At 41.6% G+C, this 115,343-nt stretch carries 105 protein-coding genes, 2 rRNA genes and 4 pseudogenes (2 of these 111 running past the window's edge); 69 read left to right on the top strand and 42 right to left on the bottom strand.

Annotated elements, in window-relative coordinates; all coding sequences use genetic code 11:
* Window positions 1-479, top strand: partial view of an RdgB/HAM1 family non-canonical purine NTP pyrophosphatase gene (rdgB, locus tag ACN222_RS25405; protein WP_010999214.1) — the 3' portion only. It extends 112 nt beyond the left edge of the window; 479 of the gene's 591 nt are visible here — the last part of the coding sequence; the start codon falls outside the window, past its left edge; the stop codon is at window positions 477-479.
* Between the two features lie 120 nt (window positions 480-599).
* On the opposite strand, the gene ACN222_RS25400 is transcribed toward rdgB, so the two are convergent.
* Together ACN222_RS25400 and ACN222_RS25395 are read right to left on the bottom strand one after the other, a co-directional pair.
* Window positions 600-974 (bottom strand): DUF4870 domain-containing protein, encoded by a 375-nt coding sequence (locus tag ACN222_RS25400; protein ID WP_010999213.1) that lies wholly within the window; start codon window positions 972-974, stop codon window positions 600-602.
* A 276-nt stretch (window positions 975-1,250) separates the two neighbouring features.
* A complete protein-coding gene (locus ACN222_RS25395; RefSeq protein WP_231865495.1) occupies window positions 1,251-2,096 on the bottom strand; it encodes a PEP-CTERM sorting domain-containing protein in 846 nt (281 codons plus the stop codon).
* Between the two features lie 571 nt (window positions 2,097-2,667).
* On the opposite strand from ACN222_RS25395, the gene ACN222_RS25390 reads away from it, so the two are divergent.
* A complete protein-coding gene (locus ACN222_RS25390) occupies window positions 2,668-2,928 on the top strand; it encodes a hypothetical protein (RefSeq protein WP_010999211.1) in 261 nt (86 codons plus the stop codon).
* 152 nt (window positions 2,929-3,080) lie between these two features.
* On the opposite strand, the gene clpB is transcribed toward ACN222_RS25390, so the two are convergent.
* Complete coding sequence (gene clpB / locus ACN222_RS25385) at window positions 3,081-5,699, bottom strand: ATP-dependent chaperone ClpB (RefSeq protein ID WP_044522472.1); 2,619 nt, start codon at window positions 5,697-5,699, stop codon at window positions 3,081-3,083.
* 366 nt (window positions 5,700-6,065) lie between these two features.
* Here clpB and ACN222_RS25380 point away from each other — a divergent pair, with 366 nt between their 5' ends.
* Window positions 6,066-6,692 carry a Uma2 family endonuclease gene (locus tag ACN222_RS25380; RefSeq protein ID WP_010999208.1) on the top strand — a complete coding sequence of 209 codons (627 nt, stop codon included), beginning with the start codon at window positions 6,066-6,068 and terminating at the stop codon, window positions 6,690-6,692.
* Window positions 6,693-7,245: 553 nt separating this feature from the next.
* Here ACN222_RS25380 and ACN222_RS25375 read toward each other — a convergent pair.
* Window positions 7,246-7,599: a hypothetical protein gene (locus ACN222_RS25375; RefSeq protein WP_010999207.1), complete on the bottom strand. Its 354-nt coding sequence runs from the start codon at window positions 7,597-7,599 to the stop codon at window positions 7,246-7,248.
* A gap of 152 nt (window positions 7,600-7,751) precedes the next feature.
* Between ACN222_RS25375 and ACN222_RS25370 the strand changes: the two genes are divergently transcribed.
* From ACN222_RS25370 to ACN222_RS25350, 5 genes are all read left to right on the top strand, one after another.
* Window positions 7,752-7,895 carry a hypothetical protein gene (locus ACN222_RS25370; RefSeq protein ID WP_158303726.1) on the top strand — a complete coding sequence of 48 codons (144 nt, stop codon included), beginning with the start codon at window positions 7,752-7,754 and terminating at the stop codon, window positions 7,893-7,895.
* Between the two features lie 39 nt (window positions 7,896-7,934).
* On the top strand, window positions 7,935-8,231 hold the full coding sequence (locus ACN222_RS25365; protein WP_010999205.1) for a TIGR02450 family Trp-rich protein: 297 nt from the start codon (window positions 7,935-7,937) through the stop codon (window positions 8,229-8,231).
* A gap of 591 nt (window positions 8,232-8,822) precedes the next feature.
* Complete coding sequence (bchL, locus tag ACN222_RS25360; protein WP_010999204.1) at window positions 8,823-9,689, top strand: ferredoxin:protochlorophyllide reductase (ATP-dependent) iron-sulfur ATP-binding protein; 867 nt, start codon at window positions 8,823-8,825, stop codon at window positions 9,687-9,689.
* 29 nt (window positions 9,690-9,718) lie between these two features.
* Window positions 9,719-10,477 (top strand): DUF5331 domain-containing protein, encoded by a 759-nt coding sequence (locus ACN222_RS25355; RefSeq protein ID WP_010999203.1) that lies wholly within the window; start codon window positions 9,719-9,721, stop codon window positions 10,475-10,477.
* A gap of 149 nt (window positions 10,478-10,626) precedes the next feature.
* The gene (locus tag ACN222_RS25350; RefSeq protein WP_010999202.1) at window positions 10,627-12,030 is read left to right on the top strand and encodes a ferredoxin:protochlorophyllide reductase (ATP-dependent) subunit N; all 1,404 of its coding nucleotides are present in this window, start codon (window positions 10,627-10,629) and stop codon (window positions 12,028-12,030) included.
* 69 nt (window positions 12,031-12,099) lie between these two features.
* Here ACN222_RS25350 and ACN222_RS25345 read toward each other — a convergent pair whose 3' ends face one another.
* Window positions 12,100-13,500: a hypothetical protein gene (locus ACN222_RS25345; protein WP_044522469.1), complete on the bottom strand. Its 1,401-nt coding sequence runs from the start codon at window positions 13,498-13,500 to the stop codon at window positions 12,100-12,102.
* Between the two features lie 799 nt (window positions 13,501-14,299).
* Here ACN222_RS25345 and ACN222_RS25340 point away from each other — a divergent pair.
* On the top strand, window positions 14,300-15,856 hold the full coding sequence (locus ACN222_RS25340; protein ID WP_044522467.1) for a GAF domain-containing sensor histidine kinase: 1,557 nt from the start codon (window positions 14,300-14,302) through the stop codon (window positions 15,854-15,856).
* 167 nt (window positions 15,857-16,023) lie between these two features.
* Window positions 16,024-17,451, top strand: a complete 1,428-nt coding sequence (locus tag ACN222_RS25335) for an IctB family putative bicarbonate transporter (RefSeq protein ID WP_010999199.1) — start codon at window positions 16,024-16,026, stop codon at window positions 17,449-17,451.
* On the opposite strand, the gene ACN222_RS25330 is transcribed toward ACN222_RS25335, so the two are convergent.
* The 3 genes from ACN222_RS25330 to smpB all read right to left on the bottom strand — a co-directional run bounded on the left by ACN222_RS25330 (window position 17,448) and on the right by smpB (window position 18,659).
* Window positions 17,448-17,573, bottom strand: a complete 126-nt coding sequence (locus ACN222_RS25330; RefSeq protein WP_269083585.1) for a hypothetical protein — start codon at window positions 17,571-17,573, stop codon at window positions 17,448-17,450. The two genes, ACN222_RS25335 and ACN222_RS25330, sit on opposite strands and share 4 nt — an antisense overlap.
* Window positions 17,574-17,715: 142 nt before the next feature.
* Window positions 17,716-18,003, bottom strand: a complete 288-nt coding sequence (locus tag ACN222_RS25325) for a WGxxGxxG family protein (RefSeq protein WP_010999197.1) — start codon at window positions 18,001-18,003, stop codon at window positions 17,716-17,718.
* A gap of 188 nt (window positions 18,004-18,191) precedes the next feature.
* On the bottom strand, window positions 18,192-18,659 hold the full coding sequence (gene smpB / locus ACN222_RS25320) for an SsrA-binding protein SmpB (RefSeq protein ID WP_010999196.1): 468 nt from the start codon (window positions 18,657-18,659) through the stop codon (window positions 18,192-18,194).
* A 571-nt stretch (window positions 18,660-19,230) separates the two neighbouring features.
* Between smpB and ACN222_RS25315 the strand changes: the two genes are divergently transcribed.
* Complete coding sequence (locus ACN222_RS25315; protein ID WP_044523356.1) at window positions 19,231-19,914, top strand: response regulator transcription factor; 684 nt, start codon at window positions 19,231-19,233, stop codon at window positions 19,912-19,914.
* Window positions 19,915-19,940: 26 nt separating this feature from the next.
* Here ACN222_RS25315 and ACN222_RS25310 read toward each other — a convergent pair whose 3' ends face one another.
* From ACN222_RS25310 to murC, 4 genes are all read right to left on the bottom strand, one after another.
* Entirely contained in the window at window positions 19,941-20,426 is a 486-nt protein-coding gene (locus ACN222_RS25310; RefSeq protein ID WP_010999194.1) for a low molecular weight protein-tyrosine-phosphatase, read from the bottom strand.
* A gap of 211 nt (window positions 20,427-20,637) precedes the next feature.
* Entirely contained in the window at window positions 20,638-20,985 is a 348-nt protein-coding gene (locus tag ACN222_RS25305) for a YbaB/EbfC family nucleoid-associated protein (RefSeq protein WP_010999193.1), read from the bottom strand.
* Between the two features lie 197 nt (window positions 20,986-21,182).
* On the bottom strand, window positions 21,183-22,178 hold the full coding sequence (gene murB, locus ACN222_RS25300; RefSeq protein WP_010999192.1) for a UDP-N-acetylmuramate dehydrogenase: 996 nt from the start codon (window positions 22,176-22,178) through the stop codon (window positions 21,183-21,185).
* A 120-nt stretch (window positions 22,179-22,298) separates the two neighbouring features.
* Window positions 22,299-23,783, bottom strand: coding sequence for a UDP-N-acetylmuramate--L-alanine ligase (gene murC / locus ACN222_RS25295; protein ID WP_010999191.1), 1,485 nt, complete (start codon window positions 23,781-23,783; stop codon window positions 22,299-22,301).
* A gap of 242 nt (window positions 23,784-24,025) precedes the next feature.
* Here murC and ACN222_RS25290 point away from each other — a divergent pair, with 242 nt between their 5' ends.
* The 3 genes from ACN222_RS25290 to ACN222_RS25280 all read left to right on the top strand — a co-directional run bounded on the left by ACN222_RS25290 (window position 24,026) and on the right by ACN222_RS25280 (window position 25,946).
* The gene (locus tag ACN222_RS25290) at window positions 24,026-24,187 is read left to right on the top strand and encodes a hypothetical protein (protein ID WP_010999190.1); all 162 of its coding nucleotides are present in this window, start codon (window positions 24,026-24,028) and stop codon (window positions 24,185-24,187) included.
* A 2-nt stretch (window positions 24,188-24,189) separates the two neighbouring features.
* A complete protein-coding gene (gene nadD / locus ACN222_RS25285) occupies window positions 24,190-24,816 on the top strand; it encodes a nicotinate (nicotinamide) nucleotide adenylyltransferase (protein WP_010999189.1) in 627 nt (208 codons plus the stop codon).
* A 116-nt stretch (window positions 24,817-24,932) separates the two neighbouring features.
* Window positions 24,933-25,946: a type I glyceraldehyde-3-phosphate dehydrogenase gene (locus ACN222_RS25280; RefSeq protein WP_010999188.1), complete on the top strand. Its 1,014-nt coding sequence runs from the start codon at window positions 24,933-24,935 to the stop codon at window positions 25,944-25,946.
* A 70-nt stretch (window positions 25,947-26,016) separates the two neighbouring features.
* Here ACN222_RS25280 and thiL read toward each other — a convergent pair whose 3' ends face one another.
* Window positions 26,017-27,015 (bottom strand): thiamine-phosphate kinase, encoded by a 999-nt coding sequence (gene thiL, locus ACN222_RS25275; RefSeq protein WP_010999187.1) that lies wholly within the window; start codon window positions 27,013-27,015, stop codon window positions 26,017-26,019.
* A 67-nt stretch (window positions 27,016-27,082) separates the two neighbouring features.
* On the opposite strand from thiL, the gene ACN222_RS25270 reads away from it, so the two are divergent.
* On the top strand, window positions 27,083-27,655 hold the full coding sequence (locus tag ACN222_RS25270; RefSeq protein WP_010999186.1) for a Uma2 family endonuclease: 573 nt from the start codon (window positions 27,083-27,085) through the stop codon (window positions 27,653-27,655).
* A gap of 92 nt (window positions 27,656-27,747) precedes the next feature.
* On the opposite strand, the gene ACN222_RS25265 is transcribed toward ACN222_RS25270, so the two are convergent.
* A complete protein-coding gene (locus ACN222_RS25265; protein WP_010999185.1) occupies window positions 27,748-28,854 on the bottom strand; it encodes a peptidylprolyl isomerase in 1,107 nt (368 codons plus the stop codon).
* A gap of 194 nt (window positions 28,855-29,048) precedes the next feature.
* On the opposite strand from ACN222_RS25265, the gene efp reads away from it, so the two are divergent.
* The 3 genes from efp to ACN222_RS25250 all read left to right on the top strand — a co-directional run bounded on the left by efp (window position 29,049) and on the right by ACN222_RS25250 (window position 30,903).
* A complete protein-coding gene (gene efp / locus ACN222_RS25260) occupies window positions 29,049-29,606 on the top strand; it encodes an elongation factor P (protein ID WP_010999184.1) in 558 nt (185 codons plus the stop codon).
* Between the two features lie 199 nt (window positions 29,607-29,805).
* Complete coding sequence (gene accB / locus ACN222_RS25255) at window positions 29,806-30,354, top strand: acetyl-CoA carboxylase biotin carboxyl carrier protein (protein WP_010999183.1); 549 nt, start codon at window positions 29,806-29,808, stop codon at window positions 30,352-30,354.
* Window positions 30,355-30,558: 204 nt separating this feature from the next.
* Window positions 30,559-30,903: an ArsR/SmtB family transcription factor gene (locus ACN222_RS25250; protein WP_010999182.1), complete on the top strand. Its 345-nt coding sequence runs from the start codon at window positions 30,559-30,561 to the stop codon at window positions 30,901-30,903.
* Between the two features lie 56 nt (window positions 30,904-30,959).
* Here the strand turns inward: ACN222_RS25250 and ACN222_RS25245 are convergent, their stop codons facing one another.
* A complete protein-coding gene (locus ACN222_RS25245) occupies window positions 30,960-31,574 on the bottom strand; it encodes a GerMN domain-containing protein (RefSeq protein WP_010999181.1) in 615 nt (204 codons plus the stop codon).
* A gap of 743 nt (window positions 31,575-32,317) precedes the next feature.
* Window positions 32,318-34,132, bottom strand: a complete 1,815-nt coding sequence (locus ACN222_RS25240) for a proline--tRNA ligase (protein ID WP_010999179.1) — start codon at window positions 34,130-34,132, stop codon at window positions 32,318-32,320.
* A gap of 214 nt (window positions 34,133-34,346) precedes the next feature.
* Here ACN222_RS25240 and ACN222_RS25235 point away from each other — a divergent pair, with 214 nt between their 5' ends.
* Window positions 34,347-35,723, top strand: a complete 1,377-nt coding sequence (locus ACN222_RS25235) for a glycerol acyltransferase (protein ID WP_010999178.1) — start codon at window positions 34,347-34,349, stop codon at window positions 35,721-35,723.
* A gap of 31 nt (window positions 35,724-35,754) precedes the next feature.
* Here the strand turns inward: ACN222_RS25235 and ACN222_RS25230 are convergent, their stop codons facing one another.
* From ACN222_RS25230 to ACN222_RS25220, 3 genes are all read right to left on the bottom strand, one after another.
* On the bottom strand, window positions 35,755-36,330 hold the full coding sequence (locus ACN222_RS25230; RefSeq protein WP_010999177.1) for a Uma2 family endonuclease: 576 nt from the start codon (window positions 36,328-36,330) through the stop codon (window positions 35,755-35,757).
* 119 nt (window positions 36,331-36,449) lie between these two features.
* Window positions 36,450-38,135: an NAD(P)H-quinone oxidoreductase subunit 4 gene (locus tag ACN222_RS25225; RefSeq protein WP_044522459.1), complete on the bottom strand. Its 1,686-nt coding sequence runs from the start codon at window positions 38,133-38,135 to the stop codon at window positions 36,450-36,452.
* A 299-nt stretch (window positions 38,136-38,434) separates the two neighbouring features.
* Entirely contained in the window at window positions 38,435-38,929 is a 495-nt protein-coding gene (locus ACN222_RS25220; protein WP_044522458.1) for a hypothetical protein, read from the bottom strand.
* 513 nt (window positions 38,930-39,442) lie between these two features.
* Here ACN222_RS25220 and ACN222_RS25215 point away from each other — a divergent pair.
* On the top strand, window positions 39,443-40,096 hold the full coding sequence (locus tag ACN222_RS25215; protein WP_010999173.1) for a MotA/TolQ/ExbB proton channel family protein: 654 nt from the start codon (window positions 39,443-39,445) through the stop codon (window positions 40,094-40,096).
* Window positions 40,080-40,484: an ExbD/TolR family protein gene (locus ACN222_RS25210; RefSeq protein ID WP_010999172.1), complete on the top strand. Its 405-nt coding sequence runs from the start codon at window positions 40,080-40,082 to the stop codon at window positions 40,482-40,484. Before ACN222_RS25215 ends, ACN222_RS25210 begins: the two co-directional genes overlap by 17 nt.
* A 91-nt stretch (window positions 40,485-40,575) precedes the next feature.
* On the opposite strand, the gene mrdA is transcribed toward ACN222_RS25210, so the two are convergent.
* Entirely contained in the window at window positions 40,576-42,408 is a 1,833-nt protein-coding gene (mrdA, locus tag ACN222_RS25205; protein ID WP_010999171.1) for a penicillin-binding protein 2, read from the bottom strand.
* A 604-nt stretch (window positions 42,409-43,012) separates the two neighbouring features.
* On the opposite strand from mrdA, the gene ACN222_RS25200 reads away from it, so the two are divergent.
* From ACN222_RS25200 to ACN222_RS25155, 10 genes and pseudogenes are all read left to right on the top strand, one after another.
* A complete protein-coding gene (locus ACN222_RS25200; protein WP_010999170.1) occupies window positions 43,013-44,158 on the top strand; it encodes an ABC transporter ATP-binding protein in 1,146 nt (381 codons plus the stop codon).
* Window positions 44,158-45,240 (top strand): polyamine ABC transporter substrate-binding protein, encoded by a 1,083-nt coding sequence (locus ACN222_RS25195; RefSeq protein WP_010999169.1) that lies wholly within the window; start codon window positions 44,158-44,160, stop codon window positions 45,238-45,240. The genes ACN222_RS25200 and ACN222_RS25195 overlap by 1 nt, the downstream gene beginning before the upstream one ends.
* A gap of 53 nt (window positions 45,241-45,293) precedes the next feature.
* Window positions 45,294-46,187 (top strand): ABC transporter permease, encoded by an 894-nt coding sequence (locus ACN222_RS25190; RefSeq protein ID WP_010999168.1) that lies wholly within the window; start codon window positions 45,294-45,296, stop codon window positions 46,185-46,187.
* A 596-nt stretch (window positions 46,188-46,783) separates the two neighbouring features.
* Window positions 46,784-47,017, top strand: a complete 234-nt coding sequence (locus ACN222_RS25185; protein ID WP_010999167.1) for a Nif11-like leader peptide family natural product precursor — start codon at window positions 46,784-46,786, stop codon at window positions 47,015-47,017.
* 21 nt (window positions 47,018-47,038) lie between these two features.
* Window positions 47,039-47,140 (top strand): annotated as a pseudogene (locus ACN222_RS25180) (pentapeptide repeat-containing protein); the annotation flags it as partial.
* Window positions 47,141-47,759: 619 nt separating this feature from the next.
* The gene (locus ACN222_RS25175; protein WP_010999166.1) at window positions 47,760-48,572 is read left to right on the top strand and encodes a DUF1194 domain-containing protein; all 813 of its coding nucleotides are present in this window, start codon (window positions 47,760-47,762) and stop codon (window positions 48,570-48,572) included.
* A gap of 379 nt (window positions 48,573-48,951) precedes the next feature.
* Window positions 48,952-50,400, top strand: a complete 1,449-nt coding sequence (atpD, locus tag ACN222_RS25170; protein ID WP_010999165.1) for a F0F1 ATP synthase subunit beta — start codon at window positions 48,952-48,954, stop codon at window positions 50,398-50,400.
* A 93-nt stretch (window positions 50,401-50,493) separates the two neighbouring features.
* Complete coding sequence (atpC, locus tag ACN222_RS25165) at window positions 50,494-50,907, top strand: ATP synthase F1 subunit epsilon (RefSeq protein ID WP_010999164.1); 414 nt, start codon at window positions 50,494-50,496, stop codon at window positions 50,905-50,907.
* A gap of 317 nt (window positions 50,908-51,224) precedes the next feature.
* Window positions 51,225-52,004: an MBL fold metallo-hydrolase gene (locus tag ACN222_RS25160; RefSeq protein WP_010999163.1), complete on the top strand. Its 780-nt coding sequence runs from the start codon at window positions 51,225-51,227 to the stop codon at window positions 52,002-52,004.
* A gap of 152 nt (window positions 52,005-52,156) precedes the next feature.
* A complete protein-coding gene (locus tag ACN222_RS25155; RefSeq protein WP_010999162.1) occupies window positions 52,157-53,569 on the top strand; it encodes an energy transducer TonB in 1,413 nt (470 codons plus the stop codon).
* A gap of 81 nt (window positions 53,570-53,650) precedes the next feature.
* Here the strand turns inward: ACN222_RS25155 and ACN222_RS25150 are convergent, their stop codons facing one another.
* From ACN222_RS25150 to ACN222_RS25130, 5 genes are all read right to left on the bottom strand, one after another.
* Window positions 53,651-54,961, bottom strand: a complete 1,311-nt coding sequence (locus ACN222_RS25150; protein WP_010999161.1) for a DUF58 domain-containing protein — start codon at window positions 54,959-54,961, stop codon at window positions 53,651-53,653.
* Between the two features lie 114 nt (window positions 54,962-55,075).
* Complete coding sequence (locus ACN222_RS25145; protein WP_044522451.1) at window positions 55,076-56,026, bottom strand: AAA family ATPase; 951 nt, start codon at window positions 56,024-56,026, stop codon at window positions 55,076-55,078.
* A 396-nt stretch (window positions 56,027-56,422) separates the two neighbouring features.
* The gene (locus tag ACN222_RS25140; RefSeq protein WP_010999158.1) at window positions 56,423-57,508 is read right to left on the bottom strand and encodes a DUF4350 domain-containing protein; all 1,086 of its coding nucleotides are present in this window, start codon (window positions 57,506-57,508) and stop codon (window positions 56,423-56,425) included.
* Window positions 57,505-58,110: a DUF4129 domain-containing protein gene (locus tag ACN222_RS25135; protein ID WP_010999157.1), complete on the bottom strand. Its 606-nt coding sequence runs from the start codon at window positions 58,108-58,110 to the stop codon at window positions 57,505-57,507. Before ACN222_RS25135 ends, ACN222_RS25140 begins: the two co-directional genes overlap by 4 nt.
* Window positions 58,111-58,148: 38 nt before the next feature.
* Window positions 58,149-58,637 (bottom strand): DUF2243 domain-containing protein, encoded by a 489-nt coding sequence (locus tag ACN222_RS25130; protein ID WP_044522448.1) that lies wholly within the window; start codon window positions 58,635-58,637, stop codon window positions 58,149-58,151.
* 169 nt (window positions 58,638-58,806) lie between these two features.
* On the opposite strand from ACN222_RS25130, the gene ACN222_RS25125 reads away from it, so the two are divergent.
* Window positions 58,807-59,280: an NADAR family protein gene (locus tag ACN222_RS25125; RefSeq protein ID WP_010999155.1), complete on the top strand. Its 474-nt coding sequence runs from the start codon at window positions 58,807-58,809 to the stop codon at window positions 59,278-59,280.
* A gap of 89 nt (window positions 59,281-59,369) precedes the next feature.
* On the opposite strand, the gene ACN222_RS25120 is transcribed toward ACN222_RS25125, so the two are convergent.
* Together ACN222_RS25120 and ACN222_RS25115 are read right to left on the bottom strand one after the other, a co-directional pair.
* Window positions 59,370-60,260, bottom strand: coding sequence for an alpha/beta fold hydrolase (locus ACN222_RS25120; RefSeq protein WP_010999154.1), 891 nt, complete (start codon window positions 60,258-60,260; stop codon window positions 59,370-59,372).
* Window positions 60,261-60,274: 14 nt separating this feature from the next.
* Window positions 60,275-60,772 (bottom strand): HugZ family protein, encoded by a 498-nt coding sequence (locus tag ACN222_RS25115; protein ID WP_010999153.1) that lies wholly within the window; start codon window positions 60,770-60,772, stop codon window positions 60,275-60,277.
* Between the two features lie 156 nt (window positions 60,773-60,928).
* Between ACN222_RS25115 and ACN222_RS25110 the strand changes: the two genes are divergently transcribed.
* From ACN222_RS25110 to ACN222_RS25090, 5 genes are all read left to right on the top strand, one after another.
* Window positions 60,929-62,410, top strand: a complete 1,482-nt coding sequence (locus ACN222_RS25110) for a CIA30 family protein (RefSeq protein WP_010999152.1) — start codon at window positions 60,929-60,931, stop codon at window positions 62,408-62,410.
* A gap of 72 nt (window positions 62,411-62,482) precedes the next feature.
* Window positions 62,483-62,827, top strand: coding sequence for a hypothetical protein (locus ACN222_RS25105; RefSeq protein WP_010999151.1), 345 nt, complete (start codon window positions 62,483-62,485; stop codon window positions 62,825-62,827).
* Between the two features lie 231 nt (window positions 62,828-63,058).
* Window positions 63,059-63,817, top strand: a complete 759-nt coding sequence (locus ACN222_RS25100) for a hypothetical protein (protein ID WP_010999150.1) — start codon at window positions 63,059-63,061, stop codon at window positions 63,815-63,817.
* Between the two features lie 79 nt (window positions 63,818-63,896).
* A complete protein-coding gene (locus ACN222_RS25095; RefSeq protein ID WP_010999149.1) occupies window positions 63,897-64,940 on the top strand; it encodes a nitrilase-related carbon-nitrogen hydrolase in 1,044 nt (347 codons plus the stop codon).
* A gap of 174 nt (window positions 64,941-65,114) precedes the next feature.
* Window positions 65,115-66,536 carry an aldehyde dehydrogenase family protein gene (locus tag ACN222_RS25090; RefSeq protein WP_010999148.1) on the top strand — a complete coding sequence of 474 codons (1,422 nt, stop codon included), beginning with the start codon at window positions 65,115-65,117 and terminating at the stop codon, window positions 66,534-66,536.
* Between the two features lie 246 nt (window positions 66,537-66,782).
* Here the strand turns inward: ACN222_RS25090 and ACN222_RS25085 are convergent, their stop codons facing one another.
* Window positions 66,783-67,478, bottom strand: a complete 696-nt coding sequence (locus ACN222_RS25085) for a Uma2 family endonuclease (RefSeq protein WP_010999147.1) — start codon at window positions 67,476-67,478, stop codon at window positions 66,783-66,785.
* A 231-nt stretch (window positions 67,479-67,709) separates the two neighbouring features.
* Here ACN222_RS25085 and ACN222_RS25080 point away from each other — a divergent pair, with 231 nt between their 5' ends.
* The 11 genes and pseudogenes from ACN222_RS25080 to ACN222_RS25030 all read left to right on the top strand — a co-directional run bounded on the left by ACN222_RS25080 (window position 67,710) and on the right by ACN222_RS25030 (window position 77,248).
* Entirely contained in the window at window positions 67,710-68,261 is a 552-nt protein-coding gene (locus ACN222_RS25080) for a Uma2 family endonuclease (protein ID WP_010999146.1), read from the top strand.
* Window positions 68,262-68,352: 91 nt separating this feature from the next.
* Window positions 68,353-69,630, top strand: coding sequence for a 3-phosphoshikimate 1-carboxyvinyltransferase (gene aroA / locus ACN222_RS25075; RefSeq protein WP_010999145.1), 1,278 nt, complete (start codon window positions 68,353-68,355; stop codon window positions 69,628-69,630).
* Window positions 69,631-69,905: 275 nt separating this feature from the next.
* Entirely contained in the window at window positions 69,906-70,316 is a 411-nt protein-coding gene (locus tag ACN222_RS25070) for a hypothetical protein (RefSeq protein ID WP_010999144.1), read from the top strand.
* Complete coding sequence (locus tag ACN222_RS25065) at window positions 70,309-72,261, top strand: caspase, EACC1-associated type (protein WP_096637213.1); 1,953 nt, start codon at window positions 70,309-70,311, stop codon at window positions 72,259-72,261. Before ACN222_RS25070 ends, ACN222_RS25065 begins: the two co-directional genes overlap by 8 nt.
* Window positions 72,262-72,396: 135 nt before the next feature.
* Window positions 72,397-72,702: a diversity-generating retroelement protein Avd gene (gene avd, locus ACN222_RS25060; protein ID WP_231865578.1), complete on the top strand. Its 306-nt coding sequence runs from the start codon at window positions 72,397-72,399 to the stop codon at window positions 72,700-72,702.
* 51 nt (window positions 72,703-72,753) lie between these two features.
* Complete coding sequence (locus ACN222_RS25055) at window positions 72,754-72,942, top strand: hypothetical protein (RefSeq protein ID WP_010999141.1); 189 nt, start codon at window positions 72,754-72,756, stop codon at window positions 72,940-72,942.
* 60 nt (window positions 72,943-73,002) lie between these two features.
* Window positions 73,003-73,974 (top strand): annotated as a pseudogene (locus ACN222_RS25050) (RNA-directed DNA polymerase); the annotation flags it as partial.
* Between the two features lie 19 nt (window positions 73,975-73,993).
* Window positions 73,994-74,170: pseudogene (locus ACN222_RS25045) on the top strand (SUMF1/EgtB/PvdO family nonheme iron enzyme); the annotation flags it as partial.
* Between the two features lie 138 nt (window positions 74,171-74,308).
* On the top strand, window positions 74,309-74,752 hold the full coding sequence (locus ACN222_RS25040) for a DUF3598 family protein (protein WP_010999139.1): 444 nt from the start codon (window positions 74,309-74,311) through the stop codon (window positions 74,750-74,752).
* Window positions 74,753-74,876: 124 nt separating this feature from the next.
* On the top strand, window positions 74,877-76,265 hold the full coding sequence (gene hisS, locus ACN222_RS25035) for a histidine--tRNA ligase (protein ID WP_010999138.1): 1,389 nt from the start codon (window positions 74,877-74,879) through the stop codon (window positions 76,263-76,265).
* 95 nt (window positions 76,266-76,360) lie between these two features.
* Window positions 76,361-77,248, top strand: coding sequence for a DUF4437 domain-containing protein (locus ACN222_RS25030; RefSeq protein ID WP_044522443.1), 888 nt, complete (start codon window positions 76,361-76,363; stop codon window positions 77,246-77,248).
* Between the two features lie 78 nt (window positions 77,249-77,326).
* Here the strand turns inward: ACN222_RS25030 and ACN222_RS25025 are convergent, their stop codons facing one another.
* Entirely contained in the window at window positions 77,327-78,805 is a 1,479-nt protein-coding gene (locus tag ACN222_RS25025; protein ID WP_044522441.1) for an amidohydrolase family protein, read from the bottom strand.
* A gap of 124 nt (window positions 78,806-78,929) precedes the next feature.
* On the opposite strand from ACN222_RS25025, the gene ACN222_RS25020 reads away from it, so the two are divergent.
* Both ACN222_RS25020 and ACN222_RS25015 read left to right on the top strand, forming a co-directional pair.
* The gene (locus ACN222_RS25020) at window positions 78,930-79,730 is read left to right on the top strand and encodes an aspartyl/asparaginyl beta-hydroxylase domain-containing protein (protein ID WP_010999135.1); all 801 of its coding nucleotides are present in this window, start codon (window positions 78,930-78,932) and stop codon (window positions 79,728-79,730) included.
* A gap of 142 nt (window positions 79,731-79,872) precedes the next feature.
* On the top strand, window positions 79,873-80,880 hold the full coding sequence (locus tag ACN222_RS25015; RefSeq protein WP_044523351.1) for a quinone oxidoreductase family protein: 1,008 nt from the start codon (window positions 79,873-79,875) through the stop codon (window positions 80,878-80,880).
* Between the two features lie 3 nt (window positions 80,881-80,883).
* Here ACN222_RS25015 and ACN222_RS25010 read toward each other — a convergent pair whose 3' ends face one another.
* Window positions 80,884-82,236 carry a Rieske 2Fe-2S domain-containing protein gene (locus tag ACN222_RS25010; protein WP_010999133.1) on the bottom strand — a complete coding sequence of 451 codons (1,353 nt, stop codon included), beginning with the start codon at window positions 82,234-82,236 and terminating at the stop codon, window positions 80,884-80,886.
* Between the two features lie 201 nt (window positions 82,237-82,437).
* Between ACN222_RS25010 and ACN222_RS25005 the strand changes: the two genes are divergently transcribed.
* A complete protein-coding gene (locus ACN222_RS25005) occupies window positions 82,438-82,836 on the top strand; it encodes a nuclear transport factor 2 family protein (protein WP_044523348.1) in 399 nt (132 codons plus the stop codon).
* A 54-nt stretch (window positions 82,837-82,890) separates the two neighbouring features.
* On the opposite strand, the gene ACN222_RS25000 is transcribed toward ACN222_RS25005, so the two are convergent.
* Window positions 82,891-83,352: a hypothetical protein gene (locus ACN222_RS25000; RefSeq protein ID WP_010999131.1), complete on the bottom strand. Its 462-nt coding sequence runs from the start codon at window positions 83,350-83,352 to the stop codon at window positions 82,891-82,893.
* 110 nt (window positions 83,353-83,462) lie between these two features.
* Between ACN222_RS25000 and ACN222_RS24995 the strand changes: the two genes are divergently transcribed.
* The 3 genes from ACN222_RS24995 (at window position 83,463) to ACN222_RS24985 (ending at window position 85,640) form a co-directional block, all read left to right on the top strand.
* Window positions 83,463-84,353 carry an ABC transporter permease gene (locus tag ACN222_RS24995; RefSeq protein WP_044522439.1) on the top strand — a complete coding sequence of 297 codons (891 nt, stop codon included), beginning with the start codon at window positions 83,463-83,465 and terminating at the stop codon, window positions 84,351-84,353.
* Between the two features lie 92 nt (window positions 84,354-84,445).
* Entirely contained in the window at window positions 84,446-84,649 is a 204-nt protein-coding gene (locus ACN222_RS24990; RefSeq protein ID WP_011319049.1) for a hypothetical protein, read from the top strand.
* Between the two features lie 55 nt (window positions 84,650-84,704).
* Entirely contained in the window at window positions 84,705-85,640 is a 936-nt protein-coding gene (locus ACN222_RS24985) for an ROK family protein (RefSeq protein WP_010999128.1), read from the top strand.
* A 28-nt stretch (window positions 85,641-85,668) separates the two neighbouring features.
* Here the strand turns inward: ACN222_RS24985 and ACN222_RS24980 are convergent, their stop codons facing one another.
* Window positions 85,669-86,091, bottom strand: coding sequence for a hypothetical protein (locus ACN222_RS24980; RefSeq protein WP_010999127.1), 423 nt, complete (start codon window positions 86,089-86,091; stop codon window positions 85,669-85,671).
* A gap of 375 nt (window positions 86,092-86,466) precedes the next feature.
* Window positions 86,467-88,104, bottom strand: a complete 1,638-nt coding sequence (locus tag ACN222_RS24975; RefSeq protein WP_010999126.1) for a CTP synthase — start codon at window positions 88,102-88,104, stop codon at window positions 86,467-86,469.
* A 96-nt stretch (window positions 88,105-88,200) separates the two neighbouring features.
* Here ACN222_RS24975 and ACN222_RS24970 point away from each other — a divergent pair, with 96 nt between their 5' ends.
* Together ACN222_RS24970 and ACN222_RS24965 are read left to right on the top strand one after the other, a co-directional pair.
* A complete protein-coding gene (locus tag ACN222_RS24970; RefSeq protein ID WP_044523344.1) occupies window positions 88,201-89,955 on the top strand; it encodes an N-acetylmuramoyl-L-alanine amidase in 1,755 nt (584 codons plus the stop codon).
* A 120-nt stretch (window positions 89,956-90,075) separates the two neighbouring features.
* Window positions 90,076-90,651 (top strand): annotated as a pseudogene (locus ACN222_RS24965) (N-acetylmuramoyl-L-alanine amidase family protein); the annotation flags it as partial.
* A 45-nt stretch (window positions 90,652-90,696) separates the two neighbouring features.
* Here ACN222_RS24965 and ACN222_RS24960 read toward each other — a convergent pair.
* Genes ACN222_RS24960 through ACN222_RS24950 form a run of 3 tightly spaced genes read right to left on the bottom strand, consistent with a single transcriptional unit; the run spans window position 90,697 to window position 93,640 of the window.
* Window positions 90,697-90,975, bottom strand: coding sequence for a DUF2887 domain-containing protein (locus tag ACN222_RS24960; RefSeq protein WP_010999123.1), 279 nt, complete (start codon window positions 90,973-90,975; stop codon window positions 90,697-90,699).
* 17 nt (window positions 90,976-90,992) lie between these two features.
* Window positions 90,993-91,496, bottom strand: a complete 504-nt coding sequence (locus ACN222_RS24955; protein WP_010999122.1) for a DUF2085 domain-containing protein — start codon at window positions 91,494-91,496, stop codon at window positions 90,993-90,995.
* A 32-nt stretch (window positions 91,497-91,528) separates the two neighbouring features.
* Window positions 91,529-93,640 carry a TIGR00300 family protein gene (locus tag ACN222_RS24950; protein WP_010999121.1) on the bottom strand — a complete coding sequence of 704 codons (2,112 nt, stop codon included), beginning with the start codon at window positions 93,638-93,640 and terminating at the stop codon, window positions 91,529-91,531.
* A gap of 259 nt (window positions 93,641-93,899) precedes the next feature.
* On the opposite strand from ACN222_RS24950, the gene ACN222_RS24945 reads away from it, so the two are divergent.
* A complete protein-coding gene (locus tag ACN222_RS24945) occupies window positions 93,900-94,172 on the top strand; it encodes a hypothetical protein (RefSeq protein WP_010999120.1) in 273 nt (90 codons plus the stop codon).
* Between the two features lie 94 nt (window positions 94,173-94,266).
* Here the strand turns inward: ACN222_RS24945 and ACN222_RS24940 are convergent, their stop codons facing one another.
* On the bottom strand, window positions 94,267-94,725 hold the full coding sequence (locus ACN222_RS24940) for an NUDIX hydrolase (protein WP_010999119.1): 459 nt from the start codon (window positions 94,723-94,725) through the stop codon (window positions 94,267-94,269).
* A 331-nt stretch (window positions 94,726-95,056) separates the two neighbouring features.
* The gene (locus ACN222_RS24935; RefSeq protein ID WP_044522434.1) at window positions 95,057-96,271 is read right to left on the bottom strand and encodes a TetR/AcrR family transcriptional regulator; all 1,215 of its coding nucleotides are present in this window, start codon (window positions 96,269-96,271) and stop codon (window positions 95,057-95,059) included.
* Between the two features lie 271 nt (window positions 96,272-96,542).
* Between ACN222_RS24935 and ACN222_RS24930 the strand changes: the two genes are divergently transcribed.
* Window positions 96,543-97,400, top strand: a complete 858-nt coding sequence (locus ACN222_RS24930; RefSeq protein ID WP_010999117.1) for an acyl-CoA desaturase — start codon at window positions 96,543-96,545, stop codon at window positions 97,398-97,400.
* Between the two features lie 77 nt (window positions 97,401-97,477).
* On the opposite strand, the gene ACN222_RS24925 is transcribed toward ACN222_RS24930, so the two are convergent.
* Window positions 97,478-98,014 carry a methylated-DNA--[protein]-cysteine S-methyltransferase gene (locus ACN222_RS24925; RefSeq protein WP_010999116.1) on the bottom strand — a complete coding sequence of 179 codons (537 nt, stop codon included), beginning with the start codon at window positions 98,012-98,014 and terminating at the stop codon, window positions 97,478-97,480.
* A 317-nt stretch (window positions 98,015-98,331) separates the two neighbouring features.
* Here ACN222_RS24925 and ACN222_RS24920 point away from each other — a divergent pair, with 317 nt between their 5' ends.
* Window positions 98,332-100,611, top strand: a complete 2,280-nt coding sequence (locus ACN222_RS24920) for a glycoside hydrolase family 65 protein (protein WP_010999115.1) — start codon at window positions 98,332-98,334, stop codon at window positions 100,609-100,611.
* A 125-nt stretch (window positions 100,612-100,736) separates the two neighbouring features.
* Complete coding sequence (locus ACN222_RS24915) at window positions 100,737-101,414, top strand: DUF305 domain-containing protein (protein WP_010999114.1); 678 nt, start codon at window positions 100,737-100,739, stop codon at window positions 101,412-101,414.
* A gap of 96 nt (window positions 101,415-101,510) precedes the next feature.
* Here the strand turns inward: ACN222_RS24915 and ACN222_RS24910 are convergent, their stop codons facing one another.
* Window positions 101,511-101,735 carry a hypothetical protein gene (locus tag ACN222_RS24910; RefSeq protein WP_010999113.1) on the bottom strand — a complete coding sequence of 75 codons (225 nt, stop codon included), beginning with the start codon at window positions 101,733-101,735 and terminating at the stop codon, window positions 101,511-101,513.
* Between the two features lie 282 nt (window positions 101,736-102,017).
* On the opposite strand from ACN222_RS24910, the gene ACN222_RS24905 reads away from it, so the two are divergent.
* Together ACN222_RS24905 and ACN222_RS24900 are read left to right on the top strand one after the other, a co-directional pair.
* Entirely contained in the window at window positions 102,018-102,959 is a 942-nt protein-coding gene (locus ACN222_RS24905; protein WP_010999112.1) for a LysR family transcriptional regulator, read from the top strand.
* Window positions 102,960-103,261: 302 nt separating this feature from the next.
* Window positions 103,262-105,682, top strand: a complete 2,421-nt coding sequence (locus tag ACN222_RS24900) for a sucrose synthase (protein ID WP_010999111.1) — start codon at window positions 103,262-103,264, stop codon at window positions 105,680-105,682.
* Window positions 105,683-105,727: 45 nt separating this feature from the next.
* Here the strand turns inward: ACN222_RS24900 and ACN222_RS24895 are convergent, their stop codons facing one another.
* Complete coding sequence (locus tag ACN222_RS24895; protein WP_044522432.1) at window positions 105,728-106,324, bottom strand: peptidoglycan-binding domain-containing protein; 597 nt, start codon at window positions 106,322-106,324, stop codon at window positions 105,728-105,730.
* Window positions 106,325-107,090: 766 nt separating this feature from the next.
* Here ACN222_RS24895 and ACN222_RS24890 point away from each other — a divergent pair.
* From ACN222_RS24890 to ACN222_RS24875, 4 genes are all read left to right on the top strand, one after another.
* A complete protein-coding gene (locus ACN222_RS24890) occupies window positions 107,091-107,588 on the top strand; it encodes a hypothetical protein (protein WP_010999109.1) in 498 nt (165 codons plus the stop codon).
* Window positions 107,585-108,346, top strand: a complete 762-nt coding sequence (locus ACN222_RS24885) for an ATP-binding protein (RefSeq protein ID WP_010999108.1) — start codon at window positions 107,585-107,587, stop codon at window positions 108,344-108,346. The genes ACN222_RS24890 and ACN222_RS24885 overlap by 4 nt, the downstream gene beginning before the upstream one ends.
* Window positions 108,343-110,283 (top strand): tetratricopeptide repeat protein, encoded by a 1,941-nt coding sequence (locus ACN222_RS24880; protein ID WP_419756878.1) that lies wholly within the window; start codon window positions 108,343-108,345, stop codon window positions 110,281-110,283. The genes ACN222_RS24885 and ACN222_RS24880 overlap by 4 nt, the downstream gene beginning before the upstream one ends.
* Before the next feature lie 769 nt (window positions 110,284-111,052).
* Window positions 111,053-111,448 carry a hypothetical protein gene (locus ACN222_RS24875; protein ID WP_010999106.1) on the top strand — a complete coding sequence of 132 codons (396 nt, stop codon included), beginning with the start codon at window positions 111,053-111,055 and terminating at the stop codon, window positions 111,446-111,448.
* 91 nt (window positions 111,449-111,539) lie between these two features.
* Here the strand turns inward: ACN222_RS24875 and ACN222_RS24870 are convergent, their stop codons facing one another.
* A complete protein-coding gene (locus ACN222_RS24870; protein ID WP_010999105.1) occupies window positions 111,540-112,193 on the bottom strand; it encodes a DUF3386 domain-containing protein in 654 nt (217 codons plus the stop codon).
* Window positions 112,194-112,295: 102 nt separating this feature from the next.
* Between ACN222_RS24870 and ACN222_RS24865 the strand changes: the two genes are divergently transcribed.
* From ACN222_RS24865 to ACN222_RS24855, 3 genes are all read left to right on the top strand, one after another.
* On the top strand, window positions 112,296-112,970 hold the full coding sequence (locus ACN222_RS24865) for a LuxR C-terminal-related transcriptional regulator (protein WP_010999104.1): 675 nt from the start codon (window positions 112,296-112,298) through the stop codon (window positions 112,968-112,970).
* A gap of 321 nt (window positions 112,971-113,291) precedes the next feature.
* Window positions 113,292-114,780, top strand: a 16S ribosomal RNA gene (locus ACN222_RS24860).
* A gap of 286 nt (window positions 114,781-115,066) precedes the next feature.
* A 23S ribosomal RNA gene (locus ACN222_RS24855) occupies window positions 115,067-115,343 on the top strand; it runs 2,551 nt beyond the window's last position.
* Together the 16S and 23S rRNA genes form the textbook arrangement of a ribosomal RNA operon.

Here is a 115,343-nt window from a genome sequence, read left to right as displayed (position 1 = left end):
TGGAAGAGACAGGTGATACCTTTGCTTCTAATGCTTGTCTCAAAGCCTCAGAGGTTGCTAAAGCTACAGGGAACTGGGCGATCGCTGATGACTCTGGTTTACAAGTGGATGCCCTCAATGGTCTTCCGGGGGTGTATTCTGCTCGTTATGGTAAAACTGATGGGGAAAGAATTTCTCGGTTACTGAAGGAATTAGGTAGTGAAGTTAACCGACAAGCACAATTTGTCTGTGTAGTAGCGATCGCCTCTCCTGATGGAGCGATCGCCCTGCAAGCAGAAGGTATTTGTCGTGGCGAAATTCTCCATGCACCCCTTGGTAGCGGTGGTTTCGGATATGACCCAATTTTTTACGTTCCCGAAAAGCAATTAACCTTTGCGGAGATGACACCAGAACTGAAAAAATCTGTCAGTCATCGCGGTAAAGCTTTTGCGGCTTTACTTCCTAAAATGGCAGCTATGCTGAGTTCAAGTGCTGAATAAAAATAGACTTACCATAGTGGGGTGGTAAGTCTAAAATCATCGAATAGGAAATGTTTGTGATTACTTTTTAGCAATGAATAGACTATCAATCTAACGCCCAAATGTGGCTTTGCTGCTCCATTAAAACACTCTAAAAATAAATGGATAGCGGAACGCTGTATCAGGTTGACTTAGACAGTGTATGATTGCCCAAATTGTCAATCCCCAATGAATGGCAAAACCTAAAGCTATTATAGGAAAGAATAAAATCCCGCCAATACCAAAGGTAAGCCAAGATAAAACTCCTAATGGGACTCCAATGACAGTAGCCCAGAACCAAACATTGAAGTGAAAATTCATCGATTCCTTGGCGTTGCTTTTAACTACTGGATCGTCAGATATTAAGTTAATAACAATTGGCACGCCAATTGAAAAGATTGCTGTACTAAAGAAAATCGCCCCATGACACAGAGATGATAGCAATTTGCGTTTATCAGAATCGTATGTTGCTTGCATCCTGGTGGCTCCTTAATAACTTCTATAGCTTTAATTTTAACTGTTACTTTACAGGTTACATATTAGAGCTTACCGTAACTAGCAATTATGGCAAATTCGCCTTGAGATAGATTGAATGCGGCTACTAATCACCAAATTTAGACTATGAGGTTTACCGAACTTCTATAAGGGCAAGGGAAATGAGCGTAGCGATATTTCCGCAGCAGTGGGAGTGTCAGGTCTTATTGGTGAAAAATCAAGGGCAGGAATTGTCCTACCCTATAAATAAATTAATAATTAACAGTTGTCTTGTTTACGCTTGACAACAGAACTTAAACCAAATGTACCAAATACCAAAAGACCTAATATCGAAGCAGGTTCGGGAACGCTTTGAGTCACACCAATAGTATATGTAATATCACCAATACCAATACCGTGAGCCTGGGGATTACTAATGCTTATATCATCACCATCTGTAAAGACTAACTCGAAGCGGTCGATCGCGCTAGCAAACTTCACCAGCACATTACCGTTATTTCCGTTATTCGCATTAGAATCAAATCTAATACCATCAATAGTGTAAGCATCAACTATTTGAATGGTATTGTTTTGAGCTAATTGTGGGGTAAAAATAGGGTTAACTACCTGATTACCTGAAAAACCTTTCAAAATTATTCTGTCTTGCCAGGTATTATTGGTACTAATGTCAACGTCATATAGCGTGAAGGAAACATCGTTCAAGGGACTGCTAAAACCTCGGAAACTAGTGTTCATCGTTACCGAGTTCGCTCCTTGACCTAAACCGATTGCTTGTGCATCCATTTGTATATGCAAACTTTTATTGTCTGCTCCTTCGCTACCATTAAGAGTACTACTAATGGCAGGAGTGGCTCCAGAACCGCCAAAACTAGCAAAGCTCGTTTTATTACCCAGAACAAAACTTAGGTCAACGCTACCTTGACCTGCGCTATAGGTGCGAACTTGACCTGATGTTGGTGCAGTCCATCCTGTTGCTAACTGATCCCAATCTATTAAGGTCTGTGTGTTCCCAGTAACATTTGCCTTGGCTGTTGTAGGTATTAAAACTGCTCCGGCTATAGCTAGAACAAACCCGAATTTAGATAGAAAAGACTTGTACATCATGATATTTGTTGATGGTTATCTCAGTTTGTTTTAAGTTATGGGTGCATCACAAAACAGTCATCAGCAATCGCTCAGACTGAGGAATAGATCAAAACTGGAGTTAGACAAAATTTTTGACAGCTATAAATATCTCACTACCTAACCTTTTTAGATTTATTGGTTAGTTGCGAGTGGTTTCATCATGTCATAGTCGATAACTAAATGACCAGTACTTTTTTGTATCTTATTATTCTATTCATTCAATAAGTGATAGTACTGAGAAAAATCTAGATATCGTTTCTTCAAAAGAATCTATCTCATTAAACTCTTGTAGTGATTTTATTTAGCCTTAGACAATGTTGACTAGAGTTTTTACGGATAAAAATTATAAAATCGTGATAAAAACAACAGTATGTCTTCCCCTGACTCTTGCAATCATGTTGATTGACTATTATTTATAAATTACAGCTTAAAACTGTTATTGCCATTTTGATGGATTAATAGTCAGTATACTGATATCACCATTAACATCAGAGTATGTTAAGCAGGTGATTATCCTGCATAGGAAACTTTGGAAAAAAGGTACTAAATTATGGGTCGGATAAATCCTTATACGCTGCAAATGCAGATTACTCGGATGTTTGAGCAAGGTCAATCGTTCTTTGCTACCACGAAAGTACATGAATGGTTGAAAGAAAGAAATCATAATCCCTTAGACTATGACATTATTTTTCATCAAAAACCTGCTCCTCCTGGTTCCAAAGAGGTAATAGCTGTAGAAATTGAATTGCGTCGTAAAGATGGGCAACCTGTAGATCCTTGGTTACAAGAACAAGCCAATCTTCATGCTTGAGATGATGAGAAAGGCGATCGCATCAGTTAGGTGATCGCCTTCTCACCAGTAACTAGTAAAAACTAGTTTTAACGAAGCTCAAAATTGATGATAAATTACAAAAAAAGCAAAGGCGCACCTTTAAGCCTTTGCTTGATCTAATCTTTATTCAACTAACTACTAAACACCTCAACAGGTAAGCGGCTGAAAGACAACCTTTCATTCTGCACATCGACAAAAATCGTGTCTCCATCGTTAAATTCGCCGCGCAAAATCGCCTTAGCAATTTGCGTTTCTAACTCGCGCTGAATCGCTCGCTTCAGTGGACGCGCCCCGAATACTGGGTCGTATCCAACTTCTGCCAAAAAGTCTAGTGCAACATCGGAGAGCCTGAGGGATATTTTGCGATCGTCTAATCTGGCCTTTAACCTTTCCACTTGCAACTGGACAATTTGTCGTAATTCTTTCTTATCTAAACTGTGGAAGATAATTACTTCATCAATCCGGTTGAGGAACTCAGGACGGAAGCTATTTCGCATCGCCTCCATCACCCGATGGCGCATTTCATCATAGCGTGAGTTATCCCCCGCTATATCGAGAATGTACTGCGAACCGATGTTACTGGTCATGATAATAATCGTGTTCTTGAAGTCCACTGTATGACCTTGGGCATCGGTGACGCGACCATCATCGAGGATTTGCAAGAAAATATTAAATACATCGGGGTGGGCTTTCTCGATTTCGTCGAAGAGAATTACGGCGTAAGGACGGCGACGAATTGTTTCTGTGAGTTGTCCGCCTTCTTCATAACCTACATAACCAGGAGGCGCACCAATTAAGCGAGATACGGCGTGTTTCTCCATGTATTCCGACATATCAATCCGGACTAGTGCGTCTTCGGTGTCGAACATATATGACGCTAACGCCTTCGCCAGTTCAGTTTTACCTACACCAGTGGGGCCTAAGAAAACAAAACTAGCTGTGGGCCGATTAGGATCGGCCAACCCAGCACGCGATCGCTGAATGGCATCGGCGACAGCTGTGACGGCTTCATCTTGTCCAATTACCCGGTGATGGAGTTCATCTTCTAAGTGCAGTAGTTTTTCTTTTTCCGATTCCACCAATTTACTGATGGGGATTCCTGTCCACTTAGAAATGATTTCCGCAATGTCGGCTTCGGTTACTTCCTCTCGCAACAGGGATTTACCCGTACCTTGGGTTTGGGACAATTCCCGTTCTGTCGCTTCCAGTCTCCGGTGCAAGTCTGTTAAGTTGCCATATTTTAATTCTGCGGCGCGGTTGAGGTCGTAATTTCTTTCTGCTTGCTGAATTTCTAAATTAACTTTGTCAATCTCTTCCTTAACGGACTGAAGTTTATTAATGACATCCTTTTCCGATTGCCATTGGGTATTGAGGGTTCTTTGCTCTTCCTTGAGATCCGCCAGTTCTTTTTCTAATCTTTCCAGGCGTTCGCGGGAGGCTGCATCACTTTCTTTTTGCAGAGATAGCTTTTCCATCTCCAATTGCAGAATCTTCCGGTCTATTTCATCGAGTTCTTCTGGCTTAGAAGTAATCTCCATTTTCAGTCTAGCGGCAGCTTCGTCTACCAAATCAATGGCTTTATCTGGGAGGAAGCGATCGCTAATATAACGACTGGACAATGTAGCAGCAGCAACTAAGGAACTATCAGAAATTTTTACCCCGTGGTGGACTTCATACCGTTCCTTCAAGCCACGTAAAATAGAAATAGTATCTTCAACACTAGGCTGGTCTACGTAAACTTGTTGGAAGCGTCTTTCTAGTGCCGCATCTTTTTCAATGTATTTCCGGTACTCATCTAAAGTTGTCGCCCCAATACAGCGCAGTTCACCCCGCGCCAGCATGGGTTTTAACAAATTACCGGCATCCATTGCCCCTTGAGTTGCACCCGCACCGACAACGGTATGTATTTCATCAATAAATAAAACTATATTGCCGCCAGATTCGGTGACTTCCTTTAATACTGCTTTCAGACGTTCTTCAAATTCTCCTCGGAATTTTGCCCCAGCAATCATCGCCCCCATATCTAAGGAGATTAGTTTGCGGTCTTTGAGGGACTGGGGTACATCGCCAGCCACAATACGCTGTGCTAGACCTTCAGCGATCGCCGTTTTACCCACACCCGGTTCACCAATGAGTACGGGGTTATTTTTGGTGCGGCGAGAAAGAATTTGGATGGTACGCCGAATTTCATCATCCCGCCCAATGACTGGATCAAGTTGACCTTTCCGGGCAGCTTCTGTGAGGTCACGCCCGTATTTTTCCAGTGATTGGTATTTGCCTTCTGGATTTTGGTCAGTCACTGTTTGGCTCCCACGAACTTGTTTAATGATATTTTTGAGCTTGCTTTCGTCTAAAGCGAATTCTTGGAATAAACCTTTGCCGAAGCGATCGTCTTTAGGATAAGCCAGTAATAAATGTTCAATAGAAATATATTCGTCTTGAAAATCTTTTCGATGTGCTTCTGCCCGGTCTAACAGCGTATCCAGACTCCGCCCCAGGTATACTGAAGTGCTGTTACCTGAGACTTTAGGTTGGCGTTGGATGTATTGTTCAGTGCGATCGCTAATCTTTTGTAAGTTCACACCTGCTTTGGTCAAAATCCCACTGGCCAAACCATCTTGTTCCAGTAGCGCCTTCATCAGGTGTTCGCTTTCTATCTGCTGCTGTTGATGCTGTTTAGCAATCTCAGGAGTGTGGGCGATCGCTTCCCAGGCTTTTTCTGTAAATTGGTTGGGATTAGTTGGTTGCATAGGCTGATTGAGGGACGACCAAATTTAAATGCTCAAATGCAGATAGAACAATTTGTTCTCATATCGTCATTTTACGGAGAGTTGCACCATCACCGGGATCGGTCTTCACGTCTTACTAGAGTAGTATTACTTCCCTATTTACTCATCCCTCTTGCAGCAGTAAGCAACTAAATGGAGTTAATTGACTAAAAATTCCTCTAAATAAGTAGATAGGCGCATAACACGAAAAACATCTCTGGCGTAACTTCTAGACAGTCTGATAAATCAATATTCTCATCTTGATCAAGTCGTTGCTCATCAGTAGAGTTGCTCGAAGTAGATCTAGATTAGAGATAATATTTCCAAAGCAGTAACTCTTTATCAGCTATGACTCAAGCCATACCCAAGCTAGTAACTTTTGAGGAATTTGTCGATCGCCTACCTGAAAACTCCGGGATACGTTACGAACTACATAATGGAAGTATTGTTGAAATGGCACGACCTGTAGGAGACCATGAAGAAGTAAAGGGTTTTATAGCAAAAAAAATAACAGTGGAGTTTGCTCGATTAGACCTTCCTTTTATTATCCCCAACCAAGTTATAGTTAGACCTCTGGAAAAAGATTCTGGCTATTTTCCCGATGTGTTGGTGCTAAATCAGACAAATCTAATAAATGAACCATTATGGAAAAAAGCATCTACCATTAGTTTGGGCGTATCAATCCCCTTGGTAATTGAGGTTGTATCAACCAACTGGCGGGACGATTACTATTTGAAATATGCTGACTATGAAGAGATGGGTATCCCCGAATATTGGATTGTCGATTATGGGGCGTTGGGTGGACGTAATTTGATCGGTAATCCTAAACAACCAACAATCTCAGTCTGTAATTTAGTTGACGGGGAATATCAAATCAGTAAGTTTCGAGATAATGATGTTATTATCTCCCAAACTTTTCCTGAATTAAATCTCACCCCCAACCAAATTTTTCAAGCTGGTTTGGTTAATTCGTAGTTCGTCTCCTTAAAATGTAAATATCTCTGACAAGCTTCTCAAGATAGGATTGCAGCTTCCAAATGGATCACAATATCCTCTTTTCTGACACCTCTAGCGATAAGTAACTGGGTTAATAGACTCCACAAGCAGTAATCACTTTTCCCGTTAAAGTTTTTAATCCCACCCTGGTTTCATGCTGACATAGATAAACAATACACTTTAGAGGTGCTAGATGTTTTTCTAGGATATTGAGGATAACACCGAGTTTTTTTTAAACTCAAATACTTGGTATGAGATCAATATCATTGTTTGTGGTGCGTCCAGGTACGTCTGTATCTGTTAGTAGGCGGCTGTTTTCGCCGTAGGTAGGGTATGTAATATTACCAATGGGGTCGTTTTTTGTGCATGTGTTGCCAAATCAAACCGGATCGTAAGGATAGCTATGATTTTCTACAAAATACTCAAATGATAATTCTTGGATTTCATATCTACTCCAATCTTCAAAACTCAAAGCTATTTGGCAAAGTCTAGCCAAAACTAACCATATTTTGCCAGGACCAGTAATTGCTTCTTATCTTTCAAAGATAAAATCATTCTCATAATCATATGCTTTTCTATAAAAATAGTCTCCAATAAACCAGTAATTAACAAGTGGATATATTTCATTCTCTAAAATATTGACTGTAGTCTGATTGAAACCATAATTTTTAAGAAACGTTTCCTCTAAACTTCTTAATAGCATACAAATTAAAAATAAAATTGGATTGTGAATATTACATTGAATAGAATAAGTTTCAACCCAAACAGGAATGAAATTATTGGGTACAACATCCCATTGTTCTAATGAAGTTTTTGAAAAAACATTGAGTAAATAGAATATCTCAGATATATTTTTTACATCTTTGTGAGAGTAGTTTAACTTCATACTGAATTGATTTAATTATGCTTTATTTCTATATGGGTTTCAATACTTCTGAAGTATCTTTCGCCAAGCGTTTTCCAATTTCTTGCTGCTCCTGAAGCTGACCACTTTTTATCCACGACAGCATCTGTAATTTTTCTTTCTGGTTTCCTAAAATGCTTAATATATATTTCTTGATTCCTAGCATAATCGAAATAAAAGTTAATACTCAAGGTAAAACTGTAACTACTAAGTATGTGGCTAGGCGATCGCCATCACAGCATAAATTTAGCTGCAACTGTGATTTAGTAACATCTTAAAAGTGGCCCCATATCAAAAAAAATTTTCATTTTTGACCAATGATTAAAAAACAAAAATTTCCCTATCTAGTTGGTTCCAAGTGGACAGCAACGAAAAAAGTAGATGGTTGGCGACACTTTCAAGTGGTTAACCGCAAAAATCAAGGTAAATGGGTTTATGCCGAGATGGTTGCAGCTTGTGACCCTAATGTCCGCTTTTGGCTCAATGCCAAACTATTACAAGATGGGTTCCAGTGGCAAGCAGGTTGGCAATCCTTACAGGAAATTGAGGCTGTGGAGTCTAAGTTATTCCCCACCCTGGAATCGGAAACGCCCTCGAATGCCAGCCAAGCATAGATTTATTTGTAAAATTAATATTTTTTTACAAAATCATTTTGTTTAGCTAATATCCTCTAAATGATTGTGGTTCAGCCACAACCATCGGGTGAATAATTTGGCATTGATCCCTGCCTGTGTTAACCAACTTAGCGCCAGATTGAGCTATTCTGACTCATCCACAGTTAAACCCCCTGAAATAACGGCATCAGGGGCTATTAGCTACGCTAGGTGGTATGGGATCGCCTCTAGATAGCTCAAATCCAGCTTCCAATAGCTCTCATATTCGCCAAAATATACAAAAACTATTGAATCAAAACAAATCCAGTATTTTTGTCTATTGTTACTATTTTTACTTTTTTAGTTTAAAAAACCTTATTTTTTAGGATATAAAAACAAAATATCGGTTTTTAATAGCTTTTGAAGATAAAAAAGCATTATTTAGTTTTTTAGAATCTAATTGCTCTATTTTAAATATTTACCACCCCTTTCTTTTCTCTGTAGTTTCGTCAATAATCAAAATCACATACCTCACACATCGCCAACTGAGGCTAGGTGAAGGACAATGTTTTAGCCACAAGTTTGATAAAAAACGATAAGAGGCAAACTACAGTGAAACTAGCAGTCTACGGAAAAGGTGGGATAGGCAAATCCACAACTAGCTGTAATATATCCGTCGCCCTAGCCAAACGCGGCAAGAAAGTTCTGCAAATCGGATGCGACCCTAAACATGACAGCACCTTCACCCTGACTGGTTTTTTGATTCCGACTATTATTGATACACTTCAAGAAAAAGACTATCACTACGAAGATGTTTGGCCAGAAGACGTAATCTACAAAGGCTATGGTGGTGTAGACTGTGTTGAAGCAGGTGGGCCACCTGCTGGCGCAGGATGTGGTGGATATGTCGTAGGTGAAACTGTAAAACTACTCAAAGAACTCAACGCCTTTGATGAATACGATGTCATCTTGTTTGATGTGTTGGGTGACGTTGTTTGTGGTGGTTTTGCAGCACCACTCAACTATGCTGATTACTGCATGATTGTTACCGATAATGGTTTCGATGCTTTATTCGCAGCTAATCGGATTGCGGCTTCAGTCAGAGAGAAAGCCAGGACTCACCCACTGCGTCTAGCTGGACTGATTGGCAACCGTACTTCCAAACGTGACTTGATTGAAAAGTATGTTGAAGCAGTGCCAATGCCAGTTTTAGAAGTACTACCATTAATTGAAGATATTCGGGTTTCCCGCGTTAAGGGTAAGACTTTATTTGAAATGGCAGAGTCAGACCCTTCTCTCAACTACGTTTGCGACTACTATCTCAGCATCGCCGATCAGATTTTGGCACGTCCTGAAGGTGTCGTACCCAATGATGCTCCTGACCGGGAATTATTTTCTTTATTATCAGATTTTTATTTAAATCCGGGTAAACCACAGGTTCCTAATCCTGAAGAGGAACTAGACTTGATGATTGTATAAATCATCTGAATTTTCAGGATGGGGTCAATATGGCATTCTTTAATAGCTTTACGGATTCAATTAAACAAAAGTGGTTGCAATTTTTTCAAGCCAATCGTGACTGGATTAAACTCCACATGGAAGTGGATTCAGTCTATACACCAGATGGTGGGAAGCGACCACCTTCTTACCTCATTCTGGGAGTGGTGAACGCGCTGGAGCCAAAACTAGCCCAGTTAATGTTTCCCTTTTCCAAATTGAATCCTGATGCCGATACCTTAATTGAGGTGCTGGAGTTGAATTTTGACCCAGACATTGTTCTTGGTAACTATTCAAGTTCCGAAACTGACGCAGAAAAACATCAGTATGAGCCAACGGCTGAAATCGAAGACCAGGCAGAAACGGATTCCTTTACAACCACTGAAACAAATGGCTTCAGCTTAGATTCTGACAATCAAACTTTGATTATTGATGGTTCGATCTCAAGCCTCAACAACCTGGATGATATTTCTGTGACTAATGGAACTCAATTAAAAGACGAGTTCCGGCACACAACCACTCAGGAAATAGAAGATTTTGGTGACGTTAACTTCGATATCGCTACCGCATCAGCAGAAAAACTGGAAGAGCAAATTCTCAATGAGTTAAACACACCAGACGAGAATGCCTTCAGTGATGTGTTGTCCGATGTTTGGGGTGATGAGACATCTCTACACAAGACTGAAGATAATAACGATTTTTTGGGTGAAGAATTACCGGCTGGCGTTTTCGATGAATCGGAGATTGCCCGCCTCTTCCCCAACACATAATTACTAGGAATTGGTAGTTGGTGCTATGTGCCAAAGAGAGGGAATAGGGAATAGGGAATAGAAAATGGGTAAATAATTACCATTTTCTATTCCCCAATCACCACTCCCCCCAATACCTGCCGTTAAATAACAAAGGGGAGAAAAGCAAAATGACCATCGCTCAAGAACCAACAGCTTTAAACTTTGAGTGTGAAACTGGCAATTACCACACCTTCTGTCCCATCAGCTGTGTGGCATGGTTATATCAAAAAATTGAAGATAGCTTCTTTTTGGTGATTGGAACCAAGACTTGCGGGTATTTCCTGCAAAATGCGATGGGGGTGATGATTTTCGCAGAACCCCGCTATGCAATGGCAGAGTTGGAAGAAGGGGATATTTCAGCACAATTAAATGATTATGCGGAATTGAAAAGATTGTGTGAACAAATTAAGCGCGATCGCAACCCCAGCGTCATTGTGTGGATTGGCACTTGCACCACCGAAATCATCAAAATGGACTTGGAAGGATTAGCACCAAAGCTAGAAGGCGAAATCGGCATTCCCATTGTCGTTGCTCGTGCTAATGGTCTAGATTACGCCTTCACCCAAGGAGAAGACACCGTTCTGGCTGCAATGGCTCACCGTTGCCCAGACAAGGCTCCTGTAGCAGAAGCAGAAAAAAATGAACGTAATGCGGTTCAAAAACTGCTGAATTTTGGTAAGAAAAAAGAATTAGTAGCCCAAGAAGAATCGGAATATGTAGATCATCCGCCCTTGGTTCTCTTCGGTTCCCTTCCTGATCCCGTCGTCACTCAGTTAACTTTAGAATTAAAAAAACAAGGTATTAAAGTTTCTGGCTGGCTACCCGCCAAACGCTTTACAGAACTACCAGTGCTGGAAGAAGGGTATTATGTTGCTGGTGTCAACCCCTTTCTCAGCCGCACAGCTACAACCTTAATGCGTCGTCGCAAGTGCAAACTCATCGGCGCACCCTTCCCCATCGGCCCTGATGGAACTCGCGCTTGGATTGAGAAAATTTGCTCTGTGTTTGGTATTACACCAAAAGGTTTAGATGAGCGCGAAGCCCAAATTTGGGCTGGCTTGGAAGATTATGTCAAGCTAATTCGCGGTAAGTCTGTATTCTTCATGGGTGACAACTTACTAGAAGTATCCTTAGCACGATTCTTAGTACGCTGTGGGATGACTGTTCAGGAAGTTGGGATTCCATACATGGATAAACGCTATCAAGCTGCTGAATTGGCAATGTTAGAGAAAGCTTGTCAAGAAATGGGCGTACCATCACCAAAAATGGTAGAAAAGCCAGATAACTATAACCAAGTACAACGAATTTATGATTTGAAGCCAGATTTAGTCATTACTGGTATGGCTCATGCTAACCCACTGGAAGCAAGAGGTATTAATACTAAGTGGTCTGTAGAGTTCACCTTTGCTCAAATTCACGGCTTTACCAATGCGCGGGATATTTTAGAATTGGTAACTCGTCCCCTACGTCGTAATAATAATTTGAAAGATTTAGGTTGGGATAAGTTGGTGAGGGAAGAAGCAAAGATTTAAGTTTGGATTAAAAACAACCAAGAGAATGATTGAAGGCGAACCCGAAAGTTCGCTTTTTTTATTGGTATGTCAATCGAACATTTGCAAATCTAAAGGCTGAGATGGAATGATATACATCAATTCTGCACCTTCCGGTTTAATTTCTGTAGATGGGGATAATTTTAGCCATTCATGAAAGCTAATACCGAGTTGAGATATTGCTTGTATTTCTGTTTGATAAGATTCAAAACGTCGATTAGTCTCAATCATAGATTCCATTATTTCTAATACTTGAGGAAGACGTTTATCAGCTTCTTTCTTTAAATCTTCATCGCTTGGACCAAACCATCCTCCTTGAACCTCATCACGCATTAAAATTGCCTCTGGCAATAGTTTTACCCATTCGTAAGGACATATTGCTAATTTATATAAATTTTCCCGTTCAATATCAAATACATCGTTCTCATCTAAATCTGGATTAAACCACTGATAAATTCGCGTCATCCTTCGTAAATCAATTTCATTTTTGAATTGAGGTTGTAAATATACTGCGGGGTTAGAAGTCATCAAAATTTCAACATAATTTTGAATACGAGAACGTATAACTCTTGTACCTTCTTGGAAGCGCCGCAATGCTGTTTCATGTTCTTCTAATTCCAAATAACAACGTATTTCAGCTAGATATGCTAAAGATAGAGTAAGAATATACTCATCAGCAATGGGGCTTTGTTGCTGAATTTCAATGTCGGTAAATTCCGTATAAATATGTTCTGCTTCTAAAAATCTATTAATCGCTTGTAAGGCACTGCTTCTGCGATTTTCAGATTTTGTCATTGTGAAAGCATTAATTGCTAATTCAATGGCAGCACGAAAATTAGCATAAAAACTCAGATCAATTTTGCGATTAATTTTGCTTAATAACTCTTGTGCCTCTTGTAAGCTTTTTTCTAGTTCCTTCAAACGTTTGGCTATTGCAGCAAAGCCCATGACTGACACACCAAGATTAAGTATGCTAGCGGCTGTAGTTACTTGTAAAATCCCTTGAGTAAACTGTAAATTTTGTCCTAGTTCTTCTAACTGATTATCAATACCACTTAAACGTCTGTTAGCATCAGCTAATCTTTTTCCTGTTACAGCAGCGTTAGCAACAGTTGCAACCAAATTTCCTCCTGAAACCCCAAGGTTGCCTAAATTTATTTGTTCTACTCCGCCTAAACGCTGGTTAACATCAGCTAATCCTTTTTGCGTTACAGCAGTATTAACACCTGAAGTAACTAGATTTGCTCCGGAGAACATAAGATTGAGAAGATTGTTAGATGACTTAGTTGGTGTTGGTAATGGTGAATTATCAGTTATGCCTCGTAACCAAGTCACAACTTGTTTACTACCTACTTCCCGAATTACCCCTCCAACCCGCTCCAATGTTCCATTTGCTAATCCTTTAACAATCCAATCAGCAAGCATAAAGGTTACTGTTATTGGTAAACTCATAATATTTTCCTCATTGCTAAACTTCAGGTGATTATTAGCCACCTTACTTACATGGGACAGGTAGCTGTGCTTTAGCTAGTATTCCCAAATTGGGTTTGTATTTATCTAAATGAATTAGTGAGAGGGAAAATACATATGATAAATATAGCGATCGCCTTCTCTAACTTCAATCAAATCTATTTTTTAAAACCCTAGAAAACAAAAAGCAAAAAAGAGCGATCGCAAAATAAAACTCTCGAACACTTTTGAGAAGTTTGAGATTTTTACGTTATATATAAAGAATTATAAATAAATGTAACTTTGCGGTAATTTTATGTGAACAATAAACAATAAAATTAGTTAATTAGCTAATTAATGATGTTCAATATAGACGGATAATGTAGACCATTTTGTTAAGAATATTGCCCGCCATGAAATCTACATAGAGGATCAATGTAGAAACTAGTAGGCTTTTCTTTCAATAGATATTTTTTGGTAAGAGTATATATAAATAGTCAAATTAATATATTTTTAATTATAAATTCTTAAGCTCTTATAATACCCATTTTGAATTATAAACTAACGCTAACTCAGATTCAAAACACCAAAAATATTTAGGGTATTCTACTGTCGCGTAATATTTACTAATAGGACATAATACACAACCATTGACATGATTTTCATCAGGGGAAGAAAAATTTTATTCCCAACTTGTTTATCAGCAGTCAAATTGGGGAATGCTTAAGGATAGGAAATCATAACCCAGCTTAAGTGGTTATATAAATTACATTATCGAAAATTTATTAAGGTAGTGGTGGCAATGGTAGAGCCGGAAAACAAATTATTTGCCCTCAAGGACGGTTGGGTTTCTCAGGACACAAGAGAACAACAACGCCTCAAAGCATTGTCAGAATTAGGTTTGCGACAACCAGAAACAATACCGGTTTTTGAGGAAGCAACTCAAACTGCGGCTCATTTTTTGGAAGCACCAATTTCTATTTTGGGTTTTATAGATCAAGAGCGTCATTGGTTCAAATCGGCGGTAGGCTTATCTAGGCTGGGACTAATGAATCATTTGGCTCAAAGCCGTCAGTTGTTACGCCAGGAGTCGTTCTGCACACAAGTAGTAGATAGTCACCAAATACTTGTTATTAATGATACATTACGAGTAACAGATCCGGCGCTGGCAACTGGTAAGTTGATCCAAGATTATGGTATTCGTGCTTATCTGGGCGCTCCCTTAATTGATGCTGCGGGAAATTGCCTTGGTGCATTAGCCGTGATGGATTTAGTCCCGCGCAATTTTACAACCAGGGATGTCGAATTTCTACAAATTATTGCCCGTTGGAGCATGAGCGAATTCGAGCGCAATCGCCTACTGATGCAGGTAAAATCAGATCAGAGTAGCTTCAAGAGTTCGCCCACATTCATACCTCATGACGAGCCTAATGAGCCTAAGCTGACTCTGCCTCATGTAGAAGTAGAAAAAGACTCACATTCAACCAAGCAAGTCAAAATAGAACTCTTGGCACAACTTACCCAAGAATTACGTACACCCTTGACATCCGTATTAGGGATGGCAAGTGTGTTGGGACGTGAGATTTATGGGCCTCTGACAACAAAGCAACGTGAATATCTGGATATAATCCAACACAGTGGTCGGTATTTACTCTCTTTAGTGAATGAAATTACCGAGCTAGGAGCAATAGATGAAAAGGCAAGTGTATTGAATCTAGCTCCTGTAGATATTGAAATGCTGTGTCAACAAGCTATTAATACTTTAGAGGAAGCAGCTAATCGTCGTGAACAAGACATTCGATTGTCCATAGAACCGGGACGTAGCCGTATTTGGCCGTTAGATAAAGACAAAGTTCGGCAAATGCTGTATCACCTAATTTTCAGTGTAATTCAATTTTCTGCTACTGGTAGTATTGTGCGTATTCATGTCTCATATAAAGAAAATGCGCTGAACATTACTGTTTGGGTTTCTCACCCTTGGCTAGGCGATGGGATTACTGATGTTGACCCATATTTCCGCCTGAATTCATTGTCTGTTATGGATTTGGCTGGTGATGCTGCTATGTACAGTGTACCTCCTGAACCTAAGGAAGAAATAAAAAGTTTACCTGTGACACTGGAAAAGTTACGATCCTTAGCTGATTCTTATTCTGATCTTTTGGCTGTAAATCCTGATGGCGATTCCAGCAAAAGTAAAGGTAATTTGTCCCGTGAAAGCTTAGGTTTATTGTTGAGTTGTCAGTTAGCTGAATTACACGGTGGTCAAATTTCTATTCAAGGTTCACGGGAATCAGGACATCGTTATTTAGTGAACTTACCATTACAATTGGCAAAAAATCCGGAAGTTAGCGATATTTGATGAAAATTTCTATTTCCTACTGCATTTTGATGACCGAATGCTTAACGTCAATCAGCATGGATAGGAATTAATAATTTGCAATTTGAGTTATTACCTTTTTATAATGAGCCGCATTATGATTAAGTCCAAGTTCACTGGGGGCTTGGTAATCAAGCGCAGCTTATTTTATGAATTTAGTCTGGCAACGATTTACTTTATCTTCTTTACCTCTAAAACAGTTTCTAGCTACAAGTTACTTACATCGGTTCCTAGTGGGACTGTTATCTTCTTGGCGGCAAACTAGTTTCTTACTTCAGTGGGGAGACATGATTGCAGCTGCGTTACTCAGCTTGATATATGTTTTGGCTCCCTTTGTCTCTAGTACTCTCGTTGGTGTGCTGCTGATAGCTTGTGTAGGTTTTTGGTTATTGTTGACTTTATCTGATGAACCTTCATCAAACAATAACTCCCTTGTTACTCCCATACACCTGTTGGTGTTGCTCTATTGGGGAATTGCTGCTGTAGCAACGGCATTATCACCAGTCAAGAAGGCAGCATTAACTGATTTGTTAACCTTGACTTTGTATTTGCTACTATTTGCTCTTTGTGCCAGGGTGCTGAGATCGCCGCGTCTGAGGTCTTGGATCATTACCCTCTACCTATCTGCATCACTGGTTGTCAGTATATATGGAATGCGACAATGGCGTTTTGGTGCGCCCCCACTGGCGACTTGGGTTGATCCAGAGTCCACCTTGTCTAAAACCACAAGGGTTTACAGTTATTTAGGCAATCCCAATTTGTTGGCTGGTTATTTAGTACCGGCGGTGATTTTTAGCCTCATGGCAGTTTTTGTCTGGCAGGGCTGGGCAAGAAAATCTTTAGCTGTAACAATGCTGTTTGTAAACACTGCTTGCCTAATTTTTACTTATAGTCGTGGCGGCTGGATTGGTCTTGTGGTAGCAGTCTTAGGGGCGACGGCATTGCTAGTTGATTGGTGGAGTGTGCAAATGCCGCCTTTTTGGCGAACCTGGTCATTACCCATACTTTTGGGCGGTTTGATCGGGGTATTGTTGATTGCGGTGTTATTTGTCGAGCCAGTCCGGTTTCGAGTTCTCAGTATTTTTGCCGATCGCCAAGATAGCAGCAATAATTTTCGCCGCAACGTGTGGGATGCTGTTTTTGAGATGATCCGCGATCGCCCAATTATTGGTATTGGCCCTGGTCATAATTCTTTTAATAAAGTCTACCCTCTTTACCAAAGACCTCGTTATAGTGCTTTAAGTGCCTATTCCATCTTCCTAGAGGTGGCTGTAGAAATGGGTTTTGTTGGACTAGCTTGCTTTCTCTGGTTAATTATCGTCACTATTAATACAGCATTCGTTCAGCTACGCCAACTGCGCCAATCTGCCAATGTGCAAGGATTTTGGTTGGTGGGTGCCTTAGCCACATTGCTGGGAATGCTGGCTCACGGTACGGTAGACACTATATGGTTTCGTCCGGAAGTTAATACTCTTTGGTGGTTAATGGTTGCTCTCATTGCTAGCTATTGGACACCTTTATCCGCAAACCAATGTCAAGAACTCAATTTATTTAAGGAAGAACCCACAAGCAACTAGATATTGATGAGAGAATGAGGCACGGTGCGATTGAGGTACGCCCTGGCTTGGGCTATCGCTGATGTGAGAAAGAAAATTTCTGACTCAGCAATCAATGGAGCCGCACCCAGAAATTTTTTCAAGCAAGCTATATTCCGCCGTGCCTATATGTATAAAAGTCACCAGATAGATTCAAACACAAGTTAGCCCTAAAATTAATGATTACAAGGGACTTCTCAGCCTGTATCATTTCCCCTGTTTTCTATCTGGTTATTTTTTGAGTATCTATTCCCGATAGCTGCTAGCACCGGGTGCGCTAGGATCACGATAGCGGGTTGGCTCATCGTCACGTTTTTTACCAGCTAACCCAGCTAAACCTAATAAACCGATTAAGCCTAGCCAACCCCAGTCAAAATCGTTACGATCTGCGGTGCGATCGTAAGTTCTAATTGTAGTGCCATCGGTTCCAGGGGCAGTCTGTACCTGAGCGTTTGCTGGTAAGCTCAAAGGCAAGGTTGCCATACTTAAACTGAGAACAGCAGCGCCAACAGTTTTAGAGAAATCACGTTTCATGGTGAGAGTTCCTTGTTGCTTCCAAAGTTACTCACCACTTTATCTAGTCTTGAACTTAGCAGAATCAATCTGCGGCTATAAACTCTGTATTTGCCTAACTCACCTGAGGATATACAACAACTCTATTAGTGGTGATGATATTCCGCCCACTGTCCAACTTCGGTGTATTAATAGAGGAACAATGACAACTAATAATTTTTCATTGCTCGTTGCATATCACGCTGGTCTTGGCGACGTTTCAGACTTTCTCGCTTATCGTGGAGCTTTTTACCCTTACCAAGGGCGATACTGACTTTGACCCAGCCACGTTTGAGGTACATTTTCAAGGGAACTAATGTTAAACCTTGCTGCTCTACCTTGCCAATCAGTTTCCGAATTTCTTGACGATGTAATAACAGCTTGCGCGTCCGCCGTGGTTCGTGATTAAAATACTGCCCACTAGCGTTATAGGGGGAGATATGGGCGTTAATTAGCCATATTTCACCATCTCGAAGCAAAGCATAACCATCTTGAAGATTTACTTTCCCTGCACGTATTGACTTAACCTCTGTTCCCGTCAATTGAATGCCGGCTTCAAAAGTTTCCAGAATTTCGTACAAGTAACGGGCTTGTCGATTATCAGTAATTACTTTGTAACTTTCGCTCTTATCGCTCATTGAGAATTAGGTTGCTTTTAGACTTACTGCAAAAATAGTTTGGATGGGTGCTGTGACAGCCCTAAACGAGTTGTAAATATTGGCTTTTAGCCTTGACTGTCCAAGGTTAGCAGTTAATAGCCTTGATGAGGCTATTCAAAAATCAATTAGGAGTCCTACGGTTAATTCAGCAGTGTATATTAACCCACTATAATAAATGTTGAACTAACTCTTGCTCATATCTATATAATTTAGCGTTTCTCCCTTTGAATGGAAAAATTTCCCCTAAATATAGATGTTAGAAAAGTTAGTGTTCATGTATACTTTGTTTAAGAATAGCTATCTATACCTTAGTTGTTTGTGAAGAATTACAAAATTCACTGTGCTTTTCTTTAAATAGAGCTTAAAGCAACATTGAAGTTAGTTAGCCAAATAAATAATTTAAGATTTTCTTTATAAATTACTTTTAGACCCGTCATTAGCTGCTAATCCTGTCATAGTATGAAACATGAGAACACTATTTCATGGGTGTTCATAGATGGAGCTTGTAGAAATAATCTCAGTAAAAAATAATGCTAGGGGTGTATTGTCCATGCCCTTGACGATCCTTGTAGTGGATGACGATCTGGGCACTCGTCTGTCTATTAGTGATTACCTAGAACTGTCTGGCTATTCAGTAATTACGGCTAATGATGGTCAAGAAGCTTTGACTATGGTGGAAGCATACCATCCTGATTTAATCGTGACTGATATTGTTATGCCAAGAATGAACGGTTATGAGTTGGTGCGTCGAGTTCGTCAGCAACCTCCATTCCGTTTATTACCTGTAATTTTATTAACAGCGCGTACGAGAACCCAGGAAAGAATTCTTGGTTATCAATCAGGATGTGATTTATATTTGCCTAAACCTTTTGAACTAGAAGAGTTAGCAGCAGCGATTCGTAATTTGCTGGAGCGATCGCAAATCATTCAATCTGAATACCGATTTTCTCAAAAAGACAATTTAGGCAGTCCTCTCCCTAGCAAAATTGTAGAGAGTCATCACTCCGTATTTACTCATGTGGAAAAATCGCACCTACTCTCATCTTTAACGCCTAGAGAGCAAGAAGTCTTAGAAATGTTGACTCATGGTTTGTCTAATATCGAAATAGGGCATCAATTACACTTGAGTCCCAGAACTGTGGAAAAATACGTTAGTAGTCTACTGAGAAAAACTACCACCAGCAATCGGGCCGAACTGGTGCGTTTTGCCATTACACATGGTTTAGTAGAGTAACATCTGTATCTAATTCGAGTTGCTAGTTATGCTTCTAGTTGCTGGCTAGTAATATGTTGCAGTAAACCCTCACAGGCATCAACCAGCAAATCAATGACCTGATTAAACCCTTCTGTTCCGCCATAGTAAGGATCTGGAACTTCCTTTAGGTTATGGCGCGAGCAGAACTCACACATTAAAGTTACTTTGTTGTGATACTTTCCAGTGGGGTCAAGTGAAATAATGTTGTCATAGTTGTCTCGATCCATAGCTAGGATCAGATCAAATTCTTGAAAATCAGATTTTACAAATTGTCTGGCCTGTCCGCGCAGTTTAATTCCTAACTTTGTAACAGCAGCAGCACTCATCCGTCGGTCAGGTGAACTACCAATGTGATAGCTAGAAGTACCAGCCGAGTCACAAATGATACGCTCACTTAAACCTGCCTGCTCAATCAGATGGTTCATAATATTTTCTGCCGATGGTGAGCGACAGATATTCCCCAAGCAGACAAACAGCAGTTTGTAAGGCATAAGTAATAATTCTTAATTCTTAGTAATCTTCGAGTTGGCGAGCATTCGCGGAGCATTTTGCAGGGAAGAGTAACGCCAACGGACTCATGATTATAACAGTTTATAAAAGTAGAAAAATTACCTCAGACAAAGTCAAAAGTCAGTAGTCCAAAGTCTATAGTCTCCAAATTTGTTGACTATTGACCATCGACTAATGACTAATGACTAATGGCTAAAATCCAGGTAGTTCCAACCCACTGGTTAAGTCTTCCATGCGTTCTCGCATTGTAGCTGTAGACTTGATATAAGCATCTTTCATTGCAGCTGTTACCAAGTCGGAAAGTAAATCTGCCCCCTGTGCTAAAGCATCTGGGGAAATTTCTACTCGCTTTGGTTCTTGGTTGCCACTGACAATCACCTTCACTAGGCCGCCGCCAGCTTCTCCCTGAATTTCCATTTGCTCCAATTCTTCTTGGAGTCGTTTTGCACCTTCTTGAACTTGCTGTGCTTTTTTGAAAGCTTCGGCCAGTTCTTTCATTTTTCCCAAGCCGAAGCCAAATCCTTGTCCTTTTCCTGTCATAATTGATAGTCCGCGTGTGCGTTGAATAACAAATCAAATTCAATTATAGATGTGGTGGGCAGTTTGCCTCTTTTTTTACCAAAACTTTAGGGACTGGGTATTGGAGATTAGCTTTTAGGGACTGGATACAGTTGAGAGAAAGATTCAGAACAAGAACTATTTTCTTTTTTCTGTATCAGTCCCCAATCCCAAATCCCTCACGCCGCCTGAAATTCACCCAGCATTTTGACTTCTGGCTCTAACAAGATTGACCAGCGTTCTTGGACTTCCTGCTGGATATGGCGGATGAGGCAGAAGATATCGTTGGCTTTGGCTCCTCCACGATTAACTATAAAATTGGCGTGGAGATGCGCCACTTGTGCGCCACCTATTTGATAGCCTTTTAATCCTGATTGTTCGATTAACCAGCCCGCCGAATAAGGTTTGGGGTTACGGAACACACTACCACAACTGGGGAAGTTGTAAGGTTGAGTGGTTAACCGCATCTGTTTGTGTTGTTTGGTTGTGGCCGTGACGTATGCAGGATCAAAGCCTGGTTGCAATTGGAAGGTGGCTTGGGTGACTACGCGATTGCTACCTTGTAGTAATGAAGTACGATAGGCATAACCCAACTCTTCAGGAGTGAGTGTTTCTACTGTGCCATCAGGAGAAAGTACTTGAGCGCTAACTAATATATCTGCAATACAACTATTATGCGCTCCGGCATTCATCACCACCGCACCGCCAACGGTTCCGGGGATACCTACGGCCCACTCAAACCCTTGCCATCCCAGTTTTGCTATTTCCCATGCCAAGCTAGGAATTGATTCTCCAGCAGCTATAGTTACTTGACCAGTTTGGTGGTCGAAATGAGTGTAACGTAGATGACGAGTAGCAATAACCAAGCCTGAGATGCCGCGATCGCTCACTAACAAGTTAGAACCCGCGCCGAGAGTTGTTACTCTTAAATTATGCTCTTGTGCATATCTGAGGCTGGCTTGCAATGCTTCTATATTGCGAGGGGCAACATACAATTCAGCTGCTCCCCCGACTCTATAAGAAGTAAATGCGGATAACAAAGCCTGAGATTTAATCTCGCAATTAGTACCGGGTAAGTAAATAATTTTACTTTCTTTTGAAGGATTGTTATTGTGTGTCTCTACACTGGAAGCAGGAACTGTACAGGCGTTTCCAACTGCCTGGGAAATTTTCATCTTTACATCAATTAATTGTGAAATTTTTACATTTATCTGCCGTAAAACTACAGCAATTTCGATAAAACTGTTGCTAAGTAAACACTTGGCTTAGATAGCAGCCTTCATTCGTGAGTATCCTCACAATGTGGCTGTTGCAGGTGCGCACAGTGTGGTAATAATTTCTGGAATTGCCTGATTTAAATTTCCTGCACCCAGGAATAAAGCCAAGTCACCAGGGCGGAGATTTTTTAATAAATACTCACACACTGTAGATAAAGTTGGTTGATAAACTACCTGTGGGTGTTCTTGAGCAATTTTTTCTGCCAAGTTTTCACCACTAATTAGTCCTAAATTGGGTTCGCCTGCACTATAAATATCGGTCAGTACAACCAAATCGGCATGGCTGAAAGACTCAGAGAATTCTTCTAAAAAGGTCAGGGTGCGACTATAACGGTGGGGTTGAAAAATAGCTACTACTCTTTGTCCGGGTCTGGCTTGAAGGCGTGCAGCAGCCAGCGTAGCCCGAATTTCGCTGGGGTGATGAGCATAATCATCAATGAAAGTAATACCATCAACTTCGCCACGGAATTCAAAGCGTCGTCTTGCACCTTCAAAGCCAGCGATACCCTTGGCAATTTCTCCAAATTCTAGACCCACTAGACGACCGACAGCTACTGCGGCTAGAGCATTACTCAGGTTATGGCGACTTAGTAACTTTAATTTCAGTACACCTAAAGCTTTGCCTTTTTCCCAGACTAAAGCAGTGGTACCGTCAGCACGGTAGTCAATATTAGTAACAGTGTAGTCAGCTTCAGTATCTTGATGAAGACTATAAGTAATAGTTGGTTGTTGGCGATCGCCAGAAGCATTGCGTAGCAACTCACGCACTGTTTCACAGTCAACACTGCCAATTAGAGTTTTACAACCCTTGGCAAATGTTTGAAAGATATCAACGACTTCTTCTAAGGTGTCGTAATGGTCAGGATGATCTAATTCAATATTAGTGATAATACCAATTTCTGGAGCGTGCTTGACTAGGGAGCCATCTGATTCGTCTGCCTCAGCCACTAAATAGGAGCTTTGCCCTAATCTGGCATTGCCTTCCCAAGCATTTACTTCTCCACCGACAATGATTGTTGGATCTAAACCTGCTTCTAGTAACATATAACCAATCATGCTACTAGTTGTAGTTTTGCCATGAGTTCCTGCTACGGCAACACTATGATAATCGTTAATTAAAGCTGCTAGTACATCTGAACGATGTAAAATCGGGCATCCTAATTCTATTGCTGCTTGGTATTCTAAATTATTCGAGTTAATTGCTGTTGAACAAACTACTTGAGGCAAGGTTGACTTGCCGACCGGAAACATTTCTTGGGTATTTAATTCTATTTCAGTAGAGCTAACTTTAGAGCCAAAGAATTCAAGATTACTTGCTTCTTGTCTACTAAAAATATGCGTACCGATAGATTCCAACTTGCGCGTAATATGATTAGGACGAAGGTCAGAACCTGACACTGGCAACTGGCGTTTTGCAAGAACGTATGCCAGAGCAGACATCCCTATACCGCCGATTCCGATAAAATGAAATGGTCTACCGCCAAAATCTACACTATTATTCATTGATTACTCCTCTTATCACCACACCACACCATCAATCACAAATAACACGCGTATCATAACAGGATTTGGATTTTTACTGTAACTACTCCTATATCTTTTTTAGGGATTAATTTCTAAGTAATTTCTACTGAGATTTAGATTATTGAGAATGATTTTACCTTGGTTAGAGGTTTTTGCTATTTCTATACTGTTTTTATGATTATTCAGTAAATTTTCGTCATATCGGGAAAGAAATTCTTGTAATGTCAAATACATATTTTCCGATTCCTTACTGGTGTTGGTTACATGATGACTACATTGGTAGCGAAATCTGTTCTAATATTTCATCAAGCCAAGGCATGAATTTATTAAAATCTCCTGTTGGCTATGAAAATCATTTTCAATTGCACATAGCCAAGGTATAACCATGCAGCACCTGGCAGTTTTTGGTGGCACATTTGATCCGATTCATTGGGGACACTTGCTCATAGCTGAGGCAGCTTTGCAGCAAATACCAATAGAAAAAGTAATTTGGGTGCCATCACTAAATCCTCCTCATAAAAAAGCATCTGCTTTTAGACATCGCCTAGCAATGCTGCAATTAGCTACACAAGATAACCCAGCGTTTACTGTCTCCTCAGTGGAAAAAAATCGCTCAGGAGTTTCTTACGCTATTAACACCTTGACCGACTTATCTGTTTGTTTCCCAAATACTCACTGGTACTGGATAGTAGGCTTGGATACTTTCCAAACTTTACCTCGTTGGTACCGTGGACAGGAACTAGCACCAATGTGTGATTGGTTAATCGCACCCCGATTGGTAGGTGGTGAGAATATAGCTCAAAGTGAGTTAATCTGCAAGCAAGTGAAGCAGCAATTGAGAAAACAGTCAGATACTATTCACTGGCACTTATTGCATATACCCTTAGTAGGAGTTTCGTCAAGTTTAATTCGTAAACTTTATCGAATAGGGAAGTCCATTCGTTATCTTGTTCCCGAAGATGTGAGATCCTACATCGCTGCTCACAAGCTTTACTCAGAAGATTCTGAATAAAATATGTGTTTTTTTTTGGATCTGACACTTTATGGTTATAAATACCCTCCCCCTTTGCGATATGATTGGGGTCAAAGATATCAACTTATAGGCATATATACAGAGGGCAAGATACTGTGATTAGAGTCGCAATCAACGGTTTCGGTCGTATTGGGCGTAACTTTGCACGCTGCTGGCTGGGACGAGAAAATACTAATATTGAGCTTGTAGCTGTTAACGACACATCAGATCCGAGGACTAATGCTCACCTCCTGAAGTATGACTCAATGCTTGGGAAGTTAAAGAATGTTGACATTACGGCTGATGATAACTCTATCACCGTTAACGGTAAGACCATTAAATGCGTATCTGATCGCAATCCAGAAAACTTGCCCTGGAAGGAATGGGAGATTGACTTAATTATCGAAGCAACGGGCGTATTTGTAAGCAAAGAAGGTGCGACAAAGCACATTAATGCTGGAGCGAAGAAGGTTCTGATCACTGCCCCCGGTAAAAACGAGGATGGTACCTTCGTAATGGGTGTAAATCATCACGACTACGATCACAACCTACACAACATTATCAGTAATGCCAGCTGTACAACTAACTGTCTAGCTCCCATCGCCAAGGTACTGAACGACAAATTCGGGATCATCAAAGGCAGCATGACAACCACCCACAGCTACACAGGTGATCAGCGCTTATTAGATGCTTCTCACCGTGATTTACGCAGGGCAAGGGCCGCCGCTATCAATATCGTCCCTACCTCCACCGGTGCGGCGAAAGCAGTGGCTCTAGTGATCCCAGAACTAAAAGGCAAGCTTAATGGCGTTGCCTTGCGCGTACCTACCCCGAACGTCTCAATGGTAGATTTCGTAGTTCAGGTTGAGAAGCGTACTATTACTGAAGAAGTCAACCAAGCCCTCAAAGATGCGTCTGAAGGCCCACTGAAAGGAATTTTGGACTACAGCGAACTGCAATTGGTATCGTCCGATTATCAAGGAACTGATGCTTCCTCTATCGTTGATGCTAACTTGACCCTAGTTATGGGTAATGATCTTGTGAAAGTTATGGCTTGGTATGACAACGAATGGGGTTACAGCCAACGCGTTCTCGACTTGGCAGAATTAGTAGCCGAAAAATGGGTTTAAGTTAGCTTTGTAAATTGTTAGTTGTCAGTAGTGTTTAGCATTATTAACCAGTGACAACTAGCAATTGATCCTAGTGACCAAAATGTTGAAATCCCTGACTGAGAGTGAGTACTTGGTCAGGGATTTTTGTGTTGCGATGGTGCAGTATTACGTTGGTATCTGATGTAATGGTGCCGATAATGGCTGCACTTTGACCCAAATGTTGTACTAAGGTTGTTGCTAGGTCTGGTGGTAAACACAACACTAGTTCAAAATCTTCACCACCGTATAAAGCATAATTCAAAGCTTGTTCTGGTGTTAACCAGTGGTCAAAGGCTGCTGGTAGGGGTATTTGGTCGCTTTCTATAACAGCACCAACACCACTGGTTCGGCAGATTTGTAGTACAGCATCTGCTAAACCATCACTGCTATCCATACCGGCGATAGGAAGTGGAGAGTGGGAGATTTGCCAGAGATAGGGAAGAACATCTAAACGTGGCTGGGGACGCTGGTGAGATTTAATTAAAGCTACCTTTTCTTCGGGGGTAAGGTCTTTTCCTATTTTGGGGTCTAGGAGCAATTCTAAACCCGCGTGGGAGGCTCCGTGAACACCTGTGATTGCGATCGCATCCCCAACTTGAGCAGTAGAACGACGGATAATCCTATTGGGGTGGACTTGACCAAAGGCGGTGATGGATAGAGTAGTGATAGGTGATCGCACCACATCTCCGCCTACAATCGGAGTATGGTATTTTTGTAGGCATTCTGTTATCCCCTGGTATAAGCGTTCTACCCAACTCACGCTCAAATCCCCAGGAAGAGCCAACGCAATAGTAATACCCAAAGGCGTGGCACCCATCGCTGCCAAATCTGACAAATTCGCCGCTGCCGCACGCCAACCTGCATCTTCTGGGGAGGTTGTGACATCGCTAAAATGCACCCCATCGACAAGTATATCCGTAGTTACAACCAAAGATTGCTTTGGCTCTGTCACCAGTACGGCCGCATCATCGCCAATAATTTCTGGTGGACAGAAGCGCTGTAATATTTTCAATAGTCCTTGTTCGCCAATATCTTTGACTTTGGTCATGGGTCAGTTGTCATGAGTCAATACTCCCCCAAGTTAAGATAATTGTATCGTCTAGGGGTCTGTTGGGATGGTAGCTACACCAGTCACAAATCTTAGTTTTGAAGAGTACTTAACTTATGATGATGGCAGTGGTTTTCACTATGAACTGGTGGATGGCAGGCTGGAATTAATGAACCCCCCAACGATTGAACATTTCTTGATTGTTGATTTTTTAGATACTGCATTCAAAGCAGAAATTAATAGGTTGAGTTTACCTTGGTTATGTTTTCGGGAAACTGGGGTGAGAACGGGGCGGAATAAATCTAGGTTAACTGATTTGTCTGTGGTGACGCAGGCACAAGCCAGAGAATTACTCAATCTGTCAGCCGTATTTGAGTCACCACCGTTACTGATTGTAGAGGTAGTCAGTCCAGATTCGGTAAAACGAGACTATCGCTATACGCGGTCTGAATATGCGGCGGCTGAAGTGTTGGAATATTGGATTGTAGACCCGTTAGAGAAAAAAATTTCTGTACTGTTGCTGGAAGAAGGGCTTTACGAAGAGACAGTATTTACAGCCAACGAGAAAATTGTATCGCGGACTTTTGAGGAAATAGAGATTTCTGTTGAGCAGGTATTGGCTGCGGGAAATCTTGGTTAGCAAGAAGGAAGGGAGATGAGGGAGAAAGACAAATAACAACTGAGTATTGTTTATTGCTTTCTCACTCTAGAACTTAGAACTCAGAAATATACTTAGGCTGATTGGGGTTGTACTAAATTGTCTAGTCCCTGAACAACGGTAGCTGATTCGATTTTGTCACCGGCTTTTAGTGTATCTAAAATGTCTCTGCCTTCAATGAGATAGCCAAAAACTGAGTAACGACCATCTAAGAGGTTACGTCCGGCTGGGGTGAGTTCTGGTTCAAATAAGAAAAAGAAGACTTGAGAAGAAGCGCCATCGACTTCGGTTTCAGGACGAGCCATTGCTAACGCACCAAAGGACGAGAAGGGTAATACTGGCATATCTAGATAGCGTCCAGCATCTTCTAAGGTGATTCCGTAGGTTGGTTTTTTATCACCTTCTGCAAGAATTTCTAAAGGGATAGCCCGATATTTACCTGTTTTGGGATCAATAAAACCCTGTTCTTTACCTGGTGGATCTCCGGTTTGTAGAACGTAAGATTCTTCAGAACGGGTAAATTCTAACCCATTATAGAAACCCCGTTTTACTAAATCTACAAAATTGCCCGCCGTTACAGGGGCGCTGTAACCATCCACCACAACAGTTAAATCACCTTTGTTGGTTTTAATTGCTATGGTGGCGCGTCCTTTAAGTTGAGGTAGGTTATTATACTCTTCGGGAACTTCAAAAGGAAATTCCTTCACCATTGACTCTTCTATAAGCGAGACCAAATTGAGTAATTTAGCTCTTTCTAGTAGAACTTGTTCTTTATCTTTGGATTGTGCAAGTTCTTGAACTTTCACTACACCAGTTTTTAATTCATTAATCCAAGTTTCAGCTTGAGTTTGGCGTTCTTCCGGAACGCTTGTTAGGATTTGTGAAGGTTTATCAAGAATGCGGGATGCTTTACTCAGGTCTTTGGAGACAGCGCCCCATCGGCGATTTGCACGCAGTTGGGCAGAAATATCTTCCAAACTGGCTTGCAGTTCGCGTACTGGCTTATTATTTATTGGGAGTGCATACCGCAATAAAGCTCTACCGTCAGTAATCGCATTTCCAGATGGCAAGGCGGCGTTACTGGAAGGAGTCCAGCCAGCTGTATTTATGCCTAAAAATATTGTTACTAACAGTATTGCCATGAGGCTGTTTTTCAGCCAGGATTTTAATAAATTCAACATGGAATAGCTCAATGCAGCATCAAATTGTTGACTAGGCGTAACCCATCAATCATCTTCCCACAGTACGAGTCATGAGTAGTATTTCGGGATTGGGGACTAATGACAACTAATCAACTGACGACTGACTAATTACCTAATTAAGACCCTTGAAGGGTACAATAAATGCCGATTGTCTTCCAACACTTGAAAGCTTCATGATTTCTAGTAACGATTTTCGACCTGGTGTATCCATTGTCTTAGATGGGTCTGTATGGCGAGTGATAGATTTCCTTCACGTTAAGCCAGGTAAGGGTTCTGCCTTTGTACGGACAACTCTGAAGAACGTCCAAAGCGGCAAAGTTTTAGAAAAAACCTTCCGGGCTGGGGAAACTGTTCCACAAGCTACTTTAGAAAAAATTACAATGCAGCATACCTATAAAGAGGGCGATGAGTTCGTCTTTATGGATATGGAAAGCTATGAAGAAGGACGACTCAGCGCCGCACAAATTGGCGATCGCGTCAAATACCTCAAGGAAGGTATGGAAGTGAACGTCATTCGTTGGGGTGAGCAAGTGCTAGAGGTGGAACTGGCTAATTCTGTAGTCTTGGAAGTTATACAAACTGATCCAGGTGTCAAGGGTGACACGGCTACAGGTGGCACGAAACCAGCAATTGTCGAAACTGGTGCAACTGTGATGGTTCCTTTGTTTATTTCTCAAGGAGAGCGAATTAAAATTGATACCCGTGATGATAAATACTTAGGCAGGGAATAGGTTTTATCTCATCCGAGAACAAATCCCGATTTCAATCCCTATTTCAGGGATTAAATCCCTGCCACACTTAGGCCAATTCAAAATTCAAAATTCAAAAAACTGGATTCCCTTAAGGTTTCTGAGTCTCAATGGTAGATGGATTTTGGAGAGTTGGTATGAAAAATTCTTTATTTACGGACTGGTCGAGGTAATAAAAACTGTGCCATTGGACTTTAATGAAATCCGTCAACTGCTGACAACTATTGCACAAACAGATATCGCGGAAGTAACGCTCAAAAGTGATGATTTTGAACTAACGGTGCGTAAAGCTGTTGGTGTGAATAATAGTGTTGTGCCGGTTGTGACAGCACCCTTGAGTGGTGTGGTAGGTTCGGGATTGCCATCGGCTATACCGATTGTAGCCCATGCTGCCCCATCTCCATCTCCAGAGCCGGGAACAAGCCGTGCTGCTGATCATGCTGTCACGAGTTCTGGCTCACAGCCAGGAGCAAAAATCATTGACCAAAAATTAGCAGAAGTGGCTTCCCCAATGGTGGGAACATTTTACCGCGCTCCTGCACCAGGTGAAGCGGTATTTGTGGAAGTCGGCGATCGCATCCGTCAAGGTCAAACCGTCTGCATCATCGAAGCAATGAAGCTGATGAATGAAATTGAGGCTGATGTTTCTGGGCAAGTGATCGAAATTCTCGTCCAAAACGGCGAACCTGTAGAATATAATCAACCTTTGATGAGAATTAAACCAGATTAAGTATTAATGTATATAGGTGAGTCATTACTAACTCAAGTTGCTAGTTATGTTTGGTAATTGGTAACTGGTGATTGCTAATTGGTAATTGAGAAAAATTTTACTCATTACCCATCACCCATTACCAGTTCTTAAATTGATAGCTAGCAACTTAAATTACTAGCAGTGAGTCATTGGTAAAGTTGTCAGTCCTGCGGATCAACCCTGATGAAACAAGCGTTGCCTGTATCTCAAGAAGTGGTGCAACAAGTAGCCGAATACTTCAGCCTGTTAAGTGAGCCGATGCGTCTGCGGCTGTTGCATTTACTACGGGATGAAGAAAAGTGTGTACAGGAATTGGTAGACGCAACCCAGACTTCGCAGGCCAATGTGTCTAAACACCTAAAAGTAATGTGGCAAGCCGGAATCCTGAGCCGTCGTAGTGAAGGAACTAGTGCTTACTACCGGGTAGAAGACGAAATGATTTTTGAGTTATGTAATCGGGTTTGCGATCGCCTTGCTACAAGGTTAGAACAGCAAGCCCGCAGTTTTAGGGTGCTAAATAAAAATTAGTCATTAGTCATTAGTCATTAGTCCGAAACTGTTGACTATTGACTGTCGACCTTTGCCTAAAGTGGATAATCTTTCTTAAAGCTGTCACGGGTTAGGGGCTGATCTAAGACTACGCCTTCACCGCCTAAAACTTCCAATGGTTTACCATTTACCTCAATGTACACTTTGGCATTGGGGTTTAAACTTGTGGCAGTATAGACTACTTGACCAACGCGACCCATCATTGAGGTACTACCGCCGCCACTGGTGAAATCTTCAGATAAATTAACGTGTACCTCATCGTTATTTTCTACCTTTAGCCCTAATAATTTAGTTCCTTTGGGGATAGTGGTGGAATCTGTTCCTTCTGTCGGCCCTGCTAATAAATTTTGGAAAGCTTTTTCTAAAACTTGATTTGGCTGTGCAGCAGCTACTCTCACCCTTTGGGGAACTAAATCTACGCTATCGCCTTTTGGTTTGAGCCAATAGACGCTAGGAGTTTGCTCATTACCTGGCTGTCTGGTCGTAGGCTGTCCTGGTTCCTGGACACGTTGAGAAGGGTTTGATGGCGTGGGATTATTATTGGAGTTGGCAGTTATCCAAGCTACACCGCCAGCGACCGTTACAACTGCTGCTGAGACTGCTGCAATAACACCTGAAGATATACGGTTAGATCCTTGTTGGTTATTCATATTTAAAACCTTCCTGACTGGGGGCTGAAACAGGACTTACACAGAGATGATTTTTTGGAGTTGGGGGTGTAAGAGTGTGAGGGGGTGAGGGTGTAAGGGTTTTGAAACCTATAGCCCTATATCCCTAAATTTCTATACCCTTTGCCCAAACCATAGGTTTTGCTTCTCATGGGTAATTCCTAAAGATAGTCTTGTTGTGAAGAGCAGCCTGGTTAAGGACGATACTGACAAATGTAGAGTTTCCAAAAACCTGAAAGATAACTCTGTAGATTCAAGTGCTGCACTTTCTCAGTTGGGACTTCAAAAGTCATTCTGAAATATGACTTCTGTAATAATTGATGGATAAAAACTCCACCTACAAGGGGATAGAGTTTTGTCAGTGGTGAGTGGTCAGTAGTGAGTGGCAAAGATATGTAAAACCACTCCACTTGCGGGTTGGGGTATGAGACCAGATCCTTTCAACAACTGACAACTGACACGCGAAGCGCAATAAATATTATGTGGTTTCACACCTTTACTAAATTATATATTTATTGTCTAGAATCAGGTGATACGAATCAACCTGTTTTTTGAATTCTGGATTCTAAATTCTTATTTATTATTCATTTTAGAATTGGTGCTTGGAATTCGTCACCTATCAAATTATGTAAATCTGTAAATGTTATGATTTCTTTAACTTCTTAGCAATTAAATGAGAAATACAGAGGAAATGAGAGGATTTATTACTCTGCATTCCTCGTAATTTAATTTTTCTGCTCTATTGCGGCTCTAATCCATTGCTGGAGTGTGGTAATAACTTCATCAATGGGGATTTCTTGAGATTGACGAGTTGCTCTTTCTACAATTTCAACTTTACCGTTAGTAATTGCTCGTCCGGTAACAATTCTGTAAGGAATACCGATTAGATCAGCATCTTTGAATTTGACTCCGGCTCTTTCATTACGGTCATCTAATAAAGTTTCTACCCCTGATTGATTCAGTTCAGTGTAAAGCTTTTCCGCAATTTCTACCTGTTGAGCATCGTTAATGTTAGGAATTGTCACAATTGCATGATAAGGAGCGATCGCCACTGGCCAGATAATGCCATCTTTATCATAAGATTGTTCTACGGCTGATTGGGCTAACCGCGATACACCCACACCGTAACAACCCATAACTAGAGGTTTTTCTTCACCCTGCTCATTGGTGTAGGTTGCACCTAAAGCTTGAGAATATTTAGTACCTAGTTGGAAGATGTGACCGACTTCTATTCCTCTGGCACTTTTTAAAAGTTGTGTTGAATCGTGAACAGCGCGATCGCCTGGTCTGGCTTTTCGCACATCTACAACAATTTCTGGGAGAGGAAATTGTTCGCCCCAATTCGCACCCACAACGTGACAGCCAGCTTCATTTGCACCAGTGATGAAGTTTTTTAAATCAACGACTGTTTTATCAACAAACCGGACAAATTTGGGATGAATTTGTTTGTTAGCAGCAATATACTCATCAGCAATATTCGGTGCAATATAGCCCAAAGGTAAAGGTTTTGCTGTCCATGTTTGTTGGTTTTCTGCACTGGGAACGGTTAAAGAAATAATTGCCTTTGCACCATAATTAGCAGCTAATTTTGTCAATTCGTTCTGTAACTTAACTTCGTTAACTTCTTGATCACCACGAATAATTACCAGTACCAAAACTGTTACACCATTGTCATAAGCGGTTTGGTAGAGAACATTTTTCACTATCTGGGTGGGAGAAGCTTTGAGAAATTGAGTAACTTTTTCAATAGTTTCTGTTCCTGGTGTTTCCCGCTTTTCAAAAGTTGTAAATTGTGATGGTTCTGCATCCGCAGGTAGAGAAACAGCCTTTTCTACGTTAGCCGCGTATTTCCCGTCATCGGTGTAGAGAACTTCGTCTTCCCCAGCTTCCGCCAACACCATAAATTCTGTAGAACCAGAGCCACCAATTGCACCGGAATCAGCTTCTACAGGACGAAACGCTAAACCAGCGCGCCGTAGCATATTGCTGTAGGCTTGGTACATATCTTGGTAGGTTTTTTTCAGGCTGTCTTCATCGACGTGGAAAGAATAGCCGTCCTTCATGATAAATTCTCGTCCGCGCATCAACCCAAACCGGGGACGAATTTCATCGCGGAACTTGGTTTGCAATTGATATAGATGTAGGGGTAACTGACGGTAAGAGCGAATCATATCACGAGCGATCGCTGTAATTACTTCCTCATGAGTCGGCCCTAACCCTAATTGTTGCTCCCGGCGGTCAATTAGGGAAAACATAATTCCCTCGGCTTTAGTGTAAGTATCCCAGCGTCCCGACTCCTTCCACAACTCCGAAGGTTGTAACTGAGGTAACAAACATTCTTGTGCGCCTGTAGCGTTCATTTCTTCTCGCACAATTTGAGAAACCTTTTGCAGCACCCGCCACATCAGGGGGAGATAAGCATAAATACCGCTACCGATGCGACGAATATACCCTGCACGTAGTAACAACTTATGGCTAGGAATCTCCGCATCAGACGGATCATCCCGCAGTGTAACGAATAACATTTGTGACAGTCGCATCGTTTATTCCTTGACTCCTAATTGCAAAATCACTAACTTCTGTATCAACTCAATTACGAAATATCGAACATGAACTATGAATTACAAAATATAGGTTATTCCTAATAAGGGTGTAGGGGTATGGGGGTGTAGGGGTGTAAGGGTAAGAATTTTAGATTCAATCCCAATCCCCAATCCCCAATCCCCAGTCTCCAGTCCCCAATCCCCAATCCCCATGATTTACCAAGCACAACCACCTCTAGAATTTATCCCCCCAGCCTTTAACCCCTTACTTCTGCGATTTGTTCACCTGTTCCTACCAACTTGGATTCGCTCTCAAACAGCCATTAACCAAATTGAAGCAGACAATGCTGAGGTTTTAGCAAATCTCTACCGCGAGTTTCAAGGGGGGAGAATTCGCTTTTTATTGGCGTTTCGCCATCCACAAACGGAAGATCCATTTTCTTTGGTTTATTTGCTTTCAAAGCTCGTGCCAAGGGTAGCACGAGAGCAGGGTATAGCACTACAGTCTCCCATTCATGCTCATTTTATCTACGATCGCGGCATTCCTCTCTGGGCTGGGGACTATGTTGGTTGGCTTGCTTCTCAATTGGGTGGGACTCCCATACAAAGAGGTAAGGCTGACTGGACAGGGTTACGTTCGGCGCGGGATTTGTTCGCCAATGGCAAATTTCCGATGGCTGCTGCTCCAGAAGGTGCTACTAATGGTTTATCGGAGATGATCAGCCCATTAGAACCAGGTATTGCCCAAATGGGTTTTTGGTGTGCTGAAGATTTGCACAAAGCCGGACGTACAGAGCAGGTTTTAATTTTACCAGTTGGGATTAAATATAGTTACGTTGATGCACCTTGGCAAGCGATCGCCCAGCTTTTGGATGAGTTGGCTGTGGCTAGTGGTTTACCTGTAGATACAAGCACTAAAACCCAAGTTCCTGATTTAGAGTTTCTTTACCCGCGTCTGTTGACTTTGGCGGAACATCTGCTGTCTTTAATGGAACAGTTTTACACGCGGTTTTATCATCTCAAGTTGTCTCCAGTAACGGAAGGGTTGAGCGATAATCGTAATGAAGCCTTGAAATTACGCTTACAAGCCTTGTTAAATGCTTCACTAGAAATAGCCGAGCAGTATTTTAATTTACAACCAAAGGGACAATTAAGCGATCGTTGTCGTCGGGTAGAACAAGCGGGATGGAATTATATATTTAGGGAAGATTACAAAGATATTAAAGGATTATCTGCCGTTGAACGGGCATTAGGCGATAGAGTTGCAGAAGAAGCCAATGCTAGAATGTGGCACATGAGATTAGTTGAAAGTTTTGTAGCTGTTTCGGGTAATTATATCCGGGAAAAACCAACAGTAGAAAGGTTCGCTGAGACACTGTTAATTGTTTGGCAGATGTTAGCAAAAATCCAAGGTACAAAATCTTTTAATCGTCCCAAATTAGGCAAGCAAAAAGTCAAGATTACTATTGGTGAACCGCTATCTGTATCGGAATTGTATCCTAAGTATAAAGAGAGTCGTTTAGGTGCAAGACAAGCTGTTGCTGATTTGACAAATAATCTACAACAAGCTATGGAAGGATTGATTTAAATTTCATAGCAATGGCTTTATTCGAGATAACCTAACGAGGAAACACCTTAGATAAATTCAGAACTAAATCAGAAAAAATTGGTAGATTAACTGACTCATCTGGCAGATAAACTAACTTACTTCGATAACCAAACCTACCTTGCAAATCCTGATAAGGTTCGCTGTAACACTCAAGATAGTTATCTACTAAATTAAATATCCAATAATCGACAATACCTGCTTCAGCATAAACAGGTAATTTAATTTCTTGGTCATATTTCAAAGATGAATCTGCAATTTCAATTAACAGTAATATATCAACAGCATTAGGGTGAGAAGTAAGATAATCATCATCTCGATTTTTAACAATTACTCTATCTGGTTCCGGCTCACTATAATTTGATAATGTAATTGGTTGTTGTCCTCGTAGAGTTGCCATCTCTCCTACCAACTTGTATAGTTCCCTCTCTAAACGAGTTTCGCAAACTGCATGAGGTTTACCCTTAGATGTCATCTGGAATATTTCTCCTGTAATTAGCTCAAATCGTTCATTTTCAGCAAAAAAGCCGAGTTCAATGAGGCGATGATATTCAGCTACGGTGAAGCGTTTAGTAGTAGCGATGCTCATAATACTTATGGAAAGGTAAGTTTATCTTTATTTTAAGAGCCGAATTATCAATAAAAGCAAAGAAAAAGCGATCGCCCCACAAAGAAGCGATCGCCTATTTTATTATCTAAATGATGGGATTATTTGATTACTCCCGAAACCGCCATGACTTCAGGCTCTACAATTTGGGGAGTAAAGAAACCCTTAGCATATATCTGAGGATTGCTTTGGGCAATTTGGGTATAGGATTGGCGAACCTGAGTATTAACCGCCACAGTTTTCACATCGTAAAGTTGCGTAGCGATTTTGGGGTAGACACCAACACCAATAATCAACACCAAGAAGGAAACAGCAATAAACACTTCACGGACACTAGCATCTCTATATACAGCTTCCCCTGGTAAGAGACAGTCTGTGCCAAAACAAGCTGTTCCTTCATCTTCTTGGTTCTGGTAAGCACCATTATTAATATTGCAACTGAGTTCTGCACCAGTACCGTAAAATACTTGTCTCAACATAGACAGTAGATAAATCGGGGTTAAGATAACTCCTACTGCGGCGAGGAATACCATCACCGTGCAGAATGTCGGACTGTAAATGTCGCTGGTGGTAACACCAATAAATACCTTAAGTTCGCTGACAAAGCCACTCATTCCCGGAAGTGCCAAAGATGCCATTGTGCCGGCGGTAAACAAAGCGAACACTTTGGGCATAGCTTGACCGATACCACCCAAATTATCCATCGCCATTGTATGGGTGCGATCGTATGTCACACCAGCCAAGAAGAATAACACCGCCGCAATCAAACCGTGGGAAAGCATTTGCAGCATAGCACCACTCACACCTACATCGGTGAAAGAGGCGATACCCAGCAGCACAAACCCCATGTGGGAAACGGACGAATAAGCAAGGCGGCGCTTCATGTGAGTCTGAGCAAAGGAGTTCAAACCGCCATAGATAATATTGATCACACCTAGAGTTGCTAACACTGGTGCAAAATAAATATGAGCATCAGGCAATAGTTCTAAATTGAGGCGAATCAACCCGTAACCGCCCATTTTTAGAAGTACGCCAGCCAAAATCATCGATACAGGTGCTGAAGCTTCACCGTGGGCATCAGGCAACCAGGTGTGTAAGGGGAAAATTGCCAGCTTTACACCAAAAGCAATTAGTAATCCAGCATAAAGTAACAACTCTAAAGCCAGAGGATAGTTTTTCGCACCGAGTTCGACGATATCAAAAGTAGTATTATCGCCATAGAGAGCCATTGCAAGCCCAGCTATTAAGATGAAAATCGAAGCGGCTGCTGTATAAAGCAAGAATTTTGTCGCAGCATAGCGGCGTTTCTGACCACCCCAAATCGAGACAAGCAAGTAAACAGGAACCAATTCTAGTTCCCACATAATGAAGAACAACAGCAAGTCTTGGGCGACAAACACCCCGATTTGGGCAGAATACAAGACCAACATTAAGAAATAAAACAGGCGAGGCTTGAGATTAACTTGCCATGCAGCCAACATGGAAAGCGTCGTCACAAATCCTGCCAGCAACACTAGTGGCATAGATATTCCATCGACTGAGACCGCCCAGCTAAAACCTATCTGAGGCAGCCAATCATATTTCTCCACTAGTTGAAAAGTCGCACTGCTTGTGTCGTAATGGTGCCAAAAGGTGTAGCACATCAAAACAAAATCCGCGATTCCTACACCCAGGGCATACCATCGCACGAGCTTGCCTTCTTTATCAGGCAGCAGGGGAATAAATGCAGAAGCAACGAGTGGTAGTAATATAATCGCGGTCAGCCAAGGAAATCCATCCGCCATCATGTTATTAAGCAAAAATACTTATTGGTGAATGGATCTATTCTATTAAACTTTGTAAACTTTTTCTTATAAATATTTACCGCAGTTTTCTATTGATAGAAGTTATTCGATAGTAAAAAATTGATGTGTGTCATAAACAGTGAAATCTCCCCTGGCAAAATCATTCGATATTTATGCTGCAAGGCCATGATAATTGGATGCAAGGACATAAGAGTACCAAGTTTTTGAATACTTATACTCTTATGCCTCTGCGCCCAGAGCAAAACCCAGGTTTTTTGTTTTCATGCTTCGTTGCTACGTATCTAAAACCGTAAACCTACACCACCTTGAACAGAGACAGCTGCACCGCCACCGTTACGATAGGCATCAAAGGCAATGATTGCATTACCAAACAGCACAGTATTACTGTTAGGAACGACATAATCAATACCCGGTTGTAGGGCAAAACTAATTTTGTCACCTACAGGAGAAGCACTATTACCGCCTGTTAAAACTAATCCCGCGCCTAAGTAAGCATCTGTTTGCCAATTTAAGGGGAGGTCATAGGACACTGTAGGTACGACTGCGGTGTTTTGTCCTACTAAAGCTTGAGCGCGGAAAGAAATTGGTGATTCTAGCAGTTTGTAGCGGAAAGCTAGCACCCCACCAACTTGGATACTATCAGTTAAACCAATAGTTGGCCCAACACCTACATAGCTACCGTATGCAACTTGCGCTTGTGCTGGTTGAGTATTAATCACGAGACCTAAAGCAGAACTAGTTCCCAGAATTGCCACTAAATAAGGTAAATATTTCATCGCCGGACTCCTCACACCATATTAGATTTGCAAAGTTCCTTTAAATACCTATGTTATCGCTGATGTTGACCATAGGTCATGAGTAATATACCAGGGAGTAGGGAAAAGATGACATTTGACGAGCATAGAAATTACGCAGTTAATGGGAAACTCAACAATTACCATCCGCGAATTTCTCATTACTCTCCATCAAGTAAATTGCTTGCTAGTTATTTTCAACAGTTAGGACATTGCTATTGGCAATAGAAAATTATATTCTGAAGCGATGTATAAAAGCTTGAACGAGTTTACGGCGTATCCAATCTAGTAATTAGATTTTTGAGTATTCTGACATAGCATAAAAAGCCTTGGAAGTAACGTTACAGTTACTCATATTTATGATGCAATTGATGCTAACGACAATCCCAGTAATTTGATAATAATTTGCATCATATTTGAGCTACTCTTGACAAAGAGTATCAATTTACTAGAGGATTCTGCTAATCTGGTTTTTGATTGATAATGAGGCAGTAAATGGGAATCCAAAATCTTTTTGCAGCAGGCGGCGTGGTCATGTGGCCGCTATTAGGTTTTTCTGTGTTGGGAGTAGCACTGATTGTTGAGCGTACTAGGTTTTGGCTGAAAATCAACAATCGTCAACAGCGCGTAGTTAGAGATGTGTTAAACCTCTATCGGCTAGATAATGTAGTTGGCGCAATAGACAAGCTCAGAAAAAATGTAGATTTGCCATTGGCGCGTGTGTTTTTATCGGCTTTGGAATTAGAAGAACCAACACCAGAGGAATTTCGCTTGGCGCTAGAAAGCGAAGCTCAAGCCGAAATACCATTACTCAAACGATTTCAAAATATTTTTGACACAATTATTGGTCTAGCACCCCTTTTAGGCTTGCTGGGTACAGTGTTAGGTTTGATTACTTCCTTCGCTTCTTTAGATATTGGCGATGTGGGAGGTACAAAAACCGCAGGTGTGACGGCGGGGATCAGCGAAGCTCTAGTATCTACAGCAGCAGGATTGGTCGTGGCAATATTCACACTGTTTTTTGCCAACTCCTTTCGGGGACTTTACACCAGACAGATGGCACTATTTCAAGAGTATGGCGGTCAATTAGAATTACTTTATCGCCGCCGCTATGAACGAGGAGAGAGAACCTATGCGTCTACAAGATGAGCCAGATATTCCAGCACAGATCAACATCGTACCGATGATTGATGTGATTTTTGCGATTTTGACATTTTTTATCATGTCTACGCTGTTTTTAACTCGTTCAGAAGGTTTGCCAGTTAATTTACCAAAAGCGGCAACGGCAAAACAACAGCAAGTACCTGCAAAGATTACGATCACGGTAGACGAACAAGGCGTGGTCAGCTTGAATCGTCAACCGATTCTAGTTGATGCTGTGGCTGGACAGTTGCGTAACCTAGTTGGTACTAACCAGGAAGCCCTAGTAGTTATTAATGCTGATGAAAAAGTAGGACACGGTAAGGTAGTGGCAATCATGGATCAAGTACGTCAGGTACAAGGAGCAAAATTAGCGATCGCCACTCAAAAACGTTAAGGCTAATTAATAATTCGTAATTCGTAATTAAAAGTAAGTAAGGGGTAAGCTAAACAGCTTTACCCTTCAACTTCTCTATTTAAAATTGATATTATCTGCTTTTTGCTGATTCTGTAGTTACTGGCTTTTGATATTTGCCAGGATACTTGCGTTGGAAATATTCTTCCATCACCTTCAGTATCATCGGTGCAGCAACGCTACCACCACCGCCGCCAGAGTGTTCTGCAAAGGCGACAATCAAAATTTCTGGCTTATCAGCAGGAGCATAAGCCCCAAACCAAGCATGATTTTGTTTAGCTCTTCCCTTCCAAGCTTCAGCAGTCCCGCTTTTACCGGCGACTGGGGGAATTGTTGGCTGATATAAAACTTTCCCTGTACCCTCAGAAATCACCTTACGTAAACCTTCACGCAAAAGTTTCAAAGTGGTGGGCTTCATTTTTACAAGTTCTCGCCAGCTTTTGGCTTCTTCATTATCTTTGAGCAAATGTGGTTGGACACGGTAGCCACCATTTGCTGGTACAGCAAACATCACAGCAACTTGTAAAGGTGTGCTTAATAAAGCACCTTGACCAATGGACATATTAATTGTGTCGCCCACAGTCCAAGGCATTTTCCGGGCTTTCTGCTTCCATTTATCATCTGGTACTAGACCTCTTGCTTCCTCCGAAACAAATTCAAAGCCTGTTCTTTGTCCAAATCCATATTTGCGCGTCCATTCAATCAAGGTGGGTCCACCGATTCCCCTACCGATTTGATAGAAGAAAGTGTCACTACTCCACTGCATAGCTCCGACAAAACCCAATGGCCCAAACCCTACATGATTCCACTCACCAAATCTAGTTCCACCGATAGTTAAAGAACCGTAGGTTTGCAAGATTGTGTTGGGAGCGAATTTACCTGATTCTAAAGCAGCCGTTTTGGTGACAATTTTGAAGGTACTAGCTGGAGGAAACGCACTCAAAGCACGATTGACCAGAGGATGATCTTCACCTTGGACAGATTCCCAGTCTTTTTGCGTCAGCCGTTGCTTGGAGAAAATGTTGGGGTCAAAAGTGGGGTGAGATACCATTGCTAAGACAGCACCGTTTTTTGGGTCTAGGGCAATAATTGTCCCGTTGCGATCGCCTAACGCTTTTTCTGCTGCTTTCTGCACATCTAAATCTATGGTCAAACGTATATCATTACCAGCTTTAGCTTGTTTCTCGCCTAAAACCCGCAATGGTCTACCAGCCCCATCAACTTCTACTTGTTGACCACCCCATTCACCCCGCAATGATTTCTCATAGGCTTTTTCTATGCCCATTTGACCAATCACATCACCAAGGCGATAGCCGTCTTGCTTCCTAGCTTCTAACTGTTCAGCTGTCAACTCTCGCGTATAACCGAGAACGTGAGCCAATTCTCTCCCGTGGGGATAATAGCGCACAGCTTCCGTATGTATTTCTACATCTTTAAGTTCACTTTCATATTCCTTGATGGCTGTGATTTGGGCTTCATCCAAATTACGAGCAATGCGAATGAGTGAAGAAGAGTTAGCACCAGCCTCTTGTAATTTCTTAGCAATTTCCTCTTGGGGAATCTCCAAAATTTTTGCCAGACGCGGCCCGACAACCGACCAAGAGGCCTTAGTATGTGCCATCGGCCAAAGATAAATAGAACGAGGATAGCGTGTACTGGCTAAAAGTTTGCCATTACGGTCAAAAATATTACCCCTTTCTGGTTGTTTAGGAATGACCCGAACCCGGTTTAACTCGGCCTTCCGCTTAAATTGGGAGCCTTCAATAATTTGTAAGTAGACTAACCGCGCACTAATTCCCGCCGTCATTAGCAGGGTAAATATAATTAAAAACGTAGACTGAAAACCCTTGCCAACGGTTCGTTTATCTTTTTTGCCCAGTAGGGGAGATGGTTGCAGTAAAGCCATAATACTTAAAGAATTGCTCAGATAATAATATTTGTATGCAGTTAATTGTCCTATATTGATATCACCCTATTCAGGGTAATAGCACTTAATAAACCTAGCTATGGCAAGTTATTTTAAATCAGTTCTGTACATCTTGAACTAGTCCTTCACTCCGTTTTTTGAATGGTTCGTGTTGATTGGTAATGGGTAATTGGTCTATTACTGTATTCTCCACATCCCCATCTACTAGGAGTAGCAACAGAAAACCAAGCGTGGTGAGGATGAATGACAACGCTGTGGTCTGATTCCATAGTTGAACCTGGGAAGATTCTACTTATCATAGGTCACTCCAGCAATGGTAAAAGAAGCAGGTACAACAAGATGAGTACCTTGTATTTACGTATACATAACAGCGTAGAACCATAGGACAGGTAAAAATCCTCAAAATGCCGATAACTTGTATATGATTCCCAAAATGACTATAGCTATTCAACTCCTAACAATCTAGTCAGTGTATTTATAAACAAATCTTTTTAGCAGACTACAATAAACCAAAGGCTATGAAGAGTTTGCTTAATCGACTACATTAATACAGAAAATCTCGTAAGATCACGGCATTCTACTGATGAATATGGCTCAAACTGTAACGCAGAATCCCAGGGGCGTAAAAACACTCCTCCCCCTTGATGTTGAACTACGTAACGTGTTCAAGTTTTTCAACCAAGAACCGGCGGTACATGGAGTGGACTTAGATGTAAGACAAGGGGAGTTCTTTAGTATTCTTGGCCCTTCTGGCTGTGGTAAGACAACGACACTACGTTTAATAGCCGGATTTGAACAAGTTGATGCTGGTAAATTATTGATTCAGGGTCAGCCGATGACCAATATTCCCCCTTACCGCCGACCAGTTAATACAGTATTTCAAAGTTACGCTCTATTTAATCACCTTAACGTCTGGGATAATGTTGCTTTCGGGTTGCGGCTAAAGAAATCCCGGAAATCAGAAGTAGAAAGCAGAGTTAAAGAGGCTTTAAAGCTGGTAAAAATGGAAAGTTTGCGATCGCGCTTTCCTAGCCAACTCTCCGGTGGTCAACAGCAGCGCGTTGCTTTGGCTAGGGCTTTGGTGAATCGTCCGGCTGTGGTGTTGCTGGATGAACCTTTGGGGGCGTTGGATTTAAAGTTACGTAAGGAAATGCAGGTTGAGTTATCAAATTTACATAAAAACCTGGGTTTAACCTTCGTTATGGTAACTCATGACCAAGAAGAGGCGTTATCTTTAAGCGATCGCATTGCGGTGATGAATCAGGGGAAAATTGAACAAATTGGTACTCCCCAAGAGATTTACGAACGTCCTAAAACCTCCTTTGTCGCCGATTTCATCGGTGATACTAATTTGTTTAGTGGTGAAATCACCGTATTAGAAGCTGAATATATTCAAATTGTTACCAAAACTGGACTCACAATTGTAGTCGCCCGAAATGAAGATACACCCGCAGAATTATTAAAACCTGTAGTTGTGAGTGTGCGACCAGAAAAAATTCAACTTTCCCTTTATCCGCCTAGTTCCCTCAATAACTGTTTTGAAGGAAGGCTGATAAATGTTATGTATTTAGGAACTCACGTTAATTATGTTGTCCAATTAATTAACGGTATGAATATTAATGTTTTACAACCTAATACTTTTGGCAATTTACCAGACCGTGAAACACCTATTTATGCTTGGTGGGCGGAAAGTGATTGTTTGGCTATTAATCAAATGACTAATGACTAATGACTAATAGAAGAAATTTTCTACAAGGAATTACAGCCCTTTCCAGTTTATCCTTAGCAAGTTGTGGTTGGAAATTAGCTGATGTGCGAGCTTCTAGTTCTTCTGGTCGCAGTGACCAATTGTATCTTTATACTTGGACACAGTATTCTGATCAGAAACTATTACAGACTTTTAGCGCCCAAACTGGGATGAAGGCGCTGGTCGATGTCTATGATTCCAACGAAGTAATGCTAGCTAAACTCTTAGCTGGAAGTGGTGGTACTTATAGCCTCATTTACCCATCTGACTATATGGTACAGAAGATGGTAGAAAGGGGTTTGTTAAGTGAATTAAAACACGATCGCCTAGTTGGGTTAGATAATTTATTTCCTCAATTCCAAAATCCTAGTTATGACCCTAAAAACCGCTATAGCATTCCTTTTAATTGGGGAACAACGGGTTTAATATATAATTCGGAAATTCTCAAAGAAGCACCAGAAGACTGGGAATATCTATGGCGAAATCAAAAGCTCCTCAGTAAACGTATGACTTTACTCAATGATGTGCGTGAGGTTATAGGTGCGGTTTTGCGGATGTTGGGTTATTCTTATAACTCGCAAAATGAAGCCCAAATTAAACAAGCTTATGAAAAGTTAAGTACACTCAAACCAGCGATCGCAGCTTTTGATACTGATGCTTGGCGCAATCAAATCTTAGCAGGTGATTTGGCATTAGCAATGTGTTACTCAGCTGATGCTACCAAAGTCATTAAAGAAAATCCTAAATTAAAGTATGTTATTCCCCGTAGTGGTTCTTCACTATGGACTGATACAATTGTTATTCCCAAATCAGCGCCCAATTTAGATGGAGCTTATGCCTGGATTAATTTTATTTTACAACCAGAAGTAGCAGCTACCACAAGCGAGCGACTGAAGATTTCTACTCCTAATAATGCTGCATTTGAACAATTACCAAAACAAATAAAAACTAATGAAAATCTATATCCTCCATCTTCAATTCTAGACAAATGTGAACGCATTAGCCCAGTGGGGCCATTTGAAGAAGTTTATGAGCGCTACTGGACGCAATTAACTAGTAGTTAGTTATTGGTAATTGGTAATTGGTCAACAGTCAACAGTTAATTACTTTTACAATTGTGAATACAGAAATTCGTGATACTCCAGAGGATCTTGCCAAGATTCAGAAGTTAAACCGCCCAAAGTTAAACTTTATCCAACCTTTGGTATTGCTAGCACCGTCTGGTATTTGGTTATTACTATTATTAGTACTACCAACACTGATAATTTTCCAGTTGAGTCTAGTTCCAAACATTAGACCAGGAGATATAGTCAACCCCAGTGGATTGGATAACTATGTCCGCATACTTGATCCTTTATATTTGCAAGTAATCCTACGATCGCTCTGGTTGGCGTTAGGTACAATGGCGATCTGTCTAATTTTGGGTTTTCCGGTAGCGTATTGGATTGCACAAATTGCACCGAAACGCTGGCGCAATCTCTTGGTACTAGGCTTTGTCTTACCTTTGTGGACTTCTTCTCTACTCCGTTCTTACGCTTGGATAACGATTCTCCGTCCTACTGGTCTTTTGAACAGTCTATTGAGTAGTGTCGGTTTACCCACCTTAGAACTACTTAACCGTACACCAGCTGTTTTAATTGGCATGAGTTACAGCTTACTCCCCTACATGGTGTTGATTTTATACGCTTCATTAGAAAAGTTAGATCAACGCTTACTAGAAGCAGCAGCAGATTTAGGCGCAAGTCCCATCAAGGCTTTTTGGAAAGTCACGGTTCCGCAAATTTACCCAGGAATCACTGCTGGCTCTCTCCTTGTGCTGATCACAGCCTTGGGGGATTTTATTGACCCAGAATTACTTGGTGGTGCTTCTAGTATGACGGCAGCCAGGCTAGTTTATAACCAATTTCTCGGAGTTACCCAGAATTGGGGGTTTGGTTCGGCGTTGAGTATGACCTTAATTTTTGCCGTGAGTGTAGCGATCGCTCTGCTGATTAAATTTGGCGATCGCTAGTTTCCATGCTCAGTAGAGGTTGCCAATTACTGGGTTGTTACGTATTTTTACTTTAACTTTATATGAAATTTATATAAATAAATTTATTTTTTCAGTAAAAACCCTATACATATACTTGGTTATCCGCACCTCTGGGTTTAAGATAAAAGTATTATCGTGTGTTTCCCCATAGAAGCGATCGCCGTGGCGTTGAAATAGTCACTAGACAGATGGTATTAAGTTCTTCAAATTTATCTTTCTGAAGATAACTAACTGTATAGTAAATTTTTCAACTACTCGTCTGCTGGGGCTATTTTTGCATGAAAATTTAGCCGTTGAAAAATAACTGAAATTTTTCGGCGAATGTTTAATCATAAGCAGTTTATATGGCATCTTACACCATGTTAAATCCATATATTTATTGCTCATAAAAAATTTACTAAGTTGTAAGTCTTTTGAACTTAAAAGCTCTATTTTAAGGATAATTTCTTGCAAATTTTATATTTTCAAAGAATGAGTGAAATTTTAACAATTTTTATCTCTAAAAACCGGAATCACCTAAAAATTCCCAGTAGTTCCTATTAACCGTAAAAATAAATTTTTAATGGAGAAGGATAATGTCTTTACAACAAGCGAATGCTTTTTATGAAGCTTTGATGGCGGATGAAATTATTTATGAAAAATACTTTAATAAATGCTGTAGTCGCAGTTTACTAGGTAGTTACCATTGGGATAAAACGAAAATAGTCAATTTCGCAGCCACCCTTGGTTATCGATTTACCGAGACTGAATTAGCTCAATTATGGTTTGATAGCGAACCCAGCAATCATGAACAGTTATCATTAGCTTGACTTTGAATACTATTCAGGACTAAAAATTTACCTGGTGGAAATCTTAGTTATGCTGACTTAATCGGGGCTAACTTGAGTGATAGTTTCATGCACAAAGTGATTCTCAGATATGCAGATTTGTCATAATTTATGAGAGCGATCGCCGAAACTAACACTCAGCCCATAACCGAATTTGTTAGATAATTTCTCAAAAAATAACCCTATCAAGTACTCTTTAGCACAAATAAATAACCGCTTGATATTGCAAGTTTTTGACTGGTTAATTGAAGGTTCTTAACTATACCATTGAGCTTTAGGCACAACAACTCCAATGGTTTGTTAAAAAATAGTAGAATTACACAGAAAATTTATATTTACCCAAACTAAATACTGAGATAAAAATCATCACAATCCAGATAAAAGCTAGGTTTCGATTAATAAACTAGCAGGCTCAACAATATGTTTTTTGTGTGAAGGTATCGAACTGCTACTGGTACGCTAAGTAACTTTACCCTAATATATTGAGTGTCCGAGTGAGGAAAACACGGAGTAAAGTTTTGCTCATAAGTCAAATAGAAGTTTAGAGAACTCTATCCTTAGTGTTTTTCAGGATTGATATTGTGTGCGCGCAACAAAGTACCTGATCAAACTATCCTACAAAGATTTACTGATGAGCGATCGCATCCAAAATCTTCATTTGGACTATTTACTCCAATAGAGTAAGTAATTTCACAGTTGGAACCTACATTTTTGATTTAGCGGGATGAATCTCATGAAGACTTCATTATTTTTCCGAGCAACCCTCACAACAGTAGCTGGTACTTTGTCAGCTCTGGCTATGTCCACAAGCGCCTATGCTGCTACCTTTGTTGATACGGAGTTGTCTTTACTTGTTGACGTATCTAGTAGTATCAGTACTAGTGAATTCAACTTGCAAAAACAAGGCTATGTAGATGCTTTTAATAATGCTGATCTTTTCAACAACTTTATCTCAAAGGGAAATATCGGCAAGATTGCTGTTAACTTAATCTATTGGTCTAGTGCTACTCAGCAGCAACAGTCTGTAGGTTGGACACTGATTGATAGTGTGGAAGCGTCCCAAAACTTTGCGAATGCAATTAATGCCACAACTCGCCCTTTCGGTGGAGGTACTGTTATCGGATCGGCAATTGATTTTGCTACCCCTCTAATCTTTAATAATGAATTTGAAAGCAACCGTCAAGTGATTGACGTATCTGGTGACGGTAGAAGCAACGCAGTTACTACAGCAGCGGCCCGCGATGCTGCTTTAGCTGCTGGTGTTGATGCGATCAATGGTTTAGTCATTGGTAACAGTACATCTCTATTCAACTTCTATAACAATAACGTCAAGGGCGGTGCTGGTTCTTTTGTTTTACAGGCCAATACTTTCCAAGATTTCGCTGACACAGTTGAACTGAAACTCAGAAGAGAAATTATTTCAGAGCCTCCTACAACAACTCCCGAACCAGCTACGCTGATTGGTTTATTCGGTCTGGGTGCGTTTGGTATCACCTCAAGTCTCAAGCGTAATCAGAAGCAGTCAGCTAAGTGCTAATATCCCAGCAAATTAGCCAAAGCCCAAGTAACGAAACGCTTTTTCTGACCAATGCGTAAGTCTGAATGAGAAATCATCATCATTTATTTTCCTAAGGGAAGTGACTCTGTAGATAGTCGCTTCTTTTTTGTTTTTCTTTCGAGGCTACAAACACCATACTTAAGCGCAGTTCTCTGATGTTGTAAGTCTTAAGAATCAATTTATGATATAAAGTTGGGTCACTCAGTCAAGCTGGTGGGAATAAAGTCGCCGAACTACTTTTTAAGGAATTACTAACGGAACTCTGTCCCCCTCCGGTGTTAGAGTGAAAGATGACATTGCATAATCTTATGTCTTCTAAGACCCATTCTGAAATATAGCTTCAACCATTAGGCGCAGCATGGTCACCACCGCAGAAAAAACAAACATCGGTTACATTACCCAAATCATTGGTCCGGTTGTAGACGTTAAATTCCCTAACGGAAAATTACCGCAAATCTACAACGCTCTGACCATCAAAGGCACTAACGAAGCTGGACAGCAACTCAACCTCACCGTAGAAGTACAGCAACTTTTGGGCGACAACCAAATACGCGCCGTTGCTATGAGTTCCACGGATGGTTTAGTCCGTGGTCTGGAAGTCGTCGATACAGGCGCTCCCATCAGCGTACCCGTTGGTAAAGCAACTCTCGGACGGATTTTCAACGTTCTTGGCGAACCTGTAGACAACAGAGGCCCAGTCAACAACCAAGAAACCCTACCCATCCACCGTCCGGCTCCCAAATTAACCGAACTGGAAACTAAACCTTCCGTTTTCGAGACCGGGATTAAAGTTGTTGACCTCCTCACACCCTATCGACGCGGCGGTAAAATTGGTCTGTTCGGCGGTGCGGGTGTCGGCAAAACCGTAATCATGATGGAGTTGATTAACAACATTGCAACCCAGCATGGTGGCGTGTCTGTGTTCGCTGGCGTGGGAGAGCGTACCCGTGAAGGGAATGACCTCTACAACGAAATGATTGAATCTGGGGTAATCAACAACGAAAACCTCAACGAATCGAAGATTGCGTTGGTGTACGGTCAGATGAACGAACCACCCGGAGCAAGAATGCGGGTTGGTTTGTCTGGTTTGACAATGGCTGAATACTTCCGTGATGTCAACAAGCAAGACGTATTGTTGTTTATTGACAACATTTTCCGGTTCGTACAAGCAGGTTCTGAAGTATCAGCGTTGTTGGGTCGGATGCCTTCTGCTGTGGGATATCAGCCAACTTTGGGTACTGATGTAGGTCAATTGCAAGAACGGATTACATCTACTACCGAAGGTTCTATTACCTCAATTCAAGCTGTATATGTACCTGCGGATGACTTGACAGACCCCGCACCTGCAACCACCTTTGCTCACTTAGATGGTACAACTGTACTATCTCGTGGCTTGGCATCTAAAGGTATTTATCCTGCGGTAGATCCGCTAGGTTCCACCTCTACCATGTTGCAACCCAACATTGTTGGTGACGAACACTACAATACTGCTCGTGCTGTCCAATCGACCCTGCAACGCTACAAAGAATTGCAAGACATCATCGCTATTCTGGGTCTAGATGAACTGTCTGAAGAAGACAGACTCATCGTAGCACGGGCCCGGAAAGTTGAGCGTTTCTTGTCTCAACCCTTCTTTGTCGCTGAAGTATTCACAGGTTCTCCTGGTAAGTACGTGAAGTTAGAAGACACCATCAAAGGGTTCCAGAAGATTCTATCTGGTGAGTTGGATGATCTGCCAGAGCAAGCCTTCTACTTGGTAGGCGACATCAACGAAGCGATCGCCAAAGCCGAAAAAATCAAAGGCTAATTTGTTAGTAGTCAGTAGTCAGTAGTCAGTAGATTTGAAGGCTGACGACTGACGACTGACAACTGACAACTGACAATTCACAATGGAAGACTTATGACCCTAACTGTCCGTGTAATTTCCCCAGATAAAACAGTGTGGGATGCGGAAGCTGATGAAGTGATTTTACCCAGCACTACCGGTCAGCTAGGTATCCTGAGTGGACACGCACCACTTTTAACCGCACTAGATACAGGCGTACTACGAGTACGCACCAGCAAGAGTCAAAATTGGCAAGCGATCGCCCTATTGGGTGGCTTTGCCGAAGTTGAAGAAGATGAAGTCACCATTCTTGTCAATGGTGGTGAACGCGGCGACACGATTAACCTAGAAGAAGCACGTACTGCTTACAGCCAAGCGCAAACAAAGCTGAATCAAGTACCCGCAGGCGATCGTCAAGCCCAAATCCAAGCTAATCAAGCCTTTAAACGCGCCCGCGCTCGTTTTCAAGCGGCTGGCGGTTTGGCATAAAAAAATACAAGCAGAATTTTTTAGGGTGGGCAATTTGCTCATCCTTCTTTGTTTTAAGGATATGGGGTTTTGGGACAATACGGTTCAGTTAAGTCTAAAATCTGGGGTTTGTGAAGTAAGGAAGAGTTCCCAGTAAGGACTGAAGTCCTCACTACAAAATATTTCTTAACTAAACTGTATTGGGTTTTCGGATAGTTATTATGGCTGCGTCCCTTTTGTGTAATTTATCACACAGTCACTGGAAGTAATGGTATTCCGCCCAGCCTGACTGATCGCCGTGGTGTCACAATGATATTAGGCGTTATCTTCCTTTGGCTATGTATTTAACTTGGTTAGACAGCAATAGTTGGTTGCTCGAACTCAGCAATCAGCGAATACTTATAGACCCGTGGTTGGTTGATGCGTTAACTTTTGGGAATTTAGATTGGCTGTTCAAAGGATATCGTCCTCAAGAGCGCGCCATACCAGAAAATATTGATCTAATTCTCCTATCCCAAGGTTTAGAAGACCATGCACATCCACAAACACTGAAGCAACTGAACCCCAATATTCCAGTGGTGGCTTCTCCTAATGCTGCAAAAGTGGTGCAAGCCTTGGGTTATACTTCTGTGACCACCTTGGTTCATGGTGAAAGTTTTACTTTCAATAATCAAATCGAAATTAGAGCTTTTCCTGGTTCACCAATCGGCCCGACTGTGGTTGAAAATAGTTATTTGGTGAAAGAATTAGTCACTAGTTTAACGCTTTACTACGAACCTCACGGCTATCATTCTCCACTGTTGAAACAGTTTGCACCGGTGGATGTAGTAATTACGCCGACAGTTGACTTAGCTTTACCCTTGCTGGGGCCAATTATTAAAGGATATAAAAGTGCATTGGAAGTAGCACAATGGCTAGAACCACAAGTTATGCTTCCTACCGCCGCCGGAGGAGATGTCATATTTGAGGGATTACTGACAAAAGTCCTCAAAACGGAGGGAAGTATTGCAGACTTGCGTTTGCTATTCCAAAAAAATAATTTACTTACACAACTGCTGGAACCAAATCCAGGCGATCGCTTAGAATTACAACTAGCAAAACGCGCTTTAACAAATTAAATCAATTACAAGGAATATGGGAGATTGGCAAAAATAACCAATCTCCAGTGCCTAAACTCCATAATTCTCTGGAAAAAATAATTGTTTGACTTGATATTTATCAAGGCTCATCTTAATATGACTAAGTTGGTGAGAATAGGTAGCAATAAGCTATGACATTTTCTGGTTATAATGTCGAGCAACGTTCCAAGGAAGTTAAGGCTCTCCAGTCTTTTTTAACTTACAGTTTCATTGGATCAATGGCTCTACACATCGCTTTGCTGGCTTCAGGCTTGGGTAACTTTCTGACACGAGTTCCTCAAGTTGAAGAAGAACCGATAGAAATAGCGATCGTTGATCCTGTAACAGAAGAAAAGGAGAAACCGCCTGAAGAAACTCCAGAAGTAAAAAAACCGGAACCATTACCAGTTACCCGTAGTGAACCGCAAAGAAGTGTTGCTAGTAGTGAAGTCGCTATTGCTCCCAAACCACAAACAACAGTTATTACCCCCGTTCGCTCCCAGCCTACAGTTGTACAAAAACCGATAGAGAAAACTGTAGCCACCGAGAAGCCACAACCCGTTGCTCAACCACGGGTAATTACTGCTAACTCAAATAGTCCTGCAACCTCTACAGTTGTGACACCATCACAACCGACGGGAGAAAATAATAGTCGTCTCCGAGAAATTTTAGGCGGAATTAGAGATTCTAGAGGAACTCAAGCAAATACTGGCGAAACTACAGGTTCCACATCTGGGCAAGTAGGTTCTCCAGCAAGTAATAGTACACCCGCAGTAACTACTCCAGCGATCGCCACAGCACCAACACCACCAAAAATCCGTACTGAACCGAGTGAAGGCAGCAGATCAGGAAATGGTCGTGCAGCTTGCCGCGAGTGTAATGCCAGATATCCAGAAGCTGCTAGACGGCGGGGAATAGAAGGTAAAGTAGAAGTAGCTGTTGATACGGATGCTCAAGGTAATGTTACTAATGTTAGAGTTGCTCGTTCTAGCGGTAATCGAGAACTAGACGAAGAAACCTTAAGACAAGCACGTAATTGGAAATTAAAACCTGCTGAGGGTGGTAGACAGGGAGTAGCGATCGCCACTGAATTTGCCCTACAAGGGTCACGACGACACCGCCAACTCCAAGAACAAAAAAAACGTAGAGAAGCCGAAGCCAGACAGCGACAAACAACAGCAGCCAATACCGATTCTACAGAAGGAACTCGCAGACGCAGACGTTTGGTGACTTCCACTGAGGCTAATATTCCTGCTCAAACCTCCAGGGAAACTAGAGTCAGATCCACACGAGAATCTACGCCAGAACGCTCTAACACACCTGCTTCAGCAACAAGAACAGGCACAGCTAGAGAGAGTTTGCGCCGTCTCCGCCGGGAGCGTACAACTAATAATTCTGCACAAACTGCACCACAAAACACTACTCCTACTAGACGGCGGCGCAGAGAGAATGCTCCATCTGCTAGTCAAAGCAAGTTAAGAGCGACTTTGCGGAATTTACGTCAATCCACTCAGTCAAAACCCGCAGCACCACCAGCGCCAACTACACCTGCAAATCAGGAATAGAATTCTTATCTCTTGGGGAGAGGGATTTTGGTAATGGGTAATGGGGATATTACAAAAGTTTCATCTCTGAATTTTTGAATATTAAAGTTGATTACGGGCTTTGAGTTGCAAATATCGATCAACTAACTGATCGGTAATTTGATTGGCTGGCGCATCAAGTACTAAAACACCTTTTTGTTTTAATTGAGCAAAAGCAACCTGTCTTTGCGCCAGTAAATCTAAAGCAACTGCACGGTTGTAAGTTTGGGTGACATCTTCAGTAAAAGTATGTGCTAAATTGTCTACTTGTGGATCTCGCAAGGTGACGCAAAAGGGTAAATAGCGTGGTGTCAGTCGAGTAAGTGCGGCGAGGAGTTCAGTAGAAGCGGTGACATCAACTAAATCAGTAATTACTACTACAAGTGCGCGACGAGTTTGTTGTTTGACAACATTTGTCACTGCGCCCAAATAATCTGACTCTAATAATACTGGTTGAATTGGGGTCAGATGGTCAATTAACTTACTTAAATGATGTTGACCCCTTTCTGGTGGTAGCCATGTGTGCATGAGACGGTCAAATACACCCACACCGACACGATCGCCACGATGCAATCCGGCTAAAGCTAATGATAAAGTTGCATTTAGTCCCCAATCAAATCGTTGTAATCCTTTGACTCTGGCAGTCATCAACCGACCGCGATCCAATAATATGATTAAGGTTTGCTCCTGTTCTGGTTCCAGCACCCGCACTAATGGAACTCCCACACGACGAGCAGTCGCTTTCCAATCAATCAAGCGTAAATCGTCGCCAGTGCGATAGTTCCGCAATTCAGCAAAATCTGTCCCAATCCCTAACTGTCGTGATTGGCGCATTGAACCAGATGATTGTAGTGTTAAGCGAATGGAGAGCGATCGCAAACCGATCAAATCCGGGTAAACTTTCACCTGTACACTTTGGGGAATTTGCCAATCATCCCAAGCTAAACCCCAAGGCGCTAACTGTCGTACCTGAATATTCCCCCAAGAAAATTCCCCGCGCTGTGTTGGGTTGACAGTATATTTGATCTCTTCCTTCCCTTGTGAGGGAATTATGGCATTTAGTGTCAGTGTAGACACACCAAATCCAGTTGGGTAAAAATCGCGGATTTGAATTACAGCCTCAGTCTTTGCTGATGTGATTGACAATATTACGGGATTATCACGCCCGATAGATAAACGTGCTGGTAATTGACGCTGAACTTCTACCCGCAGAGAACGTACCCGCCGACTATCGACAATCATCAATCCTAATACGGTGATATCGAATAATAGAGCGATCGCTATACTGGCAGGAATACCAATGAACAATGATAAAATTGGTGCGATCGTCAGTCCCAAAATTAGCAGTAGATAAACCCGTTTAGCTGGAACCATACCCAGAATCCATATTCCTAATTTTGAATTTCGTACTCCTGCGGAAAACCCAAAGCGTATTTTGAATTTTGAATTTTGTAGCTTTAGCTTCCCGTAGGGTATTTTGAATTGGTATTACCTTGGGACAGCGACTTGATTAACTACCGCCGCAATTACCGCATCCATTTGTAAACCATCTAGCATTGCTTCTGGCTTAAGAATCAGGCGATGACGTAATAAAGGTGATGCAACTGCTTTGATATCATCTGGAGTGACAAAATCTCGTCCCTCTAACCACGCTACTGCTTGAGAAGTTTGCAACCAAGCACCAGCCGCACGCGGTGACGCACCCAAAGCCAAATCAGGATATTGACGTGATGTCCTCACCAGCGCCAATAAATAATCAATGATGGATTCCGATACCTTAACTGCTTTGACGGCCTGCCGTGCCTCTAAAATATCAGTTACCGTTGCTATTGGTTGCAGACTGTTAATATCTGAACGTCGTGCAGCAAAACCCGCTTGACGATTGAGTAGCATTTGCTTTTCTGCCGTTTGGTCGGGGTAATCTACTACTAACTTGAATAAAAATCGATCTAATTGGGCTTCTGGTAAAGGATAAGTACCCTCAAATTCCAAAGGGTTTTGAGTAGCAATTACCCAAAACAAATCCGGCAAAGGTAAGCTTTCACCATCGAGAGTAACCTGCATCTCTTCCATCGCTTCCAGTAACGCTGCTTGCGTCTTTGGTGGAGTGCGGTTAATTTCGTCTGCAAGCAAAACTTCTGTAAAAACAGGGCCTTTTTTCAGGGTGAAATTACGATTATTTAAGTCAAAAATATTTGTGCCTGTAATGTCTGATGGTAAAACATCCGGCGTGAGTTGCACCCGATGAAAATCCGCTTGAATCAACTGTGCTAAAACTTTCACCAACAGCGTTTTACCTGTTCCTGGCACTCCTTCCAAAATAATATGTCCACCCGATAATAGCCCTACCAGTAGCTGTTGTATTAGCTGAGATTGTCCGACAATAACGTGGTTCAGTTTTTCACCCAGGTGAATGAGGATAGGATAGGTTTCACTCATAAGTTTCCTTGTGGCAGAATGCAGGGGGCGGGGGAAGATGAATCAATTCAAAATACCCTACGGGAAGCTAAAGCTACAGAATTAAAGAGTAGGGAGAGAACAAAAATTAAGTTTTTTAATTAGTACTTACTACTCTTTAATGAATATGTTGTGGTTAATTTACCTCATCAAACTCAGAATGGCTACATTATTTGTTTCCGCCAAGCATAAAGAAGTATTGCATATTTCAACTTAAAGTGAGTTCGACGGAACCTAACCCCAAATTCTTGCTTACATTCGCGTAGCCATATCAGTAAGGTGGGTCAGTGCGATAGAAACTAACTATACTCAGACATTATTCATACTGACGTAAGCTACCAAAACATCAGTTTGGGATAATTTATTTTTTGAGGTTTCCTAACTCCCAACCCTCAAGCTACGCCATTTTGCCAACCAGTTTAATAGTTCTCTTTCACTCAAACGGCGTTTTCTTTGCTGTGCTTTTAATACTGTATCTATTTCTGTGGCAGATTTACCCGTTTTTTCTGCCCAAATATTCACCAGAGTTTGAGGTTCTAGTAACACAGTGCCTAATCCCAGAGCTTTTTGGAGTTGTAGTTGTTCTTCTTTACCCACCATTTCCACAACAAATTCGCTAGATTCGGCTTTTTGTAGCACTCCCGCCAAAGCTTGAATATAGGCTTGGCTATTATCGATAACTGGTGTTGTCAAAGCTATAGACTTACCAAAACGGCGATTTTGTCCCCAAATCAGCACTAATAATAAAACACCTGCTTGCACCAGTATCACTATCATTGGGGTTTGAGCAAAATAGCTGATTAAATCACCTTGTCCTTCACTTTCCTTAACATCAGCATCTTTATAGCCGTGAATGTATTCATCTACAAATAACGTGTTGTTTTTCTGGTTGACTAAACTAGCTAAGTATTGAAAATTACTTAAATTATCTTGGTAGGCGTTGGCAGCTAAGTAGGGTGTAGTGGCGAAAATGACTTTGCCTTTTTCTCGCTTCTCGTCCCAGACTACAGCACCGAAGCGATCGCCTAATAAAATTTCTGATTGTTGAGCTTTTTGGAAACGTCTTCTAGTATCAATCTTAACCTCACCTACAGGTGACACCTGCATAGTCTGAAAGTTGGCTGCACTTACCCGTGTATTTACACCCAAAATTACCAAATTATTCCCTTTCTCCAGCCATTTTTCTTCATCCCGATCTAATTGTGGCTGTCTTAGGTAACCATATACTTGTAAGACTGTAACGGGTTTTTTCTCATTGTTGAGTTTAGTTAAAGGTTTTTGCCAGCGTTGGATAGTAATTCCTTGCTCCTGCATAAAAGCATACCAAGCACCATAACCATCGGCGGCGCGATTATAAGTAGAGCCACTATCAATTTGTGTATTAGGCGCAGCTATAACAGTCAGTATAATCATTACACATAAAGCGATCGCACCCAGCCAAGCAACTCGATTTGAGCGTTTCATTCCTGGACAATCTCCCCGTAGGCTTGCCGACACTGTTCATAATTTTCTGGCAAAATCTCTGCATTGCCAAAACATAATTGCTCGTGAGTAGTAATCACAGTTTCATAAGGTTGGATGGGAGTTGTAGACAAACGTAGCAATTGCAGATATTCGCTATTGGTACGACTAGGTTTGTGCAGAATGATTTTGCTGTCATGCAAATGCTGCAAGATAGCTAAATAAAGACAACGACAAGCCTCACGATAATTACCTTGACGATAAAGTACTTGCGATCGCTCTAACAAGTTTGCCACAGATAAATCTGGAGCCGGTCTTTTCGCCTCGTTTCGAGCATAACCACTGTTATTTAGCCACGAAAATACATAAGGGCTGAATGCTACCCATAAACGCCAAATTACTACAGTTAAAAATAAAACCAGTAACGACCAAGATAAAACACTCAAAAGATTAATCACCCACGGAGCAAGTTTCCAGCCAGAACCCCAATTCGGTAATGCTTGCTCAAAGCGGTATGACTGGTATTCTAGCCATTCTCCTACTTGTTGTTGGAACTGAGAGATCTGCCAATTCAAGCTGCTTTTTTCAAAGGTATCTATGGACATAAGTCGCTGGACAAAAAGTTAAGGAATGTAACTACTGACTACTCACCAATTTCAGTGTTGCCCCTTTGTAGCATCATCCCACCTACCAAGACAAGCAAGGCTCCCAAAACCAAGAATCCTAAATCCCAAGCTAACTGATGTACCCCTGGTTTTACGTGATGAATACCGAGAATTTGGTGATTAATTATTCCTTCTACTACATTGAATAACCCCGCACCCACAAGCAAAGAACCGCCAAAGGTGTGTGATGACCACACCACATCATCACGTCCTCCAGCCCTCCATAATAATGCCACCCCAATTACAGTCAAAACCCAATCCAAAGCATGAAACAACCCGTCCCAGACCATGTTTAAATCTAAATTAGAGTTGGTGGTCAAGGGTCGAATACTGCTCAACATATGATGCCACTGGAGAATTTGATGCAGGAGAATACCATCTACAAAGCCTCCTAATCCCAAACCTAAAAAAATTCCCGCAGAAATTAGTGGTAAATGCTTACCCAAGAAACCACTATTTGCTTCCATTGTCAACCTCTCAAACTGGGTTTTCACCAAATTATGATTTTTGTCCGAAAATATCCTCTATCTTCAGACAAATAATAGCTTTCAATCCCAAGCCGCTCACTTCTTGCCAGCATCTACAGGCATTATAGAAATAGAGATTTATATATCTATAAAAAAGAGCAATTTTTCAATGACTATTTACTTTTATAAGGTTTGGCAGCCTTATGGCTGTTTTTCTAACTTTTCCCCCCATAGCATTGAAATTCAGGGGACTTACTGGTTAACAGTGGAACATTATTATCAAGCGCAAAAGTTTGTTGGTAGTGTAGATGCGGCGATTATACCCGCTATCCGTGCGAGCAAAACGCCAGAAGAAGCTGCTGCTTTAGGACGATGTACCAGTCGTCAACTTCGCCAAGATTGGGATTTAGTCAAAACTATAGTTATGCGAGAAGCTGTACTGAAAAAATTTCTGACTCATACTGATATTAGAGAAATTCTCTTAAGTACAGGTAATGAGATTTTAGTAGAAGATTCCTCTTGTGACTATTTTTGGGGCTGTGGAGCAGATAAAACTGGACAAAATCATCTCGGAAAAATTCTCATGAGTGTGCGTGAAGAAATACGTAAGCTACAAATACTTTCTGTAGTTTATCAGGAATAGAAATGAGGCACTATAGCGTTTCCTCATCAGTCATAGATACCAGACTGTTTAAAAAGTCTGGTATCTGAACACCAGAAGCCTTTCAAACCTCATACTTTTATATATGGTTGCAGTAAGCCGATAATTATTTCCGGCTGTTCTAAATGGGGTAATATTCCTGTATCAGCGATCGCATAAAATTTTCTAATTACATGAGGATTTAAATTAGCCAAGCGTTGCCCTAACTCAATCCTGGTAAATTGTGCCTTTTCTCCCCAAAAGATAACTGTGGGCGTTATCAATTGTTGAATGTATAAACTCAGGTCAAAGTAAAGGTCGCCTTTTAAAAAAGATAATGCAGCAAACTTGGCGTTGGGTTGTTGTGCAGAATATAAATAAGCGTCTACCATTTCCTGGGAAACCCGTTGTGGTTGAGCGAATAAAAAACTTTGCAGAAAATTCCTCACAGCAATTTCGTTCTCTGCGCCCAAGGCGTAAATAAGATTATCTAATAAAGGTGTATTAATCATCGGTAGTGGTAATCTGCGACCAGCACCTTGACCAAAATCATCAAATCCAGAAGGACAGACCAAGTAGAGTGAATCAAACAGGTTTGGCTGAGTAATTGCTAAACGGATAGTGAAAGCAGCCGTTAAGGAAGAAGCGACTACCTTGACTGGTTGCTGACAAGTTTGGCTGATAAATTCTGCGATCGCTGTAAGATAGTCTCTAATCTCATAATCCCTGACTGGATGTGCAGACTCTCCCCAGCCAATCAAATCAGGCGCAAGAATGCGGTGTGTAGATGCAAAAGCCGGATAAACTTTAGACCATTCATAAGCAGACGCTCCCCCACCAAAATTATGGAGAAACAATAGCGGTGGTAAATCTTCAGAGTCATCATCCCACCAAGGTGCAGCAGTTTGGGTATAGTAAACCATTGCGCCCAAAGATGTGTGTACGACTTTATGACCAAAGCCAGGCGGTTGAAACTGAAGCATAATGTTGAATTTCCCTATCCTTTATCGCCTGTAATGGGGACGAGTGTATCTAAGCGATCGCCACTAATGTGATAAGCTGCACCAAAGCCAATGACAAAACGCCCTTCTTTGGGGGTTAGTTGAAAAATCCGGAAGTCAGCCAAACCACGTAACACTTCAATAATTTGACCAAAACGCTCTTGAAATTGATCAACTACTTGATTCCATTTCTGGGATTCACGTTCGATGAGTGTGGCTGTACAATCAAAACTCAAGCGACGACGAGCAAATATTTGATTAGTCTTTGCCTCATCATCAACAAATAAAACATTTACGAGAGGATTCGCTTCAATATTTTTGGTGTGTACTGCAAGACCACTAACATAAATATAGATATTTTTAGCATCATCTATCACAAAAGGGGCATAACTACCATTGGGAATCCCTTGTTCGCTGATAGTACTAATGATGGCACTTTGAAACTCTTGAATAAAACCTGCATACTCAGCTTGAGCTTTTTCCAGTTGGCTCATAAGTCAATTTTTATTGGATTAATCATAACTACTTAAGTATCCTAACCTGCCTCAGCAAGACACAACTCCTATTTGATTTTGTACTCCCCATTCCTCTCTCTCCACTCCCCACCTATCGTTATGATGTAGCAAGACGCTAATTATGAGGACGCAATTGTGGCTGATAAAAATCGTTCTCAATGGAACTTATGTAGGTTTATTGAAACGCTGACTTACTTCGAGGTGATTCCTTTTTTGAATTGGGTGCAGCAATTAATCCAAGGTCGTCCCCAGGATTATCAACCTCGAACTGATGGAGAAAACAACATGGGTGTAATTCTAGTAGCAGGTGCAACTGGTGGTGTTGGTAAACGAGTAGTACAGAAACTGAGAGAACGCGGTGAAAAAGTCCGCGCCCTCGTACGAGACATTGATAAAGCACGGTCAATTCTCGGTGATGATGTTGATTTAGTAGTGGCGGACATTACTAAACCAGAAACATTAACTCCTATTGTGATGGCTAATATCCAAGCTGTAATTTGTTGTACCGCAGTACGCGTCCAACCAGTGGAGGGAGACACCGCAGATAGAGCTAAATATTATCAAGGTGTGAAATTTTATCAACCAGAAATTGTTGGTGATACCCCGGAAAATGTCGAATATCAAGGAGTTAAAAATTTAGTCACAGCAGCCGCAAATTATTTGCCTGCAACTAATGAAAAACTCATATTTGATTTTACCCATCCCTCAACAGAGTTAAAAAATATCTGGGGTGCGCTGGATGATGTTGTCATGGGAGGGGTAAGTGCCAGTAATATTCAATTAGTAGAAAATACTGCTTTATTTGCTGGTAATGTCTCTACCGCAAATTCTGGAGGGTTTGCATCGGTCAGGACAAGAAACTTTGAACCACCATTCAATTTATCTGGTTACGAAGGTGTAGAGTTGCGAGTGAAAGGTGACGGTCAACGTTACAAAATATTCCTACGAACGGAGACTAAATGGGACGGTCTAGGGTATAGCTATTCTTTTGATACTGTAGAGAATACGTGGATTAATATCCGGATTCCCTTTGCAGAATTAGTTCCGGTGTTTCGGGCAAAAACTGTCCAGGATGCGCCACCTATTGACAGCAGCAGAGTTAGTTCCTTCCAACTAATGTTAAGTAAATTTGAATATGATGGTGCTTTAAATCCTAAATTCTCAGCAGGTGTTTTTGCTCTACAGATGGAATTTATCAAAGCTTATGGTGGAGCAAATACACCAAAATTCGTGCTTGTAAGTTCCGCAGGTGTAACCCGTCCTGGTAGGCCAGGAATTAATTTAGATGAAGAACCTCCAGCCGTTAGATTAAATGAACAATTAGGAGGAATTTTGACATGGAAGTTAAAAGGAGAAGATAGTTTAAGAGCAAGTGGCATTCCTTACACTATTATCAGACCTTGTGCCTTAACTGAAGAAGCAGGAGGCAAGGCATTAATTTTCGAGCAAGGTGATAACATTCGCGGCAAAATCAGCCGAGAGGATGTAGCAGAATTGTGTATACAAGCGCTACAACAAAAGAGATGTAATGTAACGTTTGAGGTCAAGGAAGGGACGAATGTTGCTGAGGCTGTTGATTGGCAACAGTTATTTGTCAATTTAGAACCTGACCGATAAAGAATACCAATGAAATAGGGAAGTTGAGGAAATAATTATTTTATAAATCTACTTCCCAAAGGAGTAGAAGAAATGTTTCGTCGATGGTTGTTTGCTGGGGCTTTAGTTATGGTGATTTGGCTTGGGTTGTTATCAAGTCCAGCATCATCACAACAAATTGAATCTCGCCTGAACAATTTGCAAGCTGATTTTAGTCGGGTCTTATCAAGATTAAACCAAATAGAATCACGACTTAACCAAAACCGCCAGTCAGCATCTTCTCCCAGAACAACAATTACAGTCCCATCTGGTTCCCGAAGAAATATCTCTTTGCAGGAACAGGAGAAAATGTTTGATAGATTAGCAACTTTGGTGGTGGAATTGAAACAGCAAGTTAATAAATTAGAGGCGCGAGTGACTAAATTAGAATCACCTTAATTTAAGTAGCATTGAAGATAATGAGCTTACTTACAGGAATCCGATTTGGTTATTGTTGGCGTAGCCTGCACTTGTCCATAAATACCTAAGTATCTTCAGGGCTGGAAAACATTATTCTTACTAACGGTATAAAGGATGAGAGGGGAACTCAAACACAAGTAAGATGTAGAGGTTTTACCTCTCGATTAAGTTTGTTTGCATACATCCTTATCAAAAGGAACATTGCAAACAATGCTTGAACAACAACTTTCTATAGATAGTACAGCTAGATTTGAGCAATTATGGAGTATTACCAAAGAACTCCGCCAGAAACTAGACGCACGTTTTGAGTTACAACCAAACGAGTCTACCAAGGATTTACAAAATTATTCTGCTCAAGTAGGAGCCGCACACGGTTCGCTGAATACTTTTTCTGGTGCAGAAATTGATTGGTTGGTGCATTCCTGGTTGCGGGAACCAATTTCAGGTTTTTGCAATATGCACTTAACAGTTTGGTTAGGTTCACAGATTCGCGTTCCCCATCTGGCTTTTGCTTTTGCGACTGTGCCAAACTTATTCTTTTACATGGATTACATCAGTCGCAGTGATTTGTTGACTGATTTAGATTATTTAGACCGTTATTATGAACCTGCAAACGAGAGATATTTAACATTTCTCAAAGATGACCGCTTTCAGCAATATCACAGCAAAACTCTCTATATTCGTCAGGTACAATCACATACAAGCCTTTGTTACACTAGTCAAATTACAGATGAAACAATCGCTACCCTGCGTTCAACAGCTCATGAGATGATGGATCGTTGGTTGGGTTGGGTAGATGAAGCGGAACCTGTACCAGAATCAGAACGTGCGGCATTGGCGCAACGTGATTTAATTGTCCGCCGAGCGATCGCTGAACGTGACCCAGATAATAAAATTGCAGTGCAGCTATTCGGTCAATACATGACAGATCAATTAGTGCGATCGCTTTGGGGAGACAATAAAATTTAGTCAGAGACGCGATTAATCGCGTCTGTACAATTGTCGGTTGTCATCTTTTTTACTCCCCCTGCTCCCCCTGCTCTTCTTTATGGTAGATAATCCTGGGAATCTCAACTCATTTCGGGCTTTGGCGCTGCAAGTTACTTGTCATGCAGTGAATCAAGCAAGCGATCGCCAAGAAGCTGGGTTAATGATGCACAATACAATTAACCGCTTGGCACAACAAATTGCTGCCAGTATTGCTTTTATTGGGTTTGACTGTCGCTTAATTGTGTTACCAGAATATTTTCTCACAGGCTTTCCGATGGGAGAACCTTTGCAAGTATGGGCAGATAAAGCCTGTTTGGAAATTAACGGTGCAGAATATGAAGCACTGGGAATGATTGCTCAAAAACAGCAAATATTTCTTGCAGGTAACGCTTACGAACTTGACCCCAATTTCCCCGGATTATACTTCCAAACTTGTTTTGTCATTGACCCTTCTGGTTCAGTTGTTTTACGGTATCGGCGGTTAAATTCTTTATTTGCTCCCACACCTCATGATGTTTGGGATAAATACCTTGACTGTTATGGCTTAGAAGGTGTGTTTCCTGTGGCTAAAACTGCCATTGGTAATTTAGCAGCTTTGGCATCAGAGGAAATTTTATACCCGGAAGTAGCTAGATGTTTGGCAATGCGGGGGGCAGAAATTTTTCTCCATTCCACATCTGAGGTGTATAGCAAGAACCTCACTCCCAAAGATGCAGCAAAAATTACTCGTGCTGTTGAGAATATGGCTTATGTAGTTTCAGCCAATAGCGCAGGTTTAGCGAATAGTGCGATTCCCATTGGTTCCGTTGATGGCGGCTCCAAAATCATTGACCATCGTGGGATAATCTTAGCGGAAACAGGCCCAGGTGAAAGTATGGCTGCTTTTGCAGAAATAGACTTAGCTGCATTAAGACGCGATCGCACCAGACCAGGTTTAAATAATTTATTATCGCGCCAAAGGTTTGAAATGTATGCTCAAAGCTACAGTCAAGCTAAATTTTACCCAGCAAACACTATGCTGAATAAAGAAATAGAGCGCAAACATTTTATACAAACACAGCAGGAAACTATTGAACGTTTAACTCGGTTGGGGATTATTTGATGGGGATTGGGGATTGGGGACTGGGGATTGGGGACTGGGGATTGGGGATTAGGGACTGGGGAAAACTAAGTACAAACGTTGCATACAACGTTTTTTCTATTAACCAATGACTATTGATTATTGACAACTGTACAGACTCGATTAATCGCGTCTCTGACAACTGACAACTAACAAATGACCAAAACAATCGAAGTTCGTAATCCACGTACGGGAAAATTTGATTATGTGATTATACCGCCGCCGCCGAGGTTGCTAGCACAGCAATGTAATCGGGCGAGACGGGCGCAATCTCGTTGGCAAGAATTGGGTGTGGAAGGAAGAATCACAGCTTTACAGCAATGGAAGCAAGCTATACTTTCCCGACGTGAACAACTAACAGAAGCTTTGGTAAATGATACGGGTAGATTATCTATAACTGTATTAGAAATCGATTCTTTTATCGCTAGTATCGATCGCTGGTGTGGTTTAGCGCCAGAATTACTACAAGAGTCTGCCAAAAATACCAGCATTCCCTTTATCGCTTTACAACAATCATTAGTTCCTTACCCCCTCGTCGGCGTAATTAGTCCGTGGAATTTTCCTTTGTTGCTGTCGATGATTGATACCATTCCGGCGTTGCTGGCGGGTTGTGCGGTGGTTGTCAAACCCAGTGAAATAGCTCCTCGATTTGTTGCGCCTCTGTTGATGGCCTTAAATACAGTTCCTGAGTTGCGCGATATCTTAACTTTTGTGGAGGGAGGCGGAGAAACTGGGGCAAATTTAATTAATTATGTCGATTTGGTATGTTTTACGGGTAGTGTAGCTACAGGAAGAGAAGTCGCAGAAACCGCAGCTAGACGCTTTATTCCAGCTTACTTGGAATTGGGAGGCAAAGATCCGGCGATCGTTTTAGAGTCAGCCAATTTAGATTTAGCTACCTCAGCTATTTTGTGGGGTGCGGTTGTGAATACAGGACAATCTTGTTTATCTATTGAAAGAATTTACGTAGCTGAATCTAGATTTGAAGAGTTTTATCATCAATTAATAGCTAAAGCCCATCGTCTACAACTAGCTTACCCTTTAGTAGAAGATGGAGCGATCGGCCCCATCATTGCTGAAAGACAAGCCGGAATTGTTAACGATCATATTTTAGATGCAGTTGAGAAAGGGGCTGTCATTCACTGCGGCGGTAAAGTCGAAGAATTAGGTGGCGGTTGGTGGTGTCGTCCTACAGTCATGACAAATGTTAATCACTCCATGAAGGTGATGACTGAAGAAACTTTTGGCCCAATTATGCCGGTTATGCCTTTTCCCGACGTGGAAGAAGCCGTATATTTAGCCAACGACACAATTTATGGATTAAGTGCGGCGGTGTTTGCAGGTTCAGAAGATGAAGCTTTAAAAGTTGCTCGACAATTAAATGCAGGTGCTATCAGTATTAATGATGCCGCTCTTACTGCTGTGATGCACGAAGGAGAAAAAAACGCCTTTAACTTTTCTGGTCTTGGTGGTTCGCGTATGGGTGCATCAGGGTTGAAGCGGTTTTTGAGAAAACAAGCATTTTTGATTAAAACCAACTCTGCTAGTGACCCTTGGTGGTTTGATAAGGGGGAATGACAATTTACTGAATAAATATGGTATGGGGAATAGAGGTAAAGCTTTGGTTGGTTTTATAGCTGTTGACGGTTGACTGTTGACGGTTGACTGTTGACGGTTGACTGTTGACGGTTGTGAGGGTTTTATCTTGGCTTGATGTCGTAATTTATCTGGCTACGGCTATGCTTCCCAAATTAATGTTCTGTTTCCAATACAGAACTAATGTTTTTAAACGCAGTGAAAAGTTCTGTTCGCGTAGCGTCTCTGTTAAGAGAAAGAAAGTTTCCCTTGAGACTTTTTGAAGTCTTGATGTTCTGGTGTAGATAATCCCTGCTGCAAAACAGCTAATACTGTAGCTAAGTCGCCTGATAATAAAGCAGACTTCGCTAACCACAACCCCGGAAATGTTTGTGAACGCAATATATTATCTGTATTTACTTCAAGCTGTATATACTCACCTGCTTGTAACTTAAACCAATCAAATTGATTATCATAAACTCGCCAAACTAAATACTCTTGGACTTGATTACGCCGATACACTTTTAATTTTTCATGTAAATCATAGGAAGCAGTAGAAGCAGCGATTTCTACAATTAATTCTGGCGCACCTTCTAAATAATCATCTTGATTAATGCGCGATCGCCCTCCTTGTTCTATTCTGAGTAAAGCATCTGGTTGGGGTTCATTATCGGCATCAATGATGACTGTAGTATTGTCGGCTAAACCTACGCCCGGTGTTGCTGCTTTGTAAACACCCAACCAAGTCATAATATAAGCATGGGGTTCGCCATGACTTTTGATTCTTAACGGTGATGCCACGTAAACAATTCCTTCAATCAATTCTGCTTTTTTCAAATTAGGCATAGCATAATATCTGCGCTCAAATTCATAACGGGTGAGCCTATCGCCATTTTCTAATGGGGGAATTACCAAAAGTTGAGAGGTTTTCTCAGCAGATATCATAACTTTTCAGGGTGAAATGTCTAGTAGCACGACACATCTCAATTATTGCAAAAAATATTGTTGCCTGAGGACGTAAACAAATTTACCTAAAACATCTGATGAGCAATGGCGTTCCAACGACTGTAGGTCATCGCCTGCCTCAGAATTATGATTATCGTACACTTGCCCCAAAGGTTAAAATCAAACTAAACTTCTTGTGTTTACGGTACAACCAAAGCTAAATCAAGTGTTATGACCGTAACTACCTATAAATGGACAATAGAACGCTATCACCGAGCAATAGAAGCAGGCATTTTTGACGACCAGCCTCTGGAATTATTGCGCGGCGACCTGATTGTTATGCCTCCAGAACGAGAACCTCACGCCTACTACAACACAGAAGCCGCAGATTATCTCCGCACATTACTTGGTGAGCGAGTAAAAATCCGTGATGCTAAACCAATTACCTTACCTAACGATTCTGAACCTGCACCCGATGTTGCTATTGTCAAACCTTTAGGTGAGACTTACTTAAAACATCACCCTTACCCAGAAGATATTTTTTGGGTAATTGAATTTGCTAATGCCACCTTAACTAAAGACTTGGGTGATAAAAAAGAAATCTATGCTGAGGCTGGTATTACTGAATATTGGGTTGTTAACTTAAAAAGTCCCCAGTTAAAAGTCTTTCGTGACCTCAACAATCAGCAATATACGACCGAACTAACCCTCACAACAGGAACTGTTTCACCCTTAGCCTTTCCTGATGTATCAATACGAGTTGAACGCCTTATAGGTGTATGAAAAAAACACCAAAAAATATGACTGTTCCAGCAACCTTCATGATATGGGAACATATATAAGTTGTAGCTGACCACCCAGATAGAGGTTGAAAGTGGATACCATCGCCATCCCTGCTCTGAATCGTCCTGTGGATGCCACAGTAGAGATTCCGGGTTCTAAAAGTATCACTAATCGGGCATTGCTTGTTGCGGCTTTAGCGCAAGGCGACTCTACTTTAGAAAATGCCTTATTTAGTGAAGACAGTGAATATTTTGCTAAATGTGTAGAGCAGTTGGGTATTCCCATCACACTACATCCTCATCTGGCGCAAATCCAAGTTTCAGGTAAGGGCGGCGACATCCCGGCAAAACAAGCAGATTTGTTTGTGGGTTTAGCGGGTACAGCAGCAAGATTTATCACGGCGTTGGTAGCACTTGGTAATGGGGAATATCGCTTAGATGGAGTTCCTCGGATGCGGGAACGTCCAATGGGTGACTTGGTAACGGTGCTACAAAACAGTGGCATAACAATTAACTTTGAGGGCAACTCTGGTTTTATGCCCTACACTATTTATGGTCAGCAATTTGCAGGTGGACATTTTCGCCTCAAAGCCAACCAAACCAGTCAGCAACTTTCCGCCTTGCTGATGATTGCGCCCTACGCCCAACAGGATACAACCATTGAGGTTGAGGGTACATTGGTTTCCCAATCTTATGTAAAAATGACTTGTCGCCTGATGGCTGATTTTGGTGTGGATGTCACCCAAACTGACGACAACCAATTTCATATCAAAGCAGGTCAACGTTACCAAGCTCGACACTATACTATAGAACCCGATGCGTCGAATGCTTCTTACTTTTTCGCCGCCGCCGCCGTCACTGGTGGACGAGTGCGGGTGAACCATTTAACTAAACAATCTTGCCAAGGTGATATTTTGTGGCTGAATGTTTTAGAACAGATGGGTTGTCAGGTAATTGAGGGTGCAGATTACACCGAAGTTATTGGGCCAGAACAATTACAAGGTATCGACATTGATATGAATGATATGTCGGATTTGGTGCAAACATTGGGAGCGATCGCCCCTTATGCTAGTTCACCTGTTATCATCCGTAATGTAGAACATATCCGCTATAAAGAAACCGAACGCATCCGCGCCGTCGTCACCGAATTACGTCGTTTAGGTGTGAAAGTTGAAGAATTTGCCGACGGGATGAAAATTGAACCAACCCCCATCACCCCAGCCGCTATCGAAACCTACCACGACCATAGAATGGCAATGGCTTTTGCCGTTACAGGCTTAAAAACCCCAGGTATTGTGATTCAAGACCCAGGTTGTACAGCCAAGACATTCCCCGACTACTTTACCCGCTTCTTTAAAATGATTGATTAATATGATCGTTCGCAGTTGAGTTTAATACAGACCTAACCCCCAACCCCTTCCCTACAAGGGAAGGGGAGTAAGACTCAAAACCATACTACACATAAGCGAAAATCCCTATAATCACTAGTCTTAAATGTACTTATATATTTAGTAAGAGCGATCGCCCTCGTAGTTATACTATACAGTGACTCATTATTTCCCCAAAACCTTCGGATATTAACTAAATTCCCTCAATAACCGATACAATCGTTTAAAGATATTCTGGTTATATTTAAGCGATTTATATGGAAACAACATCTCAGGTTCAGATAACTATTTCCTTGAATGAACCAGGCTTAGATGATGCTGAATTGCAAGAAAAAGTACAAAATTTGCTACCCCAGTTAAGAGAAGTGGACGGGGTAGAAGATGCAGCTTTAGTTCCCATTACAGAAGTACCAACAGGTTCCAAGGCTTTAGGTGGTTTTTCGCCGGGAAAATTCACAGCCCTAGTCAGTCCTGCTTTAATCAAGCCTTTATTTGACTTTTTAGGTCGTGGTATTGGTAGGAATTTGGAACTAGACATAGAAATCACCAAGGAAGGAGCAAAATTTAGGGGGAAAGCGAATAGCAAAGAAGATATTGAATACATCAAACAAAAAACCGAGGAACTCATTAATCAGGCCAGAAACAACCAAGACAGCAACAATGGCTAAGGTAGCACTGTTAATTGGGATTAGTGAATATGATGAGCCGACATTAGCACCATTACCAAAAGCTGTGAAGGATGTTGAGGCGATGCAGCGCGTTTTGCTAGACCCTGAAATGGGTGGTTTTGATGCGGTCAAAGTCCTAGAAAATCCCTCACGGCAAGAAATGGCCGAGGCTATCGAGGATTTTTACTTCAAGTGTGAGAAAGATGACCTGGGGCTTTTGTATTTTTCTGGTCATGGTGTCACCGTAGAAGACGGTCATTTTTACTTTTCCACTCGTAACACTCGCAAAGATCAGGGAAAATTAAGGACAGCTTCAGCTATAGCTGCTAGAGATGTACAAGGCTGGATGAGCCTCAAGACATTTAAGCGACAGGTAGTAATTTTAGATTGTTGTTTTAGTGGTGCATTTGCCAAAGGTTTTACAGCCAGGGATAGTGGTGAGATTAACCTGCAACAGTATTTAGGCGGTGAGGGAAGGGCGATTCTCACGGCTTCTACTTCTACACAATATGCCTTTGAGTCTGATGATTTTGGCTTAGGGATTTACACCAATTATTTAGTAGAAGGCATTGAAAAAGGTGCAGCCGATAAAAATGGCGATGGTTGGATTGCGGTAGATGAGTTGCATGAATATGCGAAAAGCAAAGTGCAGGAAGAATCTCCCAACATGACACCAGAATTATATTACCTAAAAAAAGGTGAGCCAATTCTTCTTGCAAAATCACCGAAGGATGACCCCAAACTGAAGTATCGCAAGGAATTTGAGACAATTGTTTTTGGTGATGAAGGAGAAATTGAAGAAATTATTGAAGCTAACCGCCCTTATCTATTTGAATTTAGGCGTATATTGAATTTATCTATTGATGATACTAATTTAATTGAATTTGAAGTTCTCGAACCTCATAGAAAACGCCAAGAAAAACTGCAACTTTATGAGCAAGAGTTGTCTAAGATAAAACAATATCCTCTTTCCCAAGCAAGGCGCAAGGCTCTCAAACGCTTGCAAAATATCTTAAGTCTGCGAGATGAAGATGTTGCACCTATAGAAGAACGGATTCTTGGTAAACAGAAACCGCCTGTATCTGAAGAACCCCTTAAAGCCAAGAAATTTGAGTTTGAAACTGTGAATGTGGACGCTCAAGGAAAAATTATTGAGCGCAGTCAGGGAAGTGCAGAATTTTTTGCAGAAGACTTGGGTAATGGTGTAACGCTAGAGATGGTGTCCATTCCCGGCGGTAAATTCCTCATGGGTTCGCCAGACAATGAAGAAGGACGAGATGATTCTGAAAGTCCACAGCACAACGTCACCATTCAACCCTTTTTCATGGGGAAATTTCCCGTAACCCAAGCTCAATGGGCAGCCGTTGCCGCTTTTGATAAAGTAAATATTGATTTAAAATCTGACCCATCTCGCTTTAAAGGTGCTAATCGTCCCGTTGAGCGTATTTCCTGGGATGATGCGGTTGAATTTTGCACCAGACTATCTAAAAAGACTGGTCAGATATATCGCTTACCCAGTGAAGCCGAATGGGAATATGCTTGTCGCGGGGGAACGACTACACCGTTTTATTGTGGCGCAACGATTACAACTGAGTTGGCGAATTATGACGGAAATCACACCTATGGTTCTTCTCCCAGGGGTGAATATCGAGGACAAACAACCAATGTGGGAGAATTTCCTGCTAACCCCTTTGGTTTATTTGATATGTGTGGTAATATATGGGAATGGTGTCAGGATGAGTGGCAGGAAAATTATAATAATGCACCAACTGATGGTAGTGCATGGCTAATTAATAATGATAATCAGCGACGTCTGCTGCGTGGTGGTTCGTGGAACTACTATCCCAGGGGTTGCCGTTCGTTGAGTCGCCTCAGTAACACGCGCGACGACAGGAACGAGCGCGTGGGTTGTCGGGTTGTGGTTGTGCGGGGCAGGCTTTCTTAGCACTTTACTCTCTTGCCCTTTAGCACTCTGCACTTTTTTCTTTACCATTCTTAAGGTTTCGCGCTCTGCGCGCTCAAATTTTTTGAGATTTCTTGGATGAGTGATTTACTTATAATACAAAAAACATAGGATTTAATCAAGTGGTACGTACCAATTTTAAATCGCCTCCCCAGAGATCATAAGTTATTACTAGGCGATCGGATTATTACAGAATTATACAATTTACTAGATGCTATAATCCTAGCACGGTACGCTAAACAGAAATTAATTTATTTAGAGTCCTTAAATAGTAAGTTAGATATCTTACGTTATCAAACTCGCCTACTCCTAGATTTTAACTTAATCAAAACAGAACGTTATGAGTATGCCCAAAAGCTGTTAAATGAGATTGGCATGGATTTAGGTGGCTGGATAAAACAACAAAAAAATAGAGATGTATAAGAATGACACGCCACTACGTATCTGTTCAAAAATCAAATATGAGTCCTATAGATGAAAAGACACGGCAATCTTTGGAGTGAAATTATAACATTTGATAACTTATTATTAGCAGCAAAGAAAGCACAGCGAGGTAAACGCTTTCGAGAAAATATTTGGCTCTTGCGTTGGTTTTATGGTGGAGCATTAAAATCACAGTTTTATAGAAAGGCTCAAAAACTTAAAACCCAGTCACAGCAATGAATACAGGCTATCTTTGGGTTTTATTTATTATTCTGTTCCATAAAATGAACTGAAGAGCCAAATATTTTAGAGTTTAATTACAATTTAGAGTCAGAATTATTTCAACTACAAGAAGAATTACAAAGCAAAACATACTTGCCAGGAATATATAAAACATTTCAAATTTATGAACCCAAGCCGCGTATGATTTCGGCTGCTCCCTATCGTGATAGAGTTGTGCATCATGCCCTCTATAACATAATTGTTCCCATATTTGAACGCACATTTATTAGTGACTCCTACGCCAATCGGGTGGGTTTTGGTTCTCATCGTGCTTTGCGTCGCTTTACACAATTTTCTCGTTCTAGCCATTATGTCTTCCAAGCTGATATTCGTAAATATTTCCCCAGTATTGACCATAAAATTTTAAAACACCTTATATATCGTAAAATAAAATGCCCTGATACACTCTGGCTAATTAACACAATTATTGATAACAGTAATTTCCAAGAACCAGTTATTAACTACTTTCCGGGTGATAATCTGTTAGCACCTTTAGAAAGAAGATGTGGTTTACCAATTGGCAATCTGACGAGTCAGTTTTTTGCTAATGTCTACCTAAATAATTTTGACCATTTTGTCAAAGAACAACTTCAAGCATTTAAATATATTCGCTATGTTGATGATTTTGCTTTATTTTCAGATGACAAAGCATTTTTAGAAACTGCTAGAGTCATAATAGAAGAATATCTTACGAGTTTAAGACTAAAAATCCATCCAATAAAAAGCCAATTATTTGAAACGAAACATGGAGCGAATTTTGTTGGGTTTCGCATTTTACCAAACCAGATTCGTGTACGCAGTGATAATCTGCGTTTAGGAAGAAAAAGATTACGACAAATGCTTCGAGACTATGATGAAGGTAAAATTGATGCTCAACATTTAACCCAATCAACACAAAGTTGGGTTGCCCACTTAAAGCACGGCGACACATGGCAATTGCGCCAGAGAATATTTAGTAGTTCAATTTTTGACTTAGCCATGTTAATTTAAAAAGTGGGTTAGGCGACACCGACTGCTGCGCGGTGGTTCGTGGAACAACAATCCCAGGAATTGCCGTTCGGCGAATCGCAACAGGAACGCGCGTGACAACAGGAACAACAACGTAGGTTTTCGGGTTGTGGTTGTGCGGGGCAGTACTCTTTGTGTCAGAACTGGTAAATGGGAATTTATCGGGAGTACCAAATAAGAGTCCAGGTTTAATCCAGTGAGGTTGATGACAATCTCCGAATATCAAACCGAGTCGGATAGCTTGGTAGGCTGCAAAGTCGAACAGTTATCCGATTCATGTAAAAGTTAAACAACCATACCCCCCTACTCCCAAACCATGTCCATCCGCGAAGAAATGCCCGTACTTGCCCGCCATGCAGGTGAATGGACGGGTACATATACATTAATTGATACTTCAGGGAAAATCCTCGACCACCATCAATCGCACTTAAGTTGCCAACTTCCCGAAGATGGCCCCTATCCCTACTACCAAGTGAATCGCTATACTTGGGCTGATGGAAAAGAAGAAGTGCATAATTTTCCAGGGACATATCAAGATAAGATACTGTGGTTTGATAGCGATCGCATTCAAGGTAAAGCTTGGGAAATAGATGACTCTACGGTTATCCTGTGGTTTTCCTATAAGACAGCCCCAGGAATGTATTTGTATGAAATGATTCAAATCAGCCCTGATAATAACCATCGTGCTAGAACTTGGCACTGGTTTAAAAATGATCAAATATATCAACGTACTCTGATTCAAGAAGAACGGCTAAAATAATAATTCCCCATATTTCAGAAAGTTATGCTTTTATCTATTGGAATACAACTTTCTGAAAAAATAAAATGGTAGGGGTGCAAACTTTTGCGCCCCTATCAAGTTTAAATTTCACAAAAATAGACGCATGGCAAAAAACGACAAAATTAACTTCTCAACTCCTAGCGGCTTTCCCGAATTTCTGCCCAGCGAAAAGCGCTTAGAATTATATTTACTAGATACCATCCGTAGAGTTTATGAAAGCTATGGATTTACACCTATTGAAACTCCCGCAGTTGAACGCTTGGAAGTACTACAAGCCAAAGGTAATCAAGGGGACAATATTATTTATGGTCTTGAGCCAATTCTCCCACCAAATCGCCAAGCAGAAAAAGATAAATCAGGAGACACGGGTTCAGAAGCCAGAGCTTTAAAATTTGACCAAACTGTGCCTTTAGCCGCTTATATTGCTCGTCATTTAAATGATTTAACTTTCCCTTTTGCTCGTTATCAAATGGACGTGGTTTTTCGCGGGGAACGGGCTAAGGATGGGAGATTTCGTCAATTTCGCCAGTGTGATATCGATGTAGTTGGACGAGAAAAACTCAGTTTGCTTTATGATGCTCAAATGCCAGCAATTATCACCGAAATATTTGAGGCAGTTAATATTGGTGATTTTGTAATTCGTATCAATAATCGGAAAGTTTTAACAGGATTTTTCCAATCTTTAAATATATCAGAAACTCAAATTAAATCTTGTATTAGCATTATCGATAATCTCGAAAAAATCGGTGAAGCTAAAGTTAAATTAGAGTTAGAGAAAGAAGGTATTAACCCAGAGCAAACACAAAAAATTATAGATTTTGTTAAAATTGATGGTAGCGTTGACGATGTATTAGATAAACTCAAACATCTTTCACAAACACTGCCAGAATCAGAGCAATTTAATTTAGGTGTCAGCGAATTAGAAACAGTAATTACAGGGGTGCGTAACCTGGGAGTGCCTGACAAACGCTTTTGTATTGATTTGGCGATCGCTCGTGGCCTAAACTACTATACAGGCACAGTTTATGAAACCACTCTCATCGGCCATGAAGCTTTAGGTAGTATCTGTTCAGGTGGCAGATACGAAGAATTAGTTGGTACATTTATCGGTGAAAAAATGCCCGGTGTGGGTATTTCTATCGGCTTAACTCGCTTAATTAGTCGCTTACTGAAAGCAGGGATTCTTAACACTTTACCACCAACACCAGCCCAGGTAGTGGTAGTAAATATGCAGGATGAACTAATGCCAACTTATCTAAAAGTATCGCAACAGTTACGGCAAGCAGGGCTGAATGTAATTACAAACTTTGAAAAACGCCAGTTAGGTAAACAATTTCAAGCAGCCGATAAACAAGGTATTAGATTTTGTGTCATCATCGGTGCTGATGAAGCCGCAGCACAAAAATCATCCCTCAAAGATTTACAATCAGGCGAACAGGTAGAAGTCGCCTTAGCAGATTTAGCTGAAGAAATTAAACGTAGGTTGACCTAATTAAAAATCTTCTCTTTTCTGTGCCTCTGTTATGGAATAATCTATTTCTCAACATGAAGCACAGACAAAAACTTAGTTCTACACTATCAAAATATATGGAAAATCAATCTAAGTCGGCTAGTGAAGACCTTTTAAATATACCTTGTGTTAAAGAAGATTGGGGTGGAGATGGTAGAGGACGCATGAATTTATCAGGAAGACGTACCGCCATTTCTCCAGAATATTTACCTCGTCAATACCAATTCTTTGACACAAATAAAGTCCCAGAAGAACAGAATTGGCAAATACCTGGAATGCCAAATAATGTAGTAGCTGGAAGTCGTAGACTATTAACTTGGCACGATTGCGGTGCTTCCACATCAAAAGTTATTTTACCAACACAATTTCAAGCCCCATCAGGCATATTTACAGCAGATTTAGAGCTTTTTGTCCTCAAAGGTAAAATTAAAATCGGTGAATGGCAACTTACTAAACATTGCTATTCTTTTATTCCCGCCGGAGTCAAATTAGGTGAATGGCAAGTTTTAGGCGATGAAGAAGTAGAAATTCTCTGGATGGAAGACGGCGCAGCTAATTATAGAAATCTACAAGATAATCATCCAGAAGCAAAATTAAACGAATTTATCCCAGTATTAGATAGTAAATTGCTGCCCTGGGGGAAAACAGATACAGTGCAATTTGAAGTAGCAAAAAAGAAGTATTTAAGAAAAGATGCTAACGGCGGTGGAGTATGGTTACTTGCCATCTTACCTCATTATGATGGTCAGCAGCAAATGATTCAAGCATACAATGAGGAAGGTTATTGTCTAGCTGGGTATTGTGATGTAGGAAAATACCGCTTCTTAAAAAATCATTGTTGGTATTGTCCCAGTTTTAGTACTCTTCCCCGACACATATCAGATGATGGCGGTTTATTTTTTGTCAGAGTTGACAGAGACTTATCAAAATTAAGTACAGTTTTATCTTACGCAAATGGAAATTAATCTCAACCCAACTCCCCTTAAAACTCTCTGCGCCACCCTGCGGAAACGCTAAGAGCGAACTGTGCCTCTGCATGAAACTTATCCCCCCAAACTCCTCCGCACATAACGCCCATTCGGCGAACCTAAAACTTGTCCATTGTGATAAATCAAACTTCCCCGCAAAAACGTACTCTTTACCCGTCCCGTTAACTCCATCCCCTCAAAAGGCGTGTAACCCTGTTGTGACTCCGACTCAGCCGCACGTACAACAAAGCTTTCATTTGGGTCTACTAACACCAAATCAGCATCGTAACCAATAGCAATATCCCCCTTTGTTAACAATCCAAAACGCCGCGATGGGTTCCAAGACAGCAACTTAGCCATGTGATTATAAGACATTCCCCGTTTGCTACCTTCACTCACCACACCCGAAAGCAAATATTCCGTCCCACCAAAACCAGACTTAGCTAACCAAATATTATTCGGGTCTTTCGCACTGCGTTTTTGTTCCGCAGAACAGCAAGCATGGTCACTCACTATCCAATCTACTTGATGATTAAGTACAGCTTGCCATAGATATTCCACATCGGCGCGGGGACGAATAGGCGGGTTGACCTTTGCCCAAGTACCATTGGGTGTATCAACATCTAATAATAAATGCCCAACCGTAACTTCTCGCCGAAAGTTGATATGAGGGAAAGCAGTTTGCATAATCAAAGCTGCTTCCATTGCTTTACGTGAACTCAAATGTAATAAATTGATGTTTGCACAGTTAGTTTCGTGTGCCAAATAAGCAGCGATGGAAATTGCTAACCCTTCGGAATGGGGAGGACGTGCTGCACTATAGGCGTGCAGTCCACTTAGGCTAGAATCATTTTCTACTATTTTGGTATAAGCATTGAGAATTTCTGCAACTTCGCAATGCAAACTCAAGCTGATATAATCTCGCGCTTCTGGATATTCTGCCATCAAGCGAGTTACACCACGCATGATAAATTCAAAATGAGCAAAGTCGTAGCGTTCCTCTTTATTTATCATCAAAAATAGGTTTTGCTGGTCTGATAAACCATGCAAACCATAACCACCATAAAACATGAATATTTTAAAGGAAGTTACCCCATGTTCCTCGAAAAGTAAGGGTATTTCGTCGATATGCTGACTAGCGATAGGTGCAACGTGATAGCTATAATCTACAAAAAAATTACCTGCTGATAATGCCAAAACTTCGGGAAAAAAATCTCGGTAGGAACCACCTTTATTTAGATAATACTGTCCTGTACGAATATAGTTGAGACTGGTTGTTACTCCTCCCATTGCGGCTGCTTTGCTTTCTGTTACCGCATCTTTATCGAGGGGTTGATAGATACCGATGTGCATATGGGCATCTACAACCCCAGGAAAGCCTAACAAGTTTTTGGCATCAAAAATTTCTTGACCTGTGTCTGGAGTAATATTAGGAGCAATCTGAGCAAATTTCCCATCCTTAATGCCTATGTCAAGTAGTTCAACAGCATCATTATGGGGACGAACTACCCGCACATTTTTGATAATTTTATCTAATACTGGAGGTTCAGCCACGGTAGACCTCACACTAAAATAAGTACAGCAGCCAGTTTAGTCAGGAATTTCCACATCGTACCGGAACACTAACCAAATCCCATAACTATGTAACAGTTTTTGATTATTTTTAGGAGAAAAAGCAATGACAAGTTTTAATGAATATCATCTAAATCCCCAAGAATTCTCTTTTCTTAAACCTTTTCAAGATAATTGGCAAGTGATTAGAGATGAGTTTACCACTTTCATGAAACAGGCATCTCCTGAGGAGTTGCAATTCACTTATGATGTTTTAGGGCCTAAAAGTAAAACGATAAAAACTAAAGGTAGTTCAAAATATAGTGCTTTTGGAATTTTATTCCAAGGTTTATTTATTGAAGAATATATACAGTTGCATCAAATAGAATATCCAGATTATGGGACAGAATTAGCTTCAGAAACATCATTGAAATTAAGAAATAAATATTTTCCTAATTTGGCTAAGGTAATAGAAAATGCGAATCTTCTTGAGGATAATATTATCAGAAACGCGTATTTTGGTACATTTCACCCAGGATTAGATATTAAGCTTCATGTTAACTATAACCCTCACATGAATCGTGGTTATTTAGGGTTAATTGTCCCAGAGGGTGATGTGGCGATGAAGATATGCTATGAACAGCTTTATTGGCATGAAGGGGAATTTCTGGTTTTAGATCACAGTTATCCTCATTGTCCGCATAATTACACTAATTATGATAGGACTGTTTTGGTTGTGGACTTTTTTAAACCAGATAAGTCTAGGGAGGAAGTGATTGCATTTGAACAGGAACAAGTTGCTGAACGGATGCGGGATAATCCTTATAGTTTGGGTGTTTTTGGGAAGAGTGATAAGGCGAAGGAAGAGGATTTTATTAAGTATGGTTTAGCTCATCAGTTGGAGTGGGATAAGGCTTTATTGAGTTGATATGGGAAGTTTTTAAACGCGGAGTGTCGCTATAGACGCTTCGGCTACTCTACGAGAACGCTAAGAGCGAACCCGCAGGGTGGTTGGCGCAGAAGTACGCCGAGGATTTGTCATTGTTTGTGTATTTGGGCATTTTTTGGGGATGAAAAGAGAAAGTTACAGGAAGTTAATCGCTAAGGGGCTTAGTCAAGATTTTAAATCTGCTGCGGAAATTGTGGAAGTTCCTATTCCGCAAGTTGGTATTGGTCAGCTTTTAATTGAAAATAAATTTGCGGGGATTAATGGTGGTTTTGATACTTTAGTTTGTCGTGGTGATATTCCCTATTTTGAGATAATTCCTCCTTTTGATTTGGGGGTGGAGGCGGTGGGAAAGGTTGTGGCTGTGGGTGAAAATGTTACAGGTTTTCAGATAGGTGATGCGGTTGTCACTACAGTCCGTGGTAGCGGTTATCGAGAATATCAGGTGATTGATGCAAACTTAGCGGTGAAGGTGCGGGAAGCTACGCCAGAAGTTTTAACTTTGATGCCTACTGGTGTATCAGCTTTGGTGGCGTTGGAACAAGTGGGGGAGATGACAAGTAATGAAGTGGTTTTGGTGACTGCTGCGGCTGGGGGGACTGGTCATATTGCGGTGCAGTTGGCTAAGTTAGCCGGGAATCATGTGATTGGTACTTGTAGTTCTGAGGCGAAGTCTAAGTTACTCAAAGCATTAGGATGCGATCGCATCATTAACTATCGCACAGAAAACCTGGATCAAGTCCTTAAACAAGAATACCCCAAAGGAATTAACTTAATTTTTGAGTGTGTAGGTAAAGATGTTTTTGATACCTGCGTTGATAACTTAGCCATTCGCGGACGTTTAGTCAGCATTGGTCACATTTCCGAATACGGGAAAAATGTAGAACCAGTGACTCAAGCGCGCATTTATCATCAACTGATGTGGAAAGCAGCTTCAGTCAGGGGTTTTCTCACACCGTACTATCAAGAATATATCCCGGAAGCAGGCGATCGCCTGTTAAATCTTTTTTACAATGGCAAACTCCAAGTTAGTGTTGACCCTACGCAGTTCAACGGCTTAGAATCCATTCCTACAGCAGTGGAATACCTGTTAAGTGGTCACAATTGTGGCAAAGTAGTTGTGAAGTTTTAAAAACTAATGACGGGTATCAGAACGCTCAAACTTAGTTTTTACTTTTTGAGCTATGAACACCAGTATTACTGCTAATAAGGAAGTTACCACAGCCACAGATGAAATCCACGAGTCATCTGTGAGGATAGCGAAAGCTGCGAGAGTGATCGCTACACTGACCAAAATATGTTTTACTAGTTTTGTGACTCGATAAGCGCGATCACAAGAACTACAAATTTGAGTATGGCTCTCGAAGCGATCGTTGGTGGATAGTGAAACAATCTTCTGCTCATAATTAGTCTTACACGTAGTATACCCTTGGTAAAATGGTAATGAAGAGCCGTATTTATCTAGCCACTTCCGGTATTCCACAGGAAATAAATCTGATGTTTTAAGTGGTAAGTATAGTTCTCTGGGACTTTTTATTAATCGTTCAATATGTTTTTGTTGTCCTGCTGCTTGCTGCATATCTTGCTGTAAAACTTTTTGCCGATACCAATGTTCTAACCAGCGAGGAGTTAATTTAAGTCGCCATTGAGAAAAATTTTGGAACGCTCTAAATAAAACGCGACATTGATTTTTTCCCAAGGGTATAGAATAAGCAGCTGCTCCACGATACCATCCGCGCTCTTCATTAATTGGTATGTAAAGCATTACCAGATTAGGTGCGACAAAATTAATATTTATCCAAGGTGAAAGAGATGAGCTGACATTGCGATATCTTCCACAAATTCCCTGGACAGATTTAGCTATTATTTCCATTTCTAAAGGTAAAGCCTCTGCACGATTACCTAGCGTACCATTATGACTAATAGGAACATGAGCCGGATCAATTGCGTTTTCAATCAAAGTATTTTGGTCATAAGGGATATTGCACATAAAATCTGTGGTGACAAATTCCGGCTTATCTAACTCTGGTATGGCGGGAATCAAGGTTTCATCAGCTGCGTCTGCTTCCCCCGCCCACATCCAGACAATACCTTGACGTTCTACAATTGCAAAAGATTGAACACAGGCATTTTTCGGAATTGTCGCCTCTTTTGGTAATTGAGGGATGTGCAGACATTGACCATCAGTACCAAACTGCCAACCGTGATATAAACACTCGATTTTACCATCGATTATTTGCCCATCGGAGAGTTTAGCCGCACGGTGAGGACAAATATCAGGTAAGCAACCCAACTTTCCATCTTGATTTCTAAATAAAACGAAAGGTTCATCATACAAGGAAAAACTGTAGGGAAGTTCTTTCGGGAAGTCTTGCAAAAAAGTAATCGGATACCAACAGTGTCTCCAATTAAACTCTTGGTTGTTCTCCGACATGGACGAGTTAAAAATAGCTTGTTTTATTTCACCTTGAGGAGGATTGATAGTCATATATTGTCCTCAGTTTGTAAGTTAGTAGATGCTAAAAAAATGTTTATTTGTGCTGACTAATTTGTCTATATTTAGATTAAATTTTCAAGTTTCTTCTGTCTTAAGAATGATTACTTTTAGTGCAGATATCACCAAATTATTAATAATCTGGGGAAAGAGACATCAATAGATAATTATTTAGTGTATATCCACTTAATGATGATGGAACAAAACTCAGAGAACACTTTAAAAGTCGCTCATCAAGGATTTGAATTTTTTACTCAAGGTCTAGCAACGGGAGAATGGCAAAAATTTCTCGATATGCTAACCGAAGATTTTACCTTTTGGTTTCCAATGGGGAAATTTCATGGCTTGAATGTAGGGAAAGAAAGAGCCAAAGAATTTTTTACGTATGTTTCTGAGTCTTTTCATCCTGGAATACAACTATCATCCCTAGACCATGTCACCAGTAATGAAACAACAGTAGTCTTTGAGTTTCGGGATGAAGGGCTATTATTAGGAAAACCTTATAAAAATCGCGTAGCAGTTTCTTTTGATGTACGTGGCGACAAAATTTGTAGCTATCGAGAATATTTTGGTAGTGATGGTAAATCTAATTAAAGTTTGGTAATTGGTCATTGAAAATTAATTTATTACCCATTACCCATCCTTAATTTAATTATTTTGAGCTTGGATTGCTTGCAATTCCTGACATTTTGCCTCTGCGGCTTGATAAGCATCTACATATTCCTGACCACCCAGCATGATATCACCATAATATTCGTAAGGTGCTTCGCCATAGATGGGTAATGGGTCATCTTCGGGATAATCTTCCTTTGACTCTTCTATAACTGCTTTGAGTTTTTTCACACTCAAACTTTGTGCAGCAAAATACCAGAGTTCTTCAGACTTCTTATGCAGATGAGGTAGTGTAGGGTCAATAACACTATCCCCTACCTCAATCCAACCATGTTCTTTAGGTTTGTATGGCTTACCTGCGACCAAAAATCCTTGGACATAAGCGGCTCCTTGTGTTGCTAATGCAGCTTTATAAGCATTATCAAAGGGCTTATTGGCCTTGCTTTTGATGCTTTCAGCAACTTTTAGGGACAGGGTTTCATCCAATACTTTATTCATTGACAGCCCTCATGAGAGCTTCGAGTACAATATAAATATACACTAATCCCCAATCTTCACATTGATATGTAAAATGGTCAGCGTATCTTGCGCTATGCAGGCGATCGCTCATGACCATCACTAAACGTATACTGCCAAAATGGGGATCTTTTGTCAAAAAGCCCAACCTTTCCCAAAAATTAATGCTGGTTGGGTTAGCTATCACTCTATTTTTCATCTTCTTGGCATTCTTCGCGCCTGTATTCCAAAGTTGGGGATGGCTACAAAACCCCAGAGAGTTTCTGGCTAACACACCTCAAGAAGCACCATCAGCCAAACATTGGTTCGGCACGACTCTTTTAGGACATGATGTTTTCTCTCGGACATTATTTGGCGCACAAGCAGCGTTGCAAGTGGTAATTTTAGCCACGGCGCTGAGTATGATAGTTGGCGTGCCATTGGGAATGCTGAGTGGCTACCTTGGCGGTAGGTTAGATAAGGCATTACTGTTTCTCATGGACAGTATCTACACCTTACCAGGACTGCTATTGTCGGTAACACTGGCGTTTGTAGTAGGCAGAGGAATCTTAAATGCAGCGATCGCTATTAGTATCGCATACATTCCCCAATACTACCGCGTTGTGCGTAACCACACCGTCAGCGTCAAAACTGAAGTATTCATCGAAGCAGCTCAAGCAATGGGGGCTTCTACTTGGATTGTGCTTTCTCGATATCTGTTTTTCAACGTCATTCAAAGCGTACCCGTACTTTTTACCCTTAACGCCGCCGATGCAATTTTGGTACTAGGCGGTTTGGGTTTTTTAGGGCTAGGATTACCGGAAGAAGTACCAGAATGGGGACTTGATTTAAAACAAGCTCTAGAAGCATTACCAACTGGGATTTGGTGGACTACACTATTTCCCGGTTTAGCAATGACATTTATGGTAGTAGGGTTATCACTACTAGGAGAGGGGTTAAATGAATTTGTCAATCCTCGATTACGAGGAGAAAATCGGAAATAGACAGTTGATGGTTGACAGTTGACAGTTGACGGTTGTCAATAGATTTTGGACTGTGGACTATGGACTTTTTTATTAATTACTGAGAGATTAAAGTGAAAGATAACATTTCTTTGATAGCTGCTGCTGCTGGTGGATTTATGCTTTCTGTGGCGCTGGCGGGAATTTTGAGAGGTGCGCCAGTCATGGCTTGGCAAGATAAATCTAGTTTTAGTGCCAGTGTGGTAACAAATTTAAGAGTTACAAGCAAAAAAACTGAGAACTTAGAATTTTTTGGCCCAGAAATCCCAAAAAGCTAATATGCTTTTGTGAAATACCCTAAATGGGTAATTATCGTCAGCTTCATCAAAGCTGATGACTTCTGCTGTGGTGGTTTGGTGTGAGGAATTGAATGTGGGGAATTCTCAAGTAATTGGCATTGACTTGGGGGGAACAGCAATTAAATTGGGGCGATTTAGCAAAGATGGGACTTGTTCACAATCTTTGACTGTGGCGACTCCCCAACCAGCAACCCCGGAAGCGGTTTTTCTGGTCATGGTGGATGCGATCGCGCAAATTGACCCAGATAATGAAACTATAGCTATTGGTGTGGGTACTCCTGGCCCGGCTGATGCTCAAGGACGCATTGCTCAAATTGCTATTAACTTACCGCAATGGGAAAATGTACCTTTGGCGGATTGGTTAGAAGCGAAAACTAACAAGCCGACAGTAATTGAAAATGATGCCAACTGTGCGGGAATCGCTGAGGCTTGGTTAGGAGCCGGTCGCCACTGCCAAAACTTTATCATGTTAACTTTGGGGACTGGTGTTGGTGGCGCAATTTTTTTAGATGGCAAATTATTTGTCGGACATCGTGGCGCAGCTGGTGAACTGGGACTAATTACACTCCAACCCGATGGCCCTATGTGTAAAAGCGGCAACCCTGGTTCTTTAGAGCAGTACACTTCCATTAAAGCTATTCGTCGCCTGACTGGTAAAGAACCTGCGGAATTAGGTATGCTAGCTCAAGCTGGAGATCCAGAAGCCTTACAATTTTGGCAAGAATACGGACAAAATTTAGGTATAGGTTTAACGAGTTTAATTTATGTTCTCACACCACAGGCGATCGTGCTTGGCGGTGGTGTAAGTGCCAGCTGTGAATTTTTCTTACCAACTCTCAAAGCCGAAATCGAAAAGCGAGTTATGTCCACATCTCGCGCAGGGTTACAAATCTTGCCAGCAGAGTTAGGTAACTCAGCCGGAATGGTAGGCGCAGCAAGATTAGCTTGGGAAAAGTTTGGTAATTGGTAATGGGTGATTCAAAACTATTGACTATCGACTAAGAAAAAGAATGTCCTGTGGTTTTTTGGACGTATTGCAAAACTTTCTTATAAGAATCTGGGCTACTGACGGGGTTAATAATAATGGGAATAGTACCATCTGGTAGCCAAAAGGTTATTCTGCCATTAGTTTCTTGACAAAAGGAACTAATGCAATTGAGATTGATTACATATTCATTTCTTTCATAAATGATTTTTACCCAATGGGCATTTTCTACTGCCACGGTAGTCACTTGTTCTAGATATTCTAGGATTTTGTGATAGTCTTCTAAGTCAGTTTGGGGATTAATTATAATTGGAATGGCACAGTCAGGCAACCAAAATGTTACCCTGCCGTTCTTTTCATAACAAAAAGCATTTACACGGTCAAAATTGATTACATATTCTTTCCTTTCATATACGAGTTTCACCCAGTACGCCACAACAGCTCCTCAAGTCCGAAATTCATGAATGATGCTTACCTTGTATGTTATGTAATCTGCTGACGTTCTAAGTTAATTTACTCGGATTTTTGGGGAAAATCCCAAAATTTTATTTTCTGGTAGGGGATAGGGAAAAGGGTTAATCAGCTTTTAGTGTAATAATTTTACAATTGATTTATATGTAATAAATTACACTATAGTCTAGGCAAATGTCTTGCCCCTGCACCCTGACACCCCTACACCCTAATACAGTTCAGTTAAGCAAGAGAGGTAGGGGAAGAAAGACAGTTATTTTTAGAATTCTTCTCTTCCCCTACCTTAACCAAAAAATTCTTTAACTAAACCGTATTATCCTATACCCAGACCATTAAATTTTTAGGACACTTTCACTGGTGTCTGGAAATTAGCGGTAGGATGACTTTGAGCGATCGCAGCTTGGACAAAGCCAGTAAATAAAGGATGGGGCGTGTTAGGCCGCGATTGAAATTCTGGGTGGAACTGGCAAGAGATAAAAAATGGATGTTGTGGATATTCCACAATTTCCACTAGGCGGCCATCAGGAGATGTGCCACTAATGACATAGCCAGAATCTAATAACAGTTGACGATAGTCATTGTTGAACTCATAGCGATGACGATGGCGTTCTTGAATGATTTCTGCTTGGTAAAGCTTAGAGGCTAAAGTATTGGGGAGAATATGGCAAGGATATACACCTAAGCGCATGGTTCCACCTAAATCCACCACATCTTGCTGTTCTGGTAACAGGTTAATTACAGGATATTTGGTGGTTGAATCAAATTCCGCACTATTAGCACCAGCTAACCCGCCAACGTTTCTCGCCCATTCAATAACAGAACATTGCATTCCTAAGCATAAACCTAAGAAGGGAATCTGGCGATCGCGTGCGTATTTAATCGCGGCAATTTTGCCATCTACCCCACGCGTGCCAAAGCCGCCTGGTACAACGATGCCATCTACACCTGCAAGGTAGGTTTCTGGTGCTTGGGTTTCCAAATCTTCGGAATTTATCCACCGCAATTGTAAGTCTCCCTGGGTAGCAATGGCGGCGTGACGCAACGCCTCTACTACTGATAAATACGCATCACCCAAGCTGACATATTTACCAACAATGGCAATTTCTACGGTGTGTTTAGGACTATATAATCCTTGCACCATAGCTTGCCATTTCTCTAGGTTTGGTTGGCGTTGTTCCATTTGTAACAACTTGAGTGTTTGTTCTGCCAGTCCTTCCCCTTCGAGAATTAACGGGACTTCATAAATACTTCTGGCATCTTGAGAAGTGATGACGCACTCTACCGGAACATCACAGAATTCTGACAATTTCTGTTTTAATCCTCTAGGTATGGGGCGATCGCTCCGACATACTAGAATATCTGGTTGAATACCAATAGATCTCAGTTCCTTCACAGAATGCTGTGTAGGCTTCGTCTTCATCTCCCCCGCCGAAGCAATATAAGGCATGAGGGTAACGTGCATATACAACACATTTTGCCGTCCCACCTGTTTGCGTAGCTGGCGAATAGCTTCTAAAAATGGTAGCGATTCAATATCACCCACCGTCCCACCAATTTCGGTAATGACTACAGAGGGATTTGTTTCTTTAGCAACTGACAAAATCCGTTCTTTAATTTCATTGGTAATATGGGGAATTACCTGGACTGTGCCACCATTGTAGTCACCGCGACGCTCACGCATGATTACCGCTTGGTAAATTGAACCAGTGGTAACACTATTGAGGCGTGACATTGAAGTATCGGTAAAGCGTTCGTAATGTCCCAAGTCTAAATCTGTTTCTGCGCCATCTTGGGTAACGAAAACTTCACCGTGTTGAAAGGGACTCATTGTACCCGGATCAATATTAATATAGGGGTCGAGTTTTAAAATCGACACCGAATAATCTCGTGATTTGAGTAAACGGCCTAGACTTGCTGCTACAATGCCTTTGCCAATACTGGAAACAACACCTCCAGTAACAAAGATAAACTTAGTCATAGTAGTTTGAATTTTTATCAACTGCTAACGATACCTTCCAAAATCCATCCCGTCATTGTGCCACAGTCACATAGTGAATACTTCTGTGATACTGCTGTGAAAAAAGTTCTCATCCCAGTAATATTAAGCTTCGTTGTCACCTCCTCCGTTGCTTTGGCTTCCTCACCTCTCAAAGTTGTTTATCCGCCGACAAACCACCAGACTAGTGCAGAAAAAATCTTTTTTATTGGTACAGCACCACCAAACGGCCAAGTTCTCGTTAATGGTAAGCCAATTAATCGCAGCCGGTCTGGCCATTTTGCCCCAAGTTTTCCCTTACAGTTAGGAGAGAATATCTTTACAATACGCCACCAAAATCAAGAGCTTCAGATTAAGGTGACAAGGCTGAGTAATCAACCAGAGCTACCACAAGGTTTAGCTTTTGCTAAAGGTTCTCTCACACCAACTGCCGACATTGCCAGACTACCTGGAGAACTCATTTGTTTTAGCGCTATTGCACCTCCTAACGCCAGTGTCTCTGTGAAACTGGCTAATGATACTGTGGTACTTTTGCCTCAACCACAACAAGCAATACTACCAAGTAATTTGGCTGCGCTCACTGGACAAAATCAACCCACTACCCAGTCTATCCCAGGTAAGTATGAGGGTTGCACAACAGTACCAGTTGCAACAGATTTGGGACAACCTCAATACCAACTGACACTTAATGGTAAGACGATAACTCAACCAGGTGCTGGCAAAATTAAAATTCTCTCACCCACGCAGTTACCTGTAGCTGAGGTGGTAGCAGACGCAGGAGTTGCCCGGACTGGCCCTAGTACCGATTTTTCTCGACTTACGCCACTGCCTAAGGGAACACGAGCCACTGTCACAGGTAAAGAAGGTGTATGGTTTCGCCTAGACTATGGTGCTTGGATTAATAGTCAGGAAACCCGCATTCTTCCAGGAAGTGTTCCGCCACAAACAGTTATACGTAGTGTTGGATATCGAAGACTTCCAGGTACAACAGAAATGCTTTTCCCTCTCCAAACCCCTGTACCTGTGAGTGTGCAGCAAGGAGAAAAAACTTTCACCCTGACACTCCACAACACCACTGCCCAAACAGATATTATTCGCCTTGATGATGACCCTTTAATTTCTCGTCTAGATTGGCAGCAGATAGCTTCAGGAGAGGTAAAATATACCTTTAACCTGAAAAAAGCTCAACAGTGGGGATATAAGCTGAGATACGACGGTACAACCCTGGTGTTAGCTTTACGCCATGCGCCTGTTATCAGGCAGAATAGGCAAAAGCCCTTATCTGGTATCAAGATTCTACTCGATCCTGGTCATGGTGGTAAAGAATCTGGCGCAACTGGGCCGACTGGATATTTAGAAAAGGACGTAAATCTGGCAGTATCGAAGTTATTGCGTGATGAATTGCTCAAATTAGGGGCAAATGTGGTGATGACTAGGAATGATGATCGGGATGTCTCCCTACCAGAGCGTCAAGCAATTATCAATCGAGAAGAACCAGCGATCGCTCTTTCCGTCCATTACAACGCTCTCCCCGATGCTGGCGATGCGGAAAACACTAAGGGGATTGGTATGTTTTGGTACCATCCCCAAGCCCATAACCTCGCCGTGTTCATGCACAATTATCTCGTGAATAAACTCCGTAGACCTTCCTACGGTGTGTTTTGGAATAACTTAGCCCTCACACGCCCAGCCGCCGCACCCTCGTTATTATTAGAGTTAGGTTTTATGAGCAATCCCCATGAATTTGAATGGGTGACAAATCCCCAAGAGCAGAAAAAGTTAGCTAAAGTTTTGGCTGAAGGGATAACTGAGTGGTTTCGTAGTGGGAAATAGCATATTTTTGAAGTGAAATTCACACCATTACTGATAGGATTCATAGTTTTAAATTCTCTGGCGACTTCCAGCGTCACTTGGGCGCAAGACAAAAACCCGAATCGGGCTAACTCATCTGTAATTTCCCACAGACGACACAAGCCTTTATCTGGATTGAAAATTGTCCTGAACGCTGGACATGGTGGCACAGAATTGGGTGCAGCTGGCGCAACTGGTTATTTAGCAAAAGACTTGAATTTGCAAGTCACAAAGTTATTGCAGGATGAGCTAGTGCAGCTAGGTGCAGATGTAGTGATGATTAGGGAAGATGATAGAGACATATCCCTCGCAGAACGTCAGAAAATTATAGAGCAAGAATCACCTGCGATCGCTCTTACATTTCACTATCGCTCCCTCCCAGATGATGGCGATGCGGAAAATACCAGAGGTGTAAGTAGCTATTGGTATCATCCTCAAGCCCATAGCTTGGCTACTTTACTACACAACCGCTTAGTTGATGATTTGGGTAGACCTTCTTATGGTTTGTATTGGCAAAATTTAGCACTCACACGTCCCCATTCTTCACCATCAGTATTATTAGAGTTAGGTTTTATGAGTAACCCTGACGACTTTGAGGAGGCGATAAATCCCCAGGAACAGAAGAAGTTAGCTAAAGTTTTGGCTGAGGGTATTACTGAGTGGTTTAGAAGCCTGTAATAGTTGCGACTGAAATGACAAATCAAGAGGGAAGCGACAGAGGTTTTATTCTTCCCTACTCTCTTGAGTTGGCTGAGTTTGTGCTTGCTGCACCTGCTCAAACGATAAATCTAAAGCTTCAGCAACTTGTTTCAACGTTAATCCCAAAGCCAACAGTCGGGGTACTGCTTCTAACAAAGCTTCTTCTTTAATTTCTTGATAGACTCTTGTTTGTTTCAATTCGCTTAATCCAAACATTTCTGCTATTTCCTGTCGGCTTTTTTGGGGAAACTTATAGAAAATTATTGTCTCTATTAATTCATAAAAAATAGAGTCGGTTTTCATGAGGTGAAATTGTTGCTTTAATCACGCTGCCAACCGTGTAAAATTGGCATTGCAAATAGCCCCCATGCCAAACCTGTAATTAATCCAAAGGGTGTAACTAAGTAATTATTAAAATCCCATAAGTCGAAAATTTGGGCTGCTAATTCTAGAGGATAAGCCATCATTAATACACTGGCTAAAGCCGCACCATTCCAACCATATTGACTGAGCCAGTAAAATCCTTTACCAGCAGTCGCAGCGTATAACAGCCGAGTAACTAATAACCCGGTGACAGTGCCATAACAGCGCATACAAACAGCCATGATAAATGGGGGTGCTACATCTAAGCCCATATCTGGTTGCGGACACACATGATTACCCATGAAATAAATAATGTCCGCAATACCCCCAAGTAACCAGACTCCAGACGCAGCCAGAAAGGGAGCTACTGGGGGGCCAAACACCATTCCCACCAGCATAAAGTCAGCGATGAAACTAACCCAGTTAATTTGCAACTCTTTTTTTAAAGCTACTCTTACCATTTCCTTTCTGTGCGTCTAGTGTAGTCCGTTGACTAACCTACCTTAGAAACGTAGGGGCTTGTCAACTTATCTAACTGCTGGGTTAGCAGACTGAGGAATAATCCTACATCCGTGACTACGCCCACTGATTCGATAGAACCGCGATCGCTCAATTTTGTCACAACGGCCGGGTTAATATCTACACAGACCATTTTCACGCCTGCTGGGGTCATATTCCCCACACCAATGGAGTGCAGCATTGATGACAGCATCAAAATCATTTCCGCGCCTTCCAGGTGTTTGGCGTATTCCTCCTGCGCCTTAATTAAGTCCATTTGGGTATCGGGTAAGGGGCCGTCATCCCGAATGGAACCAGCTAGGACAAAGGGAATTTGATTGCGGACGCATTCATACATCACACCGCTACGAATGATCCCTGATTCCACACCTTTGGCTATACTGCCATGACGGCGGATAGTGTTAATTACCTTGAGGTGATGGCGATGTCCACCACGGACGGCGACACCCCGTTTCATATCTACACCCAAGGATGTACCCATCATATTTTGTTCGATGTCGTGGACGGCGATCGCATTCCCACCAAGTAGAGCTTGTACGTAGCCTTCCCGAATCAATCTTGAGAGGTGTTCACCGCCACCAGTATGAATCACCACAGGCCCAGCTGTGACGACTACTTTACCGCCAGCGTCCCGAATTTTCCGCAATTCCCAAGCGACTTGCTCAACCACCAACTCCACCCGCCGTTCGCTGGAAACGCCACCAGACATAAAGCTGAATTCTTGGGTGTTGCGTTGTTCCCGTGATTCGGTTTTGCGGATGGTGCGGATACCCAACACATCGACAATTACCTGTTCACCAGCTTTGAGGTCACGTAATATTTTACACTGTGCTAATAGACCATTGGGGGTTTGGGTGATAGCGATCGCCCCATCCATACGCTGATTTTCTACTTTGATCCACTGCCCATTAATTCTGACTTCCGTGGGATAAATGGTACTCACATAGAAATCATCAGGGGCTACACCGTCTTGAATCACAGGCTCAAGTTTGGCATCGCGTTCATCTTGGGGCAAGTCTACTGCACCCAAATCAATCAACAGGGAAATGATTTCTTCCATCACCTCGTGAGAAGGTGCTGATACCTTCACCTCGGCGGCGGATGTGCTTTGGCGTTGTTCTCCTAAGTTGAAATTCAGCACTTGGAAGCTACCGCCGGTATCGACAATCATATCCAAGGCGCGGTTAATCAAGCCAGAATCAAGTAAATGCCCTTCGATGCGAATAATGCGACTTTCAACATAAACATTGGCATGAACTTCGTCTCTGACTGGTTCTGTCACCCGCAAGGTGAGACATTTCGCCGCACCACCAGCTTTGAGAAATTCGGTGAGTGGCGTTTCTAGAACTTGGAAACCAACACCTGTCAAACTCTGCTTTAAAGCATCGCTGGCTTTGTTCATAATGACGATGCTTTCCACGTTCACCGTGTTACAAGCAAAGTTCACAGCATCGGCTTCAGCAATGGCGATCCGTTTTTCCGGTGCAACTCGCATCTCAATTAAGCGATTGGAGTAGGAATCAAACGCACCTGGATAGTAGAGCAAATAGCCGTTAGCTAGTGGGCAGAAACAGGTATCTAAATGATAGAAACGCTCATCTATCAATCGCAGGGATAGTACTTCAATATCCAGCCATTTAGCTAAATATGGGTGAGAATCTAATTCTGAACGGAAACCATAGCCAGCCCACAGCCAACGCCCTTCTCTGTCTAGCAGTGCATCACCAGCACCTTCAAAGGGTAAGTCTTTAGGTAGTTCATAAACTGTGTAACCATTGCCTTCAAACCATTCTTTGAAGTATGGTTCTTCTCCCTGACGCTCTTTGTGTAAAAAGCGACTCAGGACAACGTTATCACCCAACACCAAGCCAGCATTAGCGGTAAAAACTAGATCAGGCCAACCCTTTTGGGGTGTCACCAAATCTACAATGGCGTGTTCTTTAAGAATTTGGTATAGTCCCTGCCACTGTTCCACAGCGCGATCGCGTGATGACTTGTGAATATTCCCTTCCATCCAGGGGTTAATCACATAGTCCACATCGTAGTGGTCAGGGGGACACATCAAAAAACGAATCCGAGAGGTCATAAAAATATTACAAATGCTACAAACTTAATTCAGACAGAAGTATTTTCTTTTTCCCTAATGTATAATCCTTTACTTGGCAACTATCCCTAGATAGTCGCAGGATTTACAGAAGTGTTGCTCTGATGCAAGCACCAGAAAAACCAAAGTAATGGTAACAAACCTATAGGTTACTTAAAGACTAAGGAGTTAGTAGTATACCTCTGAGGCTGCAATCTCGCCCTATTTTAGCCACATTTAGTTTTAATAATTTAAGTTAAAAATGAAAAATTTAACCTTATCTTTAGAAGATAATCCTGATCCCCAGGATATTCAGGCAGCAATTAGCAAAATCCTGAAATATAACAACAATAGTCAACAGAATAAAGTTGTTACTAATCTTCCGGGCGTTTTGATGCAAGATGCTTGTTTTCCTAATCTGCTACTTCGTTTTCACTTGCTATGCGGTGGCGGTTACTTTCCAAGGGTTCTCCGTCATCAAAAACTAAATCCGTGGGTGGCGTGGGTGGTTCCCAGTCCAAGGATTTTACTGTAGATTCTTGTGATAGTTGGGTTGTTTCTATCGCTATAAATTCTACTCCCAAGACGGGTGATGATCCAAGGATAGACTGTTAAATATTTAAAGTTAATCAGATTGACTGTTGACTTAATTCTAGAGATGAGGCGCAAGTATGAGATTTTGTTTGGAGAAATCCTTTTAAAATCCGTTTGAGGGAATCTTTTTTAATGAGTTTAATAGCTTGATTGGCATCTAGCCAACGTCGATATCTTTTATTAGCTTCTGGATAATTATTACTTACCATTTCAACTGGTAATAAATACATTTTAACTTGGTAAACCTTGCCTCGTTTACGATATTTATAAGTACCTAGCTCATTAACATCTACTTGCCCGATGACTCCAGCTTCTTCCCAGGCTTCTTTAGCGGCCGAATCAGGGGGAGTCATTCCATTAACGATCCCACCTTTGGGAATTACCCAACTTTGGCGATCGCGCGTTGTAATCAATAATATTTCGATTTTTCCATTTCTTTCTCTATAAGGAATTACCCCAGACTGATTTAATACTTTGCTGACTTTTCCTCTCATGAGACTTCTATCCTTTAGCTCACTTTTTTAGTCTATGGTTTTTACTTTGAGATATTCAGTGTTGATCGACTATAAATTTTTGTGAATTTACGTTCTAGTTTGTCAACGTTTCATATTCACATAAAATATTGTGAATTTTCTGAATAAGAAGATGCACAATATTAAATTAGCCAATCATGAAAAATTCCCAAATCAGGGATGACTTTTGTCTAGCCAGCAGTAGTTTTTACCCAGTTTCTCAGTCCAGACTCCTCTTCAACAACTACATCGAGATAGACCCCAACAGGCGATCACTATTAACAAAGTAACAAAAATTACTTCTCCCCATCCTCTAGCATGGTTTTTGATCTAAACGAGTTGCTTGCTCAAGAGCAGCTTTTTCCTTAGCTCTGTGAGCGTAAGGTTGTAACTGAGTGCGATCGCAAGCTGTAATAATGCTTAAATTTTCTAAGCTCATTCCTCGCATTAACATTTCTACACGCCAGGTATGCTGTGCTTGGTCGATTTCTGGTATTTGTCCTTGGGGGGTTAATAATGCTTGAGTCCATGCTTGCCAATATTCCAAAACCTCGGATTCAGTTATTGGCTCACCTACCGTATTAATAAACATGGCAGCATAATTATCTTTACGACTTTTCAGCCATTTAGTTAATGGATTATCCATGTAGGAACCATAGCGTTTACCCAAAATCCACTGATTAACAGGAACTTGGCGGACAACTCCGGGGATAGTAATTTGTAGAAAATGCCCGTGAGAGTCATAGATTTGGTGATTGCGTTGTAAATTAACTATTTCTGTGGCGGATAAGCCAGCCGCGAATAAAACGTATGCTATTGCATAATCTTGTACTCCCGACTTTCTCGCCTGTCGGAGAATTTCGTGAACTAATGCAGGCGGTAAATCGGCTACTTCTTTAGGAATCACCTTTCTTTCTATATGGGTTGTTGCTGTCATCGCCCCATGCAGAAATAATTCCACCAAATTTTCCAGAAAATCATCCCGACTTTCCCATAATTGATGAAATTCGCTGGTAAATTCGATCACCGCATAGCCTAAGATCATTCCATTGAGTAAACTTGCCAATTTTTCTGCGGGTAGATAAGTGTTGAAGTCTCCCTGTTGAATGACAGTGGCCAGATATTGAGCCACATAACGGTTAGCCTCAGTTAATCCCCGTCCTAAAGCACGGCGATTTTCCGCCGGGAATTGGTCTGCTTCACCTACTACAGACCTGACTAATTCTGGTACTCTCTCCAAAGCGTGCAAGCTGTCACTTGCATAGTCCTTTAATGCTTGGTACACGTCTCCCGGAGGAGTTGCCCGTTGTACTAGAGACTCACCTAAATTTGTAAAAGCTGCCGATTCTTCTAACACAGCCAACAGCAACCCATGTTTATTACCAAAATTGCGGAACAAAGTCACTTCATTCACTGCTGCTTTTTCGGCAATTTGGCGGGTAGTAGTACCACTAACTCCCTGAGCCGTAAATAACTCTAGTGCAGCTTGTATCAAGCGTTGGCGAGTTGAAAGGGGTGGAGAAACCATAAACAAAATGCAAGTGCCACTTGCACAAAAATAAAAAGAGGTGCTAGCATATCAAATGTAAGTGATACTTGCTCTAGTTTACTGTAACGCATGAGTCTATATGGGTCATACCGATGCTACAAAATCCAGCACCAGAGAAAAAACTCAGAAACCCTGATTAAATCTGTTGCTGCTTAATTTTGTAGTTTGCTTCCCGTGGGGTATTTTGAATTGGTATGATGCACCAGGTACAAGAGCAAATCGCTACCTGATCCATTAATTAGGAATTGTTATGACCGTAAAACATCTGGCAATCGCCCCTGAGGGGAAGAAGTCATTGCGCCTCAGTTGGACAAACGTGGCATTTTTTACCACAATTCACGCTCTAGCTTTGTTGGCTCCTTGGTTTTTTTCCTGGTCAGCATTGGGTTTGCTGTTGTTTCTCCACTGGTTGTTTGGCAGTATTGGTATTTGCCTTGGGTACCACAGATTACTTAGTCACAAGAGTTTTCAAGTACCCAAATGGCTGGAATATGCGATCGCCACTATCGGTGCATTGGCTATGCAGGGAGGGCCAATTTTTTGGATTGGAGGACATCGCCAGCATCATGCTCACACCGAAGATGTCTATCTAGATCCATACTCTTCCCAGCGTGGATTTTGGTGGAGCCATATGTTGTGGATTTTATATCCTCGCTCCGAATTTTTCGACTATGAAATCTATCAAAAGTATGCGCCTGATTTAGCAAGACAACCATTCTATCGTTGGTTAGATCGTTATTTTCTCCTGTTGCAAATTCCTTTTGGATTAATGCTTTACGCTATCGGAGGATGGTCTTTCGTCATCTATGGTGTAGTTCTCAGAGCAGTATTGCTATGGCACTCTACTTGGTTTGTCAACTCTGCCACCCATATGTGGGGCTATCGTACCTTTAACGCTGATGATAATGCACGTAATTTGTGGTGGGTATCTATAGTAACCTATGGCGAAGGTTGGCACAACAACCATCACACTTACCCCAACGTAGCCAAAGCTGGGTTCCAGTGGTGGGAAGTTGATGTCACTTGGTGGAGTATTAAACTGTTGCAGACTTTAGGTTTGGCGAAGAAAGTAGTTTTACCGCCATCACAAAGAATGAATCAAGGTTGAATCAGAATTGCCTAATTTTGCTGGCGCAGCCTACTCTTCTCCTTCTCCTGTCGGAGACGCTAACGCGAACGAGAACGCTACGCGAACCCGTAGGGTATGAGTGAATTTTGAATCGATTCCACCACCCCTTCATGATGAAGCAACCAACGCTTACGCTCTAGTCCACCTGCGTATCCAGTGAGTAAATTATTTGCACCAATCACTCGATGACAGGGAAGAACTATTGCAATTGGATTAAATGAATTTGCCAAGCCGACAGCACGATAAGCAGTCGGCTTATTAATTTTTGCAGCTAGTTCACCGTATGAAATAGTAGTCCCCCAAGGAATTGTTTGTAGAGCAAGCCAAACTTGCTGCTGAAAAGGAGTTCCGCCAGTCTCTATCGGCAAATTTTTGAGGCTATGGCGATCGCCTTGGAGATAAGCTTGAATCAGACTACTAAATCCCTGTGGGTTCTCCACCTCTTGAAAGTCACAGCTACCATAACGCTTTTGCAGAAGTTTTAACATTCTTGGCTGATAATCCTCAAAATCCAGAGCGCACAAGCTTTTTCCATCAGAAACAATCAAGATTGTGCCAATTTCTGAACTAATTTTGTCAATTAGGAGTTTCATAAGTCAGTGGGTCATTGTGAATATGTCAGCTAAGTAAGAAAATCAATTTTCTAAATTTAGAAACTTTTACATTTTTAATAAAAAAATGTATCAATTATTCAGCCATGCCGGATTAATTCTCCGATATGAGCTATTAATAAAACCTAACTATAGAGAGATGAAATAGGGAACGTTCCTGTTATAGAGAGCGTCAAGGTTCGCTGATGAAACTGCATCAACGTATCAACAGTGAAAGCCAGGATTTTGTTATCTATGAATCCTATCGATTATGTTTCATCTTGACAACAGCCATCTGCAAATTTTAGGTTTTCTAACTCATGCTTGACGACGTAGATATATCGGTGGAAAATTCCCTTGAGCCATTGCTAGATTCCCATGAATGGAATGTGATTGAGACAGAATTTAACCCTACACAACTACACCATAAAGAAACTGTTTTCACTCTCAGCAATGGTTATCTAGGAACCAGGGGAAGTTTGGAGGAAGGATATCAAGAAGATTTTCCCGCCACAATGATTCATGGCATTTATGACGATACGCAAATTTCCCACACAGAATTGGTAAATTGTCCTCACTGGCTGCCGTTGGTAGTGGAGGTGGCAGGTGAACGATTTAGCATGAATTCGGGGGAAGTTCTCCATTACGAGCGTCGGTTGGACTTGCGCTTGGGTTTACTTAGTCGTGATGTGCGGTGGCGTTCTCCCCAAGGCCATACCTTAGACTTACACTTTGAGCGTTTTGCTAGTTTGGCAGATCAACACGTATTGGCGATTCGTTGTCAAATCACATCTGTAGATTTTACAGGTGAAATTACCGTGACAGCGCGATTTGATGCGGAACCAAAAACCCAAGGCGTTCCCCATTGGCAGACTTTAAACCAAGGAGGCGTAGACCAGATTCTTTGGTTACAAAGTCAAACCCTGCATTCTGGTGTTGGCTTGGGGATGAGTGCCAAGTTAATCATAGATGGTGATGAGACTGCGGTTGTTTCTGTCAAAAATGCCGGTATTCCAACTTTGGAGACTACTTTTGAATGTAACCCAGGAAAAACAGTCATTGTGGAAAAAATTGTGACTGTGTTTACTTCCAGAGAAACAGAAACTCCAATTGCCGCCGCACTAGAAAGATTAGCTGATGAACCCAGATACACAACCCTATTAGCTGCCCATATTGCCGCTTGGGAGCAAGTTTGGCAAAATAGCGACATTATTATTGAAGGCGATCGCCAAGCCCAACTCAGTGTCCGTTACAATCTTTTTCAGTTACTATCCGTAGCACCACGCCACGACGATCATGTAAGTATAGCCCCTAAAACTCTGTCTGGCTTTGCCTATAGCGGACACATTTTTTGGGACACCGAAATATTTATCCTCCCCTTCCTCACATTCACCCAACCAGATTTAGCGCGAAACTTACTCACCTACCGCTACCACACCTTACCAGGCGCAAGACGCAAAGCCCAAGAAGCTGGTTATCAAGGAGCAATGTTCGCTTGGGAAAGTGCTACCACAGGTGATGAAGTTACCCCTCGGTGGGTTCCTGGTGCTAATGGTGAATTAATTAGAATTTGGTGCGGTGATCTTGAAGTACACATTACAGCCGATGTGGCTTATGCAGTTTGGCACTACTGGCAAACTACCAACGATGATGAATGGATGCACGACTATGGTGCAGAAATAATTCTCGATACAGCCGTGTTTTGGGAAAGTCGCGTCCAGTGGAACGAACAACGCCACAGCTACGACATTCTCGATGTAATTGGCCCCGATGAAAACCACGATCGCGTCAATAATAACGCCTTTACCAACCTCATGGTACAGTGGCACTTACAATCAGCTTTAGCCCTGTGGGATTGGTTCAAACACGTTTATCCCGAAAAAGCCGCGCAACTAGTAGAACAACTTAACCTAACTACAGAACGTCTACACTGTTGGGCAGAAATTCAAGAACGTATCTTTGTCAATGAAGATTTAACTACAGGTTTAATCGAACAATTTGAAGGCTTTTTTCAATTAGAAGATGTCAACCTAGCTGATTACGAACCCCGCACAAAATCTTTGCAAGGTTTGTTAGGGATTGAAGCCACTAGTCAAAAGCAAATACTCAAGCAGCCTGATGTGTTGATGCTACTTTACTTGCTACGTCAGGCTTATGACTATAACACCCTCAAGGTTAACTGGGACTATTACACCCAACGCACCGACCATACTTATGGTTCTTCACTAGGCCCAGCAATTCATGCCGTCTTAGCTTGCGATCTTAATAACCCTACAGAAGCCTACACTCATTTTTTAAGAGCTGCGTTAGTAGATTTAGAAGATGTCAGACTCAACGCCGCCGAGGGAATCCACGCCGCCAGCGCAGGAGGAGTTTGGCAAGCTGTTGTTTTAGGGTTCGGGGGTGTGAGAATGACTCAATTTGGCCCGATGGCTTGTCCTAATCTCCCGCCAACTTGGAAACGCTTGAAATTTAAGCTGCAATGGCGCAATGAATGGTACGAGTTTGATTTACAACCAGAAACAGCAATGGCAATGGTGACACAGGAAGCTCAAGTTCCTGTTTTTGCCACTGTACAAGCTGTAATGAGTAATGGGTAATGGGTAATGGGTAATGGGTAATGGGTAATTAGTTTTTCCCATTACCAATTAGTATGAGGGGTTGACTCTCCATCCAACTAGAGAGTTCACAATAGGCTAGGAAAATCTCTTGGAGATGATATTAAATGCAACGCCTGTATGTAAAAAATAGCTTTTTGGCGTTTAGCTTTGTAGTGATGACATCCCTAAGCGGTGGATTGTTGAGCGCTTGTTCTACAACGTCTCAACCCCAAAATGAAGCCACCAAAGCCAATGTAACTGATGCTAATAACAAGCAGCATCATGATCACAGCATGGACATGGATTTAGGCCCAGCAGATGCTAACTATGATTTACGATTCATTGATGCCATGATTATGCACCATCAAGGAGCAGTGGACATGGCGAAGGAAGCACAAGAGAAGTCCAAACGAACGGAAATCAAGCAACTAGGAACTGATATTATCAAAGACCAAAACCAAGAAATTGCTCAAATGAAGCAATGGCGAACAACTTGGTATCCCAAAGCTGGGGATCAGCCAATGGCTTATGATGCCAAAATGGGTCACATGATGGCGATGTCACCTCAGCAAAAGCAAGCCATGATGATGAGCATGGATTTAGGTACAACAGATGCCGAATTTGATTTACGTTTTATTAACGCTATGATTCCCCATCATGAAGGTGCGGTGGTGATGGCACAAGATGCTTTACAAAAATCCCAGTACTCAGAAATTAAGAAGTTAGCTCAAGCAATTATCGAAGCGCAAAAAGGGGAGATTCAGCAAATGGAACAATGGCGTAAAGCTTGGTATAACAAGTAGTTATAACCAATTCCCAACAAAAAGCGATCGCCTAATTTGGAGTTGTGCGATCGCTTAATAATGGGAGTTGGATAGTGAAAGATTAGGCAAGCTGATTCATACCTGAGATAAGGCAGAGTCAACTAATTTTTTAAATTTCATATAAGCTTCTGGCGCTGTCAGAATATTTGAGTTGTCTTCTTCAGGAAGGCAAAACTCTTGGCTATCTGGGTAGTGATGAACAATAAACGAGGATATAATTCCCAACTTGACGGCCTTTTTCCCTAGTTCCTCTGCTTTTTCTGCTAGGGTATTTTCATCATGGAACAAGTAGTTACTCATAGGATCAATAGCGGCTATTTTCTATTTTTACAACTTTGCTGTGCTAGGAGTTGATAGAGTTTATTTACTGCTGTTCATCTCCTTCAAAGCTTTTATAAACCAGAAAGTTGAGGAACTTGTGAGGAAAAGTACCAAAGTCAGCAAAATTTGATAAATTCCCGGCTCCCTAATTCCTGATCTCCAATCCTCACAAAATCCTCATAATTTTTATTTATTATCTGTAATACTAGCCAAGTACAAGTTACTTTTGCTTGATAGTAGCTTGTTTGTCGAATTATTTATATGAACAGTTATCTAGATTTAATCCACAGAGATAGCCTTTTAAATTCTTTAAGCTTAGAGCATTTGAGAATTTTTGAGGCGACCGCGCGGCATAAAAGTTTTACTCGTGCAGCTGAAGAATTATTCACTACCCAGCCTTCTGTATCACGTCATATTAAACAATTAACGGAAACAATTGGTCTGCCGCTATTTAAGTATGTAGATAACTGCATTCAACTGACACCAACGGGTGAAGAATTACTAATTATTTATAAGGAAATATTTCAGTATTTAGAAAATTTTGACACAAAATTAGTTGATTTAAAAGATATCAATCAAGGTTATTTAAAAGTCTCGGCTGTAACTACAAGCAAGTATGTTATCACTAATTTATTGCAACCATTTTGCAAGCTTTATCCCGATATTAGAATTGCCCTTGAGTTTACCAATCATGAAGCAATTTTGACAAGAATACAAGACAACGCAGATGACTTTTATATTCTGGGATATCCACCAAAGAAAGAAGATATTGAAATCAAGCCATTTCTGGATAATCCTTTAGTGGTAGTTGCTCCATCAAACCATCCTTTTGTCAATCAATCATCTATTTCTTTGGAACGTTTAGCTAAAGAACAATTAATTATGCGAGAACGAGGCTCGGAAACTCGTATGGCTGTAGAAATGTTGTTTGCTGAACGGGGAATCAGAATGCCAGTTAAATTAGAGGTAAGTAGTAATAATGCAACTAAACAAGCAGTACTTGAAGGTTTAGGTCTAGCAGTTTTATCAATACATACTTTATATCCTGAATTACAACGAAATCAGCTATCAATCTTAAATGTAAAGGGATTTCCTATTCTTCAACAATGGCAAATAGCTTACCCAAAGAAAAAATGGTTGTCTCCTATTGTGAGTACTTTTTTAGAATACTTACTAACAGAGGGTGTGGGGGCTAAAGGTTAGAATTTTTGATGCAGGATAAGCTTATATCCCGCCAGTTTCACATATATTATCTCTACGAAAAATATTAAGCATCTAAACTATAACCACAGTATAAAAAATTGTCTATCTTTAGTTAGAGCCAATAATACCTAGTTGTCGATATTCTAAGTAAATAAGAACAAGGTTTGATACAAAGATAAAAACACAGATAGATGAATTTATCTGTGTTTTTTTGCATTTGTAGGTGTTGAGATTCTAGGTTGTTAGCCTACGTTACCCTAGAAAGCAAATAGGTTCAATCTTCCTTCATTTAAGGGGTGAATATGTCAGAATTGATGCAAGCGATTTTAGATAGTGAAGAAAAACATGATTTGCGTGGATTTATTAGTGAGTTGCGTCAGCAAGATAAAAATTACCTGCTACGCAACGATATACTGAATGTGTATGCTGAATACTGCTCTAAGTGCCAGAAACCGGAAACTTCTTATAAGTTTTCTAATCTAAGTAAACTTATTTACTACACTCAAGAAATAATTCAAGAAGATTCCAATTTTTGCTTCATTATTCGTCCTAAGATTGCTGCTCAAGAGGTATATCGACTCACCGCAGATTTAGATGTGGAGCCGATGACTGTGCAGGAATTGTTGGATCTGCGCGATCGCCTAGTTAATAAATTCCATCCTTATGAAGGCGATATATTAGAACTAGATTTCGGCCCCTTCTACGATTACACCCCAACCATCCGCGATCCCAAGAATATTGGCAAGGGTGTACAATATCTCAACCGTTATCTCTCCAGTAAACTTTTTCAAGACTCGCAACAATGGCTGGAAAGTCTGTTTAATTTCTTGCGCCTACATAATTACAATGGTATTCAACTACTAATAAACCATCAAATTCAATCACAGCAACAATTATCACAGCAAGTTAAAAACGCGCTTAACTTTGTGAGCGATCGCCCCAATGATGAACCCTACGAACAATTCCGGCTGCAACTACAAACTATGGGTTTTGAGCCGGGGTGGGGTAATACAGCTTCTCGTGTGCGGGATACCTTAAACATTTTGGATGAATTGATTGACTCTCCCGACCCCCAAACCCTGGAAGCTTTTATCTCTCGCATCCCGATGATTTTCAGAATCGTCTTAGTTTCAGCCCACGGTTGGTTCGGACAAGAGGGGGTTTTAGGTCGTCCAGATACTGGTGGTCAAGTAGTGTACGTCCTTGACCAAGCTAAGAATTTAGAAAAGCAACTGCAAGAAGATGCCATACTTGCAGGTTTAGAGGTATTGAACGTCCAGCCCAAGGTAATTATCCTCACCCGTCTGATTCCTAATAGTGACGGAACGCTTTGTAACCAAAGGTTAGAAAAAGTCTACGGTACAGAGAACGCCTGGATTTTGCGTGTACCTCTGCGGGAGTTTAACCCCAAGATGACGCAGAACTGGATTTCTCGATTCGAGTTTTGGCCTTATCTAGAAACCTTTGCCATTGACTCAGAAAGAGAATTGTTGGCAGAATTCCAAGGTAGACCAGACTTAATCGTGGGTAATTATACTGACGGGAACTTAGTTGCTTTTCTGTTGACGCGACGGATGAAAGTTACCCAATGCAACATCGCTCATGCTTTAGAAAAATCCAAATACTTGTTTAGTAACCTCTACTGGCAAGATTTGGAAGAAAAATATCATTTCTCTTTACAATTCACGGCTGATTTAATAGCTATGAATGCTGCTAACTTCGTCATCAGCAGCACCTATCAAGAAATTGTTGGCACACCAGACAGTATAGGGCAGTATGAGTCTTACAAATGCTTTACCATGCCGGAACTGTATCATGTGGTCAACGGCATTGAATTATTTAGCCCCAAATTTAACGTTGTACCGCCTGGTGTGAATGAAAATTCCTACTTTCCCTACACACAAACTCAAAACAGAATAGAAAGCGATCGCGATCGCCTAGAGGAAATGCTGTTTACCCTAGAAGATTCTAGCCAAATCTTCGGCAAACTCGACGACCCAAATAAGCGTCCTATTTTCTCAATGGCGCGACTTGACCGAATTAAAAACCTCACAGGTTTGGCAGAATGCTTTGGTCAAAGTCAAGAATTGCAAGAACGTTGCAACTTAATTTTAGTTGCAGGTAAGCTGCGTATCGAAGAATCAGAAGATAACGAAGAAAAAGACGAAATCGTCAAACTTTACCGGATTATTGACGAATACAACCTGCATGGCAAAATTCGCTGGTTAGGTGTGCGCTTATCCAAAAATGACTCCGGTGAAATTTATCGCGTCATTTGCGATCGCCAAGGCATTTTTGTACAGCCAGCATTATTTGAAGCCTTTGGGTTGACAATCCTGGAGTCAATGATTTCCGGATTGCCAACATTTGCTACCCAATTTGGGGGGCCATTGGAGATTATTCAGGATAAGATTAATGGCTTCTACATTAACCCTACTCATCTAGAAGAAACAGCCACAAAAATTCTTGATTTCGTCACCAAATGCGAACAAAATCCTAACTATTGGAACATAATTTCCGAGAAAGCCATTGACAGAGTATATAGTACATACACCTGGAAAATACACACAACTAAGCTGTTAACCTTAGCTCGGATTTACGGCTTCTGGAATTTTACCTCGAAAGAAAAACGCGAAGATTTATTACGCTACCTTGAGTCCCTGTTCTACTTAATTTACAAGCCCAGAGCGCAACAACTATTAGAACAGCATAAATATCGGTAATTTGTGATTAGTCAATAGTCATTAGTGCCTACTTCTGACTATTGACTATCTTGTCAAAGAATACCAAGTATTGAAGCCAACTACCCCATCTACTGACAAATTGCGCTGAATTTGGAAAGCTTTAACAGCAGTTTCAGTCAGCGCACCAAAATTTCCATCTACTCGAATAGCATAACCTTTAGCCACTAATAGCCGTTGTAAAGCCCGGACAGCAAGACCAGAATTCCCAAAACGTAGTGTAGGTAAATTGCGCCGAGTAGTAGACCTTCTAGCAATCAGTATTTGAGACCGAAACCTTTGGCTTATAAGGCGTGGTTCCTGAGAAAATTTGACTCTGACGGCTTGAAAATTATTAAATTCGTCCACACTATATGAGTCTTTTTCTATAACTTTTTGTGTTTTTCTGATGAAAGATTTGTAATTTTCTGGTTGGTAATTAGCTTTAATAATTGAGTCATTTTCATTAAGCTGCGTGAATTCAGGCGGCGTGATTTTTGCAGATGATATTAACTGATACGATTCACCCTGTATTGAGTTTTTCACGCCTCTGTCAAGCTGAATTGCAGGCTTTTTGGGTACAATAGGCGTAGAAGGTTGATTTTTTGCTAATACGCCCGTCATCAGCAAGACAATTTCATTCATGGTAATTGATGTCACTATGACCCATAATTCCTTTGACAGAAAAAAATCAATTATTCCGGAATAACGTCTACTTAAATCTAATGAGTTAAATTTGCATCGATGATAAATGATTTTGCAGCAAGCTTCTAAATCACGAAGATATTCTAGCTTCTGGCTTTCGGGTGATAACTTGTGTTTTTGCAGCCAGTCTTTTTTGTAATGGACTACTGTTTTGATACTTTATGCCAGATTGAAAAGGGACATAACAAGTATTTTGATAAAGGCGTAAGTTTCTGCACCTCTACACTCATTGATTTATCGAAATACTCTTTTATTTTGATGTGTAATTGCTTTGAACTATTTAAAATACATCTTACTTAAGTCCTACAATTGAGTGCTAAAGAATAATAAACTCTAGATAATAAGAAATTTATTCCACCTGAAGCGGTATATATCCAGATAAAATTGTGTAATTTGGTAGCCCCAAATTACACAATTTTAATCAAGGTATTAATGATTACCTTTAAAGATATAAATCATGTCAGATTTAGTACTTTAAATACAAGACTTACACACCTCGTATATTAGTAGGGTGCGTCAGATATCAAGTATCTGTTTATTAGTTGCAAATTGCGTTGGCGTTAGCTTACTCTGCGAGTTCTCCGCAGGAGTAGCCCGCAGGAAGACAGCGAATTGCAAATTGCTTTTATTGCTTTTGTTCAAGTATATATAGTAAATTCAGTATAATTCAGCAGAATCTTAATTTATTAATGTAGTTAATTTATCTATGCTAAATGAATTTTTACAAGTTTTAGTAGCTGCATTTATCGGTGCGGCTTCTGGATATTTTATTAATCAATTACCGCCACTGGGAACCTTTCGAGGTAGCCGATGGTTAATGGTGGCTGTGGTGATTGAACTTGCTGTTTTAGGTGCAATTTGGGCATGGTTATTTGGAGATACGGCTCAAGCCTCAAATTCTAGGGGACTAGTAGAGAAAATTGGTGCGGCGTTGTTAGGAGCTTTTGTAGTGAATGTTGTGCAACTTGTGTGGGGTAATTTGCGGGGTGGCAATTCTCCACAATCAAGTAGCTCTCAGTCTGGCACGAATGCCAGAACTGTTGTGAGAGGGACGAGTATCAAAGGACAGGGAAATAAAGCCAAGGTTACTCAAAAAGATGTTTTAGTAGAAAATACTGAAGTAATTGGTAAAGACAACGAGTTTTCGGTAACAGATGATGATAATTCTTCCTCTCCACAGCAAAATAATTCTCCAAATCCATGATTATTGCTAATCGCACACAGGAACTTTTATTTTTCCATCAGATGGTGGAGGGAAGCATTCCTAACCGAGTTTTATTGATTAAAGCTGAATCTGGTTTAGGTAAAACTTCTTTACTGGCAAGGTTTAAACATACGTTGTCTACACAAAAAACATTATGTGTAGACATGGATCTTAAATCAGCACAGTTAGGAATTTCTTACTTTTTTTCTCGTGTACGTCAGCGTTTAGGAGAACAGCGTTTTCCTTGCTTAAATGCTGCTGTTGGTAGCTATCTTAGTTCAGGGATAGAAGTTTCGGACACGAAGATAACTGGCAACAATAACCAGTTCAGTGTGGTGTTATCTAATGTAGATGAGAATACGCGGAATTTTCGTTTGACTGAATTACGCGAGGCATTTTTCCGTGATTTGCGGAAAATTCCTCAAAAGCTGGTGTTTTTGTTTGATACTTACGAAAAAGCTCCCTCGGAACTAGCAAACTGGTTAGGGGGTGAATTTTTAGCAGATGTTGTTGATACACCAAAGCTAATTGTAGTCATTGCTGGGCAGCAGATTCCTCAACCAACAATTGAGTGGATGGATTTACATGAGTGTTGTTGTTTGGAAGCCATTTTAGATCGAGAGGCGTGGTACAAATACAGCCAAGACAAGAAATTGCCTTTTAATCAAGATGAAGTGAAGATGGCAATGAGAATATTTAAAGGGCATCCCCAGAACATAGATAAAACCTTACAAGCCCTCAAGAGCGAACAGCTATGAATAGTGAGTTGTTCCAGAAGCTAGCAAAAGCACAAACTGACGAAGAACGCTCTTGGATTGTCACAGAGAGTTTATTGGCAACTCTATCACCTGAATTAGCTGCGGCTGCATGGGCGGCGGTTGTGCCACATTGGTTTAACGCAGAAATTTTGGCAGCGCTGCGCCCAGAATTGCAAGCACAATCATCTCAACTTTATACAAAATTGCAAGCCTTATCTTTTGTAGAGGAGTTTGCTGATAGAGGACATGATGTTCACGATTTAACACGGAATCTGATGTTAAAACATCTGTGGCAAGAACATCAAGATGAATTTATTACCTTGTCGCAACGGGCAGCAGAGTATTTTGGTAGGAACAATCAACAGCCAGAAACTCAAATTGAATGGCTGTATCACTTGATTGTAGTTGATCGGGAGTGGAAAGGCAGTGAGTTTTGGAATTTAGCACAAAACTGGGACAATAGCTTTCGTGTTGCTGAACTAGAATCGCTGATTGCGGCATTATTAGAACAAATTGCCGCAGAACGCGTAGAAACTCTAGCCAAAGCAGAGGTTTATTATTGGGCAGGTAAAGCAAAATTTCGAGTTTATAAAGCAAAAGAAGCGTTAGAAAGGTACGAGGAGGCATTGGCATTCTACCGCAACATCGGCGTTAGCGAAGCTCCTCCTGTGGAGGCTCGCTTGGGGGAAGCTAATACTTTACAAGCCATTGGCGATGTCTTGCAGTTCCTTGACCGACGCACCGAAGCGTTAGAAAGGTACGAGGAGGCATTGGCATTCTACCGCGACATCGGCGATCGCTTGGGGGAAGCTAATACTTTAAGAGCCATTGGCGATGTCTTGCAGTTCCTTGACCGACGCACCGAAGCGTTAGAAAGGTACGAGGAGGCATTGGCATTCTACCGCGATATCGGCGCTCGCTTGGGGGAAGCTAATACTTTACAAGCCATTGGCGATGTCTTGCAGTTCCTCAAACGTAGCACCGAAGCGTTAGAAAGGTACGAGGAGGCATTGGCATTCTACCGCGACATCGGCGATCGCTTGGGGGAAGCTAATACTTTAAGAGCCATTGGCGATGTCTTGCAGTTCCTTGACCGACGCACCGAAGCGTTAGAAAGGTACGAGGAGGCATTGGCATTCTACCGCGACATCGGCGCTCGCTTGGGGGAAGCTAATACTTTACAAGCCATTGGCGATGTCTTGCAGTTCCTCAAACGTAGCACCGAAGCGTTAGAAAGGTACGAGGAGGCATTGGCATTCTACCGCGACATCGGCGATCGCTTGGGGGAAGCTAATACATTAAGAGCCATTGGCGATGTCTTGCAGTTCCTTGACCGACGCACCGAAGCGTTAGAAAGGTACGAGGAGGCATTGGCATTCTACCGCGACATCGGCGATCGCTTGGGGGAAGCTAATACATTAAGAGCCATTGGCGATGTCTTGCAGTTCCTCAAACGTAGCACTGAAGCGTTAGAAAGGTACGAGGAGGCATTGGCATTCTACCGCGACATCGGCGATCGCTTGGGGGAAGCTAATACATTAAGAGCCATTGGCGATGTCTTGCAGTTCCTCAAACGTAGCACTGAAGCGTTAGAAAGGTACGAGGAGGCATTGGCATTCTACCGCGACATCGGCGATCGCTTGGGGGAAGCTAATACTTTACAAGCCATTGGCATCTTGCAAGATGATTTAACCGTGGGTTTAGAATATTGTCAGGCGGCTTTAGAACTCTATAGACAAATTGGTACTAAATATAGCCAGAGTCGCAATTTAATTTACTTCACATCGACAATTCTCTTAAAACTGGAACGACAAACAGAAGCGATAGATGCACTCAATCGTGCTATTGAACTTGCTAAAGAGATTCCCTATCAATATTTTGTAGAAGATGCCTTAGCCAAACTCAAAAAAATTCAAAGTAGTGATAGTAACATCTAAAGTAACGCGATGTGCGACTTATTCTTAAAACCCCTCTCCATAGCTTGCTTCTCTGACGATGGCGTAAGCCTACCCGCAGCAATACGGTTCGGTTAAGAGATTTCTTGGTTAAAGCAAGCAGGGGAAGTAAGGGGAGAAGAGAAGCAGGGGAAGAGAAAAATTATGAAAATAACCTCCTTTCCTCCCCTGCTTCCCCTGCTTATCCGAACCGTATTAGAATCCGCAGGGTACCTCTCCCCCGCAAGGAGAAAAGCTTTCATTATTACTCCCCTTCCCTTGTAGGGAATGGGTTGGGGGTTAGGTCTGAGAGAAACTTACACACAGCGTAAAGTAGCATTATAGCTGGGGACTGGGGACTGGGTGAAAAGTCCTGTTGTGTCTAGGTTATCATCCCTAACTACTGCCAATTCACTATCTTTAAGTGCGCCTCCCTTCATCCATCACAAACAATCATCGCCAATCAATTTAATTTCGTGACCAACACAATTGATTTCGTGACCAACGCAATTAGTTTCGTGACCAACGCAATTAGTTTCGTGACCAACGCAATTGATTTCGTGACCAACACAATTGATTTCGTGACCAACGCAATTGATTTCGTGACCAACGCAATTGATTTCGTGACCAACGCAGAACTTTTACGTATTAACACGAATCCAAATCAATAAACTTGTCAAATAAATTACGAATTTTTGTAAATTTTACTGAGCCTAAACTTAGTTTTGGTAAGTCAAGCTAGATTAGTAACCAGCAAATAGGAGCGCATCTGATGTCTCGTAAAAAAGGTACATCCCCAATTCTAGAAAAAGCCGAATTAAGATGCTCTGGACTCAAAGCAGTTGATCCTAAGATGGACTTTGGGGAAGATCGCAACTTACAAAACATGACTCAAATCATAGAGCAATTGCGTGGTAAAATTGATGCTTATAATACTGCACTAGCCGTAATTAATTCATCCAAAACCGAGATTAAAGAGCTAGAAAAAACTTTAGGCGACCTCTGTGAAAAAATGCTAATTGGAGTCGCTCATAGATATGGTAACAATAGTAGAGAATATGAAATGGCTGGTGGTGTCCGTAAAAGCGATCGCATTCGCCGCAGCGCTTTGAGCCGAATCAAAGCTAATTCAGAGATAATAGCGCGCAACGCTTCTCAAAGTGCATAATTAAATACAATTAAATTAAAAACTCCACCCACCAGGGGATGGAGTTTTGTTAGTGGTCAGTAGTCAGTGGTCAATATCTCAAACACTCAGCTTAAGCACCAGGTGTCAACAACTGAATGTTAGAGAAAGCAAACTCTTGAACAGCAATTTTACCTGCTGTTGCCGTGCGAATCTCACGACGGTTAAGAATGAAATAATTCCCCACCTTTTCATATTCATCTACAAAATTGCTGACTCCGCCTCTTTGTTCCCCAGTTTTGGGTTCATGATAAACAGAGTCATAAGTGTGAGATAAATAACCTGCACCAGTGTCATGAACACCAAAGGTATTAATCGTCACAACCACACCATGAATATGACGGTGAACGAGAGTAACAACATTATTTTGAACTTTATAGCGATCGCCTTCAGCCTTACCGCCCATCAAAATTTCCACAGCACCATTCTCGTCAGTCGCGCCATAACGGAAAGTATTTGCACCGTGGGTTTCCTCAAAAGTACGGCGGACACGATGAATTGCAATTTCCCAAGCTTGACCGTGAATAGCCTTCTTAGCCGACTCGTCATCTACACCCAAAACTTCCGCCTTGAGTTCGGCATTAACGATAACTTGACCAGTAATAACTTTATCGTCATCCTTAAAAGTAATATCTGCTGAATACCCAGGAAAATCCTTATCCCAAGTGTAACGGTTGTCATAAGCAGCCCGGAAAAGTTCCTGAGCAGAGAGTTGTGTAACTGTCATGTGCTTCTCCTAGCGCGATTAGTTATAGTCGCTTTTTAGTTTTGCTGGTATTAGCATAGAAGTAATTGTTGAGTCCCGCATAGACCCCAACTGGGTACACTTATGCCTATTTCTCTACATGATGTATTTCATGCGATCGCCAACATCCGTAATGAGCAAGAATTACAACCAACGCTCATGGATAAAATTGGCGAATATTTTGGTGTGCAACATTGGGGCATCTATTTAATAGATAGTGAATCAAAAGCTGATACCGAAACTCAAAGCATCCCCGCCGTCTGCCTAGAAAGTAACCCCGTAGGTCGCTATGTAGTCGAGCGCCACGCCCCCGCCCATGAACAATTGATCCTCACCCCAGAAGACTGGAAAGACTTCTGTCCACGCCACGACCACGGACACGTCATGACCGGGCCAATAATTTGCGATGGCCGTCTCATCGGCACACTCAACTTCGCCCGCGACAAAGGAAAACCAGCTTTTACCGCCAACGACTTAGCCGACCTCAGCGCCCTGTGCATTCATTTATCAGCCAAACTCGCCACCCTAAAAACCAACCCAAATATATTTAAATCCTCTTCACCCAGCCCTTTAACACCCCGCGAATTACAAATTGCCGAACTAGTAGCACAAGGACTAACCAACGCAGAAATCGCCGAAAAGCTTTGGATTACCCAAAACTCCGTAAAACAAGCCCTCAAACGAATGTTCCGCAAACTTGGAGTTTCAGCCCGTGCCGAAATGGTAGCCAGACTGCAAGACCAGCTAATTCATCGATAAAATAAAAAATGCAGAAAATATTAAGCGCTACAAGCTTTATCTATTAAGCTTTGTAGCCTTTATATACTTTAGCAAGTCCGACAATTTAGAAAAAATCTTGAATTTACCCCTTGACGAACCTAAAAATACTCGCTATTCTAGTTTAAGTGTGGAGGCGAGAGAACGCCGAAACAACCGAACCGAGAAAAAAGAATACTTTGAAAGCTTAGAAATAACCAATCCTCGTCAAAAAAATTGGTTTTGGGATTTCCCAAAAACTTAAAAAATTATAGCAAGGAATCTGGAGAAGAAATTTTTCAGATAACAAACTCGAAACACAACGAAACGGAGAGTTTGATCCTGGCTCAGGATGAACGCTGGCGGTATGCTTAACACATGCAAGTCGAACGGTCTCTTCGGAGATAGTGGCGGACGGGTGAGTAACGCGTGAGAATCTAGCTTCAGGTCGGGGACAACCACTGGAAACGGTGGCTAATACCGGATGTGCCGAAAGGTGAAAGATTTATTGCCTGAAGATGAGCTCGCGTCTGATTAGCTAGTTGGTGTGGTAAGAGCGCACCAAGGCGACGATCAGTAGCTGGTCTGAGAGGATGATCAGCCACACTGGGACTGAGACACGGCCCAGACTCCTACGGGAGGCAGCAGTGGGGAATTTTCCGCAATGGGCGAAAGCCTGACGGAGCAATACCGCGTGAGGGAGGAAGGCTCTTGGGTTGTAAACCTCTTTTCTCAGGGAATAAAAAAATGAAGGTACCTGAGGAATAAGCATCGGCTAACTCCGTGCCAGCAGCCGCGGTAATACGGAGGATGCAAGCGTTATCCGGAATGATTGGGCGTAAAGCGTCCGCAGGTGGCACTGTAAGTCTGCTGTTAAAGAGCAAGGCTCAACCTTGTAAAGGCAGTGGAAACTACAGAGCTAGAGTACGTTCGGGGCAGAGGGAATTCCTGGTGTAGCGGTGAAATGCGTAGAGATCAGGAAGAACACCGGTGGCGAAAGCGCTCTGCTAGGCCGTAACTGACACTGAGGGACGAAAGCTAGGGGAGCGAATGGGATTAGATACCCCAGTAGTCCTAGCCGTAAACGATGGATACTAGGCGTGGCTTGTATCGACCCGAGCCGTGCCGGAGCCAACGCGTTAAGTATCCCGCCTGGGGAGTACGCACGCAAGTGTGAAACTCAAAGGAATTGACGGGGGCCCGCACAAGCGGTGGAGTATGTGGTTTAATTCGATGCAACGCGAAGAACCTTACCAAGACTTGACATGTCGCGAATCTTCTTGAAAGGGAAGAGTGCCTTAGGGAGCGCGAACACAGGTGGTGCATGGCTGTCGTCAGCTCGTGTCGTGAGATGTTGGGTTAAGTCCCGCAACGAGCGCAACCCTCGTTTTTAGTTGCCAGCATTAAGTTGGGCACTCTAGAGAGACTGCCGGTGACAAACCGGAGGAAGGTGGGGATGACGTCAAGTCAGCATGCCCCTTACGTCTTGGGCTACACACGTACTACAATGCTACGGACAGAGGGCAGCAAGCTAGCGATAGCAAGCAAATCCCGTAAACCGTAGCTCAGTTCAGATCGCAGGCTGCAACTCGCCTGCGTGAAGGAGGAATCGCTAGTAATTGCAGGTCAGCATACTGCAGTGAATTCGTTCCCGGGCCTTGTACACACCGCCCGTCACACCATGGAAGCTGGCAACGCCCGAAGTCATTACTCCAACTTTTAGGAGAGGAGGATGCCTAAGGCAGTGCTGGTGACTGGGGTGAAGTCGTAACAAGGTAGCCGTACCGGAAGGTGTGGCTGGATCACCTCCTTTTAGGGAGACCTACCCAACTGAGAATCGAAAGCGTAAAGCGAATAGAGGAACAGATGGTCTACTCTAGGTCGGTCGAGATTGGCAAAAGCTTTCAAAGTATTACTTGTTCCGGTTTTTAACTTACTAAGTTGGATAGTTTATTTAGAGAGGAAAAATTCAGCAACTAACGGGAGTTAGACTGCTGGGTAGTACCTAGCCAGAACCTTGAAAACTGCATAAAAACGCGATTAGATTAGCAGGCAGACACAGACAAACTGTGAATGCAGGATAAAACCAATGGAATTGTGGTCAAGCTAATAAGGGCTAATGGTGGATACCTAGGCACACAGAGGCGAAGAAGGACGTGGTTACCGACGAAATACTCCGGGGAGTTGGAAGCAAACATTGAGCCGGAGGTGTCCGAATGGGGCAACCCTAAATACTACCTGTTGAATATATAGACAGGAAAGAGCCAACCCAGCGAACTGAAACATCTTAGTAGCTGGAGGAAGAGAAATCAAAAGAGATTCCCTGAGTAGTGGTGAGCGAAAGGGGAAGAGCCTAAACCAGTTGGTTTACTGACT

The organism is Anabaena sp. FACHB-595, from assembly GCF_048568275.1.
GTDB lineage: Bacteria > Cyanobacteriota > Cyanobacteriia > Cyanobacteriales > Nostocaceae > Trichormus.
Note: the sequence above shows the minus strand (reverse complement) of the source record. Positions and strands in the feature narration are given on the sequence as shown.

Bases quoted from the DNA above. Each gene is read 5' to 3' on its own strand.
- ACN222_RS25245 (WP_010999181.1), bottom strand. From the start codon at position 31,574: ATGAATAACCAACAAGGATCTAACCGTATATCTTCAGGTGTTATTGCA.
- ACN222_RS24910 (WP_010999113.1), bottom strand. From the start codon at position 101,735: ATGAGTAACTACTTGTTCCATGATGAAAATACCCTAGCAGAAAAAGCA.
- hisS (WP_010999138.1), top strand. From the start codon at position 74,877: ATGGCAAAAAACGACAAAATTAACTTCTCAACTCCTAGCGGCTTTCCC.
- ACN222_RS24975 (WP_010999126.1), bottom strand. From the start codon at position 88,104: ATGACTAAGTTTATCTTTGTTACTGGAGGTGTTGTTTCCAGTATTGGC.
- ACN222_RS25085 (WP_010999147.1), bottom strand. From the start codon at position 67,478: ATGATATCTGCTGAGAAAACCTCTCAACTTTTGGTAATTCCCCCATTA.
- ACN222_RS25080 (WP_010999146.1), top strand. From the start codon at position 67,710: ATGACCGTAACTACCTATAAATGGACAATAGAACGCTATCACCGAGCA.
- ACN222_RS24890 (WP_010999109.1), top strand. From the start codon at position 107,091: ATGCTAAATGAATTTTTACAAGTTTTAGTAGCTGCATTTATCGGTGCG.
- ACN222_RS24960 (WP_010999123.1), bottom strand. From the start codon at position 90,975: ATGAAAACCGACTCTATTTTTTATGAATTAATAGAGACAATAATTTTC.
- ACN222_RS25270 (WP_010999186.1), top strand. From the start codon at position 27,083: ATGGTAGCTACACCAGTCACAAATCTTAGTTTTGAAGAGTACTTAACT.
- murC (WP_010999191.1), bottom strand. From the start codon at position 23,783: ATGAATAATAGTGTAGATTTTGGCGGTAGACCATTTCATTTTATCGGA.
- efp (WP_010999184.1), top strand. From the start codon at position 29,049: ATGATTTCTAGTAACGATTTTCGACCTGGTGTATCCATTGTCTTAGAT.
- ACN222_RS24935 (WP_044522434.1), bottom strand. From the start codon at position 96,271: ATGGTTTCTCCACCCCTTTCAACTCGCCAACGCTTGATACAAGCTGCA.
- ACN222_RS25030 (WP_044522443.1), top strand. From the start codon at position 76,361: ATGGAAAATCAATCTAAGTCGGCTAGTGAAGACCTTTTAAATATACCT.
- nadD (WP_010999189.1), top strand. From the start codon at position 24,190: ATGCAGCACCTGGCAGTTTTTGGTGGCACATTTGATCCGATTCATTGG.
- ACN222_RS24940 (WP_010999119.1), bottom strand. From the start codon at position 94,725: ATGAGAGGAAAAGTCAGCAAAGTATTAAATCAGTCTGGGGTAATTCCT.
- atpD (WP_010999165.1), top strand. From the start codon at position 48,952: ATGGTCACCACCGCAGAAAAAACAAACATCGGTTACATTACCCAAATC.
- ACN222_RS25115 (WP_010999153.1), bottom strand. From the start codon at position 60,772: ATGAGCCAACTGGAAAAAGCTCAAGCTGAGTATGCAGGTTTTATTCAA.
- ACN222_RS24995 (WP_044522439.1), top strand. From the start codon at position 83,463: ATGACCATCACTAAACGTATACTGCCAAAATGGGGATCTTTTGTCAAA.
- ACN222_RS25015 (WP_044523351.1), top strand. From the start codon at position 79,873: ATGAAAAGAGAAAGTTACAGGAAGTTAATCGCTAAGGGGCTTAGTCAA.
- ACN222_RS25355 (WP_010999203.1), top strand. From the start codon at position 9,719: ATGGCATTCTTTAATAGCTTTACGGATTCAATTAAACAAAAGTGGTTG.
- ACN222_RS25175 (WP_010999166.1), top strand. From the start codon at position 47,760: ATGAATCTCATGAAGACTTCATTATTTTTCCGAGCAACCCTCACAACA.
- ACN222_RS25235 (WP_010999178.1), top strand. From the start codon at position 34,347: ATGATTTACCAAGCACAACCACCTCTAGAATTTATCCCCCCAGCCTTT.
- ACN222_RS24950 (WP_010999121.1), bottom strand. From the start codon at position 93,640: ATGACCTCTCGGATTCGTTTTTTGATGTGTCCCCCTGACCACTACGAT.
- ACN222_RS24920 (WP_010999115.1), top strand. From the start codon at position 98,332: ATGCTTGACGACGTAGATATATCGGTGGAAAATTCCCTTGAGCCATTG.
- clpB (WP_044522472.1), bottom strand. From the start codon at position 5,699: ATGCAACCAACTAATCCCAACCAATTTACAGAAAAAGCCTGGGAAGCG.
- ACN222_RS25130 (WP_044522448.1), bottom strand. From the start codon at position 58,637: ATGGAAGCAAATAGTGGTTTCTTGGGTAAGCATTTACCACTAATTTCT.
- ACN222_RS25370 (WP_158303726.1), top strand. From the start codon at position 7,752: ATGCTTAATATATATTTCTTGATTCCTAGCATAATCGAAATAAAAGTT.
- ACN222_RS24880 (WP_419756878.1), top strand. From the start codon at position 108,343: ATGAATAGTGAGTTGTTCCAGAAGCTAGCAAAAGCACAAACTGACGAA.
- ACN222_RS24930 (WP_010999117.1), top strand. From the start codon at position 96,543: ATGACCGTAAAACATCTGGCAATCGCCCCTGAGGGGAAGAAGTCATTG.
- ACN222_RS25070 (WP_010999144.1), top strand. From the start codon at position 69,906: ATGGAAACAACATCTCAGGTTCAGATAACTATTTCCTTGAATGAACCA.
- ACN222_RS25220 (WP_044522458.1), bottom strand. From the start codon at position 38,929: ATGAAATATTTACCTTATTTAGTGGCAATTCTGGGAACTAGTTCTGCT.
- ACN222_RS25090 (WP_010999148.1), top strand. From the start codon at position 65,115: ATGACCAAAACAATCGAAGTTCGTAATCCACGTACGGGAAAATTTGAT.
- ACN222_RS25200 (WP_010999170.1), top strand. From the start codon at position 43,013: ATGAATATGGCTCAAACTGTAACGCAGAATCCCAGGGGCGTAAAAACA.
- murB (WP_010999192.1), bottom strand. From the start codon at position 22,178: ATGAAAATTTCCCAGGCAGTTGGAAACGCCTGTACAGTTCCTGCTTCC.
- ACN222_RS25000 (WP_010999131.1), bottom strand. From the start codon at position 83,352: ATGAATAAAGTATTGGATGAAACCCTGTCCCTAAAAGTTGCTGAAAGC.
- ACN222_RS25065 (WP_096637213.1), top strand. From the start codon at position 70,309: ATGGCTAAGGTAGCACTGTTAATTGGGATTAGTGAATATGATGAGCCG.
- ACN222_RS24985 (WP_010999128.1), top strand. From the start codon at position 84,705: ATGACTTCTGCTGTGGTGGTTTGGTGTGAGGAATTGAATGTGGGGAAT.
- ACN222_RS25125 (WP_010999155.1), top strand. From the start codon at position 58,807: ATGACTATTTACTTTTATAAGGTTTGGCAGCCTTATGGCTGTTTTTCT.
- ACN222_RS24865 (WP_010999104.1), top strand. From the start codon at position 112,296: ATGCCTATTTCTCTACATGATGTATTTCATGCGATCGCCAACATCCGT.
- ACN222_RS25335 (WP_010999199.1), top strand. From the start codon at position 16,024: ATGAATTTAGTCTGGCAACGATTTACTTTATCTTCTTTACCTCTAAAA.
- ACN222_RS25230 (WP_010999177.1), bottom strand. From the start codon at position 36,330: ATGAGCATCGCTACTACTAAACGCTTCACCGTAGCTGAATATCATCGC.
- ACN222_RS24955 (WP_010999122.1), bottom strand. From the start codon at position 91,496: ATGGTAAGAGTAGCTTTAAAAAAAGAGTTGCAAATTAACTGGGTTAGT.
- ACN222_RS25380 (WP_010999208.1), top strand. From the start codon at position 6,066: ATGACTCAAGCCATACCCAAGCTAGTAACTTTTGAGGAATTTGTCGAT.
- ACN222_RS25325 (WP_010999197.1), bottom strand. From the start codon at position 18,003: ATGAAACGTGATTTCTCTAAAACTGTTGGCGCTGCTGTTCTCAGTTTA.
- ACN222_RS25155 (WP_010999162.1), top strand. From the start codon at position 52,157: ATGACATTTTCTGGTTATAATGTCGAGCAACGTTCCAAGGAAGTTAAG.
- ACN222_RS25290 (WP_010999190.1), top strand. From the start codon at position 24,026: ATGTCAAATACATATTTTCCGATTCCTTACTGGTGTTGGTTACATGAT.
- ACN222_RS24915 (WP_010999114.1), top strand. From the start codon at position 100,737: ATGCAACGCCTGTATGTAAAAAATAGCTTTTTGGCGTTTAGCTTTGTA.
- ACN222_RS25395 (WP_231865495.1), bottom strand. From the start codon at position 2,096: ATGATGTACAAGTCTTTTCTATCTAAATTCGGGTTTGTTCTAGCTATA.
- ACN222_RS25365 (WP_010999205.1), top strand. From the start codon at position 7,935: ATGATTAAAAAACAAAAATTTCCCTATCTAGTTGGTTCCAAGTGGACA.
- ACN222_RS25140 (WP_010999158.1), bottom strand. From the start codon at position 57,508: ATGAAACGCTCAAATCGAGTTGCTTGGCTGGGTGCGATCGCTTTATGT.
- ACN222_RS25310 (WP_010999194.1), bottom strand. From the start codon at position 20,426: ATGCCTTACAAACTGCTGTTTGTCTGCTTGGGGAATATCTGTCGCTCA.
- ACN222_RS25135 (WP_010999157.1), bottom strand. From the start codon at position 58,110: ATGTCCATAGATACCTTTGAAAAAAGCAGCTTGAATTGGCAGATCTCT.
- ACN222_RS24875 (WP_010999106.1), top strand. From the start codon at position 111,053: ATGTCTCGTAAAAAAGGTACATCCCCAATTCTAGAAAAAGCCGAATTA.
- ACN222_RS25210 (WP_010999172.1), top strand. From the start codon at position 40,080: ATGCGTCTACAAGATGAGCCAGATATTCCAGCACAGATCAACATCGTA.
- ACN222_RS25250 (WP_010999182.1), top strand. From the start codon at position 30,559: ATGAAACAAGCGTTGCCTGTATCTCAAGAAGTGGTGCAACAAGTAGCC.
- ACN222_RS25100 (WP_010999150.1), top strand. From the start codon at position 63,059: ATGCTTGAACAACAACTTTCTATAGATAGTACAGCTAGATTTGAGCAA.
- ACN222_RS25160 (WP_010999163.1), top strand. From the start codon at position 51,225: ATGTATTTAACTTGGTTAGACAGCAATAGTTGGTTGCTCGAACTCAGC.
- ACN222_RS25185 (WP_010999167.1), top strand. From the start codon at position 46,784: ATGTCTTTACAACAAGCGAATGCTTTTTATGAAGCTTTGATGGCGGAT.
- ACN222_RS25120 (WP_010999154.1), bottom strand. From the start codon at position 60,260: ATGCTTCAGTTTCAACCGCCTGGCTTTGGTCATAAAGTCGTACACACA.
- atpC (WP_010999164.1), top strand. From the start codon at position 50,494: ATGACCCTAACTGTCCGTGTAATTTCCCCAGATAAAACAGTGTGGGAT.
- ACN222_RS24925 (WP_010999116.1), bottom strand. From the start codon at position 98,014: ATGAAACTCCTAATTGACAAAATTAGTTCAGAAATTGGCACAATCTTG.
- thiL (WP_010999187.1), bottom strand. From the start codon at position 27,015: ATGACCAAAGTCAAAGATATTGGCGAACAAGGACTATTGAAAATATTA.
- ACN222_RS25020 (WP_010999135.1), top strand. From the start codon at position 78,930: ATGACAAGTTTTAATGAATATCATCTAAATCCCCAAGAATTCTCTTTT.
- ACN222_RS24945 (WP_010999120.1), top strand. From the start codon at position 93,900: ATGAAAAATTTAACCTTATCTTTAGAAGATAATCCTGATCCCCAGGAT.
- ACN222_RS24870 (WP_010999105.1), bottom strand. From the start codon at position 112,193: ATGACAGTTACACAACTCTCTGCTCAGGAACTTTTCCGGGCTGCTTAT.
- ACN222_RS25375 (WP_010999207.1), bottom strand. From the start codon at position 7,599: ATGAAGTTAAACTACTCTCACAAAGATGTAAAAAATATATCTGAGATA.
- ACN222_RS25095 (WP_010999149.1), top strand. From the start codon at position 63,897: ATGGTAGATAATCCTGGGAATCTCAACTCATTTCGGGCTTTGGCGCTG.
- ACN222_RS25195 (WP_010999169.1), top strand. From the start codon at position 44,158: ATGACTAATAGAAGAAATTTTCTACAAGGAATTACAGCCCTTTCCAGT.
- ACN222_RS25150 (WP_010999161.1), bottom strand. From the start codon at position 54,961: ATGGTTCCAGCTAAACGGGTTTATCTACTGCTAATTTTGGGACTGACG.
- ACN222_RS25315 (WP_044523356.1), top strand. From the start codon at position 19,231: ATGCCCTTGACGATCCTTGTAGTGGATGACGATCTGGGCACTCGTCTG.
- ACN222_RS25340 (WP_044522467.1), top strand. From the start codon at position 14,300: ATGGTAGAGCCGGAAAACAAATTATTTGCCCTCAAGGACGGTTGGGTT.
- ACN222_RS25010 (WP_010999133.1), bottom strand. From the start codon at position 82,236: ATGACTATCAATCCTCCTCAAGGTGAAATAAAACAAGCTATTTTTAAC.
- ACN222_RS25390 (WP_010999211.1), top strand. From the start codon at position 2,668: ATGGGTCGGATAAATCCTTATACGCTGCAAATGCAGATTACTCGGATG.
- ACN222_RS25055 (WP_010999141.1), top strand. From the start codon at position 72,754: ATGAAAAGACACGGCAATCTTTGGAGTGAAATTATAACATTTGATAAC.
- smpB (WP_010999196.1), bottom strand. From the start codon at position 18,659: ATGAGCGATAAGAGCGAAAGTTACAAAGTAATTACTGATAATCGACAA.
- ACN222_RS25005 (WP_044523348.1), top strand. From the start codon at position 82,438: ATGGAACAAAACTCAGAGAACACTTTAAAAGTCGCTCATCAAGGATTT.
- ACN222_RS25305 (WP_010999193.1), bottom strand. From the start codon at position 20,985: ATGACAGGAAAAGGACAAGGATTTGGCTTCGGCTTGGGAAAAATGAAA.
- ACN222_RS25040 (WP_010999139.1), top strand. From the start codon at position 74,309: ATGTCCATCCGCGAAGAAATGCCCGTACTTGCCCGCCATGCAGGTGAA.
- ACN222_RS25225 (WP_044522459.1), bottom strand. From the start codon at position 38,135: ATGATGGCGGATGGATTTCCTTGGCTGACCGCGATTATATTACTACCA.
- ACN222_RS25265 (WP_010999185.1), bottom strand. From the start codon at position 28,854: ATGTTGAATTTATTAAAATCCTGGCTGAAAAACAGCCTCATGGCAATA.
- ACN222_RS24905 (WP_010999112.1), top strand. From the start codon at position 102,018: ATGAACAGTTATCTAGATTTAATCCACAGAGATAGCCTTTTAAATTCT.
- ACN222_RS25350 (WP_010999202.1), top strand. From the start codon at position 10,627: ATGACCATCGCTCAAGAACCAACAGCTTTAAACTTTGAGTGTGAAACT.
- ACN222_RS24900 (WP_010999111.1), top strand. From the start codon at position 103,262: ATGTCAGAATTGATGCAAGCGATTTTAGATAGTGAAGAAAAACATGAT.
- ACN222_RS25145 (WP_044522451.1), bottom strand. From the start codon at position 56,026: ATGAGTGAAACCTATCCTATCCTCATTCACCTGGGTGAAAAACTGAAC.
- ACN222_RS25215 (WP_010999173.1), top strand. From the start codon at position 39,443: ATGGGAATCCAAAATCTTTTTGCAGCAGGCGGCGTGGTCATGTGGCCG.
- ACN222_RS25400 (WP_010999213.1), bottom strand. From the start codon at position 974: ATGCAAGCAACATACGATTCTGATAAACGCAAATTGCTATCATCTCTG.
- ACN222_RS24885 (WP_010999108.1), top strand. From the start codon at position 107,585: ATGATTATTGCTAATCGCACACAGGAACTTTTATTTTTCCATCAGATG.
- mrdA (WP_010999171.1), bottom strand. From the start codon at position 42,408: ATGGCTTTACTGCAACCATCTCCCCTACTGGGCAAAAAAGATAAACGA.
- ACN222_RS25345 (WP_044522469.1), bottom strand. From the start codon at position 13,500: ATGAGTTTACCAATAACAGTAACCTTTATGCTTGCTGATTGGATTGTT.
- ACN222_RS25105 (WP_010999151.1), top strand. From the start codon at position 62,483: ATGTTTCGTCGATGGTTGTTTGCTGGGGCTTTAGTTATGGTGATTTGG.
- ACN222_RS25240 (WP_010999179.1), bottom strand. From the start codon at position 34,132: ATGCGACTGTCACAAATGTTATTCGTTACACTGCGGGATGATCCGTCT.
- ACN222_RS24895 (WP_044522432.1), bottom strand. From the start codon at position 106,324: ATGAATGAAATTGTCTTGCTGATGACGGGCGTATTAGCAAAAAATCAA.